General features: G+C 57.9%; 82 protein-coding genes and 1 tRNA gene (2 of these 83 running past the window's edge). 32 read left to right on the top strand and 51 right to left on the bottom strand.

Annotated features, from left to right (window positions below):
* The 8 genes from HFD97_RS10110 to yejF all read left to right on the top strand — a co-directional run.
* A protein-coding gene (locus tag HFD97_RS10110) for a GTP-binding protein (protein WP_167431420.1) crosses the window boundary here: on the top strand, window positions 1-572 show its 3' portion. Its footprint begins 403 nt before the window's first position; only the last 572 of its 975 coding nucleotides appear in the window; its start codon lies beyond the left edge, outside the window; the stop codon is at window positions 570-572.
* A gap of 42 nt (window positions 573-614) precedes the next feature.
* Complete coding sequence (locus tag HFD97_RS10105) at window positions 615-1,322, top strand: phosphatase PAP2 family protein (RefSeq protein ID WP_167431419.1); 708 nt, start codon at window positions 615-617, stop codon at window positions 1,320-1,322.
* Window positions 1,323-1,836: 514 nt separating this feature from the next.
* Window positions 1,837-2,412, top strand: a complete 576-nt coding sequence (gene mepS, locus HFD97_RS10100) for a bifunctional murein DD-endopeptidase/murein LD-carboxypeptidase (RefSeq protein ID WP_046102239.1) — start codon at window positions 1,837-1,839, stop codon at window positions 2,410-2,412.
* A 221-nt stretch (window positions 2,413-2,633) separates the two neighbouring features.
* Window positions 2,634-4,196 (top strand): cyclic di-GMP phosphodiesterase, encoded by a 1,563-nt coding sequence (locus HFD97_RS10095; protein ID WP_167431418.1) that lies wholly within the window; start codon window positions 2,634-2,636, stop codon window positions 4,194-4,196.
* 49 nt (window positions 4,197-4,245) lie between these two features.
* Window positions 4,246-6,054, top strand: a complete 1,809-nt coding sequence (locus HFD97_RS10090) for an extracellular solute-binding protein (RefSeq protein ID WP_167431417.1) — start codon at window positions 4,246-4,248, stop codon at window positions 6,052-6,054.
* Between the two features lie 10 nt (window positions 6,055-6,064).
* A complete protein-coding gene (locus tag HFD97_RS10085; protein ID WP_167431416.1) occupies window positions 6,065-7,156 on the top strand; it encodes a microcin C ABC transporter permease YejB in 1,092 nt (363 codons plus the stop codon).
* Window positions 7,156-8,178, top strand: coding sequence for an ABC transporter permease (locus tag HFD97_RS10080; RefSeq protein WP_167431415.1), 1,023 nt, complete (start codon window positions 7,156-7,158; stop codon window positions 8,176-8,178). Before HFD97_RS10085 ends, HFD97_RS10080 begins: the two co-directional genes overlap by 1 nt.
* Entirely contained in the window at window positions 8,179-9,783 is a 1,605-nt protein-coding gene (yejF, locus tag HFD97_RS10075) for a microcin C ABC transporter ATP-binding protein YejF (RefSeq protein ID WP_167431414.1), read from the top strand.
* Here the strand turns inward: yejF and HFD97_RS10070 are convergent.
* The 3 genes from HFD97_RS10070 to rsuA all read right to left on the bottom strand — a co-directional run bounded on the left by HFD97_RS10070 (window position 9,770) and on the right by rsuA (window position 12,337).
* On the bottom strand, window positions 9,770-10,087 hold the full coding sequence (locus HFD97_RS10070) for a hypothetical protein (protein WP_009089120.1): 318 nt from the start codon (window positions 10,085-10,087) through the stop codon (window positions 9,770-9,772). The two genes, yejF and HFD97_RS10070, sit on opposite strands and share 14 nt — an antisense overlap.
* Before the next feature lie 283 nt (window positions 10,088-10,370).
* Window positions 10,371-11,567 carry a Bcr/CflA family multidrug efflux MFS transporter gene (locus HFD97_RS10065; RefSeq protein ID WP_046102245.1) on the bottom strand — a complete coding sequence of 399 codons (1,197 nt, stop codon included), beginning with the start codon at window positions 11,565-11,567 and terminating at the stop codon, window positions 10,371-10,373.
* A 50-nt stretch (window positions 11,568-11,617) separates the two neighbouring features.
* Window positions 11,618-12,337 carry a 16S rRNA pseudouridine(516) synthase RsuA gene (gene rsuA / locus HFD97_RS10060; RefSeq protein WP_009089116.1) on the bottom strand — a complete coding sequence of 240 codons (720 nt, stop codon included), beginning with the start codon at window positions 12,335-12,337 and terminating at the stop codon, window positions 11,618-11,620.
* A gap of 155 nt (window positions 12,338-12,492) precedes the next feature.
* Here rsuA and HFD97_RS10055 point away from each other — a divergent pair, with 155 nt between their 5' ends.
* Window positions 12,493-14,247 carry a DEAD/DEAH box helicase gene (locus tag HFD97_RS10055; RefSeq protein WP_167431413.1) on the top strand — a complete coding sequence of 585 codons (1,755 nt, stop codon included), beginning with the start codon at window positions 12,493-12,495 and terminating at the stop codon, window positions 14,245-14,247.
* A 153-nt stretch (window positions 14,248-14,400) separates the two neighbouring features.
* The gene (gene rplY / locus HFD97_RS10050; RefSeq protein ID WP_009089112.1) at window positions 14,401-14,685 is read left to right on the top strand and encodes a 50S ribosomal protein L25; all 285 of its coding nucleotides are present in this window, start codon (window positions 14,401-14,403) and stop codon (window positions 14,683-14,685) included.
* Window positions 14,686-14,803: 118 nt separating this feature from the next.
* Here rplY and yejK read toward each other — a convergent pair whose 3' ends face one another.
* Window positions 14,804-15,808, bottom strand: coding sequence for a nucleoid-associated protein YejK (yejK, locus tag HFD97_RS10045; RefSeq protein ID WP_009089109.1), 1,005 nt, complete (start codon window positions 15,806-15,808; stop codon window positions 14,804-14,806).
* 158 nt (window positions 15,809-15,966) lie between these two features.
* Here yejK and HFD97_RS10040 point away from each other — a divergent pair, with 158 nt between their 5' ends.
* From HFD97_RS10040 to HFD97_RS10030, 3 genes are all read left to right on the top strand, one after another.
* Window positions 15,967-16,194, top strand: coding sequence for a YejL family protein (locus HFD97_RS10040; protein ID WP_009089108.1), 228 nt, complete (start codon window positions 15,967-15,969; stop codon window positions 16,192-16,194).
* 22 nt (window positions 16,195-16,216) lie between these two features.
* Entirely contained in the window at window positions 16,217-17,971 is a 1,755-nt protein-coding gene (gene yejM / locus HFD97_RS10035; RefSeq protein WP_058956728.1) for an LPS biosynthesis-modulating metalloenzyme YejM, read from the top strand.
* A gap of 73 nt (window positions 17,972-18,044) precedes the next feature.
* Window positions 18,045-18,121 (top strand) — tRNA-Pro (locus HFD97_RS10030).
* A gap of 109 nt (window positions 18,122-18,230) precedes the next feature.
* Here HFD97_RS10030 and HFD97_RS10025 read toward each other — a convergent pair.
* Together HFD97_RS10025 and HFD97_RS10020 are read right to left on the bottom strand one after the other, a co-directional pair.
* Window positions 18,231-18,503 (bottom strand): hypothetical protein, encoded by a 273-nt coding sequence (locus HFD97_RS10025; RefSeq protein ID WP_058957771.1) that lies wholly within the window; start codon window positions 18,501-18,503, stop codon window positions 18,231-18,233.
* A complete protein-coding gene (locus tag HFD97_RS10020) occupies window positions 18,497-19,444 on the bottom strand; it encodes a hypothetical protein (protein WP_167431412.1) in 948 nt (315 codons plus the stop codon). The genes HFD97_RS10025 and HFD97_RS10020 overlap by 7 nt, the downstream gene beginning before the upstream one ends.
* A 438-nt stretch (window positions 19,445-19,882) precedes the next feature.
* Between HFD97_RS10020 and HFD97_RS10015 the strand changes: the two genes are divergently transcribed.
* The 3 genes from HFD97_RS10015 (at window position 19,883) to HFD97_RS10005 (ending at window position 21,706) form a co-directional block, all read left to right on the top strand.
* Entirely contained in the window at window positions 19,883-20,269 is a 387-nt protein-coding gene (locus tag HFD97_RS10015) for a hypothetical protein (RefSeq protein ID WP_153009213.1), read from the top strand.
* Window positions 20,270-20,714: 445 nt separating this feature from the next.
* Window positions 20,715-20,918: a hypothetical protein gene (locus HFD97_RS10010; protein WP_009089095.1), complete on the top strand. Its 204-nt coding sequence runs from the start codon at window positions 20,715-20,717 to the stop codon at window positions 20,916-20,918.
* Window positions 20,919-20,989: 71 nt separating this feature from the next.
* Window positions 20,990-21,706, top strand: coding sequence for a 4'-phosphopantetheinyl transferase (locus HFD97_RS10005; RefSeq protein ID WP_167431411.1), 717 nt, complete (start codon window positions 20,990-20,992; stop codon window positions 21,704-21,706).
* A 156-nt stretch (window positions 21,707-21,862) separates the two neighbouring features.
* Here the strand turns inward: HFD97_RS10005 and HFD97_RS10000 are convergent, their stop codons facing one another.
* From HFD97_RS10000 to apbE, 3 genes are all read right to left on the bottom strand, one after another.
* Window positions 21,863-23,515, bottom strand: a complete 1,653-nt coding sequence (locus tag HFD97_RS10000) for a multidrug ABC transporter permease/ATP-binding protein (RefSeq protein WP_167431410.1) — start codon at window positions 23,513-23,515, stop codon at window positions 21,863-21,865.
* A gap of 96 nt (window positions 23,516-23,611) precedes the next feature.
* Window positions 23,612-24,253, bottom strand: coding sequence for a DNA oxidative demethylase AlkB (gene alkB / locus HFD97_RS09995; protein WP_009089090.1), 642 nt, complete (start codon window positions 24,251-24,253; stop codon window positions 23,612-23,614).
* On the bottom strand, window positions 24,253-25,302 hold the full coding sequence (gene apbE, locus HFD97_RS09990; protein ID WP_009089088.1) for an FAD:protein FMN transferase ApbE: 1,050 nt from the start codon (window positions 25,300-25,302) through the stop codon (window positions 24,253-24,255). The genes alkB and apbE overlap by 1 nt, the downstream gene beginning before the upstream one ends.
* 171 nt (window positions 25,303-25,473) lie before the next feature.
* Here apbE and HFD97_RS22180 point away from each other — a divergent pair, with 171 nt between their 5' ends.
* Together HFD97_RS22180 and HFD97_RS09985 are read left to right on the top strand one after the other, a co-directional pair.
* Entirely contained in the window at window positions 25,474-25,584 is a 111-nt protein-coding gene (locus tag HFD97_RS22180; protein WP_009089087.1) for a hypothetical protein, read from the top strand.
* A gap of 152 nt (window positions 25,585-25,736) precedes the next feature.
* Window positions 25,737-25,928 carry a hypothetical protein gene (locus HFD97_RS09985; RefSeq protein WP_009089085.1) on the top strand — a complete coding sequence of 64 codons (192 nt, stop codon included), beginning with the start codon at window positions 25,737-25,739 and terminating at the stop codon, window positions 25,926-25,928.
* Window positions 25,929-25,945: 17 nt separating this feature from the next.
* Here HFD97_RS09985 and ompC read toward each other — a convergent pair whose 3' ends face one another.
* From ompC to HFD97_RS09955, 6 genes are all read right to left on the bottom strand, one after another.
* On the bottom strand, window positions 25,946-27,064 hold the full coding sequence (gene ompC, locus HFD97_RS09980; RefSeq protein ID WP_058957776.1) for a porin OmpC: 1,119 nt from the start codon (window positions 27,062-27,064) through the stop codon (window positions 25,946-25,948).
* Between the two features lie 598 nt (window positions 27,065-27,662).
* Window positions 27,663-28,832, bottom strand: coding sequence for an HlyD family efflux transporter periplasmic adaptor subunit (locus HFD97_RS09975; protein WP_046102252.1), 1,170 nt, complete (start codon window positions 28,830-28,832; stop codon window positions 27,663-27,665).
* The gene (locus tag HFD97_RS09970; protein WP_009089080.1) at window positions 28,829-30,970 is read right to left on the bottom strand and encodes a type I secretion system permease/ATPase; all 2,142 of its coding nucleotides are present in this window, start codon (window positions 30,968-30,970) and stop codon (window positions 28,829-28,831) included. Before HFD97_RS09970 ends, HFD97_RS09975 begins: the two co-directional genes overlap by 4 nt.
* 16 nt (window positions 30,971-30,986) lie before the next feature.
* Window positions 30,987-32,342: a TolC family outer membrane protein gene (locus HFD97_RS09965; protein ID WP_009089078.1), complete on the bottom strand. Its 1,356-nt coding sequence runs from the start codon at window positions 32,340-32,342 to the stop codon at window positions 30,987-30,989.
* Between the two features lie 302 nt (window positions 32,343-32,644).
* Complete coding sequence (locus HFD97_RS09960) at window positions 32,645-34,543, bottom strand: Ig-like domain-containing protein (RefSeq protein WP_167431409.1); 1,899 nt, start codon at window positions 34,541-34,543, stop codon at window positions 32,645-32,647.
* Window positions 34,544-34,893: 350 nt separating this feature from the next.
* The gene (locus tag HFD97_RS09955; protein WP_167431408.1) at window positions 34,894-52,614 is read right to left on the bottom strand and encodes an Ig-like domain-containing protein; all 17,721 of its coding nucleotides are present in this window, start codon (window positions 52,612-52,614) and stop codon (window positions 34,894-34,896) included.
* Between the two features lie 738 nt (window positions 52,615-53,352).
* Between HFD97_RS09955 and HFD97_RS09950 the strand changes: the two genes are divergently transcribed.
* From HFD97_RS09950 to rcsB, 3 genes are read left to right on the top strand one after another with little or no spacing between them, the layout of a single operon-like run.
* Window positions 53,353-54,507, top strand: coding sequence for an MFS transporter (locus HFD97_RS09950; protein WP_167431407.1), 1,155 nt, complete (start codon window positions 53,353-53,355; stop codon window positions 54,505-54,507).
* A 19-nt stretch (window positions 54,508-54,526) separates the two neighbouring features.
* A complete protein-coding gene (gene rcsD / locus HFD97_RS09945; protein WP_009089070.1) occupies window positions 54,527-57,184 on the top strand; it encodes a phosphotransferase RcsD in 2,658 nt (885 codons plus the stop codon).
* 1 nt (window position 57,185) lies between these two features.
* The gene (gene rcsB / locus HFD97_RS09940; protein ID WP_009089068.1) at window positions 57,186-57,836 is read left to right on the top strand and encodes a response regulator transcription factor RcsB; all 651 of its coding nucleotides are present in this window, start codon (window positions 57,186-57,188) and stop codon (window positions 57,834-57,836) included.
* Between the two features lie 43 nt (window positions 57,837-57,879).
* Here rcsB and rcsC read toward each other — a convergent pair whose 3' ends face one another.
* On the bottom strand, window positions 57,880-60,732 hold the full coding sequence (rcsC, locus tag HFD97_RS09935) for a two-component system sensor histidine kinase RcsC (protein ID WP_167431406.1): 2,853 nt from the start codon (window positions 60,730-60,732) through the stop codon (window positions 57,880-57,882).
* Window positions 60,733-61,551: 819 nt separating this feature from the next.
* On the bottom strand, window positions 61,552-64,218 hold the full coding sequence (gene gyrA, locus HFD97_RS09930) for a DNA topoisomerase (ATP-hydrolyzing) subunit A (protein ID WP_167431405.1): 2,667 nt from the start codon (window positions 64,216-64,218) through the stop codon (window positions 61,552-61,554).
* A 177-nt stretch (window positions 64,219-64,395) separates the two neighbouring features.
* Here gyrA and ubiG point away from each other — a divergent pair, with 177 nt between their 5' ends.
* The 4 genes from ubiG (at window position 64,396) to yfaE (ending at window position 69,369) form a co-directional block, all read left to right on the top strand.
* The gene (gene ubiG / locus HFD97_RS09925) at window positions 64,396-65,121 is read left to right on the top strand and encodes a bifunctional 2-polyprenyl-6-hydroxyphenol methylase/3-demethylubiquinol 3-O-methyltransferase UbiG (protein WP_167431404.1); all 726 of its coding nucleotides are present in this window, start codon (window positions 64,396-64,398) and stop codon (window positions 65,119-65,121) included.
* Window positions 65,122-65,614: 493 nt separating this feature from the next.
* Window positions 65,615-67,900, top strand: a complete 2,286-nt coding sequence (nrdA, locus tag HFD97_RS09920) for a class 1a ribonucleoside-diphosphate reductase subunit alpha (RefSeq protein WP_009089060.1) — start codon at window positions 65,615-65,617, stop codon at window positions 67,898-67,900.
* A gap of 75 nt (window positions 67,901-67,975) precedes the next feature.
* The gene (nrdB, locus tag HFD97_RS09915) at window positions 67,976-69,106 is read left to right on the top strand and encodes a class Ia ribonucleoside-diphosphate reductase subunit beta (protein ID WP_009089058.1); all 1,131 of its coding nucleotides are present in this window, start codon (window positions 67,976-67,978) and stop codon (window positions 69,104-69,106) included.
* A 2-nt stretch (window positions 69,107-69,108) separates the two neighbouring features.
* A complete protein-coding gene (gene yfaE, locus HFD97_RS09910; protein ID WP_009089055.1) occupies window positions 69,109-69,369 on the top strand; it encodes a class I ribonucleotide reductase maintenance protein YfaE in 261 nt (86 codons plus the stop codon).
* Between the two features lie 272 nt (window positions 69,370-69,641).
* Here yfaE and HFD97_RS09905 read toward each other — a convergent pair whose 3' ends face one another.
* On the bottom strand, window positions 69,642-70,838 hold the full coding sequence (locus tag HFD97_RS09905; protein WP_167431403.1) for a nicotinamide mononucleotide deamidase-related protein YfaY: 1,197 nt from the start codon (window positions 70,836-70,838) through the stop codon (window positions 69,642-69,644).
* A 197-nt stretch (window positions 70,839-71,035) separates the two neighbouring features.
* Window positions 71,036-71,347, bottom strand: a complete 312-nt coding sequence (gene elaB / locus HFD97_RS09900) for a stress response protein ElaB (RefSeq protein WP_009089050.1) — start codon at window positions 71,345-71,347, stop codon at window positions 71,036-71,038.
* 334 nt (window positions 71,348-71,681) lie between these two features.
* Between elaB and HFD97_RS09895 the strand changes: the two genes are divergently transcribed.
* A complete protein-coding gene (locus HFD97_RS09895) occupies window positions 71,682-73,340 on the top strand; it encodes a glucan biosynthesis protein D (RefSeq protein ID WP_033736167.1) in 1,659 nt (552 codons plus the stop codon).
* Between the two features lie 32 nt (window positions 73,341-73,372).
* Here the strand turns inward: HFD97_RS09895 and HFD97_RS09890 are convergent, their stop codons facing one another.
* The 15 genes from HFD97_RS09890 to lrhA all read right to left on the bottom strand — a co-directional run bounded on the left by HFD97_RS09890 (window position 73,373) and on the right by lrhA (window position 90,683).
* Entirely contained in the window at window positions 73,373-73,831 is a 459-nt protein-coding gene (locus HFD97_RS09890) for a GNAT family N-acetyltransferase (protein ID WP_058957787.1), read from the bottom strand.
* Between the two features lie 128 nt (window positions 73,832-73,959).
* Entirely contained in the window at window positions 73,960-75,417 is a 1,458-nt protein-coding gene (nuoN, locus tag HFD97_RS09885; protein ID WP_167431402.1) for an NADH-quinone oxidoreductase subunit NuoN, read from the bottom strand.
* Between the two features lie 6 nt (window positions 75,418-75,423).
* A complete protein-coding gene (nuoM, locus tag HFD97_RS09880) occupies window positions 75,424-76,944 on the bottom strand; it encodes an NADH-quinone oxidoreductase subunit M (RefSeq protein ID WP_009089040.1) in 1,521 nt (506 codons plus the stop codon).
* A gap of 207 nt (window positions 76,945-77,151) precedes the next feature.
* Window positions 77,152-78,987, bottom strand: coding sequence for an NADH-quinone oxidoreductase subunit L (gene nuoL / locus HFD97_RS09875; protein ID WP_167431401.1), 1,836 nt, complete (start codon window positions 78,985-78,987; stop codon window positions 77,152-77,154).
* Window positions 78,984-79,286, bottom strand: a complete 303-nt coding sequence (nuoK, locus tag HFD97_RS09870; RefSeq protein ID WP_003854236.1) for an NADH-quinone oxidoreductase subunit NuoK — start codon at window positions 79,284-79,286, stop codon at window positions 78,984-78,986. Before nuoK ends, nuoL begins: the two co-directional genes overlap by 4 nt.
* Window positions 79,283-79,834: an NADH-quinone oxidoreductase subunit J gene (gene nuoJ / locus HFD97_RS09865; protein ID WP_009089036.1), complete on the bottom strand. Its 552-nt coding sequence runs from the start codon at window positions 79,832-79,834 to the stop codon at window positions 79,283-79,285. The genes nuoK and nuoJ overlap by 4 nt, the downstream gene beginning before the upstream one ends.
* 10 nt (window positions 79,835-79,844) lie before the next feature.
* The gene (nuoI, locus tag HFD97_RS09860; RefSeq protein ID WP_009089021.1) at window positions 79,845-80,387 is read right to left on the bottom strand and encodes an NADH-quinone oxidoreductase subunit NuoI; all 543 of its coding nucleotides are present in this window, start codon (window positions 80,385-80,387) and stop codon (window positions 79,845-79,847) included.
* 11 nt (window positions 80,388-80,398) lie between these two features.
* On the bottom strand, window positions 80,399-81,376 hold the full coding sequence (gene nuoH, locus HFD97_RS09855) for an NADH-quinone oxidoreductase subunit NuoH (RefSeq protein WP_009089020.1): 978 nt from the start codon (window positions 81,374-81,376) through the stop codon (window positions 80,399-80,401).
* The gene (gene nuoG / locus HFD97_RS09850) at window positions 81,373-84,096 is read right to left on the bottom strand and encodes an NADH-quinone oxidoreductase subunit NuoG (RefSeq protein ID WP_167431400.1); all 2,724 of its coding nucleotides are present in this window, start codon (window positions 84,094-84,096) and stop codon (window positions 81,373-81,375) included. The genes nuoH and nuoG overlap by 4 nt, the downstream gene beginning before the upstream one ends.
* 112 nt (window positions 84,097-84,208) lie before the next feature.
* Window positions 84,209-85,549 carry an NADH-quinone oxidoreductase subunit NuoF gene (gene nuoF, locus HFD97_RS09845; protein ID WP_181405340.1) on the bottom strand — a complete coding sequence of 447 codons (1,341 nt, stop codon included), beginning with the start codon at window positions 85,547-85,549 and terminating at the stop codon, window positions 84,209-84,211.
* Between the two features lie 2 nt (window positions 85,550-85,551).
* Complete coding sequence (nuoE, locus tag HFD97_RS09840) at window positions 85,552-86,067, bottom strand: NADH-quinone oxidoreductase subunit NuoE (protein WP_244319738.1); 516 nt, start codon at window positions 86,065-86,067, stop codon at window positions 85,552-85,554.
* Between the two features lie 2 nt (window positions 86,068-86,069).
* Window positions 86,070-87,869 (bottom strand): NADH-quinone oxidoreductase subunit C/D, encoded by a 1,800-nt coding sequence (gene nuoC / locus HFD97_RS09835; RefSeq protein ID WP_009089013.1) that lies wholly within the window; start codon window positions 87,867-87,869, stop codon window positions 86,070-86,072.
* A 113-nt stretch (window positions 87,870-87,982) separates the two neighbouring features.
* Window positions 87,983-88,660, bottom strand: coding sequence for an NADH-quinone oxidoreductase subunit B family protein (locus HFD97_RS09830; RefSeq protein WP_009089012.1), 678 nt, complete (start codon window positions 88,658-88,660; stop codon window positions 87,983-87,985).
* A 15-nt stretch (window positions 88,661-88,675) separates the two neighbouring features.
* The gene (locus HFD97_RS09825) at window positions 88,676-89,119 is read right to left on the bottom strand and encodes an NADH-quinone oxidoreductase subunit A (RefSeq protein ID WP_071987796.1); all 444 of its coding nucleotides are present in this window, start codon (window positions 89,117-89,119) and stop codon (window positions 88,676-88,678) included.
* Window positions 89,120-89,759: 640 nt separating this feature from the next.
* The gene (lrhA, locus tag HFD97_RS09820; protein ID WP_167431399.1) at window positions 89,760-90,683 is read right to left on the bottom strand and encodes a transcriptional regulator LrhA; all 924 of its coding nucleotides are present in this window, start codon (window positions 90,681-90,683) and stop codon (window positions 89,760-89,762) included.
* Window positions 90,684-91,644: 961 nt separating this feature from the next.
* On the opposite strand from lrhA, the gene HFD97_RS09815 reads away from it, so the two are divergent.
* A complete protein-coding gene (locus HFD97_RS09815) occupies window positions 91,645-92,862 on the top strand; it encodes a pyridoxal phosphate-dependent aminotransferase (protein WP_009089010.1) in 1,218 nt (405 codons plus the stop codon).
* A gap of 69 nt (window positions 92,863-92,931) precedes the next feature.
* Window positions 92,932-93,531, top strand: a complete 600-nt coding sequence (gene yfbR, locus HFD97_RS09810; RefSeq protein ID WP_058956884.1) for a 5'-deoxynucleotidase — start codon at window positions 92,932-92,934, stop codon at window positions 93,529-93,531.
* 29 nt (window positions 93,532-93,560) lie between these two features.
* On the opposite strand, the gene HFD97_RS09805 is transcribed toward yfbR, so the two are convergent.
* From HFD97_RS09805 to yfbV, 3 genes are all read right to left on the bottom strand, one after another.
* Window positions 93,561-94,220: a sugar phosphatase gene (locus tag HFD97_RS09805; RefSeq protein WP_058956893.1), complete on the bottom strand. Its 660-nt coding sequence runs from the start codon at window positions 94,218-94,220 to the stop codon at window positions 93,561-93,563.
* 13 nt (window positions 94,221-94,233) lie between these two features.
* Window positions 94,234-94,728: a YfbU family protein gene (locus HFD97_RS09800; protein WP_150028890.1), complete on the bottom strand. Its 495-nt coding sequence runs from the start codon at window positions 94,726-94,728 to the stop codon at window positions 94,234-94,236.
* Between the two features lie 145 nt (window positions 94,729-94,873).
* The gene (gene yfbV / locus HFD97_RS09795) at window positions 94,874-95,326 is read right to left on the bottom strand and encodes a terminus macrodomain insulation protein YfbV (RefSeq protein ID WP_009089002.1); all 453 of its coding nucleotides are present in this window, start codon (window positions 95,324-95,326) and stop codon (window positions 94,874-94,876) included.
* 335 nt (window positions 95,327-95,661) lie between these two features.
* Between yfbV and ackA the strand changes: the two genes are divergently transcribed.
* Complete coding sequence (gene ackA, locus HFD97_RS09790) at window positions 95,662-96,864, top strand: acetate kinase (protein ID WP_046102274.1); 1,203 nt, start codon at window positions 95,662-95,664, stop codon at window positions 96,862-96,864.
* Window positions 96,865-96,949: 85 nt separating this feature from the next.
* A complete protein-coding gene (gene pta, locus HFD97_RS09785; protein WP_033736164.1) occupies window positions 96,950-99,079 on the top strand; it encodes a phosphate acetyltransferase in 2,130 nt (709 codons plus the stop codon).
* A gap of 104 nt (window positions 99,080-99,183) precedes the next feature.
* On the opposite strand, the gene yfcD is transcribed toward pta, so the two are convergent.
* Entirely contained in the window at window positions 99,184-99,708 is a 525-nt protein-coding gene (gene yfcD, locus HFD97_RS09780; RefSeq protein ID WP_167431398.1) for an NUDIX hydrolase YfcD, read from the bottom strand.
* A 107-nt stretch (window positions 99,709-99,815) separates the two neighbouring features.
* Window positions 99,816-100,457: a glutathione transferase gene (yfcF, locus tag HFD97_RS09775; RefSeq protein WP_009088994.1), complete on the bottom strand. Its 642-nt coding sequence runs from the start codon at window positions 100,455-100,457 to the stop codon at window positions 99,816-99,818.
* Between the two features lie 182 nt (window positions 100,458-100,639).
* On the opposite strand from yfcF, the gene HFD97_RS09770 reads away from it, so the two are divergent.
* A complete protein-coding gene (locus HFD97_RS09770; RefSeq protein ID WP_140029078.1) occupies window positions 100,640-101,536 on the top strand; it encodes a TIGR01777 family oxidoreductase in 897 nt (298 codons plus the stop codon).
* A gap of 33 nt (window positions 101,537-101,569) precedes the next feature.
* Here the strand turns inward: HFD97_RS09770 and HFD97_RS09765 are convergent, their stop codons facing one another.
* The 3 genes from HFD97_RS09765 to dalD are packed head-to-tail and all read right to left on the bottom strand — an operon-like array spanning window position 101,570 to window position 105,738.
* Window positions 101,570-102,850: an MFS transporter gene (locus tag HFD97_RS09765; RefSeq protein WP_009088990.1), complete on the bottom strand. Its 1,281-nt coding sequence runs from the start codon at window positions 102,848-102,850 to the stop codon at window positions 101,570-101,572.
* Between the two features lie 27 nt (window positions 102,851-102,877).
* Window positions 102,878-104,347 (bottom strand): xylulokinase, encoded by a 1,470-nt coding sequence (gene xylB / locus HFD97_RS09760; protein WP_167431397.1) that lies wholly within the window; start codon window positions 104,345-104,347, stop codon window positions 102,878-102,880.
* Window positions 104,348-104,349: 2 nt separating this feature from the next.
* A complete protein-coding gene (gene dalD / locus HFD97_RS09755) occupies window positions 104,350-105,738 on the bottom strand; it encodes a D-arabinitol 4-dehydrogenase (protein WP_167431396.1) in 1,389 nt (462 codons plus the stop codon).
* Between the two features lie 194 nt (window positions 105,739-105,932).
* Between dalD and HFD97_RS09750 the strand changes: the two genes are divergently transcribed.
* A complete protein-coding gene (locus HFD97_RS09750) occupies window positions 105,933-106,880 on the top strand; it encodes a sugar-binding transcriptional regulator (RefSeq protein WP_167431395.1) in 948 nt (315 codons plus the stop codon).
* Window positions 106,881-106,960: 80 nt separating this feature from the next.
* On the opposite strand, the gene hisP is transcribed toward HFD97_RS09750, so the two are convergent.
* The 9 genes from hisP to folC all read right to left on the bottom strand — a co-directional run.
* On the bottom strand, window positions 106,961-107,734 hold the full coding sequence (gene hisP, locus HFD97_RS09745; protein ID WP_167431394.1) for a histidine ABC transporter ATP-binding protein HisP: 774 nt from the start codon (window positions 107,732-107,734) through the stop codon (window positions 106,961-106,963).
* Between the two features lie 8 nt (window positions 107,735-107,742).
* A complete protein-coding gene (locus tag HFD97_RS09740; RefSeq protein ID WP_009088985.1) occupies window positions 107,743-108,459 on the bottom strand; it encodes an ABC transporter permease in 717 nt (238 codons plus the stop codon).
* Window positions 108,452-109,141: a histidine ABC transporter permease HisQ gene (locus tag HFD97_RS09735; protein ID WP_009088984.1), complete on the bottom strand. Its 690-nt coding sequence runs from the start codon at window positions 109,139-109,141 to the stop codon at window positions 108,452-108,454. The genes HFD97_RS09740 and HFD97_RS09735 overlap by 8 nt, the downstream gene beginning before the upstream one ends.
* A gap of 168 nt (window positions 109,142-109,309) precedes the next feature.
* Window positions 109,310-110,092: a lysine/arginine/ornithine ABC transporter substrate-binding protein ArgT gene (argT, locus tag HFD97_RS09730; RefSeq protein WP_009088983.1), complete on the bottom strand. Its 783-nt coding sequence runs from the start codon at window positions 110,090-110,092 to the stop codon at window positions 109,310-109,312.
* Between the two features lie 260 nt (window positions 110,093-110,352).
* Window positions 110,353-110,922 carry a UbiX family flavin prenyltransferase gene (locus HFD97_RS09725; protein WP_009088982.1) on the bottom strand — a complete coding sequence of 190 codons (570 nt, stop codon included), beginning with the start codon at window positions 110,920-110,922 and terminating at the stop codon, window positions 110,353-110,355.
* A 113-nt stretch (window positions 110,923-111,035) separates the two neighbouring features.
* Window positions 111,036-112,553 carry an amidophosphoribosyltransferase gene (purF, locus tag HFD97_RS09720; RefSeq protein WP_009088981.1) on the bottom strand — a complete coding sequence of 506 codons (1,518 nt, stop codon included), beginning with the start codon at window positions 112,551-112,553 and terminating at the stop codon, window positions 111,036-111,038.
* A 37-nt stretch (window positions 112,554-112,590) separates the two neighbouring features.
* On the bottom strand, window positions 112,591-113,076 hold the full coding sequence (gene cvpA, locus HFD97_RS09715; RefSeq protein ID WP_009088980.1) for a colicin V production protein: 486 nt from the start codon (window positions 113,074-113,076) through the stop codon (window positions 112,591-112,593).
* 263 nt (window positions 113,077-113,339) lie between these two features.
* On the bottom strand, window positions 113,340-114,122 hold the full coding sequence (gene dedD / locus HFD97_RS09710) for a cell division protein DedD (RefSeq protein ID WP_167431393.1): 783 nt from the start codon (window positions 114,120-114,122) through the stop codon (window positions 113,340-113,342).
* Window positions 114,112-115,343 carry the 3' portion of a bifunctional tetrahydrofolate synthase/dihydrofolate synthase gene (gene folC / locus HFD97_RS09705; protein WP_150028895.1) on the bottom strand. The gene runs 37 nt beyond the window's last position, so the window shows 1,232 of its 1,269 coding nt (coding positions 38-1,269); its start codon lies beyond the right edge, outside the window; the stop codon is at window positions 114,112-114,114. Before folC ends, dedD begins: the two co-directional genes overlap by 11 nt.

The raw sequence follows: 115,343 nt of genomic DNA, 5'->3' as shown, positions 1-115,343 counted from the left end.
ATGAGAACTTCCGCGACCAGCTGGCCGCCGCCGACATCATTATCGCCAACAAGCGCGACTGCTGGGAGGACGAAGATCGTCAGCGTCTGACTGACTGGCAGCAGCAGATGCAGCCGCCACGTCCGGTGATAGCGACCGAGTTTGGCCGGATTCCCTCCGGCCTGCTTGATACGCCGCGCCAGCCACGTGACCTTCCCCTGCCACACCATCATCACCCTCACACGACGAAACCGGCGAGCGGTCTGGCCGCCTTACAGCTGGAGGGAGCGGCGCGCTGGCGGCGGGCGCTGAACCACGGACAGGGCTATAGCGCCTGCGGCTGGCTGTTTGATGGTGACACATTGTTTGACGCCGCTGCGCTGCTGGAGTGGGTCCGGCAGGCGCCGGTGGATCGGATCAAAGGCGTGATGCGCACCCGCGAAGGCACAATGCGTATTAACCGTCAGGCAAAAGAGTTGCAGAGTGAGACACTCGCCGTCACGCCATCTGACAGCCGCATCGAGATTATTCATTCTGAGCAGGCTGACTGGAATCGGCTACAATCGGCGTTGTTGAAGTGCCGTTTACGCTAACAAAGGTATTGTCGGCGGTTATTTTTTTAATTGAGCTTACTTATGCGCGCAATTCGTCTTATTACTATCCTGCTACTGAATGCCCTGGGCGTCGTGCTCTTTCTTTCGTGGTATCTGCCGCCTCAGCATGGCTTCTGGTTCGGCATCGATAAATCGATTTTTTATGGCTTCAATAATCAGATGGTGACCCATCCGCTGTTTGCGCTGATCGTCGCTATCACCAACTTCCGTGGCTTTGATGTGGTGTCACTGTTGGCGATGGGCCTGCTATATCTGTCGATCTGGCGACATGAAGCGCCTCAGGCACGCCGCCGGATGCTGGCGATCGGTATCACCATGCTGCTGACTGCCGTGGTGCTGAATCAGCTGGGGCATCTGCTGCCGGTGAAACACTCCAGCCCGACCCTCTTCTTCGAAAACGTGCATCGCGTCAGTGAGCTGACCGGCATTCCCGCTAAAGATGCGTCGAAAGACAGCTTCCCTGGCGACCACGGCATGATGCTGATTATTTTCGCCTGCTTTATCTGGCGTTATTTTGGTTTCAGCCGTTTTTTAATCGCGCTGGCTATTGTGGTGCTATTTTCTCTGCCGCGCGTCATGGCCGGGGCGCACTGGTTTACCGATATTGCCGTGGGATCGCTGTCCGTGGTTCTGGTGGGTCTGAGCTGGTGGCTTTTAACCCCTGCCAGTGACTCGCTGGTTAACTGGTTTTATCGCAAATTACCGGGAAAATATAAGCCCGTGATGTAAATGTTAAGCGCGGTCGGTTTATTTGACAGGATGTTAACTGCCCGCGCTAATAAAAAACAGCTCATCATTATTAGTCTGCTAATTAAAATAGCGAGAGGAAAAGGTTATGACCCCGCCAGGTGGTTAAATAGTCGTCACCCGCCGCTGTCAATAAAGAAAATTCCAGAATCCGTTTCTATGCGCCGAATTGGCGCCCCTTTTACCGCTTGTTATCGCCATCATTTCCCCATAATTGTTGCTAAATTAGTCAGCGTGTTACGGTTTGATTTCACATCAAAAAAACCTATATAAAATTGATTAAAAGCACTCGCCACGGCGTGTGTAATCAGTTAACCTCAGTCCCTGTGAGGCATTAGCGGCAGAAAATTCGGATTTTTACCGTGAAAAAATGTGTCCATTAACACATTTTAGTCATTAAGGATTTGTCTTAGTCTGTCTCGCTTATTAATCTCCCTGTTTTGTTATCTGGCTGGCGACAATTCTGTCGTAAGGACATCGAAGGAAAACCCGAATAATGGTCAAGTCTCAACCAATACTGAGATATATTTTGCGGATTGTGCCCGCACTGGCGCTGGCAACCCTCCTCTCAGCTTGTAGCAGTACCCATAGCAGTCAGAACGCGAATAACGAGAATCATGAAGTTAACAACCAGAATGGTTTTTTACTTCAGGCGTCTCAGGATGAGTTTGAAGAAATGGTGCGTAATGTCGACGTTAAGTCGCGCATCATGGAACAATACGCCGTCTGGAAAGGTGTGCGCTATCGTCTCGGTGGCGATACCAAACGCGGAATCGACTGTTCCGCCTTTGTACAACGTACCTTCCGCGATCAGTTTGGCTTGGAATTACCCCGCTCCACCTCTGAGCAGCAGGACACCGGCAGAGAGATTACCCGCAGTAAACTGCGTCCGGGCGATCTGGTGATGTTCCGCGCAGGTTCAACCGGTCGTCATGTCGGGATCTATCTGGGCAACGATAACTTCGTTCATGCCTCGACCAGCAGTGGCGTCATGATCTCCAGTCTGAATGATGACTACTGGAAAAAGCGTTACCGTGAAGGGCGCCGGGTACTGAGTCGTAACCCGTCCTGATCCTCAGATTCGATTTTCTCTCAGCCAGAGAACATGAAACGCTGCTTACGCAGCGTTTTTTTTCGTCTTTTGTTTTATCCGCCTTCGCCATAGCAGATAAAAGCATTGTATTTCAGATTAATAACGAGACATCCCCGGCATTCTCGTTATATTCTCGGTCGCTTAAACCGAAGCAGTCGTGTGCATTAACATAATAATAATTTGATCAGGGGAAGCTCCTCATGCCACTGTCGGGGGCGCTACAGCGCCATGCCACCTATCCTCACCGAATCGCATGGCGTAGCGCGATGGTCGGCGGCCTATTCTTTCTCCTGTTCACGCTGCTGGCGATTCATCACACCTGGCATAAGCGCGAGCGGCAACATCAGCGCCTGCTGGAGCACAGCCGGTCGGCACTACAGCAAACGCTCGCCAGCCTGTATAACAGCACCCTCAGTCCCCTGCTCCCGTTTACCCATAATGCCTGCCACACCATCAATCGTGAACTGACCTCACGCGCCGCCTTTGCCGGGAATCTTCGTGCCATCCTGCTGGTGAATAATGGCAATGCCTTTTGCTCCTCGGCCACCGGCAGTTTCAGTCTGCCGATCAACGTGATTTCGCCCCAGAGTGATATCTCGCGCGATACCGATCTGCAACTGATGCCGGGCACGCCGTTGCAGCCGGATAAACCGGCCCTGGCCCTGTGGGTGAAGAATCCCGGCAATCTGCAGACCGGGGTTTTCGCGACACTCAACATCAGCCTGGCCCCCTATCAGCTGATGGCCTCCTGGCATCCGGAGATTACCGGTATGGCGCTGGTGGCACAGCACAGTGCCCTGACCAGCTGGCAGCATGGCGTAATGGAGAATGAGAACCTGCCGACACCGCTGGTTCAGCGGTCGCTGGAAGGCTATCCGCTGCAGTTTGTTCTCTACGGTTCCACTCTCGCCTTCAGCGATTATCAGAACATCCTGCTGAGTGGTCTGCTGCTGTCACTGCTGGTTGCCGGTGGCTGCTGGCTGCTGCTCGCCCACTATCAGCGTCCGGGCAGAGAGCTGATTCGGGGCATGAAGCGCGGCGAGTTTCACGTGGAGTATCAGCCGCTGGTTACCTCTCACGATAGTCAGCCTTATGGCATGGAGGCACTGCTGCGCTGGACGCATCCGACGGAAGGTCCGATCCCGCCCGATGTCTTTATTCAGTATGCCGAGTCGCAAAACCTGATTGTTCCACTGACCCGCCATCTGTTTCAGCTGGTTTCCCGCGATGCGCACCTGCTCTGTCACACCGTTCCCCGTTATGCCAGCCTCAGCCTCAACATTTCGCCCCTGCACCTGGCCGACCGCAGCTTCCGTCAGGATGTCCTGAACTGGCTTGAGAGCATGCCGGCCGGCCACTTTAATTATGTGTTCGAGATTACTGAACGCGTCATGGTGCGCGACGAAAATGTCGGCGATCTGTTTGACTGGCTGCATCAGCAGCAGATTCGCATCGCCATTGATGACTTTGGCACCGGGCACAGCGCACTGATCTATCTGGAGCGCTACGCCTTTGATTACCTGAAAATCGATCGCGGCTTTGTGCAGAGTATCGGCACCGAGACGCTGACCTCGCCGGTGCTGGATACCGTGCTGCAGCTGGCGAAAAAGCTGAACCTGAAAAGCGTGGCCGAGGGCGTGGAAACGGGCGAACAGGCGGCGTGGCTGATCAATCGCGGCGTGACTCACCTGCAGGGTTATATCTTTAGTCGCCCGCTGCGGCCGGAAACGCTGATAGACTATTTTCAGCGTCATCGCGCCTGACCGGTCTGGCCCGGGCGGAGTCGAACACCTACTGGAGAGGGCATTCGCTATGCTGCTTCGCGCTGGACTTCTGCTGACAGGCGCCCTACTCAGCGCCCCGCTGCTGGCCGCCTCCGTTCTGCAAAGTTACGCTTTTACTCAGGCCGGGGAAGCGAAATATCCGCCCGGCTTCAGCCACTATGAATATGCCGATCCCGATGCGCCCAAAGGCGGCAGCATCACCCTGGCGGTCATTGGCACCTACGACAACTTCAACCGCTACGCCTCGCGCGGCAATCCGGGTATCAATACCGGTGCGCTTTATGATGGGCTCTACACCAGTTCAGACGACGAGCCGGGTAGTTACTACCCGCTGATCGCCCTGTCGGCGCGCTACGCCAGCGATTTTTCGTGGACTGAGATTCGCCTGAATCCCCGCGCCCGCTTTCACGATGGCTCACCGATTACGGCCCGCGATGTGGCTTTCAGCTTTCAGAAGTTTATGACCGAAGGCGTGCCTCAGTTCCGTGTGGCCTATCGCGGCGTGACGGTGACCGCGCTGAACGATCTTACGGTGCGCATCGACGCTACCAAACCGGACAGAGATCTGTTGATGGGCTTGCTGACGCTGCCGGTCATCCCGGCGTCATTCTGGAAAGATAAGCAGTTTAATGAGCCGCTGAGCGCCCCGCCGCTCTCCAGCGGGCCCTATCGCATCAGCCGCTGGAAGCTGGGTCAGTTTATTGAGTTCAGCCGGGTCAAAGATTACTGGGCCGCCGATCTGCCGGTGAATCGCGGGCGCTTTAATTTTGATCGGATGCGCTACGACTACTATCTGGATGACAACGTGGCGTTCGAAGCCTTTAAAGCGGGGGCTTACGACTGGCGTGAGGAGGTCTCAGCGAAGAAATGGGCCACCCAGTATCGCGGCCGCGCCTTCGACGAGGGCGATATAGTGAAGCAGACCACGCCCAACGAGGCCGCTACTGATACCCGCTGGCTGGCGTTTAACAATGAGAAACCGCTGTTCCATGACCGTCGCGTGCGCCAGGCTTTTTCACTGTTGTTCGATTTTAACTGGATGAACAAGGCGCTCTATTACGGTGCCTGGCAGCGCGCCAGCAGCTACTTCCAGAACACAGAGTATGCTGCTCAGGGTGCGCCGGATGCGGAACAGCGGGCCCTGCTGGCACCGTGGCGCGCGCAGTTGCCCGCCGGACTGTTCACTCAGCCTTACCAGCCTCCGGCGAGCGATGGCAGTGGCTACGACCGCGCCAGCCTGTTAAAAGCATATGCGCTGCTGAAAGAGGCAGGCTGGCAGATTAAGAATCAGCGTCTGGTCAATGACAAAACCGGTCAGCCGTTCACCGTTGAGCTGCTGCTGCGCGGCGGCACCAGCACGGAGTGGGCACTGCCGTTCCAGCACGCGCTCTCGCGGCTCGGCATCACCCTGAACCTGCGGCAGGTCGACAGCTCGCAATATCTGCGGCGCTGGCGTGAAGGCGACTATGACATGATCGCCACCCTCTATCAGGCGATGCCGATCCCCACCTCCAGCCTGCAGATCCTGTGGCAGTCGGACTACATCAGATCCTCCTGGAATACCGCGCGGGTGAAAGATCCTGTCGTTGACCACTTCGTGCAGCAGATCGTGGCGCACCAGGGCGATCCCGCTGCGCTGCGGCCGCTGGCGCAGTCACTGGATCGGGTACTGCTGTGGAATGCGTATATGATCCCGATGTGGTACAACGCAGAGCAGCGGCTGGCTTACTGGGATAAGTTTTCCCATCCCGCCCGCAAGCCTGCCTACAGTACCGGTCTGGATAGCTGGTGGTACGACGCACACAAAGCCGGACGCCTGCCGGCCAGTAAACGCTAAGGAGGCACCGTTGGCCGCTTACTTTCTGCGCAGACTCCTGCTGATCGTTCCGACGCTGTGGGCGATCATCACGCTGAACTTCTTTATCGTGCAAATCGCCCCCGGCGGACCGGTCGATCAGGCGCTGGCAAATATTGAGTTTGGTCAGACAACCGGCCTGCCCGGCAGCGGCGCCGACAGCGCCGGTTCACATGCCACGCGCAGTCATCTCAATCCCGCCGACAATCAGTACCGGGGCGCACGCGGGCTGGACCCGGAGGTAATTGCAGAGATCAAACAGCGCTATGGATTCGATAAACCCCTGTGGCAGCGCTACGGCGAGATGCTATGGAACTATCTGCGCTTCGATTTTGGCGACAGCCTGTTTCGCAGCGCCTCAGTAGTGGGGCTGATCAAAGAGAGCCTGCCGGTTTCCATCAGTCTGGGATTATGGAGCACCCTGATTATCTATCTGGTGTCGATCCCGCTGGGTATCCGCAAAGCGGTGCGCAATGGCTCTGCGTTTGATATCTGGAGCAGCGCCCTGATTATTGTGGGCTACTCCGTTCCGGCTTTCCTGTTCGGCATCATGCTGATCGTGCTGTTTGCCGGGGGCAGCTATCTGGACTGGTTTCCGCTGCGCGGGCTCACCTCTGCGCAGCACGACACGCTGCCCTGGTATGGTCAGGTGCTGGATTACTTCTGGCACATCGCACTGCCGGTGCTGGCGACGGTGATCGGCGGCTTCGCCACGCTGACGATGCTGACGAAAAACGCGTTTCTGGATGAGATCCGCAAACTCTATGTGGTGACCGCGCGCGCCAAAGGGGTGCCGGAGCGGCGTATTCTCTATCATCATGTGTTTCGCAACGCGATGCTGCTGGTCATCGCCAGCTTTCCTGCCACCTTTATCAGCATGTTCTTTACCAGTTCCGTGCTGATCGAGGTAATGTTCTCCCTGAATGGCCTGGGGCTGCTCGGCTATGACTCCACCCTGCAACGCGACTATCCGGTCATGTTTGGCACGCTCTATATTTTTACCCTGATCGGGTTACTGATGAACATTCTCAGCGATCTGACCTATACGCTGGTCGATCCGCGCATCGATTTCAGGAGCCATTGATGCCGCTTTCTCCCCTCACTCAGCAGCGCTGGCAGCGCTTTCGCCATAACCGGCGCGGCTACTGGTCGCTGTGGATCTTTCTGGTCCTTTTTCTGCTGTCGCTGGGTGCCGAACTGATTGCCAACGAAAAGCCGCTGCTGGTGCATTATCAGCAGCGCTGGATGCTGCCACTGCTGTTTGACTACAGCGAAACGGACTATGGCGGCGTGCTGCCGACCACCGCCGATTATCAGGACCCGTGGCTGCAGCAGCGCATTGCCCGGCAGGGCTGGGCCCTGTGGGCGCCGATTCGCTTCAGCGACAGCACCCTCAATTTTGCGACCCAGGTGCCCTTCCCCTCTCCGCCGTCGGCGCAGAACTGGCTTGGCACCGACGCCAACGGGGGCGACGTGCTGGCGCGGCTGCTTTATGGCACGCGCATCTCGCTGCTGTTCGGTCTGCTGCTGACGCTCTTCTCCAGCGTAATTGGCATTGTGGTCGGCGCGGTGCAGGGCTATTTCGGCGGCAGAATCGATCTGATCGGGCAGCGGCTGGTTGAAGTCTGGTCCGGCATGCCCGCGCTGTTTCTGCTGATTTTACTCTCCAGCGTGATCCAGCCCGGCTTCTGGTGGCTGCTGCTGGTCACCGTCGCCTTCGGCTGGATGAGTCTGGTCAGCGTGGTGCGGGCCGAGTTTCTGCGCACCCGTAACTTCGATTACATTCGCGCGGCGCAGGCCCTTGGCGTCAGCGACGGCCGGATTATGCTGCGCCATATGCTGCCTAACGCCATGGTGGCGACCCTGACCTTTCTGCCGTTTATTTTGTGTGGGTCGATCATCACGCTCACCTCACTCGACTTTCTCGGCTTTGGTCTGCCGCTGGGCTCGCCCTCGCTGGGGGAGCTGCTGCTGCAGGGCAAAAACAACCTGCAGGCGCCATGGTTAGGCCTGGCAGGCTTTTTCACGCTCGCGATCCTGCTTTCGCTGCTGATTTTTATTGGCGAAGCGGTGCGCGATGCCTTCGATCCGGGCAAAGGAGCCTGAATGACGACACCCTTACTGGGCATCAATGATCTTTCGATTGCCTTTCGTCAGGGCGATGCGCTTCGCCCGGTGGTGGAGGATCTCTCCCTGCGTATCGATGCAGGCGAAACCCTGGCGCTGGTGGGCGAGTCAGGCTCCGGCAAGAGCGTGACGGCGCTGTCGGTGATGCGACTGCTGCATGAGGCGTCGGTGGTTTATCCCCGTGGCGAGATCCTGTTTCAGGGTGAAGATCTGCTGCGCGCCCCGGAGGCGCGGCTGCGTGCCCTTCGCGGCAATCAGATGGCGATGATTTTTCAGGAGCCGATGGTGTCGCTCAATCCGCTGCACACCGTAGAAAAGCAGCTGTATGAAGTGCTCTCGCTGCATCGCGGACTGCGTCGTCCGGCGGCCCGCGGAGAGATACTCAGCGTGCTCGATCGGGTCGGCATCCGGCAGCCTGCCGCCCGGCTCAACGATTTTCCGCACCAGCTCTCCGGCGGCGAACGCCAGCGCGTGATGATCGCCATGGCACTGCTGACCGAACCCCAGCTGCTGATCGCCGATGAGCCGACCACCGCGCTGGATGTGACGGTGCAGGCGCAGATCCTGAAGCTGCTCCGCGAACTGCAGCGGGAGATGAACATGGGCATGCTGTTTATCACCCATAACCTGAATATTGTGCGGCAGCTGGCGGATAGCGTCAGCGTGATGCGTCAGGGCCGCATCGTGGAACAGAACCGCGGTCAGGCCCTGCTGGACCAGCCGCAGCATCCCTACAGCCAGCAGTTACTGGCCGCCGAACCGGAAGGAACCGCGCTGCCGCTGCCTGCGGACGCCCCGGTGATACTTCGGGTCGAACAGCTTCAGGTCAGTTTTCCGCTACGGCGCGGACTGTTCCGGCGGCAGCCGGCCGAAAAGATCATACTCGCCGGGCTGAGTTTTACCCTGCGGCGCGGCGAAAGCCTGGGCCTGGTTGGGGAGTCCGGTTCGGGCAAAAGCACAACCGGGCTGGCGCTGCTGCGGCTGATTCGCTCGCGCGGCGAAGTCTGGTTTGATGGTCAGCCGCTGCATCAGCTGACGCGCCGGCAACTGCTGCCGCTGCGCCAGCGCATTCAGGTGGTGTTTCAGGACCCCAACTCCTCCCTGAATCCGCGAATGACGGTGCAGCAGATTATTGCCGAAGGCATGGCGGTACATCTGCCCGCTATCGGCCGGGCAGAACAGGAGCAGCGCGTCATCGCGGTGATGGAAGAGGTGGGACTCGATCCGGAAAGCCGCCACCGCTATCCGGCCGAATTTTCGGGGGGTCAGCGACAGCGGATCGCCATCGCGCGGGCGCTGATTCTGGAACCGGAGCTGCTGATGCTGGACGAACCGACCTCCTCGCTGGACCGCACGGTGCAGAAACAGATCCTGACGCTGCTACGTCGTCTGCAGCAGCAGCGCCAGCTCAGCTATCTGTTTATCAGTCACGATCTCGATGTGGTTCGATCCCTGTGTCACCAGCTTATCGTGCTGCGTCAGGGGGAAGTGGCAGAACAGGGAGAGTGTGAAAAGTTGTTTGCTTCACCTGAGAACGACTACACCCGCGAGCTGCTGCAGTCGTCCCGGCTCAGCCTGCGTTAAAGGTTTCGGCAATCGCCACGCCCTGATTTTTCAGGCAGCAGTTAGTGGCACTCTCGTCACGGCGCTGAATGAACAGGCAGGGCTGCCCTTCACATTCGGCCACTTTACAGTCGACCTGAATCTCTGCCAGCACCTCTTTTAACTGCTGCAGGATTTCCCACGCCGGAATGCCATCGTGGCTGATCAGACGCAGCGCCACGAACTCCTGGTCATCCAGGGCTTCATCAGGCTCAATAGCACTGTGGCGATCGCTGGCCCAGCGGAAACGCTGCGGCAGGCGATGCACAATTGAAAGTTGCAGCATCGTTTACTCTCCCCGAATGAGTTTATGTCGCAACACACAGCAACCGACGCTGAAAGCTGACCGACAACCGCTGAGTCCGGACGAGTGTTAATCGTCTGCCCGCGCGCATTTTTTGCGACTCGCATCGCACTTCTGGCTATATGTACCGCGTTCACACGCCGTTAACAATCATTTTAGACGCAATATGATTACTTTTTTATCTAAAGATTTTCACAATAAAGAAACATAACCAGAAAGGCCGCTAACAGAGCCAGCGGTAACGGGGAAAAACTCCTGCGCCCGGCTAGCGGGACGCAGGATGGGGACGTGACGCGTAGAAAAAGAGCAGCAGGGAAATCGTCGCGCACAGCGCGATGGTGCCCACCATCGGCCAGGCGCTGTTGAAACTCATCAGCGACAGTAGCGCCCCCACAAAAGCCCCGACGCCAAAACGCAGGGTGCCCGCCAGAGAGGAGGCCGTGCCCGCCATATGCGGGAACGCATCGAGGATCACCGCCATCGCATTGGATGAGACGATCGACACACAGCCGATAAACAGTGCGACACCCAGCACCAGCGGCAAAAAGCCCAGGTCAAAGGCGCTGACCAGCAGCAGCCAGATCCCCATAGAGAACTGGATCAGCAACCCCAGCCGGAACATCGCGACCGGGCCAAAGCGGCGCACGGCCCTGCTGTTAATCAGGGTCAGCACGAAGAGAAACACCACGTTAAGGCCAAAGTAGTAGCCGAAGTTTTGCGGCGAAACGTGATTGAGTTCGATATAAACAAAGGGACCGGCGTTAAGAAAGGTGAAGAGTCCGGCAAAGGAGAAGCCGCTCGCCAGCATATAACTGAAGGCCCGTTTGTGACGAAACAGCGTGACGAAATTACCCAGTGTGGTGCGCAGATGGAACCGCTGGCGCTGCTCCGGCTTCAGGGTTTCGCGGATCTGCGTAGTCACCAGCAGGGTGGTGACTAATGCCGCGCCCGACAGCGCCCAGAAGATGGCGTGCCAGCTCCAGAGCACCAGCAGCCAGCCGCCGATAATCGGCGCCAGCAGCGGCGCAATGGTGGTGATCAGCATCACGAAGGACATCATGCGCGAAAAGTCCTCTTTCGAGTAACTGTCGCGCATCAGGGCGTTGATCACCACGCTGGCGGCCGCAGCCGACAGCCCATGCAGAAAGCGCATGGTAATCAGCTGATCAATGCTTTGTGACAACGCACAGGCCGCAGCGGCGCAGGCAAAGATCAGCGTGCCAAGCGCAATCACCGGCTTGCGGCCGTAGCTGTCCGCCAGCGGCCCATAGATGAGCTGCCCGATCGCGAACCCCAGAATGTAGAGATTCAGCGACATCTGCACGCTACCCGCCGACACGCCAAACTCACGCGCAATCTGCGGCATGGCAGGCAGATACATGTCGATCGACAACGGCATCAGCATGGCTAACAGACCGAGAATGACGACCAGACCTGTTGGCGAATTCTTTTCCTTACGCACACCTTCTCCTGCCCTGTGGGACTGGCACGGGCTGCTGGCAGCCCGTCCGCTTATTTAGCCTGTAACTCTTTTGGCAGACCAATACTGGCGATCTCTTCTGCCGTCAGCGGCCGGTATTCGCCCGGTTCCAGATCGGCATCCAGCACGATGTCGCCAATGCGCTCACGATGCAGCTCAACCACCCGATTGCCGACCGCCGCAAACATCCGTTTCACCTGGTGATAACGCCCTTCGCTCAGGGTCAGCAGCACTTCGGTCGGCGTGATCACCTCCAGCTGTGCCGGTTTAGTCAGGCTCTTCTCATTGTGCAGCTGTACGCCCGCCGTAAACTGTGCGGCCGTATCGTCACTGACCGGCGATTCCAGTGTGACGCGATAGGTTTTCTCGCAGTGATGACGCGGCGAGGTAATCCGGTGTGACCACTGACCATCATCCGTCATCAGCACCAGTCCGGTCGTGTCAATATCGAGACGCCCTGCTGCGTGCAGTTTGAAAGACATCGGCTCTTCGAGGAAATAGAGGATGGTGGGATGATCGGGATCGTCGGTTGAGCAGACGTAACCCTGTGGTTTGTTCAGCATAAAGTAGCGTGGACCGGTGAGCATCTGCAGCACGTTGCCGTCATAGGCGACTTCGTGGTCGGGCAGCAGTTTAAACGCGGTATCGCGCACGATCTCCCCGTTCACGGTGACACGCTGGCCACGGATTTCGCGATGAGCGATGGCGCGGCTGATTTCCAGTTGCTGAGAGATGAATTTGTCGAGTCGCATGAATTCGTTTTGCCTGTTACTGCGGAGGGAATCTGAAACGGCCTGGTTAACCGTTGAAAATGTGCGGGAAGTATAACGTGATCTGCGTCCGCCTGACAGCGCGTTTACCGGACTTTCATGGCATAATTGCCGCCAGTTTTGCAAAAGTGAGCGCCATGTCTTTTACCTTACGCCCCTATCAGCAGGATGCGGTTAATGCCACCGTTGCGCATTTCCGTCGTCATCAGGAACCTGCAGTGATCGTACTGCCCACCGGTGCCGGGAAGAGCCTGGTGATCGCCGAGCTGGCACGGCTGGCGCGTGGCCGGGTGCTGGTGCTGGCGCACGTCAAAGAGCTGGTGGCACAGAACCACAGCAAATATGAAGCGTACGGGCTGGAGGCGGACATCTTTGCCGCCGGACTGCAGCGCAAAGAGAGTCAGCGCAAAGTGGTATTTGGCAGCGTGCAGTCCATCGCGCGTAACCTCAAACAGTTCGACAGCGCCTTTTCACTGGTGATTGTCGACGAGTGCCATCGCATCGGCGATGACAAAGAGAGCCAGTATCAGCAGATCTTCAGTCATCTGCGCCAGCACAATCCTCAGCTCCGTTTACTCGGCCTGACCGCCACGCCGTTCCGGCTGGGCAAAGGCTGGATCTATCAGTTTCATTATCACGGCATGGTGCGGGGCGACGAGAAATCACTGTTCCGCGACTGCATCTATGAACTGCCGCTGCGTTACATGATCAAGCATCAGTTCCTGGTGCCGCCGGAGCGGCTGGATATGCCGGTGGTACAGTATGACTTCAGCCGCCTGACGGCGCAGTCGAACGGCCTGTTCAGCGAAGCCGATCTGAATCGCGAACTGAAACAGCAGCAGCGCGTAACGCCCCATATCATTCGTCAGATTGTGGAGTTCGCTGAGGATCGGCTGGGGGTGATGATCTTCGCTTCCACCGTGGATCATGCGCGTGAAATCCTGCAGCTGCTGCCCGAAAACAGCGCGCTGGTCTCCGCCGAAACGCCCGCCCGCGAGCGTGATGCCCTGATCCTGGCGTTTAAAGCGCAGCAGCTGAAATTCCTGGTGAACGTAGCGGTACTGACCACCGGCTTTGATGCGCCGCACGTAGACCTGATTGCGATACTGCGCCCGACCGAGTCGGTCAGCCTCTATCAGCAAATCGTCGGCCGCGGCCTGCGGCTCTCGCCCGGTAAGCGCGACTGCCTGATCCTCGATTATGCCGGTAATCCCCACGACCTCTTCACGCCGGAAGTCGGCGCGCCGAAAGGGGCCAGCGACAATCAGCCGGTGCAGGTTTTCTGCCCCGCCTGCGGCTTTGCCAATACCTTCTGGGGCAAGGCGACCGAAGATGGCATGGTCATCGAACATTTTGGCCGGCGCTGCCAGGGGGTGCTGGAAGATGATGAGGGAGAACGCGAACAGTGCGACTATCGCTTCCGCTTTAAGAGCTGTCCCGACTGCGGCGCGGAAAATGATATCGCCGCCCGGCGCTGTCACCAGTGCGATAAAGTGCTGGTCGATCCCGACGATATGCTCAAAGCGGCACTGAAACTCAAGGATGCACTGGTGCTGCGCTGTGCCGGCATGACGCTGGAACAGGGTTCGGATGCCAAAGGTGAGTGGCTCAAAGCGACCTACCATGACGAGGATGGCACCAGCGTCAGCGAACGTTTCCGGCTACAGACGCCCGCGCAGCGGAAAGCGTTTGAGCAGCTCTTTATGCGCCCGCATCAGCGCGCACCCGGCGTACCGCTTGGCTGGCAGACCGCCGCCGACGTGCTGGCGCTGCAGCCGCTGTTGCGCCATCCCGATTTTGTGGTGGCCAGGGCCAAAGGCCAGTTCTGGCAGATCCGTGAAAAGATGTTTGATTATCAGGGCCGCTACCGCCGCGCGAATGAGCTGCGCTGACGCGGATGCACCGCTGGCAGGCGGCTATATCGTTTGCTCCCGGCAGGGATAACCGCTATACTGCCGCCCGCTTTTGCATGTGCATCAGCGGAATTGAATAACCTGCCTGTTACTGGGTCGCCTGTAGCAGGAATTAAATAAAGAGACGTATTAATGTTCACTATCAATGCAGTAGAACGTAAAGAGCAGGGTAAGGGTGCGAGCCGCCGCCTGCGTACAGCAAACCGTTTCCCGGCCATCATCTATGGTGGTTCTGAAGCGGCTGTTGCCATCGACCTGGATCACGACTCCGTAATGAACCTGCAGGCAAAACCAGGTTTCTACGAAGAAGTGCTGACCCTGGTTGTTGACGGTAAAGAAACCAAAGTGAAAGTTCAGGCTGTTCAGCGTCACCCGTTCAAGCCAAAACTGTTTCACATCGACTTCGTTCGCGCGTAATCGCGAGCCTTGTTGAACGTAGAAGGGCCGGTTGCGAAACCGGCCCTTTTATTTTGTCTGTCGCTGCCAAAGGTTATTGCCGCGCAGCGTCAAAAAAGCCGGGCTGAGCCCGGCTTTTTTATTTGCTGCTGGTGCGGCGCTGTAGCTGGTCACGCAGATTGGGTGGCGTGCCTTTGATGGTCAGGGTGTCCGTTGCCGGGTCCCAGAAAATACGCTCGCCCAGTAACATGGCGTCGAAGTTCAGGGTCAGTCCCCCGCCGCTGCCGGCAAACTTCGTCAGCTGGCGCAGCGTGCTGCGATCTGCCGGGAAGCTCTCCTCAAGTTCGTAGCCCTGCTCCTGGGTAAAGGCCTGAAAGGTTTTTTCACCCACCGGTGGCAGTTCGCCTGACAGATCTTCCAGCGCAATCTCTTCGCCCGCCTGCAGCTGCTCATTGCAGTAGCTGTAGACCTGCTGGCGATAATTCTGCCGCTCCTGCTTATCCAGCCCGGATTCGTTGCAGTAGTCATCCACCGCCTGCAACAGTCCCCGGTTCTGCGCCTTGGTGTCTAATCCCACTTCGGCACCGAGGAAGTCCATGAAGAAGTCAGCCACTTTACGTCCGACGCGGCCGCGCAGGAAGGTCAGATAGCGGGTCGATTCCGGGTTGGTTTCCCATTCGGTTAAATCGATGCGCGCGACGATATCCGCATGATTGATGTCGAGATAGTGGGTGCTGCTGATATCCATCTGCTCGTTGACGCGCATGCTCGACTGGCTGTTCAGCACGGCGATCAGCAGATAGTCTACGGCCAGATAGCGGTAGTGAATAAACAGCACCACGCCGCTTTCGGCGAACGGATATTTCGCCAGTTCGTCACGCAGACGGCCGGTGGCGGCACGGCTAAAGGCGAGAAAATCATCGTTGCCCTTACGACAATTACGCAGCGCTTCTGCCAGTTCACTCTCTGCATTAAACAGGCCGTAGGCTTTGCTTTTTGCGCTGTAAACCCGGTGTAACTCCTCCACCATCGCGTTGACCGTGTTGGTGGCAGGCAGCAGCGAATCGCGCAGCGCCAGCTCAAGCTGGTTTTCATCGCGTTTGATTAACTGGTGCAGGGCAATCTGGTCGATATCCAGACTCATGGTAGACTCTCCTTTTAGCTCAGGCGCGTATTCAAACACCGCCGGCATCGGCTTTCAACTCCATACGTAAAGCGGACGCGGTACTTTCGATAAAATTGCGGAAAAAAGTACGCTGTTCCGGTACTATATCGCCTTTTGAAATGAGCTCAGACGACCCTATGCCACAATCATCCCGTTACAGCGACGAACGCGTGGAACAACTCCTCGCGGAAATGGCCCAAATCCTGCAGAAGGATAAGGCCCCCACCGACCTCTCCCTGATGGTCCTGGGCAATATGGTGACTAACCTGATTAACAGCGATGTTGCCCCGGCGCAGCGTCGCTCTCTGGCCCGATCTTTCGCCGATGCCCTGCAGGCGTCAGTGCGTGACGACAACGCTCACTAATTGGCTGATTTAATTTTATAATATGGTAACCAACCGGCAGCGCTACCGCGAAAAAGTCTCCCAGATGATTAGCTGGGGGCACTGGTTTGCTCTGTTTAATATCTTATTCGCGCTGATTTTAGGCAGTCGCTACCTGTTGGTCGCCGACTGGCCTTCTTCACTGGCGGGGCGTATCTACGCCTATACCAGCTGGGTTGGCCACTTCAGTTTTATCGTTTTTGCCGCCTATCTGCTGATCATCTTCCCGCTGACGTTTGTAGTGATGTCGCAACGGCTGATGCGGGTAGTGTCCGCGGTGGTCGCCACCGCAGGTCTGACGCTGGTCATGGTCGACAGCGCGGTGTTCAGCCGCTTCCACCTTCACCTGAACCCGGTGGTTTGGGAGCTGGTGATTAACCCCGATCAGAGCGAGATGGCGCGCGACTGGCAGCTGATGTTTATCAGCGTGCCGCTGATTTTCCTGGTCGAGATGCTGTTTGCGACCTGGAGCTGGCAGAAACTGCGCAGCCTGAATCGCCGTTCATTTGGTAAGCCGCTCGCGGCCCTGTTTATCAGCGCCTTCTTTGCCAGCCACCTGATGTATATCTGGGCTGATGCCAACTTCTATCGTCCGATAACCATGCAGCGCGCTAACCTGCCGCTCTCCTATCCGATGACCGCCCGCCGTTTCCTGGAGCGTCACGGTCTGCTGGATGCGCAGGAGTATCAGCGTCGCCTGGTTCAGCAGGGCGACCCGGAAGCGCTGGCGGTGGAATATCCGCTGAGCGACATTACCTTCCGCGATGGCGGTACACGCAATAACCTGCTGGTGCTGACCGTAGATGGCCTGAATAACGCCACGATGGCCAGTGCGCTGCCGCAACTCAACCAGTTTGCCAGCGAAAACGTGCGTTTCACGCAGCACTACAGCGCCGGAGATACCCCGGAGAAAGGGTTGTTTGGCCTCTTCTACGGCATCTCCTCCAGCTACATGAACGGTATTCTGGCATCCCGTACGCCGTCTGCCCTGCTGGGCGCGCTGAGCACGCAGGGTTATCAGTTTGGCCTGTTCTCCTCTGAGGGCTTTAATCCGCCGCTCTACCGACAGGCGCTGCTGACCGACTATTCACTGCCGGCGATGACCAGCCAGCCGAACGCCAGCACCGTCGCGCAATGGCAGAACTGGCTGGAGAAACAGACAGGTTCCCAGGCACCCTGGTTCTCCTGGATTGCGCTGAACGGCCCTGACGTCACCGGCGACAGTGCCAAAGCCCGTCAGCGCAGTTATCTGCGTCAGGCACCCGCCGTCGATCAGCAGATTCATGCCGTTCTGAGCAGCCTGCAGGCGCGTGATTTGCTGAAGAACACAGTGGTGGTGATCACCGCGCAGCGCGGTCTGGCGCTGGAGGGTAACCCTGACAGCGCAGGCAATCGCCAGACATTGCAGGTGCCATTAGTGATTCACTGGCCTGATACGCCCGCGCAGACCGTTGATCGTCTCTCCGATCATCAGGATGTGATGACGACGCTGATGCAGCGCCTGCTGCATGTGCGAACCAATCCGGTGAACTATTCGCAGGGTGAAGATCTGTTTGCCGCACGTCGTCGCCATGACTGGGTGGCCAGCAGCGAAGAGAACAAGCTGGTGATCACTACGCCGCAGGTGACGCTGGTGCTCAACAACAACGGCAGCTATCGCGCTTATGATGCCGCGGGCAATGCGCTGAAAGATCACAAGCCGGAACTGACGTTGCTGTTGCAGGTATTAACTGAGGAGAAGCGATTTATCGCTAACTGATTAATTATCAGGCAAATAGTCAGCTGGTATCTTGCATTCATGCCGATAACCAGTAGACTAATCCTGCAGTGTTCGGCACGTAGCGCAGCCTGGTAGCGCACGGTCATGGGGTGTCCGGGGTCGGAGGTTCAAATCCTCTCGTGCCGACCAAACTCCTTCAAAAGAAAAAGGGCTAATCGAAAGATTGGCCCTTTTTCTTTATGGGCCTTACTATGCATGTGCAATCGGTAACCCCCTCTCTGAATCATCCGCCACATTCTTACTCATCTAAGCGAACGATTACACCTCCTCTGCCTCCCACTGCAATACACTTACCGCGGGACATATCTATGTAATATCTCACTGGATTAGGCATATTTTCCATCATCCAGGGAAGTTCTTCAGAAAATGTTAAGTCTGAGGTGGAAACAACGCAGACAGATTGACCGTCTAAAAAAGCGTTTTCAACCTCATGAAAACGCTCATCCCATCCGGAGCCTGTTTCCAGCGCATATTCTTTCGCTATTTCAATCGCCTGATTTTCCGTTAGCATTTCTGAGCTCCATACCAGACGTTATACATTAATCCTCCCACAACAACCGGGCCTAAGAGGAAACCTGCCGCTTCATGCCGCAACATCGTATAGGTAATTTCGTAAGTGTTCCCCAGAGGAAATTTAAAACCCTCAATGATGTACTCTCTTCTCATCCCTCTCGCTCTCAGAAGCCCAATAGTTTCAGCAAGTGCTTCTTCCAGGTAGCGCAGTATGCAGGATTTATTGTAAGCACTTTGCCTCATAAACACTCTAAGTTCTCGTAGCAGGTAAAACTTAGGCGCAATCGCCATATGGACCTGCTCATGATAAAGAGTAGAAAGCATCTGCAAATAGGCGTCTTCCTTTGACATTGCGCCAGGATAATAATTGCGCCCAACTTCTATATCTCCCCAGGGTTTGGTCTCTCCCTGGAGGACATCGCGATACTTCGTAATTTTAATCTTAGGGGTATACCGCCAGCCTCCATTACGAGGCAGATTCATTTTTCTTCCTATATCGCTACTGTAAACCGGCATTTTTACTCCCCTGAAAGGCGTTTTAAATGTATCACCTGGTTTTTTCTTCATCAGAAGCGCAAGGACAGTATTCACACCTAACAGGGTAATCGCATCTGCCAGATCCGCGGCTGCCGCGTCGAGTTCCTGTTCGCTGCGTGCTCCGTTGGTTTTAGTGGCAAAATCAAACAATTTCTTTGCTGCTTCTAATGCCACACCGCCTGCAGCAACCCACCCGACGATGAGCAGCACTAAATCAGCGATTTCACCGATTCCAAAAAAATGTGCGCCAGCCCAGATTACAATCACCCCCGCCATAGTGGCTAAAGCTGCAGGTGTGGTCATTGCAAGAAGCTGCTGACCAATATCAGCCGGTAAAAGCGCAGCCGCTTTAGAGATAACCCGTTTTAGCCTTGACTGTAAGTCGCCAGGGATAACTTCCATGATTCATCCTCTGATAACGTTAAGAGAGTAGTAGATTAGCTCTTTGCAGTCCCCTCCCTCCACTCTTTTTTAATAAATTAAAGCAGGTCACTTGTCATAGCTGGAACTGTAAAAAAAGAGATGACACGTTTAATTAACGTTAATCCATAAAGGTTTGCTGTATATAGTGCATCACCTTTATGACCAAAGAAGACTGACGCTAAACTCAAAGAGAAACAGAATTTTAATAGCCCCTTTTTTTTTAAAAAAATGCTTATTTTTTTTCAGCGTAACTGATTATGAAGCACAGCGATAACTTCTATGTTACATAACAGAAGAGTCGAAAAAACCAATTCATGGGCTTATGGATGTGCACTGAATCCGTAAAAGCGATAAGATAGTCAGAAAGTTATGTTATGTCGCACATCAATCTGACAGGGGCTAAAGGGGAATATAAAAATGAAATCGGCCATGATGGTTTTAATCATCCTTCCCTTTTGTTGCCTGGTGATAAGTTTTATTTTATATCTGGTCAACAGATCGCAATATCAACGTCTTATTTCAGACTTCCAAAAAGGACGTACACTTCCTGCACCTTATCTTTTTCAGTGTAATATGGGATATCTGGGTTCACCACTAATGACCTGGTTTTTCATCCGACTGAAAGATAAAAAGAAGATTTTCTTTTTAGAGCAGAAAAGCCAGAATTATGACTTCGCCAGTGAGCGTAAAAACCAGGAAAGGATCGACAGCCTGAAACCCCTTTATTACACATTTTTAGCCGGTTTCTTTTGCTGCTTTCTGTTAGCGTTTATTGCAATCCTGATCAGATTCAATGTGGTTTAAGCGCAGAGCAACAGTGGGCGGCCTGCGTTTACGTCGTCATGCCGCCGACTTGATCAAATCCCCCTTTCCTCGCGTCCCCGCCAATCCGATCTATACTTAACAGCCTGTGGGTAACAAGAGGAGAGTTTATGACTTTTATTGAAAAAGACGATCCAACAGAAGCACCTGAGTCAGGCGATAAGCAACCTTCCCCGCCAGACCAGAAGTAACCCACCAGGGCCGCGCGTGACGCGGCCTTTCTCTGTCAGCGTAGTCCCTGTGCGTATATTCAGATTAATCCTGCCAGCCATTAACATTATCTCTGCAATCAGCCAGTTATGGATTGCAAGAGAGGTGGATCCGCCTCACAGAAATTACCTCCCGCTACGCTTTTTCATCAAACTGAAACAAAAATGTCACAGAAACGCCTTACCCTGAATTCCCCTGAAACTGACGGATAATGTGTATGGCGATTAAAGCAAAGAGCCTGAAAGATGCAGAAACGTTATTGCACTCAGGCATCAGCAAAGTGGAACTGGCGTATGACATCGGCAGTGACGATTTCTTTCGCCTGGCAAGCCACTGGTGCGACCGCGGCGCGCGTATCAGCAAAGGTCATCACCATTTTGTTGTTTCTCTGAAGAGTTTTGCCATCCCGCCCAACGACTGATCCCGGCAGGCTGCTTGCCCTGTTTGCATGCACCTGATTTAATGCCGTTTTGGCATCCATTATGGTTCCGCATGCGCTATCCCGACCTGCCGCTGCCGCCTGTTGCAGGCGGCTTTATTCTCTCCTCGCACCTGAGCCACAGCGATCCACTGCTGGCGGTGAGTCACTTTAATCCGCACGCTTACGATGAGGCACTGGCTGCTGCCTGGGGCATCACGCTGCCTGCCCGCCTGCAACAGGCTGTCCGCAAACGTCGTGCCGAATATCTGGCCAGCCGGATGCTGGTGAGGTCGGTCATGGCAGAGCTGGGCATCCCTGACTTTATCCTGAACAATGCCCCCGATCGCTCTCCCTGCTGGCCAGCGGGTATTCAGGCGTCGCTGTCACACAGTGCGGGCGTTGTGGTCGTCGCGGCAACGCGTCAGTCCTGCACCGTCGGGGTCGATGTTGAACAGATCATGCCGGAGACAACGGCAAACGACATGGCCGGGCTGCTGATGAATGCGCAGGAGCAGCAACTGCTGCGGTCGCTGCCGGTCAGCTTCAGTGCCGCCGCGACCCTGCTGTTCTCCCTGAAAGAGAGTGTTTACAAGGCACTCTGGCCCCAACTGCATCAGCCGATGGACTTTCTTCAGGCGGCGCTAATGTCGGTGGATTGTGCCCGACAGCGCGCCACGCTGCGGCTGACTCAGTACTTCAGCGAGCGATTTCCGGCGGGCACATTATTACAGGCGACATTTTTGTGGCGGGAGAATCTGGTGATAACGCAGGTGGTGCATCCGGTTTAAAAAACCGGCTAAACAACGCAGCTTAGCCGGGGGTAAACACAGACGAAAGAAGAAGTTTCAGGATCGCAGAAACCGCTGTTTCTGCTGTCCGCTACAGTAACCGCTTTCAGGTGCGGCCTGCCAATACGCTTTTTTGCTAAGTTTTGCCATCTGCCGCTAAAGGCCGGTGTCGGTGCGTTTTACCGAGTCGAGCGTGGCGAGGTCGCGCTCATTACCGGTCAGCTCCGTTAACTGCCCTTCACGCATCTCCAGCAGCCGGTCAGCGTGAATGAAATAGTGATCGTCATGGCTGATGGCAAATACCGTTTTGCCCGCCTCCTGCAGCCACGGCAGCAGCTCACGATAGAAGATGCGACGGAAATGGGGGTCCTGATCGGCCGCCCACTCATCCAGCAGCAGCACATCCCGCTCTTCTGCCACCGCCAGCAGCAGTGCCAGGCGCTTGCTCTGTCCTTTGGACAGCCGGAGGTTCAGCACCTTATTACCGGCAAGTTTCAGCTTATCCTGCATCTTAAGCCTCTCCAGCCACTGCTGAACCAGCGCCGGATTGGCCGGAACCCCTTCCCGCCCGATGAGCCGATCAAACAGGTGCAGATCGGTAAAGACCGCCGAGAACTGACTGCGCCAGCGATCGAGTTCATCTGCCGTGATCGGCTGGCCATCCAGCAGCAGCGTGCCGGACTGCGGCTGATAAAGCCCGGTCAGCAGCATCGCCAGCGTCGATTTCCCGCTGCCGTTACCGCCAATCAGAAAGACCAGCTCTCCCCGGCGCAGCGTCAGATTGATCGGCCCGACCTTAAAGCCGTTGTCGCCGTAGTGGAAGGAGACATCACGTAACTCCAGCGTCTGCCACGCCGCGGTGGCGGCTGGCGCGTGGAAGCCGGCCTGATAAGGAGCGAGATCGAAAGCGTTAAGTTTACGGAACGCCACCTGCGCGCTGAGCAGCGTAGGCAGCGCGCCGACCGCCGAGAGCAGCGGCGTGCGCAGAAACAGCAGCGTCAGGGAGAAGGTCGCGGCGACGGCCGTGTCAGCCCAGCCCAGGCTGTTGGCCATAAAAAAGACGATGCCGATAGCGCCTAAGGTCATGATGTTCGACCAGTTAACCGCACTGAGATGATAGGTGTCGGCCCGGACAATATGATGACGCCAGGCGCGGGCATCTTCCTGATAAACCGTGTCGTAGACCTGCTGAGCGCGCGACCGGTTAAGCTGCAGCTCTTTACGCCCCTCTATCACCGTCTGGTAGTCGCGATAGAGGCTATCTTCGATGTCCCGCAGCTTCGCCATATGCTGATAGACCCGCGAGACCAGCAGCCAGCCGCCCACCAGCGTGACGGCCATCCAGAGACTGGTCACCACTAACATCTCGGGAGAGAGCCAGGCGAGATAGATCGCCGAACCGAGAGTAATGATGACGCCCTGAAACAGCTCAGGCAGGCGCACAAAGGCCAGCGTAATGGCGCGCACATCGCTGGTCAGCCCGGCCAGCAGCTGGGCACTGCCGAGTTGCTCAATGCGCTCGACCCGGGTGTCGAGAATACGTTTGATAAATTCACCGCGCAGCCGCCAGACAAACTGATGGCCGAGCGTTGTCAGCGCCAGCTGCGAGGCGAGCGTGACCGCCATCAGCACCACCAGCTGCAACAGGAACTGCGGCAGCACCGCAAAAGAGGTGTTAATGGCGACAATCATTTCGCGGTTGATGAAGGCGATCATCCCGATGCCCAGCACTGCGCTTAACAGCGTCAGGGCAATCACCCCAATGAAAGGCCAGCGGAACTGGCGAAAAACAACGTGTAGCAACGTCATGCAGGCAATCCAGCAGTCAAAAAACAGCCTGCAGTGTAATGGGATGCGGAATGATAGCAATAGTTATTCTCACCACGCCGCCCCGAGCCGGAGGGCTCAGAAGGCGCGGCGGAATGTGAGGTTATAACGCCAGGCGCCCACCAGCGGATGCACGCCGGGCTTGAGCGGCAGGATACCGTGATAACGCAGGCGTGACGGCCCGCCCCACACCACAATGTCGCCATGTTCCAGCAGCACCCGCTGAGTAGCGTCGCCCCGCTCAAAGCCGCCAAACTGAAACACGGCCGGTAGCCCCAGCGACACGGAGACAATGGGCTGGCGCATATCTTTTTCATCTTTGTCCTGATGCAGCGTCAGCTTTGCGCCCGGTTCATAGCGATTAAGTAAACAGGCATCCGGATTGAAGCCGGGAAAGCCCGCTTCAAGGGCGGCCTGTTGCGCCAGGGTGCGAAACAGGGGCGGCATCGGGGGCCAGCGGCGGCCATTAAGATTGTCCTGCTGCTCATACTGATAGCCGCGCGAATCCACCGACCAGCCAAAGTCGCCGCAGTTGGTCATCGCGACCGACATGCGGTGCCCGCCGGGCGTAATGCGATGGGCAAACGGATTCTGTTCTGCAATCGCCATCACCTGCTGATACAGCGTTTCTGCATCCTCACGCGCGCGGCGGCGCAGGATCACGGCGCCTTCTGCCAGCGGCTCCTGCCAGGGTTGCTCTTCACTAAAGAGATCTAACATCAGGGTTCTCCGGTCGTTTCAGCGGGGATCAGGAAAGCAGCAAACTGCGGCGACATCCAGCTGACAAATTTATCGCCCTGTTTGCTGATCAGATAGACCGCCAGATGCTGTTCGAGTGCCAGCGCTTTGGCTTTCTCCGTGCCGAGTACCATCAGGCCGGTATCCCAGCCATCCGCTTCCAGCGCCGTAGTGGCAATCACCGTGGCGGAAACCAGCTTATGCTCAATAGGCCGTCCGGTAACGGGATCGATGACATGAGAAATCCGTTTGCCGTCCAGTTCATAATAGTTGCGATAGCTGCCGGAGGTGCTGATGCCGTGGCCCTGCAGATCAACGCGCGCCTGAACGGCATTCTCGCGGTCGGTAGGTTTCTGGATCGCCACCCGCCAGGGCTGCTGCTGCGCATTCAGCCCGCGGCTCAGCACCGCGCCGCCCACCGACACCAGATAGTTGTTGATGCCGAGCTGCTCCATCAGTCGCGCCAGATGATCGGTCGCAAAGCCCTCGCCGACGGTTGAGAGGTCAACATAGAGCCCCGGCAGATCTTTCTGCAGCCACTGCCCCCCGGCGCCCTGCACCACCCGCAGATGCTGCAGACCGGTCTCCGCCCGGGCGGCCGCGATCTGTGCAGCATCGGGCGTGTGGACGGGCTGTTTCGTCGGGCCGAAGCCCCACAGATTGACCAGCGGGCCGACGGTGATATCCATCGCGCCACCGGTTTTACGGCCAATCCGCAGTGCGGTGGTGACAATGTCTGCCATGTTTTCACTCACCGGCTGCGGTGTGAGATCGCGGCTTTGGTTAAAGCGTGACAGCGCGGAGTCCGGCTTCCACGTCGAGAGTTCCGCATCGTCAGCATCCAGCCGCTGCTGAATACGCTGCTGCAGTTCCGCCTTGCGCGCCTGATCGACACCCGCCAGGCTCACCCGCCAGACGGTTCCCATCGTTTTCCCTTCCAGCACCAGCGCCGGTTCAGCCGCAGGTTTATCGCAGGCCACTAATGACAGTGCCAGCACTGCTGTAAGCAGCAGATTAGTCTGATAACGCATCCTTCCTCACTTGTAACACTTTATTCCTACCTGCTACAAAGCATAAACTTCGGGTAAAGACGCTTAAAGAGAGTTGAATCTCTCTGTTAAGCCCCTCAAACTTGACCCGTCATCTACCCTCTGCCCGCCTTTAATCAGGCGATCGACATTCATTTAATAAAGGAGCAGCAGATGATCTATCTGATTCTCGCCATTGCCTTGGGGCTGTTTGTTTTCAGCACCTATAAAGTTCTGCATCAGCGTCGTCATCGTCACATGCTCCCTTCCCGGCCGCGCCATTAACAGGCTGCACTGCACCGGCGTGGGGCAATCTGCTCCCGTCGGGCGCAGCAAGTGTATCAAAGCAGGCGTAAAGTCTGTGGCTGTGAGAGCGGTTAAGCTGGCATGAATTCTGCACTGTTGAAACAGTGTTTATCTCTGATGAGAGGTGCAGAATGAAAAATTCCGGATGGCAGGCAGCCTGGCAGCACTGGCTGAGCTTTTCAGCTTTCACCCTGGCAGGTGTAGCCTTTGAAGGTGCGCGATTTGGCAGCGTGGTATCGCCAGAAACCACGGTGGCGGAACCGGCAAAATGGCGCAAGGCTGACGCGGTCAGCCCACAGGGTCACGCAGGAGCGCAGCGGTAACTGCGCTCCCTGTTGACTCAGAACTGGTAAACCAGACCCAGTGCCACCACGTCGTCGGTATTGATACCGGCTGCGTCGGTGAAGTCGTTGTCGTCCAGCAGGTTGATCTGGTAATCAACATAGGTGGACATGTTTTTGTTGAAGTAGTACGTCGCACCGACATCAACATATTTTTTCAGGTTCTGTTTGCCCCAGTTCTGCACGTCGGTGCCGCGTGAGGTCACGTAGGCCAGAGAAGGACGCAGGCCAAAGTCGAACTGATACTGGGCAACCAGTTCCCAGTTGTCCGCTTTATCGGCATAACCGTAGGCTGAAGAGCTGTCACTGCTGTCGCCGAAGCGGGTGGCGTTGTAAGAGCGTGAGTACATGGCAGCCAGGTAGACGTTGTTGGCATCATATTTCAGACCACCGGTGTAAACTTCCGCCTTATCACCCCGTCCCAGGATACCCTCTGATCCGCCATTCTGGCGGTTCGTGCGATCGGACTGGAATGCGGCTGCACCGATACCGAAACCTGAGCCCAGATCATAGGTGGTGCTCAGACCCCAGCCGTCACCATTCTCACCCAGCACGTCGCGGCCACCAGCCGACTCGGTGTTGTTATCATTTTTGCCCTGATACTGAACAGCAAAGTTCCAGCCATCCACCAGACCAAAGAAGTTATTGTTACGGTAGGTCGCCATGCCGTTGCCGCGCTGGAACATGAAGTTATCAGCGCCATAGGTATCCCCGCCGAACTCTGGCAGCACGTCGGTCCATGCGCCGATATCGTAGGCGACACCGTAGTTACGGCCGTAGTCGAATGAACCGGCATCACCGAACTTCAGTCCGGCAAAGCCCACGCGGGTATAGCTGTCGGCGGTGCCTTCATCCTCGGAGTTGTTCAGCGCAGCCTGATATTCCCACTGACCATAACCGGTCAGCTCGTTGCTGATCTCCGTTTCACCTTTGAAGCCAAAACGAACGTATGACTTGTCACCGTCAGAGCCGTCGTTGTCAGAGAAGTAGTGCAGACCGTCAACCTTACCGAACAGATCCAGTTTGTTGCCGTCTTTGTTATAAATTTCAGCTGCGTTTGCTGATCCTGCTGCTGCCAGTAATGCAGGGATCACCAGGGAGAGAACGCGACGTTTCATTTTATTACCCTCTGTTATGTGCCTTTATAATTTGCCACTGCTAACTGAATGTTTAAAATTCAGCCGGCAGGCCATTGTTCTTTTATAACGGGTAATAATCCACCTGGAAAATGCTACTAAATTTCCAAAAGTGTTACACAAGTCGAAACAGTTATTTCATAATGTAAATTTCGGGGAACTAATAACCAGCACAGATCGATAAAAATTGCCGCACAAATCGCTAAACCCATTCAGATTCATTGATTATCAATGAGTTATTTCAGATCATTCCGAAGCACTGAATGATAAAACTTATGACGCATCTGAGAATAGAATAGTTCCCGCTATCATCATTTATTCCATTATTACCTTCATTCTCCCCGAATGAGATGTACAACTTATTATTTCCCGCCGGACAATTTGTCCGGCTTTTTTTTGCCTTCGATTTACCGTTTCGCTATATCTGCGTAAACTTTCTTAAGTGGGTTAAATTAACATCCGGCGGTTACCGCACAGAGTGGTAAATTTCGCCCCCTTTCCCCGCCTGAATGCTGAAATAACCGCCATGTTAATTTATCACCGTAATTAAGCAGGCGGTTAGAGTGGCTTCAGAAAAGTCTCAGCGCTCCCGCAGCGATTCTTTGACTTTATTCAGGGGCTTAATCAGATAATCCATCACCGATTTCTGACCGGTTTTGATCTCCACGTTGGCCACCATACCGGGCACAATCGGGAATTTTCGCCCGGCCCGGTTGGTCAGCTCCGCTTTCCGGGTGCGCACGTAGACCCGATAGTAATATTGATCGCGTTTTACCTCATCCTGCAGGGTGTCCGGTGAGACCGTCTCGACTTCACCCGGCAGGTCGCCATAGATAGAGGAGTCGTAGGCCGTCACCTTGACGATGGCTGCCAGGCCAGGCCGGATCCAGGCGATATCGCGCGGGTTGATGCGCGTTTCAATCAGCAGCTGATCCTCCAGCGGAACGATCTCCATCAGTTTGCCACCCGGCTCCAGCACGCCCCCCACCGTCGTAACCTGAATATCTTTGACGATGCCGCGCACCGGCGAGTAGAGCGTGGCGCGGGTCAGCTGATCCTCTTTGCCAGCGGCCACCTGCAGTTGCGCATCCAGTTCCGCATTGTTTTTCACCTGCTCTTCGTGCGCACGAACCAGATAGTCATTGCGCGCCTCATCGATTTTGCCGCGCAGATCGCTGACCTGACGGCGCAGACGAATCACCTCCACCTGCCCGGCCGCGCCTTTGGCTACCAGCGGTTCCGTCAGCCGCAGCTCATCCTGCACCAGCCGCAGCGACTGCTGCAGATTGCTGATCGTTTCGGTGAGGTTGCGACGTCGCGACTCATAGAGCTGGCGTTCCCGCGTCACCAGCTGCGGCTCTTTAAGGGTCTCTGCGCTGAAGGTCAGCGGCGTGCCGGAGAGCTCCGCCTCCAGCCGCTCGGCAGAGGCGCGCAGCGTGCGCACCTTCGCCTGCGCCTCGCCGAAGTTCGACTGAAAGCGCGTAGGATCGAGCGTTGCCAGCACCTGCCCTTTCTCAACGATGTCACCCTCATGGACGTTAAGCTGCTTGACGATGCCCCCATCCAGGCTGTCGATCACCTGTGCGCGGCTGGAGGGGGTAACTTTGCCGGTGCCAACCGTGACCTCATCCAGAATGGCGAAGTGCGCCCAGATGAGAAAAAGGGCCAGCGCGGCGGTGCAGAGCCAGATAATCGCCGAAGTGCGGCGCTCATGGCGGGCAAGATCTTTATCAACAATCACCAGGCTCATGCGGCACCTCCTTTACCGGGCGCCGTTGGCGTCGCGCGGCGCAGAATGTCGTCGCGCGGGCCATCGGCCACAATCCGGCCGTTATCCATGACGACAATACGATCGACCATTTTCAGCAGCGCCGGACGGTGAGTCACCAGCACCAGCGTTCGCCCGCTGATCCAGCCCTGCAGCTGCCGGATCACCTGCTCCTCCAGCTGTTCATCCATCGCCGCGGTGGGCTCATCCAGCAACACCACCTGCGGCTGACGCAGGATCATCCGGCTCAGCATCACCATCTGTCTCTGTCCGCCCGACAGTCCGCGTCCCCCCTCATTGATAATGCGATCCAGGCTGGCGGCATCCTGCTGCACCAGCGACAGCGCGCCGCTGATGCGCAGCGCCTGCAGCATCTCCTGCTCACTGGCGTGGGGATTGCCCAGCATCAGGTTCTGCCGCAGCGTGCCAAAGAAGAGGCGGGAGTCGTGTGACAGCCAGCCGAGCTGACGGCGCAGGTCGACGGGATCGATGCGTTCGATGTCGACGCCATCCACGATCACCTTGCCCTGGGTTGCCAGTGCCTGACCCGCCAGGATCTTCAGCAGCGTCGACTTTCCGGCCCCCACCTTGCCGAGGATCGCCACCTTCTCGCCTGGCTTGATCTGCAGCTGCTGCACGCTGAGCACCGTTTTTTCATTCTCTTCGTCATAGCTGTAGTGCACGTTGCGCAGATCGTAATGGCCGGTCAGCGTCGGACAGTGCGCCAGCGTGCTGGCTTCCGGTTGATCCAGCGGCTTCTTCAGCAGCTCATCCAGCCCTTTCATCGCCATTTTGGCGTGCTGCCAGCGTGAAAAGACCATCGTCAGCTGCATCAGCGGGGCGATGGTCCGTGAGGAGAGCAGACTACAGGCCACCAGGGTCCCGGTGGTGATTTGCGAATCGAGCACCAGGTAGACGCCAAAGACCAGCATGCCCGCGTAGGTGAGCTGCTGCACGGTCGCCGCCCAGCCGGTCAGACGCGCACCCCAGAGGCGCTGCTGATTGCTGATTGAAGCGCTGACTTCATGCGTCTGTTCCCACTGGCGCTGAAAATAGGGCTCGGCCTGCAGAGCCTTGATATCCTCAATGCCTTCGATGGTCTCCACCAGCACCGCATTGCGCAGCGCCCCCTCACGCAGCCCCTCTTTCGCCAGCCGCGCCATCGGGATCTGCACCAGCAGACCGGGGATCACGATCAGCGGAATGGCCGCCAGCGGAATCAGAACCAGCCAGCCGCCGACAAACGACATGATAAACAGGAAGAGAATAACAAAGGGGAGATCGGCAGCCGCCCCCACGGTGGTGGAGGTCAGCAGCTCGCGCACCTGGTCAATCTCACGCAGCTGCGAGATAAACGAGCCGGTCGATTTTGGCCGCGCTTCATTGCGGATGCTCATCGCCCGGGCAAACAGCATGGCGGAGACTTTCAGGTCGATCCGTTTGCCCATCAGGTCCGACACCTGGGTGCGCATCAGCCGGATCAGATACTCGATAGCCGCCGCAATCAGCACGCCAACAAACAGCACCCAGAGCGTCGACTGCGACTGCGCCGGGATCACCCGATCGTAGACCTGCATCGAAAAGAGGATGCCGGCCAGCGCCAGGACATTGCTGACCACCGAGGCCAGCGAAATCTCCGTGATGCGGCGTCCCATGCCACGAAAATTTTTCCAGAACCAGTGCGGCTCATAGGGCTGGATAAACTCATCAATGCGCGCATCCCGGCCCCGCGCCGCGACGCCCGTGACCCCCACATCCCCCTGGGCACGCGCCAGCAGTTCAGATAACGGGCTTTCCCGCACCACGTCGCCGCCTTCACTCAGCCAGTAGCGCGCGCTGCCCTCTTTATCGATGCTCTCCAGCACCGCCACGCTGGCATTTTCCAGCACCAGCACCACAGGGGTGATCTCCTGACGCCAGCGCAGTTTATTCTGGGGCACCATTGTCAGATGCAGTCCCAGCAGACCGGAAAGCCGCTCCAGCTGTTGTGACACCGGCAGATGTTCAAACCAGCGCATCTGCTGTCGCAGGGTTTTGCCATCGGCCGGTTTACCGAATCGCGCGGCCACGCGCAGCATGGCGGCAATCCAGTTTTCAGTGTTCAGGGTGGCTGTACTCATTATTATTGCCTTATCGCTATTGCAGCGAAGGAAGAAGATCGCCGCTGCTCTGCTGGCGATCGATACCCATGATATCCAGCAGATTGTCGACTGCGGCGGCGTAGCGAACGGTGGCATCCCAGCCATCATAAAGCGCGGTGATCCGCGAACTGTCGGCCTGGAACACATCCTGCTCCACACTCAGGAGATCGTTCAGGCTGCGCTTGCTGAGGCGATATTCGTCGGCGTAGACGGCGCGGGTATGATCGGCACTGGCAAGCTGCACTTCTCCGGCAGCCTGCCGCTGCTGCGCGCCGATCATATCCGCATAGGCCGTTGAGGCGTTCTGATTGATGGCGAGTTTGGCCTGCTGCACCGCCGCCTGCGCCGCCTCCCGATCGCCCTCGGCTGAGGCCGTTTTCGCATTCACCATGCCCCCCTGGTAGAGGGGAGCTTCCACCTGAAGCTGCACTTCGTCATCCCAGTACGACTGGCGATCGTTTTCATAACGGGTCCGGCCCGCCTGCACTTTGATCGTCGGCCAGTGACCCGACTGCGCCTGACGCACCCGTTCGCGGGCCGCTTCCTGCTTAGACTGGGCGCTGCGAACCGCAGCGCTGCTTTCATAGGCGATTTTGTCGAGGGTAATCTGCTGTTTCAGCAGCGCCTGCGGCAGTTCCGGCAGCGTGGCGGGCACCACGCCGGTCAGCACGGTCAGCTGGGCCGTGGCAGAGCGCAGCTGGGCGCGATACTGCTCCAGCGTGGCCTGCATGGCGGCGATGCGGGTTTCCGCCTGCAGCACATCGGATCGGGAGTTGAGTCCGGCGTCGGCGCGCAGTCCGGCAATATCCCGCACCCGCTGCAGTGAGGCGATATTGGTGTGCGCCGTTTCAGCCAGCGCCTGATAGCGTTTGACTTCGAGGTAGGCCTGCAGCGTATCTTCCGCCACGGTGGTCATTGCGTCGAACAGGCCATAACGATAGGCATCCGACAGGGCATGCTGCTCGTCGATGGCACTGCCGGTGCGACCAAAGTCGTAGAGCAGCTGACTGAGCGTGATGCCGCCGGAGCCATTATTGTTCAGGCTGCCTGCGGAGTCGGTCTGATGCGAACGCCCCGCCGCGCCCTGCAGTGAGATTTGCGGATACCAGGCACTGCGGGCGGCGTCGAGATCGCCCTCACCGACATGGATTTGTGCCGCGGCTTCCGAGATTTTTGGATTACGGGCGAAGGCCCGGAGGATGGCGTCGCGCAGCGTTAAGCTGGCAATCTGCTCTTCGCTGGGCGCGGCGCGCCAGTTAAACTCCGCCTTCGGTAACGGTGCGGCCCAGGCCGCCGGGAGTGCCACGCCACTCAGGGCGCATATCAGAAAAGTTAATCGTGCTTTGTTCATTATCCATACCAACAGGCGTTCTTATGATCATGGTTTTTTTCCTGGTGAACAAAGCAGACAGAAAAGGCGTTACGGCGCACTTAAAGGTTTTATTGCGTTATTTTATTTATGTTTTACAAGCCGGAGCCTGAATAACCCTTAACATTATTAGATCATATTCTGCACCGAGTCCTGTTAAAAACTGATGAAATCTTTCATCTTTCTGCCGATTGCATAAAAAAACGCCATCTTAACAGCCTGAGCCACTCCAGACAGACTGAACAGACCTGTCCGGAAGGCCCTGCCTTTCTTAATGTTCCGCATCAGGCCAGGGGATGCGCTGCCGGATGCTGTAACAGGTGATCGGCCAGGGTATAAGGCATGCCAGAGACGATCACCCCTTCGGACGCGGACGACACCTGCGCCTCCGGCGCGTGCTCCGCCGTCACGCTGAAACTGTCGAGCAGCCGATCCACCGTCTGCGCAGGCAATGTGCCGGCGCTTTCCGTATGCGAGGCCACCCGCACGCTCTGACTGGCCGTGGCCAGATTCCCGGCGCTGTCCTGGCCGCTGACCGTCATCGTGTAGTCACCCTCCTCCAGCGGAGCCAGCTGTCCGGCCAGAATGGTCAGCGCCCAGCCGCCATCGGCCTTCACACTGGCGCTGTAGTGCTGGTCTCCGAGCGTCAGCTGCACCAGGCTGCCCGGCTGCAGATGGCTGGAACTGCCCTGAATCAGATGCCAGCTGTTCACATCGGCGGCATCAATGACGTTATCGCCAAAGGCGGTCTCCAGCGTCAGCGTCGGCCGCTGATGCACAGCGACGGTAAAGAGCGCATCCTGGGTCTGGCTGTCGCTGTTGCCATACTGATCCCAGCGATGAAACGTGGCGGCAACCGGGCCATCCGCCAGCGCCATCAGCTCGGCAGAAGTCAGCGTCACCATTCCCCCGCTATCGGGCTGGTAAGTTATGCCGTTGATCTCAACGGTGTTGCATCCCTCAACGTAGAAGCTCAGATCGTGCTGCGCCTCCTGATAGTTAAGCGTCATGTCACCGCCGATACTCATCTCGGTGTAAACCGGAATAAACCCGGTGTGGATATTCAGCACATGCGTGACGTCGGTGTAGTTGCTGGCCCCGTCGATCGACCAGGCGCGGATCTCACCCACGTTGATGAAAGCGTTCACCTCTGCAGCCGGGATCACCACCTGCCAGTGCCCGCTTTCGTCCAGTGTGGCAGCGTAATCTTTCTGATTCGCACCGGTGATCACCAGCCGATGACCCGGCATAACCGTCGAGAGGGAGCCGCTGAGCAGCAGGTCCTGCTGGGTTTCCGCCAGATTGATCACATCATCCGGCGTCACGTTGTCGAACGTAATAAGTGGCAGGCTGCTCAGGTGCGTGATCAGCGTCAGATCGTGATAGTCGGTTGCGGTTTTCCCGTTGGGATCGGTTGCGGTCACTTTCAGGCTGTAGACGCCATCCTGCAGCGCCTGCATATCGCTTTCAGAAAATGTGCCAGACCACCTGCCATCCCTTCCCATGGTCGCGGTGGTCGTTTGCGTGCCCAGGGTTAATTTGAGCACGGACCCCACCGGCAGGTGGGTTGCGCTGCCGCTGATCTCAACGCCGTAGATGCTTTCAGCGATATTCACCGCATTGTCACCGCTGATCGTGTCGATGGTCAGGGTCGGACTGAGGGTGCGGTCAGCATAGAGACCAAACCCCACCTCAGTCGTGGTGCTGTGGCCTGCTTTATTGGTCAGGGTCAGCGTCAGCGTGTGATTGCCATCCGGCACCCCTTTCAGCGCCTCCGCCGGCATTGAGGCGTTCCAGTAGCCCCACTTGTTGACGGTGCTGTACCAGCTCTGGTCGTTGAAGGTGAGTGTGACGGTCGAACCCGCTTCGCCTTCAGCCCGGCCGCGCAGATGCACCCGCTTTTGCGCTTCCCAGCCAGCGATCACACCATCGGCAGCGACAGGTTCGTAGGGCCGCAGGGCTGCGGGTGGCGCACTCTCAACCGCACTGACGGTGCGGGCGCTGTCGGCGGTTGCCAGGGTATGGGGTGTTTCGGCGGGCAGCGGGTTTATGGGCAGGTTCAGGCGCGGCGTCGCCACGGGCGGCACAGCGGGCACGGCGCTGTCGGCGACGGCAAAGTCGCTGACTGCCGCCTGGAAAATGGCGTCGAGCCGGGTGGTACGAAACGTATCGCGTGTTGACATCGGTCACCTCAGTTCATAACAGATCAGAAACGCAGAGCAAAACCGTCGGATAGCCCGAGAGTTGACTCTGACAACGTGGTAGTGAGTCAGCCGAAGCTGCCCGTTTCCGCTGGTCTGAACCGGTTACCCGCAGGTAACAGGGCGTGATGAACAGGACGCGAATAACGCGTCAAATAAGATCAGAAGCGTGATTGACGGCGTGTCGCCGTTTGCTGCGCCTACCCTAAGCTTTCATTCCGCTAATGAATAGTGGCGAAAATCTGGAAAGTGAAATTATCACGGAGCTGACGCAAAAAAAGCGGGTGCTTTCGCACCCGCGCCTCATAACCGCCGGACAGACAACGTCGTGGCTACATCACATGGACCTGCAGGTTCTGCTGTACCAGCACATCCCCCAGGGTGTTATCACTGGTCAGCGCCGAGTTGTGGTAGATCTCAAAGACTCTGCCATCCACCGTCCGTTCGCCGGTCACTTCCCAGATACCGCCATTGCTGTTAGCCAGAGTCACCTGACTGCCGTCCGCGCCTTTGATCAGCAAATCGTCACTCTGTTTATCCGTCAGATTGAGTGCCTCATTGAGATCGAGTTTCACCGAGTTGGTGCCGGTTTTACCCAAATCGAGCACTTCAATGTGTTCGACTTTCAGGCCCAGCGCGGTGAGATCCAGAGTGAGGTTCTCACCGTTCAGCACCAGGGTATCGGTGCCTGCGCCGCCATCAATATGGGTAAAGCTGAGGTCACTGACCGTCACGGTATCCGCGCCGCTGCTGCCGGTAACCGAGGCCCCCTGCGCCGTGCTGCCATCCGCCAGCGTAATGACTACCCCGCCAATGGTGTAACCCGCCTCTTCGGCCGGGGCTGCAGCCACCGCTGTGTCACTGACCACGGCGCTCTGGCTGCTGCTGACCGGCGTCGCAACATCCGCGTCGGTCACCAGCGTAGAGGCCACGGCCACATGGGCGCTGCCGTCATCGCTGCTGGTGCTGCTATTGTGCTGCGTCTCCGTGCTGGCCACCGTGGCGCTGTCATCCACCACCGAGAACAGGGCCACGGACTCGGTAGCGGCTAGGGTGACCGGCAGGACAGAACCCAGCAGCAGGGTGTTGGTGGTGGTATAGCTGTTACCCGCCACGTCGGTGATCGACACTTTTGCCAGCGTGTTGAGCGACAGCAGCAGGCCACCCACCGACAGCAGTGACGGTGAGAAATTGACGGCATAACGCCCCAGCGCGTCGGTGGTGGTATTCAGCGTTGGGCCGTTGCTGCCGTTGGCGAGCAGCAGCGTCACGCTGACTCTTGATCCCTGCGCCGCATTGAGCGATCCGCCCTGCACCACCAGACCGGTGAGCAGCGAACCGACGAGGCTGAGCACCGGATCGACCCCCACGACCGGCTGATTATGCGACAGCGCGGTAAAGCTGCTGGTGCTGGTGGCGGTGTTACCGCCAATATCCGTCACCGTCACCGTCAGAGGACGGCTGCCATCGGGGATGCTTTTCAGCGTCGCTGACGGCACGCTGACGCTCCATGCGCCATTGGCACCAATGGTGGTCGTGAGAATGTTACCCGCCACGTTTACCGTCACCGTGCCGCCCGCCGCATTAGTACTGGTGCCTCTGATGGTTTCCGCCGTATTGGCTTCCGCGATATTGAGGTAGCCATCGCCGCCAAAGAAGCTGCTAACGCTGACCGTTGGCGTGGTGTGGCTGACGACACCCAGCGACGCGGAGATGGTGCCGCTGCTGCCCGCGCCGTTGGTGACGCTGGCCGTCACGGTCTGCAGACCATCCGCGATGGCGGCGAGGCTGGCCGCCGGAACCGACAGGCTCCAATTGCCGTTGCTGCTCACCGTGGTGCTGTAGGTCTGGCCGCCCAGCGTGACCCGCACCACCGATCCCTCGGCGTTACTCGCGGTGCCGCTGATGGTCTGTGCCGTTTTCACATCTGCCGCGCTGAGCGCGCCGTCGCCAAACAGCGAGGTAATCGCCACCACCGGCGTCGACTGGCTGATGACGTTCAGCGAGCCGCTGGCATTCGCCACGTTGCCGTAGGCATCCGTACCGGTCACCGTCACGGTTTTGCTGCCGTCCGTCAGCGCAACCAGATCCGCTTTCGGCACGCTGATGCTCCAGTTACCGCCGCTGGCCACCTTGGTAGTGTAGGTAATGCCATTCAGCGTGGCGCTGACGGTTGACCCGGCAGAGAGGCTGGAACTGCCGCTCAGCGTCTGGTTTGAGGCCAGATCGGCCGCGCTCAGCACGCCATCGCCGAATACCGTGTTAACCGAGAGGGTCGGCTGAACCAGTCCCAGCGAAACGCCTGCACTGGTGCTGCTGACGTTGCCGACCGGATCGGTGACCGAGGCGCTGACGGTGAAGTTACCGTTCAGCAGCGTCGAGAGCACGGCCGGTGAGACAGTGGTTGAAAAGGTGCCGTCGGCATTGACCAGCGCGGTCGCGGTGGTGTTACCAATCGCCAGCCTGACGCTGCTGCCCGCGGCCACGCCGGAGACGGTGCCGCTGATGGTCTGCGTGACCAGCGACTCGGCCAGGTTAAGCACCCCGTCACCAAACAGCGGATTGAGCGTCACTTTCGGCACGTTGTGAATGCCGACCACTGCCCCCGCCGTGGCGCTGCTGGTGTTACCGGCGCTGTCGGTGACGCTCACGCCCACCGTGAGATTGCCGTCCGCAATGCCCTGCAGCAGCGTCGGCGTCAGCGAGACGTTAAAATTACCGTTCGCATCGGTCGCCGTCACAAACTGCTGGGCGCCTACGGAGACCACCACGCGTGAGCCCGCTTCCGCGCCGCCCACCACGCCGCCGATCACCTGGGTGACCAGCGCATCCGCCACGTTCAGCAGACCGTCACCAAACAGCGGATTGATGGTGATGGTCGGCAGCAGCGTGTCGACGCGGATGCCGGCGCTGGTGCTGGCGGTGTTACCCGCCGCATCGGTCACCGATGCCCCTACCGTCAGGTTCCCCTGCGCCAGGGTGCCCAGGATATCCGGTGTGACCGTGGCGCTGAAGGCCCCGCCCGCGCCGACGGTAGCCGTCAGCTGGCTGTTCCCCACCGAGAGTGTGACGACACTGCCCTGGGCGACGTTGTTTACCACCCCGCTGATCACCTGCCCGGTCGCGATATCCGCCAGATTAAGCACCCCATCCCCGAACAGCGAAGTCAGCGAGATGGATGGCGTCTGGGTGAAGATGCCGACCGTAGCACTGCTGGAGGCGACGTTACCCGCCACATCCCGGACGCTGACGCCCAGCGTCAGGTTGCCATCCAGCAGCGAGGTGAGATCGCTGGCCGGCAGGTTAACGCTCCAGGCACCGCCCGCCTGCACGGTAGTGCTGTAACTTCTGCTGCCCAGGGTCACGGTGACCTGTGAACCCACCGCCGCATTGTCGATGACGCCACCCACCACCTGTCCGGCTGCGGCTTCCGCGATGTTCAGCAGGTTATCACCGCCAAACAGCCCGGTGAGCGCGCCGACGACCGGCACCGCATCGACAATCGCGGTGACGGTTTCACCCACGGTACGGGTGTTGCCTGCCGCATCCGTCAGCGTGACGTCAACGGCCAGCTGACCATCGTTTAACAGACCCAGCACCGACGGCGGCACCACGATAGCCCATTTACCATCCTGCCCCACCGCTGCCGAGAGCGTCGTACCGCCCAGCACCACGGAGACCGTCGCACCGACGCCCGCCGAGGTCGCCACCCCGGAGATGGTCTGCGCCACCGTGGTATCCAGCGCGCTGAGTGTGCCGTCGCCGAAGACCGAATCGACGACCAGCGTCAGCGCACTGTTGACCACTTTGTTGACCGTCAGCGTGGCATCCGTCTGGTTCCCGGCGGTGTCACTGACCCGCACGCCAAAGACCAGCGCGCCCTCAGTGAGGTTCGTCAGCACCTCCGGCGTCAGATCGATACTCCAGCGGCCGTCGGCTCCGACAATGGCGGTGGCAATCGGTGCGGCATCGCCCAGGTAGAGGCCGATGGTCTGGCCTTCTGCGCCCTGCGCACTGCCGGTGAGCACCTGCGTGGTCACCAGGTCCGTGGCATTGAGGACGTTATCGCCCGCCAGGGCATCCACCTGCAACACGGGCGCCCCGGTATCCACCGTGACCGTCTGTGTCGCCGTAGTCACGTTGCCCGCCACATCCGCCAGCTGCGCGGTGATCTGCAGCGAACTGCCACTGGTAAGCGCCTGCATATCACTGGCGGGCACCGTGGCCGACCAGCTGCCATCCCCCTGCACCACCGCGTTGTAGGTTTTGTTGTTAAAGGTCACCACCACCGTGCGGCCGGCTTCGCTGACATCGGCGGTGCCGCTGATGGTCTGACTGGTGGCACTTTCACTGCCGTTGACCTGATTGTCGCCTGCAAAGTTATCCAGGTTCAGCGTCGGTGGCGTCAGGTCAATCGCGATGTTATTGCTGACGCTGACGGTATCCGTGCCGTTCGTCGCATTCACCGTGACGGTCGCACTGCCATCTGTTTCGCCAAACGCGCTGACCGGCAGGGTCGCCGTTGACCAGTTGCCTGAGGCATCCAGCGTGGTGGGGTAGCTCGTGCCATTGATCACCACCGTCACCGCGCCCCCGGTGCCGAGATTGGCCGAGGTGCCACTCACCACCACGCCCCCCGCGACATCCTGGGTGCTGATGATGTTATCGCCCGACACGGTGCCTAAGGTCACCAGCGGACCTGGCGGTGGGGTCAGATCGACCGTCAGCGGAACGGAGCCGGTGGCGAGGTTGCCTGCCAGATCGGTCACCGCCAAGGCCAGCGTGGTGGAAGGCCCGAAGGTGGCCATCTGCTCTGGCGTCAGCGTCAGACTCCAGTTGCCGTTGGCCGCCACTATCGCCGTGCCAAGCGGGGTATCATTCAGCGAGACGGTGACCACTGCGCCCGTCCCTGCTCCCGTTGCGGTGCCAGTGAGCGTCTGCGGCTGAATGCTCTCCGCGTAGTTCAGCACGTTGTCGCCGGTGAACGCCGAGGCAGTGAGCACGGGTGGGGTTTTGTCCAGCACAAAGGCGCTGTTAAGCGTCGTGCTGTTACCCGCCGCGTCCGTGGCCGTGATGAGGACCGGATAGGTGCCATCCGCCAGCGCGGAAAGCTGCGCCGTCGTCAGCGGCACCGACCAGTTGCCGTTCTCATCCGCAGTCGCGGTATAGACTGTGCCTGCCAGCGTGAGCTGCACCGTCTCATTGACACCCGTGGTGCCGCCCAGGGTAATGCCGCCTGCCACATCAGCCGCATTAACATAGCCCCCGAAGTAGTCCGGATTGAGCACAGGCTGAGGTGCGCTGAGATCGGCGGTGAACGGCAGCTGCGCCGAGGCGCTGTTGCCTGCCGCATCCACCACGTTCACCGTCAGCGTCTGCGCGCCATCATCCAGGGCACTCAGCGCGTTAGCAGGGATCGTGACGCGCCAGTTCCCGTTACTGTCAACGACACCCGAATAACGGCTGCCATTGAAATCAACGGTAATGCTGGCCGCCTGGTTTGCCCCGACGCTGCCGGTGGTGCCGGTCAGGGTCACGCCAGCCGCCGCTTCACTGATGTTAAGCAGGCCGTCGCCGCCAAAGGCATCCGGGCTGAAGGTCGGCACCGGCACCGCCACTTCCGTTACCACACTCAGCGCCGTCGTGTCGCTGTTACCGGCGACATCGGTGGCGGTCACGGTGATGGTGTGCGCCCCGCTGGTGAAGGTGCTTAACTGCGCAGGCGACAGCGCCAGAGACCAGCTGCCATCGTCCTGCACCGTGGCCGTCAGCGGCGCATCGCCGTTAAAGCCTGAAATCAGTACCGAGACCGTCTGCCCGGCACCGGTAATGCCGGTGGTGCCACTGAGCGTCTGTTCACTGAGCGCTTCTTCAGCATTCAGCGCACCATCCCCGAACGGCAGGTTCAGCGTGACGTCCGGCAGCGCGTTAACGGCGACCAGCAGGCTGCCGCTGGTGCTGGCAATATTGCCGACCTCATCGGTGACGGTCACCGTCACCGGCCAGCTGCCATCCGGCAGGGACTGCAACAGCGCCGGTGACAGCGCCAGCGACCAGCGCGTCCCATCCTCGCTGAGCTGGGCGGCGTAGACGGAGCCATTCACATTTACCGTCACCGACGCCGCGTTATCAATGCTGACCGCGCCGCTCAGTGAACCCCCTGCGGCCGCCTCATCCGCATTCAGCCTTCCATCGGTAAAGGGCGTGTCCAGCGTGGGCGCCGCAATCGGCGTAATCGCCGAGACAAATGTCTGGGTCGTGACGCTGGTATTGCCTGCCCGGTCGGTGGTGGTGAGGGTCAGCGTCTGTTCACCCGCCCCCAGGCTGGCGATCACCTCTGGCGTCAGGCTGGCCGTCCAGTTGCCACTGGCATCCACCGTCACGGACAGCGGGATGTTCTGATCGCCCACCGTCACGCTCAGGGTCTGGCCCGGGAGAGGGTCCGATGTCCCGGTGACAAGCTGAACGACACCCGCTTCACTGATGTTAATGATGTTGTCGCCGAACAACGTGCTGTCAAAGGTGGCGTTATCCGGCGCAGCCTGCAGGATCTCAACCCCGGCGGTCACCTGGGCCGGATTGCCCGCCGCATCGGTGGCACTCACCACCACGTCGGTCACGCCATCGTCCAGCCCTGACAGCGCACCCGCGGCCAGATTCAGCGTCCAGTTGCCGCTGGCATTGGTCGTGGTGCTGAAATCCAGCCCGCCAATGGTGATGCTAATCAGGCTGCCCTCCGGCAGATTGGTGCTGTCGCCGCTCAGCGTGAGCGCGCCCGCAGCGTCAGCAGCACTGACCAGCGCATCGCCAAACGGCGTATCCAGCGTCAGCGCAGGCAGCGTATTAAACGCCACGTCCAGCGAGGTGGTGGTATCCGTGGTGGTATTGCCCGCCGCGTCGGTGACGGAAACCGCGATCGCGTTAGCACCATCTGCAAGCTGCTGCAGATCGGCTGACGGGATGGTGACGGACCAGTTACCGTCGGCATCGGCCGTGGTGGTGTAGCTGACATTATTCAGCGTCACCGTCACCGGCAGGGCCCCCGTGGTGGAACCGCTGACGCTGATATCCTCCAGCGACTCTGCAAAGTTCAGGGTGTCACCCGAACTGACGGTGATCGCCGTCAGTGCTGGCGGTGTGGTGCTGAACGTCACCGTCTGGCTGGCGGTGGCCGGATTCCCGGCAATGTCGCTGGCGGTCACGGTAAGGGTCTCCGTGCTGCCCGCCGTCACGCCGGCAAAGGCGGTGGAGGGAAGAATCACCGTCCAGTTGCCGTCAGCGTCCAGCGTCGTCTCATAGTCCGTGCCGTTAAACGACACGGTCACCGGGGTGCCCGCTGCCAGCTGGGTGCTGCTACCGCTGACCACCACATCCGCGGCGGCCTCGCTGGCATTGATCACATCATCCCCAGCCACCACGTCCAGGGTCAGCGTTGGCTGCGCCTGGGCGCTGGCCAGCACCACCAGTGAGGCGCTGCTGCTGGCCGGGTTGCCGGCGGCATCCGCAGAGACCACCACCAGCAGCTGATCGCCATCCGGCAGCGCGCCCAGATCGGCGGCCGGCACGGTTACCGTCCAGCTGCCATCCTGAGTCACCGTGCCGCTGTACTCAACGTTGTTCAGCGTCACCGTGACCAGCTGGCCCTCGGCCAGATTGGTGCTGCTGCCGCTGATGCTCAGATCCTGCAGCGACTCAGCCTGATTCAGGAAATTGTCGCCGCTGATCGGCCCGATCGTCAGGGTCGGCAGGCCGGCACTGTCTGCATCACGCGTCAGGGTGGTGGTCGCGCTGCTGCTGTTGCCTGCCGCGTCCGTCAGCGTCACGCTGACCGGGTAGCCGCCATCGGTCAGCCCCTGCATCACACTGGCCGGCAGCGTCACCTGCCAGCTGCCATCAGAGAGCACCAGAGTGGTGTAATTACTGTTCTGGAAAGTGACGATGACCGTCTGTCCGGCATCCTCCGCTGACGCGCTGCCGCTGATGGTGACGGCTTCCAGCACTTCCAGAGAATTAACAATATTATCGTCACTGATCGGGTCCAGGCTCAGCGCAGGCGGCGTCCGATCCACCGTGACCGCACTGGTCAGCGAACCGCTGTTTCCGGCCCCATCGCTGGCATTCACCACCAGAGTATTTACCCCTTCGTCCAGCGTCTGCACCGCCTCCGGCGTCAGGGTCAGCGTCCAGTTGCCCTGTGCATCCACCGTGGCGGGATAGTCTTCGCCACCCAGGGAGACGGTGACCGTCTGCCCCTCACCGGTGACGCCGGTGCTGCCACTCAGGGTCTGACTGACCCCGGTCTCACTCTGGTTCAGATAACCGTTGCCGAACGGGGTATCAATCGTCACCGACAGCGCGCCGGTCGCCAGCGTAATGTCACGGGTTTCCGTCACCGGATTACCCGCCGCATCACTGACCGTTACCGTCAGGGTATAGGCCCCGGCCGGGATACCGGCCAGCGCACCGGCTGGCAGCGTCAGGCTCCAGTCGCCATCCTGAGTCACGGTGGTGGTATAGCGCTGGTTGTTGAGGGTGATGGAGACCGTCTGTCCGGCTTCGGCGCTGGTCGTCCCGCTGAGCACGATCGGTCCGGTGCTCTCTGCGATATTCACAATGTCATCATCCGCGACGGCCGCCAGCGTCAGCGTCGGTGGCGTCAGATCCACCGTGACGCTGCCCTGGGTGCTGCCTGTGTTACCGGCGGCATCCTGCACCGTGACGGTGTAGCTGAGGATCTCTTCCGGCAGGTCAGCCAGCGCCGTCGCGGGAACGGTCACCAGCCAGTTGCCATTGCCGTCGACGGTGCCGGTGTAGGTCACGCCATTCAGCAGCACGCTGACGCTCTGTCCATCGCCCGTTACGCCGGTGGTGCCGCTCAGGCTCTGTGCCGCGGTAACGTCGCTGCTGTTGAGCGCGCCATCACCAAACGCCGAGACGATGAGCGGTTCCGGCAGGCCGGTCGCCAGCACGCTGAGCGTAGCTTCGCTGCTGAGGGTTGCTCCGCCGCTATCGGTCGCGGTAACCGTCAGCGTGTAAGGTCCATCGGCGAGCGCCGTCAGTGCCTCCGCCGGAACGATAACGCTCCAGCGCCCGCTGGCCGAAACCTGGGCGGTGTAAGCGGTGTCGTTGAACAGCAGCGTGACGGTACTGCCCGCCGGCACGTTTACCGCGGTGCCGGTGACTATCAGCGGCTGACTCAGCTCCTGCGCATTGAGGTAGTTATCTTCGCTGATGGCATCCAGCGCCAGACCAGACGCGTTGCTGTTGACGTCAAAAGCGAGGTTGCTGGTGGTGGTGTTACCCGCCACGTCGCTGACCGCCACGGTAAATGTGGCGCTGCCATCGGCAAGCGCAGCCAGCGCGCCGGCTGGCACAATCAGACTCCAGGCCCCGCTGGCCTGTACGGCGGCGCTGTAGACCGTTCCGTCAAGCGTGACGGTCACCAGCTGGCCCGCCTCGACATTGGTTGTCGTGCCGCTCAGCCGCTGGTCGGTGAGGCGTTCCGCGCCATCGACCACATTGTTGCCGGCAAAGGCATCCAGGGCCAGCGTGGGCAGCGTGCCCGCCTCCACTTTCAGCGCCAGATCGCGGCTGGTGGTGGTGGCGTTGCCAACCGCATCGCTGGCGGTAACCGTCAGTGGATAGCTGCCGTTAACCAGCCCGCTGTAGACGGTGGCGGGCAGCGTCAGCGACCAGTTGCCGCTGGCGTCAGCGGTGGTGCTCAGGCTGGTGCCGTTGAAGCTGGCCACAATCAGTGCATTGGCTTCGCTGCTGCCGTTCAGCGTCAGCGGCTGCTGACTTTCAGCGGCGTTGATGATGCCGTCGGACGGCGTGACAACGGTCAGCACCGGCGGCAGCGTATCGACCCGCAGCGTGCCTGTCGCCTGGCTGCTGTTGCCCGCCACATCACTGACTACCACGCTGTAAGCCGTGTCGCCCTGCGGCAGCGCAGCGAGTGCGCCAGCCGGAACCGTGACCTGCCAGTTGCCCGCAGCATCGACCGTGCCGCTGTAGCTGACACCATCCAGGGTAATGCTGACCGTCTGACCGTCACCCGTTACGCCGGTGTTACCGGTGATAGCTCCCCCGGTTGCGGCTTCCCCGCTATTCACAATGCCATCATCAAAGGCCACGCCCGGTGTCGCGACCGGCAGCGCGCTGGCCACGACCGTCAGGGTGGTGTCAGTGGTCGCCAGCGGCTGGCCGTTTGCATCGCTGACGGTGGCGGTCAGGGTCTGCGGCCCATCCGCCACGCCGCTGAAGGTGCCTGCCGGTAATGTCAGGCTCCAGCTGCCATCGGCGTTAAGCGTGGTGGTGAACGGCGTCCCGTTGGCATCAACGGTGACCAGGCTTCCCGCAGGCAGACCGCTGCTGCTGCCGCTGACGACGACGGGGCCGTTCAGCTCGCCTGCATTCAGATAGTTATCGTCGCTGACGGGTGCCAGCGCAATCGCGGGCAGTGTGTTGTCCACACTGAAGTTAAGCGGCGCGCTGGCGCTGTTACCGACGGCATTGTTCACGCTGACAATCAGCGTCTGACTACCCTCGCCCAGATCCGCCAGCGCGCCCGCTGGCAGAATGATGCTCCAGTTGCCACTTGCCTCAACCACCCCGCTGTAATCGGTGCCGTTCAGTGAAACCGTGACCTGCTGACCCGGCTCGACGTTGAGGCTGCTGCCGCGCAGGGTAATCGGCTGTAACTGCTCCGCGGCGGTGACGATACCGTCACCGGCAAAGGTGCTGCTGTCGACGCTCAGTTCCGGCTGCACCGCTGGCGAGGTGGCTACATTGAGATCCACCACCTGGCTGCTCTGATTTCCGCTGGCGTCCGTTTCGGTCACCGTGACGGGATTCGGGCCGGACGGCAGCGCTGCCAGATCGCCAGACGCGATCTCCAGCGTCCACTGACCGTTCACTCCGACGGTGGTGCTGTAAGTCTGACCATTAAGCTGAACCGTCACGAGGTCGCCGTTCTGTCCGCTGCCGCTGACCACCAGCGGCTCTGCCAGTTCGCCGACGCTCAGCGCGTTATCCTCACTGATCGGCGCAACCACCAGCGGAGGCGGCGTCGTGTCGACGGTCAGCGAACTGTTCTGGCTGCTGCTGTTACCGGCAGCATCGGTCACCGTCACCACAACCGGATAGCTGCTGCCGCTGGCCAGACCGGCCAGTGCCGCAGGCGGCACGGCCAGAGTCCAGAGACCGTCTGCGCCGACGGTGCCGGTGTAGGTCACGCCATTCAGGGTCAGGCTGACCTGGTCGCCCTCACTGCCTGCACCACTGAAACTGAACCCGGCCGCCTGTTCAGCAAGGTTCAGCACACCATCACCCGCTGGCGGATTGATGCTGAAGTCCGGCACGCTGGTGTCGACGGTAACCGGCACCGGCGTGGTGGCGACGTTGCCGCCCACGGTAGTTACGGTGACGCTGAGATCGTAACGGCCATCGGCCAGCTGACTCAGATCGGCGGTGGGCAGCGTTGCACTCCAGCTGCCATCGGCGGCCACGACGGCGTTATAGGTTTCGCCGCCCAGCAGAAGGCTGACGCTGCTGCCCGGCGCAGCGGTACCGCTGACGATCAGGTCGGCGTCGGCTTCCGCCGCGTTAATGACGCCATCGGTGGCAATCGGGTTCACGGTCAGCGCCGGTGTGCCGGTATCCACCGTCAGCGGTTCACTGATGCTGGTGCTGTTACCCGCGCTATCGCTCACCGTTACGGTAATCGGGTTGCTGCCCTGAGCAAGGGCCTGCAGCGCTTCCGGCGGCAGCGTGACGCTCCAGGTGTTATCCGCCGCGACCGTTGCCGGATAGCTGACGCCGCCCAGAGTGACGCTGACGGCCTGGCCTTCCGTGACGGAACCGGTCAGGGTCTGCGGCGCGGTGACCTCGTTATTGCTGAGGATGCCGTCAGTGAAGGGGGTATCAATCTGCGGGGCTGCCAGCGGTGTGGTTGCCACCAGCAGCGTCTGGCTGCTCTGCACGTCGCCGGAAGTAACGGTCACCGTGGTGTCACCCTGCGACAGGTTCGCCAGATCGGCGGCGGGCACGGTAACCGTCCAGTTACCGTCCGGATCGATGGTGGTGCTGTAAACGGTCCCGCCCGGCACCAGCGTCACGCTGACCGGGCTGCCTTCAGGCAGACTGGCGGAACTGCCGCTGAGGATCAGATCGCTCTGCGCTTCCAGTGCATTCAGCGCGTTATCTTCACTTATCGGCGCAATCGACAGCAGCGGCGTGTCGCTGGTGACCACGGTGATCAGCCCCTGCGCGGGCTGCGCCGGGTTGCCGGCCACATCGGTGATCGCCACGGTAAAGGGCTTGTCGCCCGCGCCTCCCAGCGATCCGGCAGGCAGCGTCACGCTCCAGCTTCCGTTTGCCTGCACCACGCCATCATAAGACTGGTTATTGATGGTTACCACAACCGGCTGGCCTGCCGGTACGCCGGTCACACTGCCGGTAATGAGTGTATCAACACGCTGTTCCGCGCTGTCGATCTGGTTGTCGCCGGTCACAGGATCCAGGGTCAGGACCGGCGATGCGGCCGCCAGTACCGTCACGCTGGAGGCGACGCTGCTGCTGTTGCCATACGCGTCGCTGAGCACTACATCCACCGGATAGCGGGCATCGCCCAGCTGGCTAACGACCGCCGCAGGCACTGTAACCTGCCACGCGCCGCTGGTATCCACGGTGGCAGTGTAGGTTTCGCCATTGAAACTCACCGAAACCGTGTCGCCCTGCACGCCTCCGCGCCCGTCAATCGTCAGATCCTGGCTATGTTCCGCGATATTAATGTAACCATCACTGCCCGGTGTGGAGACGGTCAGCTGCGGCGGCGTGGTCGCAAAGATCGGAGCACTGTTGATCAGCGTAGTATTCCCGTCACCATCCGTCGCCACCACTGCCAGCGGCTGTGTTCCGTCAGGAACAGCGGCCAGGTCGGATGACGGAATGGTGACGCTCCAGCGGCCCCCCTCCGCCACGACGGCGGTGTAGGTCTGGTTATTCAGCGTCACGCTGATCGTATCGCCCGCGTCGCCGCTTCCGCTGACGATCAGCGGCTGCTGTGCATCGATGACGTTGATGACGCCATCGTCGCTGATCGCATCCAGCGTCAGCGCAGGCACTGCGGTGGCAACCCGCAGTGACGTGTTCTCTACGCTGCTGTTGCCCGCCGGATCGGTCACGGTGACCGTCACCGGGTAGGTCTGACTGGTCAGCGTGCCCAGATCGGCCACCGGCACCTGCGCACTCCAGTTGCCATTGTCGTCAACCAGCGCGCTGTAGGTTTTGTCGTTTAACTCAACCGTGACCTGATCGCCCGGGGTGCCTGTTCCGCTGATCAGCAGCGGCTGGGTCAGTTCATTACTGGTCAGCACAACGTCACCGCCCGGCGCGTTAACTGACACGTCCGGCGACAGGGTGCTGACGGCCAGCGTCTGCGACTGGCTGACCGTATTGCCGCTGGCATCCGTCAGGGTGACCACCAGCGTGTAACTGCTGCCCTCAGCCAGCGCCTGCAGATCCTCCGCGGGCAGATCCACCGTCCAGTTGCCCTGTGCATCTGCCGTGGCGCTGTAGATCAGGTTATTCAGCGTGACCGAGACGACATCGCCCGGCGCGGCACCTGAACCGCTGACCGGCACGCCCGCCGCCACTTCAGCGCCGTTAAGAATGCCATCTCCGCCTGCCACCGCCGCCACAATCAGATTCGGTGGCAGGGTATCGACGCTGAAGTCCAGCGTCTGGTCAACACGGTTACCCGCCTCATCGATCGCGGTCAGTGTCAGCGTGTTAGCGCCCTGCGGCAGTAAGGCGAGATCGGCGGCGGGCAGCGTCAGGTTCCAGCTGCCGTCCTCATTCACCGTGGTGCTGTAGGTTTTCCCGTTGAGTTCCAGGGTGACCTGCTGGCCCGGCACGGCTTTACCGGTGTTTCCGCCGATCGTCAGGTCGCTGCCCGCTTCCGCCTGATTCAGAATGCCATCGCTGATCGCACTCTCATCCAGGGTAATTTGCGGCAGCGTGTTCACCACCACATTGAGCTGGGCGGCGTCGGTCAGCAGCGCTCCGCTGGCATCGGTGGCCGTCGCGGAGATCAGTTTTGTCCCGTCGGTGATGCCGGTGAGGTCGCTGGCCGGAACGGTGACGCTCCAGAAGCCGTTGCTGTTTACCACCGCGCTGTAGGTGTTGTCGTTGAAGGCTACCAGCACCGTCTGGCCGGGATTAACGCCCAGAGCAGAGCCGCTGATGATCAGATCGCTGGCGGCCTCCTGCTGGTTAAGGAAACCGTCGAGACTGAGTGGTTCAGCGATGGTGAGCACGCCCGGTTCGCCTGCGGCAGGCGCGACGTTGATATCCCGGCTGCCGCTGGCTGAAACGCCCGCCGCCGTGGTTACGCTGGCGACCAGGGTGGTGGTGCCCGCCGCCAGTGCGCTCAGCGCAGCGGACGGGATCGGCAGACTCCAGCTGCCATCCGCCTGAACGGTGGTGCTGTAGGTCTGCCCGTCCAGCGTGAGGGTGACCGTCTGGCCCGCCTCTACGTTGCTGGTGCTGCCTGACAACGTCTGGTCCAGCGCTTTTTCGCTGTTGTCGAGCAGGTCGTCGCCGGCAAAAACAGCGATCGTCAGCGTTGGTGCGCCCGGCTCTGGTGAGGCTTCGACCACAATGACCCGATCTTCACTGGCGACCACACCCGCCTGGGTGGTTACGCTGGCGCTGAAGGTCGCGTTGCCCGCCGCCAGGGCGGCCAGGGCGCTGGAGGGGATGGTCAGGCTCCAGCTGCCATCGGCCCCGACGGTGGCGCTGTAACTCTGGTCGCCCAGCGTCACCGTCACCACCTGGCCCGCCTCAACATTGCTGGTGCTGCCGCTCAGCAGCTGGTCGCTGGCTTTCTCGTCGTTGCTCAGCACATCATCACCGGCGAACTGATTGAGTGTGATGACGGGCTGGCCCGGTTCGGTCACCGGGGCTTCAACGACGATACCCAGCGTGTCGCTGACAGAGGTACCGGCCGCATTGCTGACCGTCACCACCAGTGAGGCCGGGCCTGCTGCCAGGGCGCCCAGCGCATCGGCCGGAATCGCAATATTCCAGCTGCCGTCAGCGCTGACCGTTCCGCTGTAACTCTGTCCACCCAGCGTGACCGTCACAATCTGGCCCGCCTCGACGTTGGTGGTGCTGCCGGAGATGGCCTGCGCCTCCAGCTTCTCCTCGTTGCTTAACACGTTGTCTTCCGCAAAGGCATTCAGGGTCAGCGTCGGGTTGCCTGGTGCGGTGCCCGCGGACTCCACCAGGAAGTCACGCGTTTCGCTGATCGGGTTCCCTGCCGGATCCGTCACCGTGGCGCTCAGGGTGGCGCTGCCTGCCGCCAGCGCCGCCAGTGAACTGGCCGGCACCGTGAGGCTCCAGCTGCCATCCGCGCCGACCGTGGCGGTAAAGGTTTCCCCGTTCAGGGTGACGGTAACCTGCTGGCCCTCTGCGATATTGGTGGTGGTACCGGTCAGCAGCTGGTCGCTGGCTTTTTCGCTGTTGCTGAGGATGTCATCCCCGGCAAAGGCGTCGAGGGTCAGCGTGGCGGCCCCCGGCTGCGTCGCCGGGGCGTCTACCGTGATCGGCTGGGTTGCGGTCACGCTGTCGCCCGCCGCATTGCTGACGGCAACCGTCAGCGTGGTCGTGCCCGCTGCCAGCGCGGAGAGCGCCGTGGCGGGCACCGTGACGCTCCAGCTGCCATCCGGCTGCACGGTGGTGCTGTAGGTCTGGCCGCCCAGTGTGACCGTGACCACCTGCCCGGCTTCGATATTGGTGGTGGTGCCACTGACCGCCTGGTCGACCGTCTTCTCGTCGTTGCTCAGCAGGTTATCGCCGGCAAAATCATTCAGGATCAGCCCCGGCACGCCAGGTTCAGTGGCGGGCGCTTCCACCGCAATATCGCGGGTTTCACTGCCGGTTGCCCCGGCGAGGTTGCTGACCGTGACGCTGATGGCATTGCTGCCCGCAGACAGGCTGCTCAGGGCGGCGGCCGGGATAATCACACTCCAGTTTCCGCTGCCATCCACGGTGCCGAGGTAAGTCTGTCCCCCCAGGGAAACGGTTACCGTCTGACCCGCTTCGACATTGGTGGTGCTGCCTGAGAGAGTCTGCGCCGTGCCTTTTTCGTCGTTGCTCAGGATGTCATCCCCGGCGAACTGATCGATGGTCAGGGTAACGTCGCCCGGCTGTGTCACCGGGGTCTCTACCGTAATCGGCAGGCTGCTGGTCACGGTGTTACCGGCTGCATCGCTGACTGACACCGTCAGCGTGGTTTCACCGGCCGCCAGGGCGCTCAGGGCCGCCTGGGGCAGCGTGACACTCCAGTTGCCCTGCGCATCCACGCTGCCGCTGTAGGTCTGACCGCCCAGCGTGACGGTAACAATCTGTCCGGCTTCAACATTGCTGGTGCTGCCGGTCACGGTCTGATCGCTGGTTTTTTCTGCGTTAGTCAGCTGATTGTCGCCGGTAAAATCATCCAGCGTGAGGGCGGGCGCGCCCGGCACGGCGGGCGTATCGACGCTGATCGCGCGGTTTTCACTGGCCTCAATGCCCGCCTGGGTGGTGACCACCGCGGAGATCGTGACCGTTCCGGCGGCCAGGGCATTCAGCGCGGCAGGCGGCAGCGCAATGCTCCAGTTGCCCTGGGCATCGACCACAGCGCTGTAGGTCTGGTCACCCAGCGTCAGCGTGACAACCTGTCCCGCTTCCACATTGGTGGTGGAACCGCTCAGCGTCTGGGCGCTGTTTTTCTCCGGATTACTGAGAATGTCATCGCCGGCAAACTGATCGATGGTAATGACCGGCGTCCCCGGCTGGGTCAGAGGGGCTGCAACACTGACGCTCAGGCTGCCGCTGGCGGAGGCACCGGCCTGATTCGCGACCGTGGCCGTCACCGTGGTGGTGCCTGATGCCAGCGCTGCGAGCGCATCAGCAGGCACGGTCACGCTCCAGCTGCCATCACCGGCAACGGTGCCGCTGTAAGTCTGACCGCCGAGCGTGACGGTAACAATCTGTCCGGCTTCGACATTGCTGGTGCTGCCGGATAAGGTCTGCGGGGTGGTTTTTTCCGTGTTATCCAGCACGTTATCGCCGGCGAAAGGATTCAGGCTGATGGCGGGCGTCGCAGGGGTGCCCGGATCGGCAGCAGCCACGGTAATGGGCAGCGACCCGCTGGCGGCGGTGCCTGCTGCGTTTGTCACGCTGACTGCGATCGTGGCAGAGCCGGCGGCCAGGGCCGCCAGCGCGGCAGCAGGCACGGTCACGCTCCAGCTGCCGTCAGCGCCCACCGTCGTGTTGTAGGTCTGGCCGCCCAGGGTCACCGTGACAACCTGTCCCGCCTCGACATTGCTGGTGGAACCGCTCAGCAACTGATCGGTGGTTTTTTCGGCATTATCCAGCACATTATCGCCGGCAAAGGTGTTGAGCGTGATGGCGGGGCTGCCCGGCGTGCCCGGCGTGCCGGGGTCAGTGCCGGGGTCGGTACCAGGATCCGTGCCGGGATTCGTACCGGGATCGCTGCCGCCGTCATTTCCGCCGCCACCGCCTCCGCCGCCACCCCCCAGACCCACGGCCAGCCCGGCTAAGCCAAGTACGCCGAGACCGCCCGCGGTGATCACACCCATCGAGGCGTTGGTGTTATCGGCCAGCAGCAGCGGCTCGACGCTCTCCAGTGATTCGTAGGTTGGTGTGACGGAACCGGAGGCCAGTTCAGTGCCTTCTGCGGTCTGCGGGAACAGGGCATGTTCCGGTGGATTGACCCCATCATCGAACACCAGCTCACTGTGATTACCCTCGGCATCATCAACAAAAAATTTCTGATAGCGGACGGTACTGCCGTCACGCATGTGCAGGACCAGGTCATTTCCCTGGCGCTCATACTGCGTGACCAGTTCGCGGGTGCCATTGATGCGCACGACGCTGGGCTCGGTGAGGTTAATGGATTGTGATGAACCGGGAGTGGCCTGCGAGATGAGCGTGCCGTTTTCGCGCGAGATGATGTCTACACGGCCTTGCGTGAGTTCTGCCATTTGTAACCTCTACTCCACCAGATTATCTAATATACTGAATCCATAAACATAAATTTATTTTACGTTTACGGTATTCACACTTAGTTTCACCCACTGAAAAACAGCGAGCGCGTTAACCTGGTGTATGCAGTAAGGGCAAAGCCAAGCGGCACCAGATACCTTGGTCCGGGCAGAAAAAAACGCTTTTATTGTTAGATTAAGTTGTACAGACGGACGCGAAACGTAGCGGTTCTGACAAAATAACTTTTATCCTAAACGTGCTGAAAATCAACACCAATGTACAGATTTAATTATGATTTAATCTTTATTACATAAGTCAGTCTTGCTATAAAACGTTCACGAAAAAACGCTTTACCCTTGATTTTTCATGTCAATTTGTGGCGGGATGTTTCCATAAATGTCATAAAACGGCTAAATATCGCCACCCTGAGAACTTCAGGGCACTGAAAAGATTTTTTTAGTTATGCGATTCAGCCAGCATTTCCCACCGAGCCGACAGCTTCGTTTAAGCAGACAACCCGTTGAAAACGGCACTGAAATTTGAGTTAAGTCGACCTGCGCGGCGTCCCGCCCTGCCAGGAAAGTTCTGGAAAAAATCCGCAGCGCATTAAAAATCGGTAAACTCCCGGTTTTGTCATATTGATGAGGGTGCTGCACCCCTGCTGATAAGAGGCGCGACGGCCACAGATTGCCGGCCGGTGCTACACTTTTTCGCTTTATCACTGATGAATCTGACCTATGACCGCACTGGACGCTGCACAACAACATCAACAGCAGAGCCGCCTGAACTGGGGCACCCGCACCATCTTTCTGATCAACGGGTTAGGCATGTCAGCCTGGGCACCGCTGGTGCCGTTTGCCCGTGATCGTCTGCAGCTGAGCGGCGCCTCACTGGGTGTGTTGCTGCTCTGTCTCGGCATCGGTTCACTGGCGGCGATGCCGGTCACCGGCACGCTGGTTGCGCGGTTTGGCTGCCGTCGGGTGATGTGCTTCTCCACTCTGTTAGTGCTGCTCATGATGCCGCTGCTGGCCACGGCGGACTCGCATCTGCTAATGGCGGCCGCGCTGATGCTGTTTGGTGCCGGGCTGGGCATGCTGGATGTCGCCATGAATTATCAGGCGGTTCAGGTTGAACAGGCGGCGGGTAAGCCGATGATGTCCGGCTTTCATGGCTTCTTCAGCCTTGGCGGCATTCTGGGTGCGGGGACGGTCAGCCTGCTGCTGAGCCAGTCGTTCTCTCCGCTGGCCGCTACGCTGGTGGTGATGGCCGTGATGCTGCTGCTGTTGTTATGGCGCATCCCGGTATTAATGAATGAGCGTCTCCATCAGCCCGACCAGCCCTGGCTGGTGATCCCCCGTGGCTGGGTGGCGTTTCTCGGCCTGCTCTGCTTTATTCTCTTTCTGGCAGAGGGCGCGGTGCTCGACTGGGGCGCGCTGCTGCTGCTGCAGAACCCGGCGATGTCAACGGCCTATGCCGGCCTCGGCTATGCCACCTTCTCCGTGGCAATGACGCTGGGGCGGTTCAGCGGCGATAAAATCATCCAGCGCTTTGGCCGCTATCCGGTCATGATAACCGGGGCGCTGACCGCCGCAGCGGGCATGACGCTGGCGGTGTGGCTGCCGTGGCCGGAGATCGCCCTGCTGGCTTTCCTGCTGGTCGGCTTTGGTTTATCCAATACGGTGCCGATGTTGTTCAATGCTGCCGGGAATCAACAGGATATGCCCGCGAACCTGGCGATTTCTGCCATGACAACGCTGGGATATGCGGGTATTCTCTCAGGTCCGGCTTTAATCGGATTCATTTCGCAATGGATCAGCCTCAGCGGCGCGTTTTTAGTGATCGCCCTGCTGCTGTTAGTGGTAGCCGCCAGTGCGCGAAGAGTTGCGCGATAATTCAGGTACCTGACACGCTATGTTGTATAAGTTTCCACTGACATCCGGCAATGTCACCCGCTTTTTTGTGGTTTTCAATCTGGTGCTGCTGCTGGCGCTGGGCTTTATGGTGCAGAACTCCGTGAATGCCTGGCTCACCGGAAAACGCTATGCCATGGACGATCTGGCCCGCGACGTTCAGAAGCGTATCGACGCCTATCGCTTTGCCACCTGGCAGATCTATGAAAACCTCTCCACCAGTGCGGCAGGAACGCCTCCGGGCAGCAGCCTGCAGGAGACGCGCCTGCGTCCTGACGTCTACTATCTGGAAAAAACCCGCCGCAAGACCGAAGCGCTTATCTTCGGATCGCATGACAGCAGCACGCTGGATATGACCATGCGGATGTCCAACTATCTGGATACGCTCTGGGGCGCGGAAAACCCGACCTGGTCGATGTACTTTTTAAATGGTCAGGACAATAGCCTGATCATGATCTCCACGCTGCCGCTAAAGGATATGGCAACGCGCTACAAAGAGAGCGCCATCAGTTCAATGGTGGACAGCCGTCGCGCAGAAATGCTGCAGCAGGCGAACGCGCTGGACGAGCGTGAGAGCTTCTCGCCCCTGCGTCACCTCGCCTTCCAGAACGATCACTACTTCACGCTGCGCACCACCTTTAATCAGCCGGGCCACCTGGCCACCGTGGTCGCCTTTGATCTGCCGGTGAACGATCTGGTGCCGCAGAATATGCCGCTGGAGAATTTCCAGCTGCGTCAGGACAGCTCACTGCCCTCTGCCAGCAGTGAACAGCAGGAGGTGGAAAATACGCACATCTCGCTGGTTAACCCGAACGTCGAGATTGCCGCCACGCTGCCCAGCACCCCGCTGCAGCTGGTCTATCAGGTGCCGATTACCCGCCTGATCGTCGACACGCTGCACAACCTGCTCTGGCCGCTGCTGATCAACCTGCTGCTGTTCCTGCTGTCGCTGGGCGGTGTGATGCTGCTGCGTCAGCAGTCCCTGCGCCCCAGTGAGAACCAGAGCGCGGAACTCGACTCGCTTCGGGTACTGAATGAAGAGATTGTGGGCAGCCTGCCGGTGGGCCTGCTGGTCTATGACTTTGCCAGCAACCGCACCCTGCTGAGCAACAAGATTGCAGAGCATCTTCTGCCGCACCTCAATCTGCAGAAGATTATTAATATGTCCGACCAGCATCAGGGAGTTCTGCAGGCTACCATCAATAACGAAGTGTATGAGATCCGCCACGCCCGCAGCGTGCTCTCACCCCATACCCAGCTGTTTATGATGCGTGACCAGGATCGCGAACTGCTGGTGAACAAGAAGCTGCAGAAAGCGCAGCAGGTGCTGGATCGCAACCATCAGATGCGGCAGCAGCTGCTGCACAATCTCGGTCATGCGCTGAATCAGCCGCTGGAGAAGATCGTGGCGCAGCTGGTGCAGCTCAGCCAGCGGGATGCCGATGAATCCGTGCTCGACCTGCTTGATGAGAGCCAGGGGCTGGCGCGGCTGGTGGATGATATTGTGCTGCTGAACCGGCTGGAGGCGCACGACTGGTCACCGGATGCCACCATCTTCAACCTGCAGGAACTGCTGGATGAGATCGCACTGGAAAGCCTGCCGCTGATGCGTCGCAAAGGGTTGTCACTGGTGGTGAATAACCATCTGGCCAATGATGAGATGCGCTTTGGCGACCGTCGCGCCCTGCGTAAGGTGCTGACCACCCTGATGCACTATGCGCTGACCACCACCCGCTGGGGAAAAATTACCCTGGAAGTTAAGGTTGCGAATAAACAGGCCGATAGACTCATCATCGAACTGGTTGATACCGGCGCGGGCCTGACCGTGGATGAGCTGGCGAATGTCGATTTCCCGTTCCTGGGCGACACCAGCCAGGATCGATACGGTCAGGCGTCAGGCATGGCCTTCTTCCTCTGTAAACAGCTCTGCAAGCAGATGGGGGGCAGTCTGGATATCGTCGCGAAAGCGGATATCGGCACCCGCTATAATATGCAGCTGCCGATGGCACTGGAGCAGAAGCAGGAAGAAGAAGAGGAAAAAATTCTGGATGGGGTCACCGCCCTGGTGGAGATCACCGTGGAGGACGTCCATAAAATCGTCTGCCGCCATCTGGAAAACTGGGGAGCGCGCTGTCTCACCCCGGACGAGCGTATTTCCGGACAGGATCACGACGTGCTGGTAACCGACGATCCGTCGAAGCTGAGCGGCTGGGCACTGCTGCTGGCGGAAGATGAGCTCGGTCACCATGCACTGAACGACCAGCAGTATCGGGTCAATTTCAATCTCAGTAATGCGCTGCTGGATGCATTGCTGGCCCTGATTGAGAAGCAACTGTCGCATGATGTGATGGATAATGACAGGGAAGACGACACAGCCACGCCACTGATGAGCGGCGGCTATTTCCAGCTGTTTACCGAGACAGTACCGGTTGATGTGAAGAGACTGTATACTGAGTCAGCAGAAAAGGACTACGACTCGCTTGCTCAGACAGCGCATCGCCTGAAGGGCGTGTTTGCCATGCTCAACCTGTCTCCCGGCAAACAGCTTTGTGAAGAGTTAGAACACCACATTAAAGCGTGTGACGATTCAAACATTACAAATACCACCAGTGATATTGACGCTTACGTCAATCAACTGCTGCAGCAAGGTAACCAATAAGATGAATAACTTAAATGTAATTATTGCCGATGACCATCCAATTGTCCTTTTCGGTATCCGAAAGTCTCTGGAACAAATTGAATGGGTCAACGTTGTAGGTGAGTTCGAAGACTCAACAGCACTGATCAACAATCTGTCCAAGCTGGATGCTAACGTCCTGATCACCGACCTCTCAATGCCTGGTGAGAAGTATGGCGACGGCATCACGCTGATTAAATACATCAAACGCCACTATCCGGATCTCTCCATTATTGTTCTGACGATGAACAATAACCCGGCGATCCTGAGCTCTGTGCTTGATCTCGACATCGAAGGCATCGTGCTGAAACAGGGCGCGCCAACCGACCTGCCGAAAGCGCTGGCAGCCCTGCAGAAAGGCAAGAAATATACGCCGGAAAGCGTGGCAAAACTGCTGGAGAAAATCAGCGCGGGCGGTTACGGCGACAAGCGCCTGTCACCGAAAGAGAGCGAAGTGCTGCGTCTGTTCGCCGAAGGTTTCCTGGTGACAGAAATTGCCAAGAAACTGAACCGCAGTATCAAAACCATCAGCAGCCAGAAGAAATCAGCGATGATGAAACTGGGCGTGGATAACGATATCGCCCTGCTGAACTACCTCTCCTCTGTCAGCCAGACGCAGGTCGAAAGAGACTAATCGATCGCTGAGGCGGTGCAGCCTGCACCGCCTCCCCTCTGCCCTACTTCATGCGCGTTTTACGCACCCGCTCAGCATAGATTGCCAGCGTGCTTTTCAGCACATCTAACGTCACCGGTTTCGACAGGCAGTTATCCATGCCCGCGTCCATACAACGCTGCTTCTCTTCGGCCAGCGCATTTGCCGTGACGCCAATGACCGGGAAGAGATGCCCCAGCTGACGCAACCGCTGCGTCAGGCGATATCCATCCATGTTCGGCATGTTCACGTCGGTCAGTACGATGTCGATCTCATTGCGGCTCAGCACGTTAAGCGCATCGACGCCATCCTGGGCGGTTTTCACCTGATACCCCAGCGTGCCGAGCTGTTCTGAAAGCAGCATGCGGTTAATCGGATGGTCATCGACGATCAGAACCATGATGTCATCGTTGTGAATCTTCTCTTCCACCGGGCCAGCCAGCAGCAGCGCATCTGCCGCGTCGTGGCCGAGCGAGATGCGATAGATACGCGCCAGCAGCGCCGGTACTTCATGCAGTGTGGCGGTCGAGTGAACCCAGCGTCCAGGCTGACGTTCACGCGGCATATCCACATGCGATCCATCAAATGTGACCAGCGCCCGCAGCGGTAGATCGATCTCCAGCTCATAATCGGTCATCACCACATCGTCGGGGCCCGGTCTGCCGTTATAATCCGCAACCTGAATCCCCTGCTGCTGCATCTGACGCGTGATAAACGCCGCCAGATAATCATTGCGCATCGCCAGCCAGATTTTCTTCTCCTGCAAATCCTCCAGCAGCATCAGCGACGGCTTCTGCCCTTTGTAGACGGGAATACGTACAATGAACTGACTGCCCATGTCCGGCTCTGAGTCGACCTCAATGTCGCCGTCCATCATATTGATCAGCTTTTCACAGATCGCCAGTCCCAGCCCGGTGCCCTGGAAATTACGCTGCACGCCATTCCCGACCTGGAAAAAGGGATCAAACAGGCGCGGCAGCTCTTTCGCCGGAATCCCGACCCCGGTATCGCGCACCCGGAAAGCCAGATAGCCCTGCGAGACGTAGGCGTGCAGGATAATACAGCCGGTGTGGGTGAACTTAATGGCGTTGTTCAGCAGGTTGGAGATCACCTGTTGCAGACGCAGCGGATCGCCATCCAGCACCTGCGGAACGTCATGTTCGATAAAGCAGTAGAGCGTCAGCCGCTTCTTCACCACCAGCGACAGATAGTTGCCGACGATGTGGGTCACGATTTCACGCGGTGCAAACGGACGCGGCTCGATCTTCAGCTGCTCTGACTCGATTTTAGAGAAGTCGAGGATATCGCTGATGATTTTCAGCAGCAGGCTGGAGGAGTTGTTCATCGCCGTCACCAGCGAGTCGATCCCACTGGGCAGTTGCCGGGTCTGCAGCAGATCGAGGTTACCGATAATCCCATAGAGCGGCGTGCGCAGCTCATGGCTGACGGTGGCAAGGAACATCGACTTCGACTGGCTCGCCTGCTCTGCCGCATGGGCCATCTCCTGCAGCGACTGCTCCATGCGGACACGGGCCGACACGTCCACCAGTACACAAATCGCCACGTTCTCATTGCGATAGCGCGAATGGACAAAGCTGATTTGCAGGTTGGTGTTGCTGCCGGTGAGCACATCAACAAAGTTAACCTGCTGGCCGCCGATAATCTCATTCAGCCGCAGGCGATCTTCCTGGGTCAGCAGGGTCAGGTAATTGTGCGCCAGCTCGTTACTCAGAATATTGGTGCCGTCGCTGGTGCGTAAAATACAGATCCCCACCGGCGCCGAGGCCACAATCTTACGGTTGAACTGTTCATGCTCCTCCAGCCGGTGCGCATTCTCCTCGGCGGGCAGGAACATCCGGCGCTCAAACAGCCAGGCGAGCGTAAACAGAATGATGGCGCTGAACACATTGAGCAGCAGCGCATTAATGATCATCAGCTTCAGCTGATCCATCATCACGTCGGTGGGTATCGACCACACCACGTTGAGATCGGAAGGCGGCAGCGGCTTTTTCAGCACCAGCTGACGGTAACCATTCAGATAACCGAACCAGGTTTTGTCATCGGGCAGACTGTCGAGCGAGAAGCCCAGCCCGCCACGGCGCGAATTGAGCAGTGGACGATAATTTTCGTCGGTAATTGAGGCGATGATCGGCAGACTGCCCGGCTGAATAAACTCATCCAGGCGGATATTCTGTTCGACGCCCAGCAGCGCCTGCAACTTGTTGGCCACGTAGACCGGCACCACCATATAGAAGGTGCCGACACCCGGCTGAGCACTGCTGTTGATCCAGTACATCGGGTTGCGGCGCTCTTCTTCGTTGCTGTTACGGTAGCGCAGCACATTCTCACGCAGCGATTTCAGGCTGCGCTCCCGATCGGCGGTGCTGCTGCCAATCGTAAAGTCAGCCAGACACTGGCTTTCCCCTCCGATAAAGAACACCCGGTTCAGCTCATACGAGGAGGCGAAGTTACTTTTCCAGTAGTTGATGTAATAACTGAGGGAGTCGAGTGAGTTGCGCCAGGTGTTGCTCATGGCGGTGCAGTCGCCATCTGAAAACAGCGGCGTAAACTGCGGCTGGGTCGTTTTACCCGGGATCATGCCGGTCAGCGCATCCATGCCGTTGCTGGCATTCGTCAGCCGGTTCTCCGTAATATATTTCAGCTCCCGCATCATGTCGGCGGAGTGCCGCACATACCACTGTATTGTGCCGTAATTGCTGGCAAACTCCTGACGAACCTGCGTCTCTTTATTGTGCAGCACGCTGATGATGTAAAACGCGGTAAGAACAGCGCCCAGCGTCCAGATTAGCAGCGCCAGCGCGCGGAAAAGATAGCGCGAGATGCGAAGCGTAGTGCGGAAAGAGACAGGATATTTCAAAGGTAACTCGCAGTTGGCAAGGTTAGTCGCATCATCAATTTTTATTGCCCATACACTAGCTTCATCGGGCGAAAAAAGCCAGCCAGCGGAAGGCCCGGCAGGCAGTTTGGGACGCTTTTCGGACAGCTTTTGCCGCCACGCCTGACGTCCCCCATCCCCCGCCTGAAGCGAAACCGTTTCCCGGCAAGAAAGAGCTGAAGTGACACCACATCCCGGCGAGAAAAAGCTGAAGCAACACCCTATCCCGGCGAGAAAGGCCTTTCGATCGCAGCGGCCTCACCGCCACACCCACAAGAATCCGCATCCTCCAGTCCGCGCACTCACCCGCCTGAAGCTACACCTTATCCCGGCGAGAAAGGCCTGCCATGCCCGAAGAGCAAAGCGTCCACGCCAGGGATGGCGTGGCCGATCCGCTGGGATGCGGGAATCCTTTGCGATCGGGCATGGCGGGCCTTTCGATCGCAACGGCCTGAAGCGACACCATACCCCGCCGAGAAAAGCCTTTCGATCGCAGCGGCCTCACCGCCACACCCACAAGAATCCGCATCCTCCCGCCCGCGCACTCACCCGCCTGAAGCGACACCCTATCCGGCGAGAAAGGCCTGCCATGCCCGAAGAGCAAAGCGTCCACGCCAGGGATGGCGTGGCCGATCCGCAGGGATGCGGGAATCCTTTGCGATCGGGCATGGCGGGCCTTTCGATCGCAGCGGCCTCACCGCCACACCCATCTGCGGCCGAACGCCCCATACAAAAAAACGGCAGGCCGGGTTTCCCCTGACCTGCCGTTTCTGCAACGAACCTCAGCTTATGCCAGACAACTTACTCGTCGTCTTCAGCCGCGTCGTCTTCATCTTCCGCTTCCGGTGCAATCTCTTCATCGTCAGAATCCGCTTCAGGCACGATATCATCCTCGCCTTCCGCCACGCTGCCGTCGATTGAATCCAGCTCTTCCTCTTCAACCGGCTCGGCGACACGCTGCAATCCGACCACATTCTCATCCTCTGCGGTGCGGATCAGAATCACACCCTGGGTATTACGACCCACGACGCTGACTTCTGAAACGCGGGTACGCACCAGCGTACCGGCATCGGTGATCATCATAATCTGATCGCTATCCACCACCTGAACAGCGCCAATCACCGAACCGTTACGATCGGTCACCTTGATTGAAATCACACCCTGCGTCGCACGCGACTTGGTCGGGTATTCGCTGTTGGCGGTACGCTTGCCGTAACCATTCTGCGTCACGGTAAGAATCGCACCCTCTTCACGCGGCACAATCAGAGAAACCACGCGATCGCCTTCGGCCAGCTTGATACCGCGAACACCTGACGCGGTTCGGCCCATGGCACGTACAGCGCTCTCGGCGAAACGCACCACTTTACCGGCGGCGGAGAACAGCATCGCTTCGTCATTACCGTTGGTCAGCGCCACACCGATCAGCTCATCGTCGTCACGCAGATTCACGGCAATAATGCCGGCGCTGCGCGGACGGCTGAACTCTTTCAGCGCGGTCTTCTTCACGGTGCCCAGCGCGGTCGCCATAAAGATATTGAAGCCTTCGGTATACTCGCGAACCGGCAGAATCGCCGTAATACGCTCGTTCGCTTCCAGCGGCAGCAGGTTGACGATTGGACGTCCACGCGCACCACGGCTCGCTTCCGGCAGCTGATAAACCTTCATCCAGTAGAGACGGCCACGGCTGGAGAAACAGAGAATCGTATCGTGGGTATTGGCCACCAGCAGACGATCAATGAAGTCCTCTTCCTTGATGCGTGCCGCTGACTTGCCTTTACCACCACGACGCTGCGCTTCGTAGTCACTCAGCGGCTGATACTTCACATAGCCCTGATGCGACAACGTCACCACCACGTCTTCCTGATTGATCAGGTCTTCGATGTTGATGTCCGCGCTGTTCGCGGTAATCTCGGTGCGACGATCGTCACCAAACTGATCGCGCATCAGCTCCAGCTCTTCGCGGATCACTTCCATCAGACGCTCAGCGCTCGACAGAATCAGCAGCAACCCGGCGATCTGATCCAGCAGCGCTTTATACTCATCCAGCAGCTTCTCGTGCTCAAGGCCGGTCAGTTTCTGCAGACGCAGATCCAGAATCGCCTGAGCCTGCTGCTCGGTCAGGTAGTACTGACCGTCGCGGATGCCAAACTGCGGCTCCAGCCACTCCGGACGGGCGGCGTCATCACCGGCACGCTCCAGCATCGCTGACACGTTACCGAGATCCCACGCCTGCGAAATCAGACCCGCTTTTGCTTCTGCCGGCGTTGGCGCACGGCGGATCAGCTCGATAATCGGATCGATATTCGCCAGCGCAATCGCCAGACCTTCAAGGATATGCGCGCGGTCACGGGCTTTACGCAGTTCAAAAATGGTACGGCGCGTCACTACTTCACGACGATGGCGAACAAAGGCTTCCAGAATCTCCTTCAGCGCCATAATCTTCGGCTGACCCTGATGCAGGGCAACCATGTTGATACCAAACGAAGTCTGCAGCTGAGTCAGTGAATAGAGATTATTCAGCACCACTTCGCCGACCGCATCACGCTTAATCTCGATCACGATGCGCATGCCGTCTTTATCAGACTCATCGCGCAGCGCGCTGATGCCTTCGACACGCTTCTCTTTCACCAGCTCTGCAATCTTCTCGATCAGGCGGGCTTTGTTGACCTGATAAGGCAGTTCGTGAATGACGATGGTCTCGCGGCCCGTTTTGGCATCCGCTTCCACTTCGCCACGCGCACGAATATAAATCTTACCGCGTCCGGTGCGGTACGCTTCTTCAATCCCACGGCGGCCGTTGATGATGGCGGCGGTCGGGAAGTCAGGTCCCGGAATGTGCTCCATCAGCCCTTCAATGCTGATGTTCTCATCTTCAATGTAGGCCAGGCAGCCGTTAATCACTTCGCGCAGGTTATGCGGCGGAATATTGGTTGCCATCCCCACGGCGATACCGGAGGAACCGTTAACCAGCAGGTTAGGGATTTTGGTCGGCAGAACTTCAGGGATCTGCTCTGTGCCGTCATAGTTCGGCACAAAATCGACGGTCTCTTTTTCCAGGTCAGCTAACAGATCGTGGGCGATTTTTGACATGCGGACTTCGGTATAACGCATCGCCGCGGCAGAGTCGCCGTCGATGGAGCCGAAGTTGCCTTGTCCGTCCACCAGCATGTAACGCAGGGAGAAAGGCTGGGCCATACGTACAATGGTGTCGTAAACGGCGGAATCACCATGCGGGTGATATTTACCGATAACGTCACCGACGACGCGGGCAGATTTTTTATAGGGTTTGTTCCAGTCGTTACCCAGTTCGCTCATCGCAAAGAGTACGCGACGATGCACCGGCTTCAGGCCGTCACGCACATCGGGTAAAGCTCGGCCAACGATGACCGACATGGCGTAATCGAGGTAAGAAGTCTTTAATTCTTCTTCGATATTGACCGGTGTAATTTCTCTCGCAAGGTCGCTCATGGAGCCGCTATCCCTCTACTTAATCCCGGATTTTAAAGGTGCGAAAGTATATCACACTGCAATGCTCTGGTGAACGTTAACCACCGATTTCACCCGCTTTTCCTTGTGCCTGAAAGGTGTGCCATCGGCGGTTAAGCGTTTATACTGTGGGGACATTTTGTCAGGAGTTACGATTCAATGAATGCACAACCGCAGAATCATCAGCAGAACGTCGATGCACAGGAAATTGCCAAGTTTGAGGCCGTTGCCTCGCGCTGGTGGGATCTGGAGGGTGAATTTAAACCGTTGCACCGCATTAACCCGCTGCGACTGGGCTATATCGCGGAGCACAGCAACGGTTTGTTCGGTAAAACCGTGCTCGACGTCGGCTGCGGCGGCGGCATTTTAGCCGAGAGCATGGCGCGCGAAGGTGCGGTAGTGACCGGACTGGACATGGGAGCGGAACCTCTGGCGGTCGCACGTCTGCATGCCCTTGAGAGCGGCGTCACGCTGGACTACGTGCAGCAGACCGTAGAAGCGCATGCGGAAGAGAACGCCGGAAAATATGATGTGGTGACCTGCATGGAGATGCTGGAGCACGTTCCGGACCCGCGCTCGGTGGTGCACGCCTGTGCGCAGTTGGTTAAGCCGGGCGGCGAGGTCTTCTTCTCCACGCTGAATCGCAATCCGAAAGCCTGGCTGCTGGCGGTGTTCGGCGCAGAATATGTGCTGCGCATGGTGCCACGCGGCACCCATGATGTGAAAAAGTTTATCCGTCCCTCTGAGCTGCTCGGCTGGGTCGATGAAACCACCCTGCGTGAACGTCACATCATTGGCCTGCACTACAACCCGGTGACCAACCGCTTCAAACTGGCACCCGGCACCGACGTCAATTATATGGTGCACACCCACCGCGTCCGCTAAGTCTCTGGCCCGCCTCTTTCTCCGGCGGGCCTTCTCCCCGCGCAGCCGCCACGCCATTCTGATATCTGCCAGTCACTTAGCTCAGGCTGGCCCTGACAGATTTCACCTGCCCGCCCGCCTTTTCTGCCAGAGCCGCAGAGCGCTAGCGGCTTTTGCGCAATTTTCATCCCTTTTTCTGCGCACATCTGAGGATTGAATAAGAAATACGCGTCCGATCAAATTAACAAAAAAAAGTGTGATCGGGTTGACAGGGTGTCAGGCCTTATAAGGCGTGGGCTAAAAATTTTCGCCAGAATTACAACCCCTCCCGTCATCATTTTTTGCTCTTGTTAACCCGCCGCAAAATACTAAAATATGCCTCCATGTAGTTGCAGGTTTTCCCATCACCCCCTAGATGTTGTGTTTATCCACATATTATTCACAATGAATATGCTGTGTATAAACCGGGATTTCTTTTAATTTTTGGATACTCACGCAAAGGTAAAAACGCGACATGAACCAGAGTCTGCTCGTTACTAAACGCGATGGCCGCCAGGAGCGCATTGATCTCGACAAAATTCACCGTGTGCTGGACTGGGCAGCTGAAGGGCTGAACAACGTCTCAGTGTCACAGGTGGAGCTGCGTTCCCATATTCAGTTCTATGATGGCATCAGGACCTCTGACATTCATGAGACCATCATCAAGGCCGCAGCAGACCTCATCTCTCGCGATGCCCCTGACTATCAGTACCTGGCTGCCCGCCTGGCAATCTTCCACCTGCGCAAAAAGGCGTATGGTCAGTTTGAGCCACCAAAGCTCTATGACCAGGTCGTCAAAATGGTGGACCTCGGCAAATATGACCGCCACCTGCTGGAAGATTACAGCCCGGAAGAGTTTGCACAGATGGACGAGTTCCTCGACCACTGGCGTGACATGAACTTCTCCTATGCTGCCGTGAAGCAGCTGGAAGGCAAATATCTGGTGCAGAACCGCGTCTCCGGTGAAATCTACGAGAGCGCGCAGTTCCTCTACATCCTGGTCGCCGCCTGCCTCTTCTCTGGCTATCCGCGCGACACCCGCATGGATTACATCAGACGTTTCTATGATGCGGTTTCGACCTTCAAGATCTCCCTGCCGACACCCATCATGTCGGGCGTGCGTACCCCGACGCGTCAGTTCAGCTCCTGTGTCCTGATCGAGTGCGGCGACAGCCTGGACTCAATCAACGCCACCTCCAGCGCGATCGTGAAATATGTCTCTCAGCGTGCCGGTATCGGCATCAACGCCGGTCGCATCCGTGCGCTGGGCAGCCCGATCCGCGGCGGTGAAGCGTTCCACACCGGCTGTATCCCGTTCTACAAACATTTCCAGACTGCGGTGAAGTCCTGTTCTCAGGGCGGTGTTCGCGGCGGTGCCGCCACGCTGTTCTACCCGATGTGGCATCTGGAAATCGAAAGTCTGCTGGTGCTGAAAAACAACCGTGGTGTTGAAGGCAACCGCGTGCGCCACATGGACTATGGCGTGCAGCTCAACAAACTGATGTACCAGCGCCTGCTGAAAGGGGAAGAGATTACCCTGTTCAGCCCGTCTGATGTTCCGGGTCTGTATGACGCCTTCTTCGCCGATCAGGATGAGTTTGAGCGCCTTTACACCAAATATGAGCAGGATCAGAGCATCCGCAAACAGCGTGTCAAAGCGGTCGATCTCTTCTCTCTGATGATGCAGGAACGCGCCTCAACCGGCCGTATCTACATTCAGAACGTCGATCACTGCAACACGCACAGCCCGTTTGATGCCAGCATCGCGCCGGTTCGCCAGTCTAACCTCTGCCTGGAGATCGCGCTGCCGACTAAGCCGCTGGAAGATGTGAACGACGAAAACGGTGAGATCGCCCTGTGTACGCTCTCTGCGTTCAACCTGGGTGCCATTGACAGCCTCGACGATCTGGAAGAGCTCGCGACCCTGGCGGTGCGTGCGCTTGACGCCCTGCTCGACTATCAGGATTACCCCATCCCGGCAGCGAAGCGTGGCGCGATGGGTCGTCGTACCCTGGGTATCGGCGTGATCAACTACGCTTACTACCTGGCGAAGCACGGTGTGCGCTACTCCGACGGCAGTGCCAATGGCCTGACGCACAAGACCTTTGAAGCCATTCAGTATTACCTGCTGAAAGCCTCAAACGCGCTGGCGAAAGAGCAAGGTGCCTGCCCGTGGTTCAACGAAACCACCTATGCGCAGGGCATCCTGCCTATCGACACCTACAAGAAAGATCTGGACGCGATCAGCAACGAACCGCTGCATCTCGACTGGGAAAGCCTGCGTGAAGAGATCAAAACTCACGGCCTGCGCAACTCGACGCTGTCAGCGCTGATGCCATCTGAGACATCATCGCAGATCTCCAATGCCACCAACGGCATTGAGCCGCCACGCGGTCACATCAGCATCAAAGCCTCGAAAGATGGCATCCTGCGTCAGGTGGTGCCGGAGTATGAGCGTCTGAAAGATCAGTATGAGCTGCTGTGGGAAATGCCGAACAACGATGGCTATCTGCAGCTGGTGGGTCTGATGCAGAAATTCATCGACCAGGCGATTTCGTCTAACACCAACTACGATCCATCCCGCTTTGCCAACGGTAAAGTGCCGATGAAGCAACTGCTGAAAGATCTGCTGACGGCGTACAAGTTCGGTGTGAAAACGCTCTACTATCAGAACACCCGTGACGGTGCGGAAGATGCTCAGGATGACCTGGCACCTTCTATCCAGGATGATGGCTGCGAGAGCGGCGCCTGTAAAATCTAATGGCCAGGCGGGAGATTCTCCCGCCTCATTCATTTCACGAGGCCACTTCGCTTCCTCTTTTTTTGGACAACTTTTATGGCTTACTCCACTTTCTCACAGAACAAAAATGATCAGCTGAAAGAGCCGATGTTTTTCGGTCAGTCGGTCAACGTGGCGCGCTTCGACCAGCAGAAATATGACATTTTTGAAAAGCTGATCGAAAAGCAGCTCTCTTTCTTCTGGCGTCCGGAAGAGGTCGACGTGTCCCGCGACCGTATCGACTATCAGGCGCTGCCGGAACATGAAAAGCATATCTTCATCAGCAACCTGAAGTACCAGACGCTGCTGGATTCGATTCAGGGCCGCAGCCCGAACGTCGCGCTGCTGCCACTGATCTCGATCCCTGAGCTGGAAACCTGGATCGAAACCTGGGCCTTCTCCGAGACGATTCACTCCCGTTCTTACACCCACATTATCCGTAATATCGTGAACGATCCGGCGCTGGTGTTTGACGATATCGTCACCAACGAGCAGATTCTGGCGCGCGCTCAGGATATCTCACGCTATTACGACGACCTGATTGAAATGACCAACTACTGGCATCAGCTGGGCGAAGGCACGCATCAGGTCAACGGCAAAACGGTTGTCGTCAGCCTGCGCGCCCTGAAGAAGCAGCTTTATATCTGTCTGATGAGCGTCAATGCGCTGGAAGCCATCCGCTTCTATGTCAGCTTCGCCTGTTCATTCGCCTTCGCAGAGCGTGAACTGATGGAAGGCAACGCCAAAATCATCAAGCTGATCGCCCGCGATGAAGCGCTGCACCTGACCGGCACCCAGCATATGCTGAACCTGCTGCGCAGCGGTGAAGACGATCCGGAGATGAAAGAGATTGCGGCAGAGTGCCGTGATGAGTGCTTCGAGCTGTTTAAGAAGGCCGCCGAGCAGGAGAAAGAGTGGGCAGACTATCTGTTCAGCGGCGGCTCAATGATCGGCCTGAACAAAGATATTCTCTGCCAGTACATTGAGTACATCACCAATATCCGTATGCAGGCGGTAGGCCTTGATTTGCCGTTCCAGACGCGGTCAAACCCGATTCCGTGGATCAACTCCTGGCTGGTGTCTGACAACGTTCAGGTTGCGCCGCAGGAAGTGGAAGTGAGCTCCTATCTGGTGGGTCAGATTGACTCTGAAGTGGGCGCTAACGACTTCGACGACTTCCAGCTGTAATCATGAGCCGCGACGTTGTTATTCTGCGCAGCTCCGGCACCCGGCTGGAATGCACGGACGAGCACACGAATCTGCTGACGCTGCTGGAAGCCAATAATCTCTGCGTGGAGTTCCAGTGCCGCGAAGGTTACTGCGGCTCCTGCCGGATGCGGCTGCTGAAGGGTGAAGTGCACTACCCGCAGAAGCCGCTGGCCTTTGTGCAGCAGGATGAGATCCTGCCCTGCTGCTGCAAAGCCAAAGGCGAGATTGAGCTTGAATTGTAACTGAGGTAGCTATCTCTCTGACTGCGACGCTGCCTGAATTCCGGTGAAACTCACCGCAATGGCAATGTAAAAGCGCAGGGAACCCGGTCAGAAAAGGAAAGCGTCCCGCGCCATGGACGGCGCGGGCCGAGCAGTCAGGGATGACGCTGTTTGCGTCTTTCCGATCTGACCGGGTTCCCTGTGCAGGCTCGAACTGGCAGCCATCTGGGCTAATCTGGCCAGCAGTCAGAATAAAACGGGCGCCTAAGGCGCCCGTTTTATTTTCCCTGTTCTCACTGTCTGATAGTTTCAAGCACATCAATCCAGCCGTGACCGGTGCTGACTTCGCTGCCGTGCAACCAGCGGCGCAGCATGTTCATCGCCATCATTGCCACCACCTTCTGCCGCGTCTCCAGGTTATGACGACCGGTGCTGAATTTCACCCGCTGTCCGACACTGCCTTCCGGAGTATGCAGGGCAATCGCTATCTCTTCCGGATCCAGACTGCCGACAGAGAGCGCCAGCGCCGCCTGCTGCTGCGCGGCGAGCTGACCGGTGCGGGCAACCTGCTGCTCAAGCGTCTCAGGGCGGGAAGGCAGAATGTCTGCACCGCGCAACGGCACACTGGCGGCAGCCAGTTGCCAGTAAAGCAGCCCGGCGGTGTACTGCTCACTGATCGCCAGCGCTGCACCGCGCTGCGTCAGTTCACGGGCCAGCAGGGCTGGTAAACCTTCGGTGCCTTCAAAAATGGTGCATTCCGCCAGCAGCAGCCGAACCTGCTGCCACGCCTGCTCCATCGCCACACGCTGACTTGCCGGGCCGGTGAGTTTGATCTCGATAATCGGCATGGAGGAGCGATAACCCATCACCACACCCTCGGGCAGCGGCAGCGACTCCAGCTCAGCGGCGATATCGCTTTCGCCGCGACCAAAGGTCGTCAGTCGCAGACAGACCGGCGGCTCGGGCGGCGTAAACTTCGCCTTCAGGCGCGGAATGATCTGCTGCTCCACCATGACTTTAAACTCAGAGGGAACGCCGGGCGTGAAAAACATCCAGCAGCGATTGAGCTGCAGGGCAAAGCCACAGGCGGTGCCGACCGGATTATCAATCAGTTCTGCATTGGCCGGGATCTCGGCCTGCTTGCGATTACTCGCCGCCATCACCCGTCCCCGGCTGGCAAACCAGGCTTCCATCTGCTCCAGCCACCCCTGCTGCATCTCCAGTTCCACGCCACAGGCCTGAGCCGCGGCCAGCGCACTGAGATCGTCACTGGTCGGCCCCAGCCCGCCATTCACGATCAGCACATCCGCCTCGTGACTGCGCGCCTGCAGCGTCGCGATCAGCGAATCGAGAGAATCCCCGACCGTGGTGCGGCTGGTCATCGGCAGCCCGTGCTGAAATAGCACATCCGCCAGCCAGGCCGCGTTGGTATCGACGATTTGGCCGTGCAGCACCTCATCCCCGGTTGACAGCATCTCTACTCTGATCACGTCGCATTCTCCTTTTTAACGTTTGCTTTACTTTAGGAACTCCATCAGAGAAACACAATGCGCATTCCCCTCTGAGAGCACAGGGCGCTTCAGGCCGGAAAGAGAAAAACGAGGATTTGCGGAGGCGGGCCGTGCGTACATGAAAAACAAAAACGGCGGGTGAGACCCGCCGTTTGATGACTGTCAGGCCGTCGCGATTAACGACGCGCCAGCAGCAGCCCCAGGATCAGACCGGCGGTAGCGCCGATGCCAACACCCTGCCAGGGTTTTTCGTGCACGTAATCGTCGGCACGGTAAGCGGCCTGTTTTGCACGATAGTAGTAGCTATCGGACGCCTGGCTGACACGGGATTTCACATCGTGCAGCGCCTGTTCGGCTTTGCTTTTAAGCTCGATGTACTTCTGGTCAGCCGGATCACCGGATGCCTTCAGCACTTCTTCCAGCGTTTCCGTCAGTAACGCAATATCGTCATCGAGGCCCGTTTCGAATTGATTTGTCTGGTTTACCATCGTTTCCTCCGTGTGAATTGCAAAGCAGTTCATTAACTATAGCCACAATCTGACGCTCTGCCGATTTCCTGCGCCAGGAATCACCTGATTTTTCATTTGTTAACCGGGGCAGCGTCAGGCAGCGCGCCCTTCCCTGTGCAAAGATGCGTAAGACGCAGCGGCAGAGACGCAATTTCGCTTCGCTTCTTTGATTAATCTGATAAATTTTAACGGAACTGAATTTTCCAGTTACCCTGCTGTCGTACCCCTCTGTTGCCTGTGATTATCGGGCCATGAAAGTGCATTTTGCACGACAGTCACGACACCCTCGAACAGCTAAGGAATGATCTCTGGCATGAATCGAAGAATGTTTATGAAAGCGTCAATGGCCTTCTCCGCCGTCAGCGGCATGACCGGCCTGTCAACGCTGTTTGCGCAATCCGCCTGGGCAGAAGATGGCATTGCTGACGGAACCGCAGTACGCTTCGATTTCGACGTATTGAAGAAAAAAGCGGCCGCGCTGGCGAAGCAACCCTGGGGCGGCGCGCCAGGCGCACTGCCGGAGACACTGGCAACGCTGACGCCGCAGGCGTACAACGAAATTCAGTATGACGCGAACCACTCGCTCTGGAACAACCTGCCTGACCGTCAGCTGGACGTGCAGTTCTTCCACGTCGGCATGGGCTTCAAGCGCCGCATCCGCATGTTCTCGGTTGACAGTGCCAGCCGCGAGGCGCGCGAAATCCACTTCCGTCCTGAACTGTTTAACTATAACGATGCGAAGGTCGATACAAAGCAGCTGGAGGGTAAAACCGACCTGGGCTTTGCCGGTTTCCGCGCCTTTAAGAAACCGGAGCTGGCTCGCCGGGATATCGTCTCCTTCCTCGGCGCTAGCTACTTCCGTGCGGTTGACGATACTTACCAGTACGGCCTCTCGGCACGTGGCGTCGCGATCAACACCTTCAGCAACGGTCAGGAAGAGTTCCCCGATTTCACGGCCTTCTGGTTTGAAACGCCAAAGGCGGAAGATACCACCTTTACCTGCTACGCCCTGCTGGATGGCGCGAGCGTCACCGGTGCCTACAAGTTCATCATCCATTGCGAAGAGAAACGCGTGGTGATGGAGGTGGAAAACCACCTGTTTGCCCGCAAAGAGATCCGCCAGATTGGCATCTCGCCCATGACCAGCATGTTCAGCTGCGGCACGAATGAACGCCGCATGTGCAACACCTACCATCCGCAAATCCATGATTCCGATCGCCTGGCGATGTGGACCGGTAAAGGGGAATGGATTGCCCGTCCGCTGAACAATCCGCAGCGACTCCAGTTCAACGCCTATGAAGATGAGAATCCGCGTGGCTTTGGCCTGCTCCAGCTTAATCACGACTTTAAAGATTATCAGGATGTGATTGGCTGGTATGACAAGCGTCCGAGCCTGTGGGTGGAGCCGGTCGGCAAATGGGGCAAAGGTGCGATTAACCTGATGGAGATCCCGACGACCGGCGAAACGCTGGATAACGTGGTCTGCTTCTGGCAACCCGCAGAACCGGTCAAAGCGGGCAGCGAGCTGAACTTCTCCTACAAGCTTTACTGGAGTGGTCTGCCGCCGGTGCGCAGCGGTCTGGCGCGCGTTGACGCCACCCGCACCGGTATCGGCGGTTTCCCGGAAGGCTGGGCGCCTGGCGAACACTTCCCGGAAACCTGGTGCCGTCGCTTCGCCATTGATTTCATCGGGGGTGATTTGCAGGCTGCCGCGCCGAAAGGCATCGAGCCGGTCATTACCGTGTCATCCGGTAGCGTGAAACAGGTCGAGATTCTGTATGTCGATCCGCTGAAGGGTTATCGCATTCTGTTTGACTGGTATCCGAACAGCGACTCGACCGCGCCGGTCGAGATGCGCCTCTTCCTGCGCACCAAAGAGGAGACGCTGAGCGAAACCTGGCTCTACCAATACTTCCCGCCTGCGCCGGATCAGCGGAAATATGTCGATGACCGCCAGATGACGGTCGGCTGATGTAAACAGGCGAGGCTCCGGCCTCGCCTTTTTTATGGCGCGACCTTCAGCATATCGACGTGGGGAATCCCATCTTCCAGATAGACCTCCCCTGTCGCCACAAAACCATGCTGCCCGTAGAAGTTCTCCAGATGCGCCTGCGCAGAGAGAAACAGGTCGCGGCCTGGCCAGTGCTGCTGACAACGGCTGACCGCCTGCTCCATCAGACGACGTCCCAGCTGCGCACCGCGCACCCGATCGGACACGATCACCCGACCGATTTTTACCGGGCCAGAGGCCTCCTCCGGAGACAGCAGGCGCGCATAGGCCACCAGCTGGTCACCGGCCATCCCCAGCAGATGGCGGTTTTCTGCCTGTAAATCTCTGCCATCCACATCCAGATAGGCGCACTGCTGCTCCACCACAAAGACCTGACTGCGCAGCGCCAGCAGCGCATAGAGTTCGGCGGGCGTGAGTTCACGATGGTGTTTATCGAGCCAGCAAATATCCATGATTTCTCCTGAGAAGGCCGGATGGGTTATAGCGACGAGGTCATAACGTCGCGGTTTACAGATGACAGGTCAATGGCAGACAAAAAAAATCAGGCCCGAAGGCCTGATTCATCAGAGCGTCAATCCGCTTACATCAGCGGCTGAGCCATCATCACCAGTTTGATCAGTGGCTGCGGGTAGACCCCTAACAGCAGCACCAGAATGGCGGAGATCAGCACGACCACACCACCGGCGGTAAACGCCCAGTTAGCTGGCGTATCACGGGTGTGCAGCTCCGGCGGGCTGAGGTAAAGACTGACCGTGACGCGCAGATAGTAGTAAAGACCAATCGCACTGCCCGCCACCACGGCGCCGGTCAGCCACCACAGGTGGGCACTGACGCCGGAAGCGATGACGTAGAATTTACCGATAAAGCCCAGCGTCATCGGGATACCCGCCAGCGACAGCATCATCACCGTCATGACCGCAGAGAGAATCGGACGATGCCAGAACAGGCCACGGTAGGAGTAGAGCGAGTCCGCATCCGGGCCACGATACGGGCTGGACATCAGACTGACCACACCAAACGCGCCCAGGCTGCTGAACAGGTAACCGGCCAGATAAACCCCGGACGTTTCCATCGACAGCTCATGATCTTTCACCGCAATCAGCGCCACCAGCAGATAACCCAGGTGGGCGATAGAAGAGTAACCCAGCAGACGCTTGATGTTGCTCTGCGAAATCGCCATCAGGTTACCGAACAGGATCGATACGAAGGCGATCAGGCCCAGTACCGTGCGAACGGCCTCGCTGTCGGTCACCGGCGCATACATGAAGAGACGCATGATGACACCGAAGATGGCGATCTTGCTGGCGGTCGCCAGGAAGGTCGACACCGGCGCGGGCGCACCCTGATAGACATCAGGCGTCCAGAGGTGGAACGGAACCAGCGAAAGTTTGAAGCCCAGACCGATGATCATCATGCCCAGCCCAACCAGCAGCAGGGGCTCCTGAATCATGCTGTCGGTCAGACTCTGACCCAGCGCAACGAAGCTCAGGTTACCGGAGTCGGCGTAGATCAGCGCGATACCAAACAGCAGGAACGAGGAGGCCGCCGCGGAAAGAATGGTATATTTCAGCGCCGCTTCCAGCGAACGTTTCTGGCGGAACGCATAGCCGATCAGACCAAACAGCGGCAGCGACAGCAGCTCAATCCCGATGAACAGCGCCGCCAGATGGTTGGCACTGGCCAGCACGATGCCACCCAGGGCCGCAATCAGCACCAGCAGGTAGAACTCATCTTTGTTGTCCGGGAAACCGGCCAGCCACGGATAGGCAAAGGTGCAGGTCGCCAGACTCGCCAGCATCACCAGCGCGGTGTAGAACATCGAATAGCCATCGACACGCAGCAGCGGCGTGACATCCATCGCGCCGACCTGACCGACAAAATAGAGCGACAGCAGCGCCATGTTCAGGCCAACGACCGTTAGCGTGGCGTTAACGAAGTGGTTGCGTCGCCAGGCAATGGACAGCATCACAACCACCACCGTCAATCCGACGATTAACAGCGGCAGCAACGCAATCAATTGGTGAGGAGTTATTGTCATGGCGAATTACGGCCTTGTAGTTGAAATTGAAGCGGTAAACCACTGCTGAATATTGCTCATGGCAGCGTGCGAAGTATCCAGAATCGGCTGTGGATAGACGCCCAGCAGCACCAGCAGGACCACCAGAACCCCGATGGTCATGAACTCACGCGGTGACATGCCTGGCAGCGGATCTTTTGATTTCGCTTCGCCGTAGTAGGCGCGCTGCATCATGACCAGCGAGTAAACGGAGGCGAACACCAGACCAAAGGTGGAGATGATGATAATCGTCGGCACCACCTGGAAACTGCCCGTCAGGATCATGAATTCGCCGACGAAGTTACCGGTACCCGGCATCCCCAGGTTGGCGACAGCAAAGAACAGCGACAGGCCCGGAATCCATTTGATGCGTGACCAGAGTCCACCCATCTGACGCATATCACGGGTATGCAGACGCTCATACAGCTGACCACACAGGATGAAGAGCGCGGCAGCCGAGAGACCGTGCGCAATCATCTGGATCACCGCACCCTGCAGCGCCAGCTGGCTGCCGGTGTAGATAGCAATCAGCACAAAGCCCATGTGTGAAATCGAGGTATAGGCAATCAGACGCTTGATATCGGTCTGCGAAAACGCCATCCAGGCACCGTAGAAGATCCCGATGATGCCCAGCCACATAGCAACAGGCGCAAACTCTGCCGAGGCGTTCGGGAACAGCGGCAGGCTGAAACGCAGTAAGCCATACGCTGCGGTTTTCAGCAGGATGCCCGCCAGGTCAACAGAACCCGCCGTCGGCGCCTGACTGTGTGCGTCCGGCAGCCAGCCGTGCAGCGGCACCACCGGCATTTTCACCGCGAAAGCGATAAAGAAGCCCAGCATCAGCAGATATTCAACACCATGTGTCATTGGCGTCTGCAGCAGCTGCTCATAGTTGAACGTCCAGACGCCGGTTGCGTTGAAGTGGACAAACACCAGTCCCAGAATCGCAATCAGCATTACCAGACCTGACGCCTGGGTATAGATGAAGAACTTGGTTGCAGCGGTAATACGGGTTTTGCCGTCAGAGGCTTTATGACCCCAGAGCGCGATGAGGAAGTACATCGGCACCAGCATCATTTCCCAGAAGAAGAAGAACAGGAACATATCGATGGAGAGGAACACACCGATGACGCCGCCCAGGATCCACATCAGGTTGAGGTGGAAGAAGCCCTGATACTTTTCAATCTCATTCCAGGAGCAGAGCACCGCCATCAGACCGAGCAGGCCGGTCAGGACCACCATCAGCAGCGACAGACCGTCGATAGCTAAATGGAAGCTGATGCCGAAGCGTGGGATCCACGGAACGGAGAAACTTGACTGCCACTGCGGAATGCCCGCTGCCTGCGTCAGTGAATAGCCTCCCTGCAACCAGAGTTGCAGTGAAAGCGCCAACGTCAGCCCCATGGTGATCAGCGCGATCCAGCGTGGCACCTTCGCGCCGAGGCGCTCGGTCAGCCAGCAGATCAGACCGCCGACGAAGGGTATGATAATTAGCCAAGGTAATAACACGGCACACTTCCCTTTTATGACCTTTTCTGAGCTATCTTACTTGCCATTTTCATTCCCGGCAGTGCTCGCAATCCTCACATACTTCAGTATGCTCCGGTTGCTGTGCGCTGGCGGTAATGAAACTGGCTGCGACGATAACGCTCATTACTCAGGTAATTTTTGACATTCTTAATTGGGGTGAGGTAACTCACCCCCGCTCATCAATATTTACATCACCAGCAGCAGAGCCAGCACCAGCACGGCACCCACGCTCATTGACGCAACGTACCAGCGCAGGTAGCCATTCTCACTGACGACCAGGCCTTTGTTGGCAATACGTGACAGCAGTGCAGGCAGGTTCATCAGGCCATTCAGTGGGTCGCGCTTTAGCAGCCACGCAATACCCAGGTAAGGTTTGACGAACACCTTATCGTAGAGCCAGTCGAAGCCCCAGGCGGCAAACCACCAGGTGCCGAAGAAACGGCCAGGTGCACTGTTTGCAATCCGGGTGACCAGTTCACGTTTGCCCAGCCACAGCGCGGCAGCGATCAGAATGCCGACAATCGCGACAACGCCTGAGGTGATTTCCAGTCCCACTTTGCCCGCTTCGCCGAACTCACTGGCTGGCAGGACACCCGCCAGCGGTGGCGTGATCAGCGCACCAATAAAGGTGGAGAGCAGCAGCAGCACAATCAGCGGCAGATGATGGGTAATCCCCTTACCGGCATGCGCATGAATTTTCTCTTCGCCGTGGAACACGATAAAGATCATGCGGAAGGTATAGATTGAGGTCAGGAATGCCCCGACCAGTCCGGCCACCATCAGATTGATGTGACCGTTAGCCAGTGCGCCAAACAGGATCTCATCTTTACTGTAGAAGCCCGCGGTGACCAGCGGCAGGGCCGCCAGGGCCGCGCCACCCACCAGGAAGCAGGTGTAGACCAGCGGAATACTTTTACGCAGGCCGCCCATTTTGAAGATGTTCTGCTCATGATGGCAGGCCAGAATGACCGAACCAGAAGAGAGGAACAGTAACGCTTTAAAGAAGGCGTGCGTCATCAGATGGAAAATCGCCGCATCCCACGCCTGAACACCGAGTGCCAGGAACATGTAGCCAATCTGGCTCATGGTGGAGTAAGCGAGCACGCGTTTGATATCGGTCTGTACCAGCGCAGCAAAGCCCGCCAGCACCAGGGTAATCGCCCCGACAATGCCCACCAGATGCAGCACTTCCGGCGTCAGCAGGAAAAGACCGTGGCTGCGGGCAATCAGGTAGACGCCCGCGGTGACCATGGTCGCAGCGTGGATCAGTGCTGAAACCGGTGTCGGACCGGCCATGGCGTCTGCCAGCCAGGTCTGCAACGGCAGCTGAGCCGATTTACCGACCGCGCCACCCAGCAGCATCAGGGTTGCCCACTGCAGCATATGGTTGTCTGCGGCAAAGTGCGCCGGTGCCAGCGCCATCATCTCACGGAAGTTCAGCGTGCCCAGCTCGTTGTAGAGGATGAACAGACCGAATGCCAGGAAGACGTCGCCCACGCGGGTGATGATGAACGCTTTCATCGCCGCTTTGCCATTTTCCGGATTGCTGTAGTAGAAACCGATCAGCAGATAGGAGCAGAGCCCTACCCCTTCCCAGCCCAGATACATCAGCATCAGGTTATCGGCCAGCACCAGAACCACCATGCTGGCGATAAACAGGTTAGTGTAGGCGAAGAAGCGGGAGTAGCCCTCTTCACCCCGCATGTACCAGGAAGCAAACATGTGAATGAAGAAACCCACACCGGTTACCACAGACAGCATGGTCAGCGACAGGCCATCCAGCGCCAGGTTCACCTTCATGTCGAAGTTGCCGACATGCATCCAGGTCCAGAGCGACTGGGTATAAGCCTGCTTACCGTTAGCGAAGAAGTCGAAACCGAGCATCGCTGTGGTAAGGGCCGCCAGGCCTACCGATCCCATACCAATCGTGGCCGACAGGTTCTCTGACCAGCGACCGCGGGAAAACGCTAACAGCAGAAAGCCGATTAGCGGAAACAAGACAGTTAAATAGAGAAGATTCATCCGCGCATCTCGCTCACAGTATCAATGTTCAGCGTCTGACGACGACGATAGAGCTGAAGCAGCAGCGCCAGACCAATACTGGCTTCCGCTGCTGCCAGGCTGATGGCCAGGATATACATCACCTGTCCGTCGGCCTGACCCCAATAGCTCCCGGCAACCACCAGGGCTAACGCGGCGGCGTTGATCATGATTTCCAGGCCGATCAGCATAAACAGCAGATTGCGGCGGATAACCAGCGACGTGAGTCCAAGGACAAACAGCACGGCAGCCAGAATCAATCCATGTTGTAACGGGATCATGCGCTCTCCTTTTTCGCCTGTGCGGCGTCAGCAGGACGGTTGCTCAGGACTTCACCCTGGCGCTCTTCACGACCGATATGGAAGGCCACGACCAGACCGGCCAGCAGCAGCATCGACGCCAGCTCTACCGCGAGGACGTATGGACCAAACAGGCTGATACCGACCGCTTTAGCGTCGATGATCGTGCCGTCAATACCCTGGTCATTGGCGGTCAGGATGGCGTAGACCATCACCACCAGCAGCAGCAATGACACCAGGCCCGGACCGATCCAGAGTGAGGGGCTGAGCCACTCGCGCTCCTGTTTCTGCGTCTGTTTGCCCAGGTTCAGCATCATCACAACGAAGACGAACAGCACCATAATTGCGCCGGCATAGACGATGATCTCCAGCGCACCCGCAAAATAGGCTCCCATTGAGAAGAAGACGCCGGCGATCGATAACAGCGAAACGATCAGGTACAGCAACGCATGTACCGGATTGGTGTGGGTAATGACGCGCAACGTCGTCAGCACCGCCACCAGTCCGCAAAGATAAAACGCAAATTCCATGCCTTGCTCCTTAAGGTAATAAGCCTTTGACGTCGATTGGCTTCGCTTCGTTTTCCGCTTCGCCTTTATCTTTACCGTCAATCGCCATACCTGCCATGCGGTAGAAGTTGTACTCCGGATATTTACCCGGTCCCGAAATCAGCAGATCGTCCTTCTCATACACCAGATCCTGACGCTTAAACTCGCCCAGTTCAAAATCGGGCGTCAGCTGAATCGCGGTGGTCGGACAGGCTTCTTCACACATGCCGCAGAAGATGCAGCGTGAGAAGTTGATGCGGAAGAACTCCGGATACCAGCGGCCATCTTTGGTTTCCGCTTTCTGCAGCGAAATACAGCCCACCGGACAGGCAACCGCACACAGGTTACAGGCCACGCAACGCTCTGCCCCATCCGGATCGCGCGTTAACACGATACGGCCGCGATAGCGAGGTGGCAGATAAACCGGCTCTTCCGGGTACATCTGCGTTTCACGTTTGGCAAAGGCGTGCAGCCCTATCAGCCAGATACTGCGAACTGTCGTGCCAAAACCGACGACAATATCTTTCAAAGTCATTTGTTAACCCCTTACGACGCTGTATAGAGAATCACTGCGGCAGTCGCCAGCAGGTTCAGCAGCGTCAACGGCAGACACACTTTCCAGCCGAATGACAGCACCTGGTCGTAGCGTGGACGCGGAAGCGCGGCGCGGATCAGGATGAACATCATCATAAAGAACGCCGTTTTCAGGGCGAACCAGATGAACGGCGGCAGGAAGGGTCCATGCCAGCCACCAAAGAACAGCGTAACGATCAGGGCGGAGACCGTGGTAATCGCCACATACTCGCCGACGAAGAACAGGCCGAACTTCATCCCGGCGTATTCGATGTGATAACCGTCAGCCAGTTCCTGTTCCGCTTCTGGCTGGTCAAAGGGATGACGGTGACACACCGCCACACCTGCAATACAGAAGGTCACAAAACCGAAGAACTGAGGGATGATGTTCCAGAGATGCGTCTGGCTGTTAACGATGTCGTTCATATTGAACGAGCCCGCCTGCGCCACCACGCCCATCAGCGACAGCCCCAGAAACACTTCATAGCTCAGGGTCTGCGCCGAGGCGCGCATCGCACCCAGCAGCGAGTATTTGTTGTTACTCGACCAGCCGGCAAACAGCACCGCATAGACCGCCAGACCTGCCATCATCAGGAAGAAAAGCAGACCGATGTTCAGGTCGGTCACCATCCAGGTCGGTGAAACCGGCACGATAGCAAAGGCCAGCAGCAGCGAAACAAAGGCGATAACCGGTGCCAGAGTAAAGATAAAGCGGTCGGTAAACGGCGGGACCCAGTCCTCTTTAAAGAACATTTTGATCATGTCCGCCACCAGCTGCAGTGACCCGCCCCAGCCTACGCGGTTCGGTCCGTAACGGTTCTGGAACAGGCCGAGCAGACGACGCTCGGCGAAGCTCATGAACGCGCCGCAGGCCACGACCACCAGCAGAATGACGATGGCTTTAACAATGGCCAGCAGAATGTCGATAACGTCCGGTGTTAACCAGCTCATTGCGCCGCCTCCTGCAGAGTGTCGATTTTACCGTTCGCCAGGAACGGCGGAACGCCCGGCATGCCCAGCGGCAGACCAATCTGTCCCGCCTGCAGTGACGCCGAGAAACGCACCGGCAGACGCACGGTCTCACCGGCACAGCTGAACTCGACGGCTGCGCCATCGTTGACGCCCAGCTTCGCCGCATCGTCCGGGTTGATCACCAGAGCAGGCTGCGCCATACGCTGCTGGAAAACCGGGGAACGCTGCGACATCTCCTCACTACCAAACAGCTGGTAGCACGGCGCCACACGCCACTGCCCTTCACTGACAAAGGCCTGAGGGACACGGGTAAACCAGGGTAACTGACCGGCGCTGGCTTCAAACAGGCGCACGCCCGGATCGCCATGACGCAGTTTGCCGCCCACTTCGGCCTGGAACTTGTTCCACGCCTGAGGGGAGTTCCAGCCCGGTGCCCAGGCAAACGGGATCTGAGAACGCGGGGCCGACGGCTGGTTGTTCCCTTCCATCGAGAAGGCAAACATCGTGTCCTGATCCTGCGGCTGACGCGGTTCGTGGACGCTGATGTTGGCGCGCGCGGCGGTACGACCACTCGCACGGATCGGCGAACGTGACAGTTTCTGGCCCCGGATACGGAAGCTGGCATCAGGCGCCGCTTCTTTGATGCCGGCCAGCTGCGGCAGACGGGTGACCACGGCATCGATAACGTGATCGAGCTGAGTCCAGTCCACGTGACGGCTTTCCAGGGTGCTGTGCAGCGAGTGCAGCCAGCGCCAGCTCTCCAGCATCACGACGCTGTTGTCGTAATAAGCGGGATCGTAAACCTGGAAGAAACGCTGCGCGCGGCCTTCATGGTTAACAGAGGTACCATCGCTTTCGGCGAAGCTCGCAGTCGATAAGACCAGACCCGCCTTCTCCACGGTCGCGGTGCGCTGATGATCCACCACGATCACGTTCGTGGTCTGAGCCAGCGCCGCATCCACCAGCGCTTTGGGCGCATGGCGATAGAGATCGTTTTCCAGCACCACCAGCGCGTCGGCTTCACCGCCTGACAGCTGCTCCAGCGCGTGCTCCAGTGGATTGCCGCCGATCAGGCCAAGTCCGACACTGTTGGAGTGGCCGGCCAGCAAGGTAATGCCGACATCGGCACCACGGGCCTTCAGGGCTTTGGCGACGTTTGCGGCGGCTTCAATCATGGCGCTGCTGCCGGAATGGGTACCGGAGATGATTAATGGCTTTTTCGCACCCGCCAGTGCCTGAACCACCACATCCATTCTGGCGCTGAGTGCGCTGTCAAAATCGGTCACCGCAGGCGCGGATTCATCCAGCGCACTGGCGATGGCGAAACCGAGACGCGCCTGATCGTCAACTGGCGCACGATAGCTCCATGCGGCGATATCATCCAGACGGGTTTCATCAACGTGGGTGACAAACAGCGGATGTTTCGCATGCTGACCGATGTTCAGGATCGCGGCGATCTGCCAGTCTGCCACCTTCTGTGCCGCGGCCATATCACGCGCTTTGCCTTTCACCGCCTGACGGACGGAGAGCGCCACACGTGCGCCGACCTGGGTCAGATCTTCACCCAGTACCAGCACCGCATCGTAGCTTTCAATCTCACGCAGCGAAGGGGTGTAAATCCCCCCCTCACGCAGCACTTTCAGCATCAGTTCAAGCCGGGCCTGCTCAGCTGCCGGTATACCGGTTGAGAAGTTCTCCGCCCCGACCAGTTCACGCAGGGCAAAGTTACTTTCAACGCTGGCGCGCGGTGAGCCGATACCGATCACTTTCTTCGCCTGGCGCAGCAAATCAGCCCCGGCGTTGACCGCCTGCTCGGCGTTCAGCGTCACCCAGTCGTTGCCACGCAGCAGCATTGGCTGACGCGGACGATCTTTACGGTTCACATAGCCATAGCCAAAGCGGCCGCGGTCACAGAGGAAGTAGTGGTTAACGGTGCCGTTGTAACGGTTTTCGATACGGCGCAACTCACCATAACGTTCACCCGGGCTGGTGTTACAGCCCACGCTGCACTGCTGGCAGATGCTCGGCGCGAACTGCATATCCCATTTACGGTTATAGCGTTCAGAGTGCGTTTTGTCGGTGAACACGCCGGTCGGGCAGATTTCGACCAGGTTACCGGAGAATTCGCTTTCCAGCGTGCCATCCTCCGGGCGACCGAAGTAGACGTTGTCATGTGCGCCGTAGACGCCCAGATCTTTGCCATCGGCATAATCTTTGTAGTAACGCACGCAGCGATAGCAGGCGATACAGCGGTTCATCTCGTGCGAGATGAAGGGGCCGAGATCCTGATTACGGTGGGTACGCTTGGTGAAGCGATAGCGGCGGAAGCTGTGGCCGGTCATCACTGTCATATCCTGCAGGTGACAGTTACCGCCCTCTTCACACACCGGACAGTCGTGTGGGTGGTTGGTCATCAGCCACTCCACCACGCTTTCGCGGAACTCTTTCGCTTCGCCATCGTCGATGGAGATAAATGTGCCGTCAGAGGCCGGCGTCATGCAGGACATGACGAGACGACCACGGGTATCTTCGGCATTCTGGAATTGCTTTACCGCACACTGGCGGCAGGCCCCGACGCTTCCCAGCGCCGGATGCCAGCAAAAGTAAGGAATATCAAGGCCCAGAGAGAGACACGCCTGTAGCAGGTTGTCCGCTCCGTTCACATCATACTCTTTACCGTCTACATGAATTGTAGCCATAGTGACATGCTTCCGTAAGGCTCGTCAGAGACGAGCGTTAATCATATTCTTGCCCCGACGCACGACATTGTCGGGGCGGCGGCACCAGGCCTGTTCCGTGTGCGGCGGCGAATTACCAGCGCGCTTTCAGCAGGTTTGGCTGGATCCCGCCAATGGAGCGGGTATTGCCAAAGACCTGCGGCGCCATGCCGGCTTCAAACTCTTCACGGAAATATTTAATCGCACTCTGCAGCGGCTCGACCGCGCCCGGGGCATGCGCACAGAAGGTTTTACCCGGACCGAGCTGACGGCAGAGTTGCAGCAGGGTTTCGATATCCCCTGGCTGCCCCTGCTTCTGCTCCAGCGCGCGCAGAATTTTTACGCTCCACGGCAGACCGTCACGGCACGGCGTACACCAGCCGCACGACTCACGGGCAAAGAATTCTTCCAGGTTACGAACCAGCGAAACCATATTGATTTCGTGGTCGACGGCCATCGCCAGGGCGGTGCCCAGTCGGCTGCCTGCTTTACCGATGCTGGCAAATTCCATCGGCAGATCCAGATGCTGCTCTGTCAGGAAGTCGGTGCCTGCGCCACCGGGCTGCCAGGCTTTGAACTTCAGTCCGTCGCGCATGCCGCCCGCGTAATCTTCAAGGATTTCACGCGCGGTAATGCCAAATGGCAGTTCCCAGACGCCAGGATTTTTAACCCGCCCGGAGAAGCCCATCATTTTGGTACCGGCATCTTCACTTTTTGAGATGCTCTTGTACCACTCTACGCCGTTGGCCAGGATCGCCGGGACGTTAGAGAGGGTTTCCACGTTGTTCACGCAGGTCGGTTTGCCCCACGCACCGGCACTCGCCGGGAAGGGCGGTTTGGAACGCGGGTTAGCACGGCGGCCTTCCAGGGAGTTAATCAGCGCCGTCTCTTCGCCGCAGATATAACGTCCTGCGCCGGTGTGGACGATCAGCTCAAAGTCGAAGCCGGTGCCAAGAATATTTTTGCCGAGAAAGCCCGCTTCGGTCGCTTCGGCAATCGCGCGGCGCAGATGCACCGCCGCTTCAATATATTCACCACGCAGGAAGATATAGCCACGGTAAGCCTTGAGAGCGAAGGCGCTGATCAGCATCCCCTCGACCAGCTGGTGCGGCATCTGCTCCATCAGCAGGCGGTCTTTATAGGTGCCCGGCTCCATCTCATCGGCGTTACACAGCAGGTAACGGATGTTCATCGACTCATCTTTCGGCATCAGGCTCCACTTCAGCCCGGTCGAGAAGCCTGCACCGCCGCGCCCTTTCAGGCCGGAATCTTTGACTGCCGCGACGATCTCATCCTGCGACATGGTTTTCAGCGCTTTTTCCGCACCGGCATAGCCGTTTTTACTGCGGTATTCGTCCAGCCAGACCGGCTGCTTGTCGTCGCGCATCCGCCAGGTCAGCGGGTGAGTTTCAGCAGTACGAATGATCTGTTTGATTGTCATTGATACTGCTCCAGCAAAGAGGGAATGCCTTCCGGCGTCAGATGAACATGGGTATCTTCGTCCACCATCATGGTCGGCCCTTTATCGCAGTTCCCCAGGCAGCAGGTCGGCAGCAGCGTAAAGCGGCCATCAGCCGTGGTCTGGCCCGGTCTGATATTCAGCTGCTGCTCCAGTGCGGCCTGGATGCCCTGATAGCCGGTGATGTGACAGACCACGCTGTCGCAGTAACGGATCACATGACGCCCCACCGGCTGACGGAAGATCTGGCTGTAGAATGTCGCCACACCCTCAACATCACTCGCCGGAATCCCGAGGACGTCGGCGATCGCGTTGATGGCACCATCCGGTACCCAGCCACGCTGTTTCTGCACGATCTTCAGCGCTTCAATGGAGGCTGCACGCGCATCTTCATAGTGGTGTTTTTCGTGCTCAATGGCGTGATGCTCTTCCGCGCTCAGCACGAAGACCTCATCAGGGTCGATCGTTTTAATGGCAATGTGTTGATCGTGCATAATTAGCGGTCCACGTCTGACATAACAAAATCGATACTGCCCAGGTAAACGATCAGGTCGGATACCAGGCTGCCACGGATTACCGAAGGAATCTGCTGCAGATGCGGGAAGCTCGGCGTACGCACACGGGTGCGGTAGCTCATGGTGCTGCCGTCGCTGGTCAGGTAGTAGCTGTTGATCCCTTTCGTCGCTTCAATCATCTGGAAAGATTCATTGGCTGGCATCACCGGCCCCCACGACACCTGCAGGAAGTGTGTGATCAGCGTTTCGATGTGCTGCAGCGTGCGCTCTTTCGGTGGCGGCGTGGTCAGCGGGTGATCCGCTTTGAACGGTCCCTCTGGCATGTTGTTGAGGCACTGCTCAAGGATGCGCAGCGACTGCCACATCTCTTCCATCTTCAGCTGGACACGGCTGTAAGCATCGCTGACGCCGGAGCCGACCGGGATCTCAAAATCGAAGTTTTCGTAGCCAGAGTAAGGACGCCATTTGCGTACATCAAAGTCGAGACCGGTGGCACGCAGACCGGCACCGGTGGTGCCCCATGCCAGCGCCTCTTCCATGTTGTAAGCGGCCACGCCTTTGGAACGGCCAACCAGCACGCTGTTGCGCAGTGCGGCTTTGTCATACTCCTTCAGGCGCTTCGGCATCCAGTCCAGGAAGTCACGCAGCAGACGTTCCCAGCCGCGCGGCAGATCGTGGGCAACCCCGCCGATGCGGAACCAGGCCGGGTGCATACGGAAGCCGGTAATGGCTTCAACCACGTCATAAATTTTCTGGCGATCGGTAAAGGCGAAGAACACCGGTGTCATCGCACCGACGTCCTGAATAAAGGTCGAGATATAGAGAAGATGACTGTTAATGCGGAACAGCTCAGAGAGCATCACGCGGATCACGTTTACGCGATCGGGCACCACGATCCCGGCCAGTTTCTCAACGGCGAGCACATACGGCATTTCATTGACGCAGCCGCCCAGGTATTCGATACGGTCAGTGTAGGGAATGTAGCTGTGCCACGACTGACGCTCGCCCATCTTTTCGGCACCACGATGGTGATAACCGATATCCGGCACGCAGTCGACAATCTCCTCGCCATCCAGCTGCAGGATGATGCGGAACGCACCGTGCGCTGACGGGTGGTTAGGCCCGAGGTTGAGGAACATAAAATCTTCGTTAGTGGTGCTGCGCTTCATGCCCCAGTCTTCAGGCTTAAAGGTCAGCGCCTCCATCTCTAAATCTTCTTTCTGCTTCGTCAGCGTGAAAGGATCGAACTCCGTGGCGCGCGCCGGATAATCTTTGCGCAGCGGATGGCCTTCCCACGTGGGTGGCATCATGATGCGCGTCAGATGTGGGTGCCCATCAAAGGTGACGCCAAACATCTCCCAGGTTTCACGCTCATACCAGTTGGCATTCGGGAAAAGCCGGGTAAGCGTCGGCAGATGCATATCGTTTTCAGATAAGGCCACCTTGAGCATGATGTCACGATTGCGTTCAATCGACAGCAGGTGGTAGAAAACGGAGAAATCCGCAGCAGGCAGGCCTGCACGGTGGGTACGTAAACGCTCATCCACACCATGCAGGTCATACAGCATGACGTAAGGCTTCGGCAATTTACGCAGGAACTCGGTAATTTCCAGTATCTGTTCACGCTTTACCCAGACAACCGGAATACCGGTACGGGTAGGCTGAACAGTGAAGGCGTCCGGCCCAAAACGGTTACGCAACTCGCCGATCACCGGATCGTCCAGGTGATCACGGGTTTGCCATAGCGGCTGAGCGAGATCTTGCGTGGTCAAATCTGTCATACGTTACTCACCATTCCGGCCTGATCTCAGGCACTCAAATGAAGGCGTCAGGATGGGGCCATGCCTTAAATTGTGATGTTCTGCTGCAGGCGCGATTTTCCATCCGTACGGTTTTAGACTTCGTCCGGGCTGCGCAGGTTAGTGACGGCGATGCGCTCGCCGCGCTTTCTTTCCCGCTCGGATTGCATGTTGGCGCGATAAACGCCCTGATCGCCGACAACCCATGAGAGAGGACGGCGCTCTTTACCGATCGACTCCTGCAGCAGCAGCAGTGCCTGCATATAGGCTTCAGGACGAGGCGGGCAGCCAGGAATGTACACATCAACCGGCAGGAATTTATCCACGCCCTGCACAACAGAATAGATGTCATACATGCCGCCGGAGTTGGCACAGGCACCCATGGAAATGACCCATTTTGGCTCCAGCATCTGATCGTACAAACGCTGAATGACCGGGGCCATTTTGGTGAAGGGGGTACCGGCAATGACCATAAAGTCAGCCTGACGTGGCGAGGCACGCATAACCTCCGCGCCGAAACGGGCCACGTCGTGCACGGCCGTGAACGACGTTGTCATCTCTACATAACAGCAGGAGAGACCAAAGTTGTAGGGCCAGAGGGAGTTTTTACGTCCCCAGTTCACCATGTCATGCAGGGCATTTTCGAGTTTGCCCATGTAGACGCTGCGATGAACGTGCTGCTCCAGCGGATCGCTGACGATTTCCTGCTTTTGCAGAGGATAACGGTCGTTCTCACCACCGTTCGGGTCTATGCGGGTGAGCGTATAGTCCATCTTATTGCCTCTCTTTTACTGCTTGTGAGGTTTGGTGTGGCTGACCGTAGTGGTTTTCACCACTACGCGACGGCGGGCAGGCGCCCAGTCCAGCGCGCCGATGCGCACCAGATAGACCAGCCCCGCCAGGAGCACCAAAATGAAAATTGCGGCTTCCGCAAAGCCGATCCATCCGCTTTCACGGATTGAGGTCGCCCATGCGTATAAAAAGAGGGCTTCGACGTCGAAAATGACGAAAAACATCGCAACCAGATAAAATTTCGCCGAGAGGCGGATATGGGTATCACCAACGGATTCGATGCCCGATTCGAATGGCGTGTCTTTGTAGCGGGCGCGTGCTTTGCCGCCGAGCAGCCATCCTCCAGTCAGCATGAAAGCACACAGGCCAAAGGCAATAACGATAAATACGATAAACGCCCAGTGCTGAGCGATGATTTCGGTGGTAGTTGACATACTCATTGCTTACTCATCAAAAGTGGCGCTGGCATCCTGCACGCGTTTCCCGCAGCAAACTGACCACATCGATTCAAGGGAAGGGTAAAAACCTTTTAAACGTCGCTGTTATTTGTCAATAAGCAGCAATTTTATGGGGTTTTTTACTCCTTTCTATAACCTTTTGTCAACTTTGACAAAAGTATCCAAACATTATTTCACACCTGCATCATATTATTAACAAATGATGCCCCGCTTTCCAGCTAAATCGCTTCAGTCTGTAGGGTTAATTTTAGTGTAGCGGGTATTCACACGCATGGATCGTGCATTTAACAATCATATTTTGACAGGTCTCACGCTGTTTTCCTTCCCCTTACTAGGGGTATTTTCTTGATCAGGAACACAGTTTTGCCCTTTTTGCCGCAATTTTATCCACCTCAAATGAGACATCATGGAACAAAATAGCGGGTTTATGACTGGCAGGTTTCAGTAGAGAGTGGTGTGAGGCCGAAAAGGACGTGAATCAGCGGGACAGGACGTGTGCGGAGGGGCGTATGAGGTGCATCAGACAAAAAAAAGCCTCTCGTCCGGTCAGGAAATCGAGAGGCAATTTATAAGCGTCTATTAAGACAGCCACGCTGGCATGGGATGCAATACGTAAGCGAAACTACTCTTCGTCATCCAGCAACAATGCACCGTCGGGATTATTGCTCAGATTGTAGGGATCGTTAGTGGACTGCATGGCATTGAAGATCGCCAGTGCCAGTTCATTATCGCTATCCGGATTGCGGCACAGCAGGTATTGCGTATCCGGCAGCACCGGCAGCCCTTCCGCTGCACCCATCACACGCAGTTCCGGACTCATCATCTCAACCGGACGGGCTGTCACACCCAGACCCGCTTTTACCGCGGCGCGTACGGCAGCCAGGGTTGAAGCGACATAGGAGATCCGCCACGGAATACCGGCTTCGTTAAGATGGTCGATGGCCATATCACGATAAGGACTTGGCTCATCCAGCAGCACCAGTGGAATGGCTTCACCCCGCTGGAAGATATAATCCGCAGCGCAGTACCATAAAGTCGGTGATGTCCGCAGCACCTGATAGGTGAAATTACTTGGGCTGGAGGTCGTCACAACCAGGTCCACTTCACCCTGGTTGAGCATTTCCATCATGAAAGGATTACGTTTAACCCGCACATCGATAGCCAGCTTCGGATACACCGAGGTCACACGGTTCAGCAGGAATGGCAGGATCGTGTCTGAGGTGTCATCAGAGGCACCGATAGTCAGTACGCCCTGAATGTTGCTGTACATCAGTGAGGTGCAGGCTTCGTCATTAAAACGCAGAATTTTTCTGGCATAGCCCAGAAGCTGAATTCCATGCTCTGTTAACAGTTTGTTACGTCCATGTCTGGCAAACAGCTCTTTACCTACCAATTGTTCCAGACGTTGCATCTGCTGACTGACTGCTGACTGGGTTCTGCAGACCGCTGCAGCGGCGGCTGCAAAGGTATTCAAATCCGCAACGGCAACGAAAGTTCTCAGCAGATCGAGGTCGAGATTCAGTATCGGACGATTTGCATTAGTCATGTTTTTTTCTTCACTTATAAGATTTTACGAACTACTACCCTGGTGTTATTACAAGCTTATCAAAGTGATAAGCAGTAATGGTGCTTAATGACAGTCCTGTGTGAAGACTGGCACAAAAAATCTCTTGTGCGGATTCCGCACGGCTCACTCACCTGATGGGTCATACGCTGTCGTGAAAAAGACCACGTCTGAACCGTAAGCGCGGGGGGCGCGAATGCAGGAAGCTGCGTCATAATCGTGATCCTGCCGAAAAGAACCGGACAGGACGAAATTCACACTTTACGGGCTGACGGGACAAAGCGGTAAAGTGCATTAAATAATAAATTATACTTAATCATTTTTGACTTCAAAATGGAAATGATTTTGTGAAAACCGCTGTAAATTTTGCGGCAAAGGCATTTCCAGACCCTTATGCCACATTATTGATCACTTTTTAAGCCTTCATCGCTCTGAAATTTAGTGAGAAACTGTTAAGTGCTGCCCACAATAGTTCAATCTGATACCTCTTTTACCCTCTGCTTTTGGACCTTTTCCGGCGATCACAACACCTTAAACCGGATACTCTTAAGCAGCGTTAAGGCGTAAGTATTAACGAGGCCGCAAAATCGTCCACAAAATGAGCATTCATAAAATATCCTTTAACTATTTCTCCTGGGGTATATTTCCGCGGCGGAAAAATGACCGCTTCAGATTATTTACGGTCCGCTTTGAGAAAACGCGCACCGCAGCCCTGCCCCTGCCACGCTATTCATCAGTTTAAAAACCTGACCTTACCCTTATTTATGGTTTTATTGACCAGCTAAAGCCGTAGTAAATAATTTTTACGCTATGCGCCGGGCAAAAAGGTGTTGAACCCGCCAAAACCGGACGGCACCCTTCTTTTGTTATCCTGAGGAGAGTACATTGTGCTGGTTTGATTTCTGTGGCAGCCAAAAGGATTCTGCCCATTAAGGCGGTAACAATGACTTTTCAAATTGATAAATCCGGGAAACTCGACAATGTCTGCTACGACATCCGTGGTCCGGTACTGAAAGAGGCAAAACGCCTCGAAGAAGAAGGCAACAAAGTTCTTAAGCTGAACATCGGCAACCCGGCGCCTTTCGGCTTTGAAGCGCCGGACGAGATTCTGGTCGATGTGATTCGTAATCTTCCCAGCGCCCAGGGCTATTGCGACTCCAAGGGCCTCTACTCTGCCCGCAAAGCGATCATGCAGCACTACCAGGCGCGCGACATGCGCGACGTCACGGTAGAAGATATCTACATTGGCAACGGTGTGTCAGAACTGATCGTGCAGGCGATGCAGGCGTTACTGAACAGCGGTGACGAAATGCTGGTCCCGGCTCCCGACTATCCGTTATGGACGGCGGCCGTCTCCCTCTCCAGCGGAAAAGCGGTGCACTATCTTTGTGATGAGTCCGCAGGCTGGTTCCCCGACCTGGATGACATCCGCAGCAAGATTACGCCCCGCACCCGCGGCATCGTCATTATCAACCCGAATAACCCGACCGGCGCGGTCTACAGCAAAGAGCTGCTGCTGGAAGTGGTTGAGATAGCCCGTCAGCATAACCTGATCATTTTTGCCGACGAGATCTACGACAAGATCCTCTATGATGAGGCACAGCATCACAGCATTGCCGCACTGGCGCCGGACCTGCTGACCGTGACTTTTAACGGCCTCTCTAAAACCTATCGCGTGGCCGGTTTCCGTCAGGGCTGGATGGTGCTTAACGGGCCGAAGAAACATGCTAAAGGCTACATCGAAGGGCTGGAGATGCTCGCCTCAATGCGTCTCTGTGCTAACGTGCCGGCGCAGCATGCGATTCAGACGGCGCTGGGCGGTTACCAGAGCATCAGCGAATTTATCATGCCTGGCGGACGTCTCTACGAGCAGCGTCAGCGCGCCTGGGAACTGATTAACGATATTCCGGGCGTCAGCTGTGTGAAGCCACAGGGCGCGCTCTATATGTTTCCGAAAATCGATGCTAAAAAATTCAACATCTTCGACGATCAGAAAATGGTGCTGGATTTCCTGCTGCAGGAGAAAGTCCTGCTGGTTCAGGGCAGCGCATTTAACTGGCCCTCGCCCGACCACCTGCGCATCGTCACGCTGCCGCGCGTGGACGATCTGGAAATGGCCATCAATAAATTTGGCCGTTTCCTGCAAGGCTATCGTCAGTAATCCCGCCCGCGTATACTGAAGCTATTTGGGGAGAGCCTGTCTCTCCCCTGCCGGCTAACAGGAACGCGCATGACTCAAAGTCACTTCTTCGCCCATCTCTCCCGTCTCAAGCTGATCAATCGCTGGCCGCTGATGCGCAACGTGCGCACCGAAAACGTGTCTGAACACAGCCTGCAGGTTGCCATGGTGGCGCACGCCCTGGCCGTGATCAAAAACCTTAAGTTCAGCGGGTCGCTGAATGCCGATCGCATCGCCATGCTGGCGCTCTATCACGATGCCAGCGAAGTGCTGACCGGCGACCTGCCCACACCGGTCAAGTATTACAACGCGCAGATCGCGCATGAATATAAAAAAATCGAGAAAATTGCGCAGCAGAAGCTGATTGAGATGTTGCCGGAAGAGTTTCAGGCGATCTATCGCCCGTTAATCGATGAGCACCTGCACAGTGAAGAGGAGCAGGCCGTCGTCAAGCAGGCCGATGCGCTCTGCGCTTATGTTAAGTGTCTTGAGGAACTCTCTGCCGGGAACAATGAGTTTTTACTGGCGAAAGCGCGACTGGAGACAACGCTAGCGCAACGGCGTTCGCCTGAGATGGATTATTTCGTTGAGGTCTTTATTCCGAGCTTCAGCCTGTCGCTGGATGAAATCTCGCAGGATACGCCACTCTGAGCCCGGCGGCGTGACCGCCGGCCCCTTCCTTACGCCTGCTGGCTGAAGGTAAAACTGCCGTCAGCTTCCCGGGTCACGACCAGTGATGCCAGTGAGCTGAGGCGAAGCGCCACCTCATCCAGCCGGGGGGTGTCCGCCGGAGCGTTGATGGCGATCACCGCGCAGCCTGCGTTCAGTCCGGATACGATGCCGGCGGGGGCATCCTCTGCCACCACACAGGCTGCGGCGTCTAAGCCCAGTTTCTCCGCCCCGAGCAGATAGGGATCGGGTTCCGGTTTACCTTTTGCCACCTGCTCCGCAGTAATAAACACCGCAGGTTTCGGCAAGCCTGCGGCTTTATGTCGGGCATGCGCAACCGGCACCGAACCGGAGGTGACAATGGCCCAGGGGATCTGCAGCGCGTTCAGCCTTTCCAGCAGCGCTCTGGCACCCGGCAGCGCCTGCACACCGTCGGTGTCCGCCGCTTCCGCCTGCTCCAGCGCCACAAACTCCGCCTGAATCGCCTCTTCCGGCTGGCCTGCCATAAAATGACGCAGAGAAGTAATGGCCTGTTTGCCATGAATAAAATCGAGGATCTCATCGGCAGCAATACCATGACGCGCACCCCACTGGCTCCAGGCGCGTTCTACGGCGGGCAGCGAATCGACCAGCGTGCCGTCCAAATCAAAAAGAAAACCTCTGTAGGTCACGCGCTTCTCCTCATCATGCATTAATAACCTGTGCAATCTCGTTGGCACTCAAATGGTACTGGCGCGGACAAGTCTGCCATAAAGCCAGCATGCGTTGATACTTTTCCCACATCGGGGTTTGCGCGTTAAAGCCGTGGGTGCCGGAATCGAAGTGGGTGTAGCGCCCTTCCGTGTTGACCATGAAGCGCACATATCCCAGCAGGCGGGCTTCTGTCGCGGCATCAAAACCGAGAAAAGCGAGACGGCGCTCATCCGTCTGACTTTTATCTTTCAGGTTTGACCAGGAGACGTGCAGCGCGTGATGCATTTCCATAATGTCGATCACCGTCCGGCAGGTTGCTTCGCTGAGTTCGCCGAACTCTTTATCCAGCTCCCGCATCTGCAGCGCATAACCGCGCTCAATGATGGTCTGGTAACGGCGAAAACGTTCAGCATTTTCCGGCTCCAGCATCGCCATGATTTTGTACTGGTTGGTTAGAATTAAACGCTGTGCATGGGTCATTTCCATGATTCACTCCCGGTCGGTGACCGCTCAGTTAATCGACAAGGAGGAAATGATTGCATAGCGTTAGCGATACGGAAATCGCCGTATCGCCTTTCTTTGATTTGGTTGCGGGTTAGCGGTAATTAAATTACCGCCCGCCTGAAGAGGATCAGAGATCGTCGAGGAACGTGCGGTCAAGCTGTTTAAACGCGCGTTTCAGCAGGTCGGCCAGCGCCTGATAGGTCGGTTTGCCTTCTACCGGCGCGATAGCCTGTCCCGCCTCTTCCAGTCGGGCGCGGACTTCATGAAACCAGCTCAGCAGCGTCGGCGGCAGCGGCGTAACAGAACGCTTACCGAGCCACCACAACCCCTGCATCGGCAGGCTACAGGCAAACAGCGCCGTCGCCACGGCCGGGCCAAGCTGGCCGCCCATTGCGATCTGCCAGGTCAGGGTAAAAATCGCCAGGGGAGGCATAAAGCGAATGGCAAAGCGCGTCACGGATGAAACACGGTTTTCCGGAAACACGGGGGCCAGGCGCTTATCAGCAGGCCAGGTCTTCATGTAGTGCTGACCGCGCTGAAACATCTGAAACCAATTGGTACTGCCAGATTCATTCGCCATGGCTCGCCTCAACTAATACTGCAAACATTAAAAAAAAGTTATAACCACACAACTTTACGTGACATCCTTCAATTTTTTTTGTCTTTAAAGATGACTCCAGCTATTCTGACGCCGTTTCAACACCTTTCCGGGCGCGGGATGCCGTTGGGAAGAGGCTTGAGCCATGTTTCGACAAGGCGATCTTCAAATTTTTGCGTAAGATTACCGAAATTTTTTGCGGAAATGCAGATTTCTGTCTACCGCATGATGTTTGTCATTAATCTACCAGCTTTCATGGGCTACGCTGTTAGTCTGATTGCGTTTTATTTAGCCACTCTCAAAAAATAGGTACTTCCATGTCGAGTAAGTTAGTTCTGGTTCTGAACTGTGGCAGCTCTTCCCTTAAGTTTGCCATCCTCAACCCTGCCAGCGGCGAAGAGTTCCTGTCGGGCCTGGCAGAATGTTTCCACCTTCCAGAAGCACGTATTAAATGGAAACTGGACGGCGAAAAACAGGAAGCGCCTCTCGGTGCCGGTGCAGCGCATAGCGAAGCGCTGAACTTCATCGTTAAATCCATTCTGGCACAAAAACCAGAGCTTTCGGCACAAATTGCTGCAATCGGTCATCGTATTGTTCATGGCGGCGAAAAGCTGACTCAGTCCGTTATCATCTCTGAAGAGGTGATTCAGGGCATCAAAGACGCCTCCTCCTTTGCCCCGCTGCATAACCCGGCTCATCTGATCGGAATTGATGAAGCGATGAAGAACTTCCCGCACCTGTCAGATAAGAATGTCGCCGTATTCGACACCGCTTTCCATCAGACAATGCCGGAAGAGTCTTATCTCTACGCCCTGCCCTACAAATTGTACAAAGAGCACGGCGTGCGTCGCTACGGCGCGCATGGCACCAGCCACTTCTATGTGACACACGAAGCGGCCAGCATGCTCAATAAACCGCTTGAATCACTGAATATCATCACCTGCCATCTTGGTAACGGCGGTTCTGTCTCTGCCATCCGAAATGGCGAGTGCGTCGATACCTCCATGGGGCTGACGCCACTGGAAGGGCTGGTGATGGGCACCCGCAGTGGCGACATCGACCCGGCGATTGTTTTCTTCCTGCACGACACCCTGGGCATGAGCGTTGACGCCATCAATAAACTGCTGACTAAAGAGTCTGGCCTGTTAGGTCTGACCGAAGTCACCAGCGACTGCCGCTACGTGGAAGATAACTACGCGACGAAAGAAGATGCGAAACGTGCGATGGATGTGTTCTGCCACCGCCTGGCGAAATATATCGGCAGCTACACGGCGCTGATGGACGGTCGCCTTGATGCGGTGGTCTTTACCGGCGGCATCGGTGAGAACGCGGCGATGGTGCGTGAACTTTCACTGAAAAAACTGGCGCTGCTGGGCTTTGAGGTTGATCATGATCGCAACCTTGCAGCGCGCTTCGGTAAGTCTGGCTACATCAATAAAGAAGGCACCCGTCCGGCCCTGGTGATTCCGACCAACGAAGAGCTGGTCATCGCCCAGGACGCCGCGCGTCTGACTGCATAACCCCTTCTCTCCGTCAGCTCAGGCTGACGGAGTTGTTTTTGACACCCTGCCATTACTGAGAGGTTCAAACGTGTCACGTACAATTATGCTCATTCCGACCGGCACCAGCGTCGGCCTGACCAGCGTCAGCCTCGGCGTTATCCGCGCCATGGAGCGCAAAGGCGTCCGCCTCAGCGTCTTTAAGCCGATTGCGCAGCCGCGTGCCGGCGGCGATACCCCGGATCAAACCACCACCATCATTCGCAAGAACTCCTCGATTCCTGCGGCCGAACCGCTGCAGATGTCCCGTGTGGAATCACTGCTGGGATCGAACCAGCAGGATGTGCTGATGGAGGAGATCATCTCCCGCTATCACGCCAACACGCAGGATGCGGAAGTGGTGCTGGTTGAAGGTCTGGTGCCGACCCGTAAGCATCAGTTCGCCAACGCACTGAACTATGAAATTGCCAAAACGCTGAATGCCGAGATCGTCTTTGTGATGGCGCTGGGTAATGACTCACCGGCCCAGCTGAAAGAGCGCATTGAGCTGACCCAGAGCAGCTTCGGCGGTCAGAAGAATAAAAACATCACGGGCGTGATCATCAATAAACTGAACGCGCCGGTTGACGATCAGGGACGTACCCGCCCTGACCTGTCAGAGATCTTCGATGATTCGTCGAAAGCCAGCATCGCCAATATCGATCCTAAGCAGCTCTTCTCAGACAGCCCGCTGCCGGTTCTGGGCTGCGTGCCGTGGAGCTTTGATCTGATTGCGACCCGCGCGATCGACATGTGCCGCCACCTGGGTGCACGCATCATCAACGAAGGTGAGATTCAGACCCGCCGGGTGAAATCGGTAACCTTCTGCGCCCGCAGTATCCCGCACATGCTGGAACATTTCCGTCCTGGCTCTCTGCTGGTCACCTCCGCAGACCGCCCGGATGTGCTGGTCGCCGCCTGCCTGGCTGCCATGAACGGCATCGAGATCGGCGCTATCCTGCTGACCGGAAACTACGAGATTGACGATCGCATCGCCCGTCTTTGCGACCGCGCCTTCCAGACCGGCCTGCCGGTATTTATGGTGAAAACCAACACCTGGCAGACCTCCCTGAGCCTGCAGAGCTTCAACCTTGAAGTCCCGGCTGACGACACCCAGCGCATTGAGAAAGTGCAGGAGTATGTTGCCAGCTACATCAACGCTGACTGGATTGAGTCGCTGACCGCCACGTCAGAACGCAGCCGTCGCCTGTCGCCACCGGCCTTCCGCTATCAGCTGACCGAGCTGGCGCGTAAAGCGGGCAAACGCGTCGTTCTGCCAGAGGGCGATGAGCCGCGCACCGTTAAAGCGGCCGCTATCTGTGCTGAACGCGGTATCGCCACCTGCGTGCTGTTAGGCAACCCGGATGAGATCCAGCGTGTTGCGGCGGCTCAGGGGGTTGAGCTGGGCAAAGGGGTTGAGATCGTTGACCCGGAACAGGTTCGTGAAAACTATGTGCCGCGCCTGGTTGAGCTGCGCAAGAACAAAGGTATGACCGAAGTTGTCGCGCAGGAGCAGCTGGAAGATAACGTGGTGCTGGGCACCATGATGCTGGAGAGCGGTGAAGTGGATGGTCTGGTATCCGGTGCGGTTCATACCACCGCCAACACCATTCGTCCGCCACTGCAGCTGATCAAAACCGCGCCGAACAGCTCACTGGTTTCATCGGTGTTCTTTATGCTGCTGCCTGAGCAGGTGCTGGTTTACGGTGACTGCGCGATTAACCCGGACCCTACCGCTGAGCAGCTGGCCGAAATCGCGATTCAGTCCGCCGATTCTGCCAAAGCCTTTGGTATCGACCCGCGTGTGGCGATGATCTCCTACTCCACCGGCACCTCCGGTGCAGGTAGCGACGTAGAAAAAGTGCGTGAAGCCACACGGATTGCGCAGGAAAAACGTCCTGACCTGGTGATCGATGGTCCGCTGCAGTATGACGCCGCCATCATGGAAGATGTGGCAAAATCAAAAGCGCCCAACTCACAGGTTGCGGGTCGCGCCACCGTGTTTATCTTCCCGGATCTCAACACCGGTAACACCACCTACAAAGCGGTTCAGCGTTCCGCCGATCTGATCTCGATCGGGCCGATGCTGCAGGGGATGCGTAAGCCGGTCAATGACCTGTCGCGCGGCGCGCTGGTCGACGACATCGTCTACACCATCGCGCTGACCGCCATTCAGTCGCAGCAGGCTGAAGGCTAAGCGCCAGGTGAGAACAGAAAAGGCATGCCCCGGGGCATGCCTTTTTTTTGATCTGCAAACGTAAGATTCGGCGCTGCCCGTTGAGGCAAGGCGCCGGAACCGTCTCAGTCGCGGCTATCGCCGTTACGACTCATCCACAGCGACAGCGCTTTCAGCGAATCGTCAGTAAACTCATCGCAGCGGGCGGTGATCTCGTCGGGCGTCATCCAGAAAATCTCATCGACTTCGGACTCCTGCATCGCGAAAGGCCCGTGGGACACGCAGCTGAACAGGCCACCCCAGACGCGGCAGTGCTGATCTTCAAAGTAGAATTTGCCATGCTCAGCAAAAGGCACGGCGGCAATGCCCAGTTCCTCTTCAGCTTCGCGACGCGCAGACTCCAGCATATCCTCACCGCTCTGCACCACGCCACCCGCCGTTGCGTCGAGTTTGCCCGGCATGAAATCTTTTGTTTCCGTGCGACGCTGAACCAGAATCTTGCCCATACCGTCATGAACCACGATATAGGTGGCGCGGTGACGCAGGCACTGAGCGCGCATCTGCGCACGTGTTGCCTGAGCAACGACTTCATTCTCTTCGCTTACAATATCGACCCACTCGATGCCGTCATCCGCAGTTTGATCCACCATCCGTAACCCTTTCCTGTTTGGCGTGCCCAGATGCACGCAGTTTGCCACTTGTTATTTTAATGTGGCGTAAGGTAATCACTTCCGTCAGCCTGAGCAAGCCCTGACAGTTATCGATTTTTACCACTTTCTGCTAACCACAGCTGTACTGAGGCTCGCTGCCATTGAAATTCAGCATAGTGCTGCAAACGTGTCGGTAAGGGATCGCCATGCAATACCAGCCGGTTGAGCATCACCGCCAGATCGGTATCCGCGATGGACCATTCGCCAAACAGGTTCTGCTGCCCTTCCGGCAGCAGACGCTCGACGGCTGCAATCAGTTTAGTGACCGCCTGCTGTGCTGACGCCGTCAGTGGCGCAAAACGTTCACCGGCAAACAGCACTTCCGTCGGGCGCTCCTGGCGGATCCACATAAAGTCACTGCGCAGCCAGGCCTGAAGCTCTCTGGCGCGGGCGCGCTTCTCGCGGTCATGGGGATAGAGTCGCTCAAATTCAGGTGCCGGAAAACGCTCTTCCAGATATTCGCTGATGGCGGAAGACTCGCTCAGCAAAAAGCTGTCAATCTGCAGCGTTGGCACACGGCAGGTCAGTGAGAGCGCCCGATAGGCCTCCGCATATTGCTGATTCTGCGATAAATCGACGCGTTTCAGCTGAAAAGGCACCCCTTTTTCGGTAAGAGCAACATAGGCGGACATGGCATAAGGACTGAAAAATGATGAATCTGACCACAGGACAATGGGCGGATAATTCATCGGTTACCTCGATTGGCTGTCAGGGTTGCATCATGTTTACCGACTTTTTTTTGTGAAGGCAACGCTGAGCTGCTCCGACCTCTCACGCCGGAATAACAAAGCGCGACGCGAGGCACTTCAGAGTGGCTCCGCTCTTCTATGCTGAAAGGAGCAGATAACAAAAACACAAAGGGAGCCGCAACATGCACATTCTTATTACCGGTGGCACGGGACTGATTGGGCGTCATCTGATTCCACGGCTGCAACAGCTGGGGCATCAGATCAGTGTCGTGACGCGGGATATCGTCAGCGCACGCGAAAAACTGGGCGAGAGCGTGGCGCTCTGGTCAGGTCTGGCGCAGCAGACAAACCTCAATAACATTGATGCCGTGATTAACCTGGCGGGCGAACCCATTGCCGATAAACGCTGGACAGAGCCCCATAAACAGCAGCTCTGCGAAAGCCGCTGGCAGATCACCGAGCAGATTGCCTCACTGATTAATGCCAGCGCAACGCCACCCGCCGTCCTGATTTCCGGTTCGGCAACCGGCTTCTATGGCAATACCGGCGATCTGGTGCTGACTGAAGAGGATGAGGGCCATGATGAGTTTACCCATCAGCTCTGCGCCCGCTGGGAGCAGCTGGCACTCAGCGCCGCGAGTGAACGTACCCGCGTCTGCCTGATACGCACCGGCGTGGTGCTGGCTCGTGAAGGCGGCGCACTCAGTAAAATGAAACTGCCGTTTAAGTTTGGCGCGGGCGGGCCGATCGGCAGTGGCAAACAGTATATGCCGTGGATCCATATCGATGACATGGTCAACGCGATTCTCTGGCTGCTGGATCATGAAGATCTGCACGGCCCGTTCAACATGGTGGCTCCTTACGCGGTGCGCAATGAGCAGTTTGCCGCCACGCTGGGGCGGGTGATGCATCGTCCGGCCTTTATGCGCACGCCCGCCAGCGCCATTAAGCTGATGATGGGGGAGTCGTCGGTGCTGGTGCTGGGCGGTCAGCATGTGCTGCCGAAGCGGCTGGAAGCCTCTGGATTCGGCTTCCGCTGGTACGATTTGCAGGAAGCCCTGCAGGATGTCGCAGGATAACCCTGCAGCGGCCCAGGGCCGCCGCAGGGGTAATCAGCTTCGCTGTCCGGCGACCCGCGACTGCATCGCCTTCTCTTCCCGCGTGTGCCCCGGTTGTGGCACGCGGATAATAAAGGTCAGCACGCCAGCGAACACATACAGCGCGGTGTAGGCCCATACCACTCCGACGATGTCGAAGAATGGCAGCATGACAGAGGCGATAGCCGGTGCCACAAAGTTACTGAGTCCCGCGGAGAGATTGTAAATCGAGACCGCTGCCCCTTTGTGATGCGGCTCCAGCGTCGGAAAGACGGCGGTCATCGGCACAAACGCGGCGACAAAGATCCCCAGCATGACCGCAGGAATTAATGCCACCCAGAAATTATGCCCCGCATACAGCGGCAGGTAATAGAAGGTCAGGCTGGAGATAGCCATTCCCAGGCAACCAAACCAGCGTACCTGACGGATCCAGCCCAGCTTCTCACCGGTGAGGCCCCAGAAGATATTCGTAAAGATGGTAACAAAGAAGAACACCGCCCAGATCTGCAGCCATTCAGAGATGGTAAAGCCGAGACGGTCGACAAACAGCAGTGGCATGATAATGGCGAAACCAAACAGCGACAGCGTGTTGATGATGCGAATCAGGCAGGCATAAAAGACATGCTGATTGGTGAACAGGATGGTCACGGCACGCGACATCTCTGTCATCTTGTCACGCATCGGCAGATTCACGCGGGAACGATCTACCGGCACGTTGCGCAGGCTGAACCAGGCAAGAATCCCGCCACAGGCTACCCAGATGATGGCCAGCCACAGCGTTCCGGTCTCCCCCAGCATCGGAATGGTCAGACTGGGCAGATAGCTGCCCACCACGCCAATGCCGATTGAATACATCGCCCAGAACCAGCCGGTCGCCGCCGCCAGTTTCTCGCGCGGTAAGACCTGCACCAGCATCATCATGAAAGAGTAAATAAACAGCGGATAAGCCAGCCCGCGAATGCCGTAAAACAGCACCATAAGGGGATAGTTACGCAGCCCAAGCCCAAGTGACATAAACAGGGCATGCATGACGATCCACAGCACAAAGCCAATCATCATCGCGCGCTGCGGCGTGATCAGCTCGGCGACCACACCCGATGCCCAGGCTGCCAGCGCGGCTGCCAGACCATAGAAGGTGAACACGACGGCAGACTGCGCGGGCGAAAAGCCCATGTCGGTGATATGGCGTGACAGAAACGCCATTTCAAAGCCATCACCCGCCATAAAGATGGCGATAGCGAGGAAGCCCCAGAACATCTTTTTCGGTAAGCCAAACCAGTATTCGTTCGATTGCATCACAATCACCTTCTGTTTGGTTAGTCTTTATGCAGGCAGCAGGTTACGCACCTGTTGCTGCTGGATGTAGAGTTCCCGGAACAGACGCAGCCGCTGTTGCAGCACGGCTCCGCGAGCGTCGTCCGGTTGATAGCGCGCCTGGACTGGCGGCTTCAGGCACACCTCATGCTCAGCACCGCCATCAGCCAGCCACGCCAGACGTGCCGCCCCCAGCGCGCCAGAGGCGCTGGCCGGGTGAGTAACAACCGGCAGTTGCAACACATCGGCAATCAATTGCGCCCACAGCGTGCTGCGCGCGCCTCCACCGGTGAGGCTGTATTGCTGAATGGGGTGCCGGGCCTCGCCGAGCGCCTCTGCCCCATCAGCCAGTCCGAATGCCACGCCTTCAATCACCGCATAGCCCAGCAGGGCGCGCGGCGTTTCATGGCGCAGATTGAAGAAAGAACCGGAGGCGTCAGGATCGTTGTGAGGGGTGCGCTCCCCGGAGAGATAGGGCAGAAAAATCGGGGCGCTGCGCAGCTGTTCATCACTGAGCTGAGCCATCTCCTCCATCAACTGGCTTTCACTCACTGACAGCAGATTGCACAGCCAGCGCAGACAACTGGCGGCGCTGAGCATCACGCTCATCTGATGCCAGCGGCCCGGCAGCGCATGGCAAAAGGCGTGCACCCCGGATTGCGGGTCCGCCTGCAAGCGGTCATTGACGACAAAAATCACCCCGGACGTCCCCAGTGAGATAAAAGCATCCCCGGCGTTCACCGCGCCTACCCCGACGGCTGACGCGGCATTGTCCCCGCCGCCGCCTGCCACCGTGACTGAGGTGGATAAGCCCCACTCGCTCGCCAGTGTCGGCTGCAGATGTCCGCTTACTGCACTGCCTTCCACCAGTTCAGGCATGGCGGCACGCGTCAGTCCGGTGATGGCCAGCAGTTCGTCCGACCAGTCACGCCGGGAGACGTCGAGCCACAGCGTTCCGGCAGCATCCGAAGGCTCAGTGACAAAGCGTCCGGTCAGACGCCAGCGCAGGTAATCTTTCGGCAGCAACACCTTATCGATACGGCTGAAGATCTCTGGCTCATGTTCCGCAACCCAGCAGAGCTTTGGTGCAGTGAAGCCAGGCATAATCATATTGCCGCTGATCGCTATCATCCGGGGATGCTGCTTCGCCAGCCTTTCACACTGTGGTGCGCTGCGCGTGTCGTTCCACAGGATACATGGACGCAGCACCCTGCCTCCGGCATCCAGCAGCACGGCCCCGTGCATCTGACCGGACAATCCTATCGCGCGAATCTCAGCCCATGCCTGAGGAGACTGATGACGCAATCCCGCCAGAACCTCACAGCAGGCTTGCCACCAGCGCTCAGGCTCCTGTTCTGCCCAGTGAGGATGCGGACGCTGCACGCTGAGCGTGGCGTGCTGAGACGCCACAATCTCACCCTGCGTGTTCAGGATCAGCGCTTTAAGCTCTGAGGTACCGATATCAATACCGAGATACATGATTACACCGCCGCCAGTTCAGGCTGCTTCAGCCACTGCTGCAGATTCGCCACCTGGCGCGTCACCAGCTCATGAAACGCCTTATCGGACGCCAGTTCCGCAAACAGCGCGCGATCGCTCAGGAACGCACGGAGCGGATCGGCGCTGGCGAACTGTTTACGCAGCGTCTCGGCCTGAAGCGCACCATCCTGATAGGGATAGGGTAAGTCGTCACTGGCCCAGCGTTGCATAAACAGGAAGAAGAGTGCCGGGATCACCGCCGTTGCGGTCGGCTGCACGCCGCGCTGGTAACACGCCTGCAGGGTTGGCGTCACCATGCCGGGAATTTTGGACAAGCCATCGGCACCGACGCGCTGATTGGTGTCCTGAATATAGGGATTACTGAAGCGGGCCAGCACCACATCGCGATAATCTGCCAGATCGAGCGGGCTGGGTGAAAGTGAGGGAATGACATCCTGGGTCACGTAGTCGTGCGCCAGTTGATAGATGGCCGGATGACGGGTGCTCTCATCGATATAGTTCAGCCCAATCAGCGTGCCCGCCCAGGCAATCGCGGCATGGGTCGCATTAAGGATGCGAATTTTCGCCTCTTCCCACGGCAGCACCGATTCCACCAGCTCAACGCCCACCTTTTCGAGTGCCGGGCGTCCGGCAATAAAATCATCCTCAATGACCCACTGAATAAAAGATTCGGCCATCACTGCGGCACCCTCCTCCCTGCCGGTCGCTGCCTGCACGCGTTCGGCCACCTGCGGGGTGGGTCGCGGGGTTATGCGATCGACCATGGTATTCGGTGAGCGGGTCTGTGTACGCACCCAGTAGGCCAGCGCGGTATCGCCTTTGGCCGTCAGAAACGCCAGGAAGGCGTCACGAAAACGCTCGCCATTGTGGCGCAGATTGTCGCAGTTCAGCAGCGTGACCGGTGCCCCGCCCCCGGCAACCCGCTGTGTCAGAATGCGGCTGAGTGCGCCATAGAGGGTGCGGATATCGCCATCCAGATCGGCCTTCACGTCCGCCTGACTGAGATCCAGCGTAAATGCGGGCGTCAGGTAGTAGCCTGCTTCAGTCACGGTGAAGCTAATCACACGCGTTTCCGCACGCGCGCCCTGTTCAATCAGCGCGCGAATGTCGCTATCCCAGGGCAAAATTTTGCGCAGCGACGTGATGGTCTCATAGTCGCGCTCACCTTCGGGCGTTACGGTTTCCAGCACATATTCGCCCTGCTGCCGCGCGAGCTGATCAAGCAGCGGCGCGGCGTCCTGTCGGATATTGCCCAGCGCGATGCCCCAGCTTTCGTCGCCCTGCTTACGCAGCTGATGCAGATACCACGCCTGATGTGCCCGATGAAAAGATCCTGCGCCGATATGCATCCACACGGATTGATTGGTCATAATCGCCTCAATTAAACATTTGCCACGGTGAGGGGCATTTGCCCGATAGCCGTTAGCATAGTGTTCATTACGCGGATCCTTCTGCGAACTCTGTCACAAATAATACTTTTGCTCTTTTATTGGGCTTTTGCCCGGTTAGCGCTTTTTGCCCGGCTCGCGTTAAGATGTCTCCCTGAATTCGACGGAACAGCGTGATGAGCAGAGAAGAGAAAAAGCAGGAGCTGGCCGCGCGTGCCGCATGGATGTATTACGTTGCGGGCGTGACACAGCAGGAGATTGCGCAGGCACTGGGATTGTCGCGCCAGGTGGCGCAGCGTCTGGTATCCAGTGCTCGTGAAATGGGCATGGTGAGCGTAAAAATCGATCATCCCGTCACGCACTGTCTGCAGCTGGCGCGTGAAGTCCAGGAGAAGTTTGGCCTGGAACTCTGTCGCGTCGTGCCCTCGGCCAGTCTGAACGAGGATGCCATTCAGCAAATGCTGGCCGTCGAAGGGGCGGCGGTGATGGCGCAGTTCATCAGTGAGGAAGCGCCACAGGTCTTTGGCATTGGTTCCGGTAAAACCTTACGCTCGATCATCGACGCGTTACCCTGGGTGGATCGCCCGCAGCATCATTGCGTTTCGATGATTGGCGCCATCGCGCGGGATGATTCCGGGACACGCTATGATGTCCCGCTGAAGATGGCTGAAAAGATGCAGGGTAAGTATTTCTTTATTCCGGCCCCCCTCTACGCCGACACGCCTGAAGATAAAGCGATGTGGGTGCAGCATAAGGTGTATCAGCGCGTCACCGAACGCGCCTTACGAGCAGACGTAGCCTTTGTCGGGATTGGTGAAGTGATGCCAGGCTGTCCGCTGAACGCCGAGGGATTTATTACCGATGCACAGGTTGAGGCGCTGAATGCGCGTGGCGTCGCGGGCGAGATGCTCGGTCACTTCTTCAATCAGCAGGGTGAACGCGTGTGGGGGGAAACGGATGAACTCCTGACCAGCGTGCATCTGGAAAGCCAGACACAGCGCAAAATCATTGGCTTTGCCGGTAGCGAACGCAAGTACCCGGCGATCCGGGCCGCCTTACAGGGCGGCTGGGTATCGGGTCTGGTGACCGACGAGGACACGGCGCTGAAGTTACTGCAGACGTGACGCAGCGGGCAGGCAGCGTACCGGCGCAGGGCACGTCACGCCGATGCCCTGCTTCCCGCACCTGTCCGCCCCGCTATCCGTTACTTCAGCGATCCCTTGAGGAACTGCTGCAGTCGCGGGCTTTTCGGGTTACCAAACAGCTCCGCAGGCGCTCCCTGCTCTTCGATTTTGCCCTGATGCAGGAATATGACGTGGCTGGAAACGTGGCGGGCGAACTCCATCTCATGGGTAACGACGACCATAGTTTTTCCCTCCTCAGCCAGCTTCTGCATGATGCGCAGCACTTCGCCTACCAGCTCCGGATCGAGCGCTGAGGTCGGCTCATCAAACAGTAACACTTCCGGCTCCATGGCCAGCGCACGCGCAATCGAGACACGCTGCTGCTGACCACCCGAGAGATGAACCGGATACTTCGCCTGTGCCCGTGCGTCAATGCCGACTTTATCGAGATAGCGGATTGCCCGTTCACGCGCTTCCGCCTTGCTCAGTCCCAGCACCTGAAGCGGCGCTTCCATCACGTTTTCCAGCACCGTCATGTGGCTCCAGAGATTGAAGTGCTGGAACACCATGGTCAGGCTGGTGCGCAATGCGCGCAGCTGCTCTTTATCAGCCACTTTCAGCTGACCATCTTTGTCACGGACTAAGTTGATCTGCTGGTTGTTGACGACGATGCTGCCTTCACTCGGTTTTTCGAGAAAGTTGATGCAGCGTAAAAAGGTACTTTTCCCTGAACCGGACGATCCTATGATACTGATCACATCGCCCGCTTTAGCAGTTAACGAGACCCCTTTCAGCACTTCATGTTCACCGTAACGTTTATGCAATTCGGTGACGCTTAATTTATTGTCAGCCATAGTTCTACTCAATGCGATGAAGAGGGTTTCACGTGGGCCAGCCAGCGGCGTTCCGCCAGGCGGAACAGGCTGATCAACACGTAAGAGATAATCAGGTATAACACCGCCGCCAGGCCGAAGGCGGTGAACGGCTGATAGGTCGCGGAGTTAATATCCCGCGCGATTTTCAGCAGATCCGGCACCGTCGCGGTGAAGGCCAGCGCCGTGGAGTGCAGCATCAGAATCACTTCGTTGCTGTAGGCTGGCAGCGCCGTACGCAGCGCCGACGGCAGAATGATGCAGCGATAGAGTTTAAAGGTCGAAAAGCCATATGCCCGCGCCGCCTCAATCTCCCCGTGCGGCACCGAACGAATGGCCCCGGCAAAGATCTCCGTAGTGTAGGCGCAGGTATTAAGCGTAAAGGCGAGTAACGTACAGTTCAGGCCACTGCGGAAAAAGGCATTCAGCAGCTCCGTGCCTTTCACAATCTCCAGCGTGTACATCCCGGAGTAAAACACCAGCAGCTGCACATAGAGCGGCGTGCCACGGAACACGTAGGTAAAGAGCCAGACCGGAAAACTGATAAAGCGATTAGGGGAAACCCGCGCAATCGCCAGCAGAATAGCCAGGCATCCGCCAATGGCGACCGAGAGGATCAGCAGCCAGAGCGTGATCGCCACGCCGGTAAAGCGATAACCGTCTGTCCAGAGCAGCGATTTCCAGTATTCCTGAATAATATCAATCATAAGTCGCCCTCTTCACGCCTACCGTATAGCGCCGGTTCAGCCACCACAGCACGCCATTCGACAGCGTGGTGAACAGCAGGTAAATCACGCCCGCCACGATGGCGAAATAGAACGGCTGCCAGGTACTTTTTCCGGCCAGCTGCGTCGCCTTCACGACATCTTCCAGTCCGAGTAGCGAGACCAGTGCGGTGGCTTTCAGGATCACCTGCCAGTTGTTACCGATGCCGGGCAGCGCATAGCGCATCATGGCCGGGAACAGAATGCGGCGAAACACCTGCGCACCGGTAAAGCCAAACGCGGTGGCCGCTTCAATCTGCCCTTTCGGCACCGCCATAAAGGCACCCCGGAACGTTTCAGTAAAGTAGGCACCATAGATAAAGCCGAGCGTGATGATACCGGCGACCATCGGGTCGATATCAAACTGCGCCATGCCCAGCGCATCGGTGATCTGGTTGAGGACAATCTGCAGACCGTAGAAGATCAGCAGCATTAATACGAGGTCGGGCACGCCACGGATCAGCGTGGTGTAGCCTTCAAAAATCATCGCCAGAGGCCGACTGCGCGACAGTTTCGCGCCTGCGCCGATCAGCCCCAGCAGCACTGCCAGCACGACGGAAGTGAGCGCCAGTTCCAGCGTCACCAGTGTGCCCCTGAGAATTACATCAGAATAGCCATACAGCATCGAAAGGGTCCTGTCGTGGGGTGAAAACAAAACGCTGCCCGCCAGACATCGACGGGCAGTTTAGCTTTATCACTCTGGCGTCTCTGCCATCCGCACGCCGGGGCACAGCGGCGTTAAGCCGTCCGTTCCGGCGGGCTTCAGCACTCAGAGGATAAAGCGACAGGATGGTTAGTCGCCGTACACATTGAAATCGAAGTATTTCTTCGCAATCTTGTCGTAGGTGCCATCTTTACGCATATCAGTAAAGGCTTTGTCGATAGCGGCCTTCAGCTCGCTGTCATCTTTACGCAGCCCCATGCCTGTTCCGACACCAAAGATCTTGTCATCTTTTACCGCCGGACCGGCAAACGCGTAGTTCTTGCCCACCGGCTGCTTCAGGAAACCTTCGCTGGCCTGAACTTCATCCTGGAAAGCGGCATCAATACGGCCCGCATTCAGATCCTGATAGACCAGATCCTGGTTCGCATAAGGCGTAATCGTCACCCCTTTTGGGCGCCAGTTTTCATTGGCATAGGTTTCCTGCGTGGTGCCCTGCAGCAGACCGATGTTTTTGCCTTTCAGCGATTCAATCGTCGGCTCGATTTTTGATCCCTTCGGTGCCACTAAACGTGCGTTGGCGGCGTAGAGTTTTTCTGAGAAGGCGATCTCTTCCTGACGTTTTGCTGTGATGGAGAGTGAGGAGATGATGGCATCAATTTTCTTCGCTTTCAGTGAAGGGATCAGCGCATCGAAATCACTTTCGACATAGGTACATTGGGTATGGATACGTTTGCAGATTTCGTTAGCGAGGTCGATATCGAAGCCCACTAACTTGCCTTGCGCGTTTTTCGACTCAAACGGTGGGTAAGTTGGATCTGTACCGATGCGGATTGACCCCGGAACCGCCGCAAAGACGCTGGCAGCACTGGATAAGCCCAGCATCAGGGAAAGAGCCAGAACACGCTTTTTCATAGATTACCCTCAAGTGAAGTGCTTTTTGTTATGTGGTTCGTGATGTGAATGCGCTAATTAATCTGCATGTTTCATGCCAGATCTGCAAGTTATCCACGCAGTTAGCGTGACGCCAGTGCGGTGAAAACCGCCTGTTTATAGGGGGGAATATAGCAGTGAAGTAAAAGAGAAAAAGCGATGATGTTAACTTTTGGTGCGTCAGATGCACGAAGAGTGATCCGGGGCGCGCTTATGCACTAATTAAGTGCGCCCGCGGAACTTTATGCACCCTGCCAGCGCATAAACAGATCTTCCGGCAGGTCGATATCAAACTGATCGATAACGCGATTAACGGTCTGGTCGATGATCTGCCCGATGGTATCAGGACGGTGATAGAACGCCGGGACGGGCGGCATGATGATAGCCCCCAGTTCGGCCGCCGTGGTCATCATGCGCAGATGACCGACATGCAGCGGGGTCTCGCGCACGCACAACACCAGTTTACGCTGCTCTTTTAACACCACGTCCGCTGCCCGGGTCAGCAGGGAGTCACTGTAGCTGTGAACGATGCCCGACAGGGTTTTCATCGAGCAGGGTAAGATCGCCATGCCCAGCGTTTTAAACGACCCGGAGGAGATATTCGCGGCAATATCGCGCACGTCGTGCACCACATCGGCCAGCGCCTGTACGTCGCGAACCGAGTAGTCGCTCTCCAGTCCCAGCGTCTGTCGCGCCGCCTGACTCATGACCAGATGCGTTTCCACCTCTTCCACCTGCTGCAACACCTGCAGCATGCGCACGCCGTAGATCACCCCGCTTGCGCCAGAGATGCCAATGATGAGTCGTTTCATAGTCCAACCTTGTCTCCGCTAATGCACCATCATAACGCGGCCGGACGATTTCTGAAAACAAACAGGGCGGGATTGCTCCCGCCCTGTTCTGTGCTGTCCGCCTGTCGGGGATATCAGCCTTCGTTGTGCAGCTCGAGATTCTCGACTTCGTTCTGGCGCTGAAGCGCTTTCGCGTCATCATTACGCAGCGACTCAAGATACTCCAGATACTGCTGATCGACATCTTTGGTCACGTAGACGCCGTTGAAAACCGAACATTCAAACTGGGTAATATCCGGATTCTCTTCACGCACCGCTTCGATCAGATCGTTGAGATCCTGGAAAATCAGCGCATCCGCTTTGATCAGCTGGCGGATCTCTTCCACTTCGCGGCCATGGGCAATCAGCTCCGTGGCGCTCGGCATATCGATGCCGTAGACGTTCGGGAAGCGTATTTCCGGGGCCGCTGACGCCAGGTAAACCCGTTTTGCGCCCGCTTCACGCGCCATCTCAATGATCTGCTCGGAAGTGGTGCCACGCACGATGGAGTCGTCCACCAGCAGCACGTTTTTATCACGGAATTCCGCGCGGTTCGCGTTGAGCTTACGACGTACTGCGCTGCGACGTAACTGCTGACCCGGCATGATAAAGGTGCGGCCGACGTAGCGGTTCTTCACGAAGCCCTGGCGATAGGGTTTATCGAGAATACGCGCAATCTCCAGCGCGATATCGGTTGAGGTTTCCGGGATTGGAATCACCACGTCGATATCGAGATCTTCCCACTCGCGGGCAATTTTTTCGCCCAGCTTGGTGCCCATACGGACACGGGCGCTGTAGACCGAAATCTTGTCGAGGAACGAGTCGGGACGTGCAAAATAGACATACTCGAACAGGCACGGATTGCTTTTCGGGTTTTCAGCACACTGACGGGTCGACAGCTGGCCCTCTTCAGTGACATAAACCGCTTCACCCGGCGCCACGTCACGGATGAACTCAAAGCCCAGCGTATCAAGCGCCACGCTCTCTGAGGCAACCATATATTCGGTACGGCCGTCAGCGATGACGCGCTTGCCGAGGACCAGCGGACGAATGCCGTTAGGATCGCGGAAGGCGACCATGCCGTGTCCGATAATCATCGCCACGACGGCGTAAGCGCCGCGCACCTGCTGATGCAGGGCTGCAACCGCAGAAAAAATGTTGTCAGCTTCCAGCGGATCGTTCTGGAAGCGATCCAGTTCCTGCGCAAAGATGTTCAGCAGGATTTCAGAATCTGACGTGGTGTTAACGTGACGGCGACCCTTTTCGAACAGGTGCTTACGCAGTTCATGGGCGTTAGTCAGATTACCGTTGTGCGCCAGAGTGATGCCATAGGGCGAGTTGACGTAGAAAGGCTGCGCTTCAGAGGCACTGGAGCTTCCCGCCGTAGGATAACGCGCGTGACCAATGCCCATGTTGCCCTGCAGACGCTGCATGTGACGTGCTTCGAAAACGTCGCTGACCAGGCCGTTTGCCTTTCGCAGGCGAAAACATTTCAGCGCATCGATAGTACAAATGCCTGCGGCATCCTGCCCGCGGTGCTGGAGCACCGTTAACGCGTCATAGATCGACTGGTTGACCGGCATGAAACCGGTGATACCGACAATACCGCACATGTTGTCATTTCCTCATTAAGCCGCACTCCCGGTCACATCACCGGGGTAAAAAACTCGACGTGCTTTTCAGGTAATCAAAAAACCACCTGATGATATAACTGAACTCGGGAATGAGTTGAGACTGTTGCCAGTCCGGACTTTTGGAAAAGCCAGTGAATGTATCAAGGAAGAACAGCAAAGCGGCCACAATCAGCACACCACGCAACGCCCCGAAACAGACTCCCAACACCCGGTCGGTTCCCGACAGGCCGGTTTTTTCCACCAGCGTGCCGATAACGTAGTTCACTATGGCCCCGACTATCAGGGTTGCCACAAACAGCACACCGATGGCGATACCGTTACGAACCAGTTCGTCGTCAAAACCTGTAAACCAGACTGCAAGGTAGGCGTAGTAATGACTGGCGACAAAAAACGCGCATCCCCAGGTAACAAGAGATAAGGCTTCCCGGACAAACCCACGAATCAGGCTGACCAGAGCCGAAAAACCAACTACCGCAATAATGACGTAATCAATCCAGATCATGAACTCTTCCAGCGCCAGTGCAATTGCACCCCTGCATCCAGTTCGGGGCGCATTCTAACAGAAAAAGAAAACGTTTGCGTAGCGGTTTTCCTTTTCTGCATCCATAAAAAAGGCGATAAAAAAATTCGCTATCGCCCGGGTGATTCTCAGCCGTTCATGCCGTTGAAAATCGTCACTTTTTCCGTCACGCTGCGCTATAAATGAACGCGCCAGCCGGTAAAAGACGCTGCCTGTTACTGCTATCGGCAGCGCCAATCACCCGATTAACGGGCACTATAGGGTTTCACCACACCGCCCAGTCCGGAGATGTTTTTCAGCTCGCCCACTGCGCTCTGCATTTTAGCTTTAGAGGCGTCCGGCCCGACATAAATACGGGTAATCTGCCCCTGCACCGGCGTTGACGGCACGGTAAAGGCGCGATAGCCCGAGAGCCGAAGCTGTGCCACGATCTCGTTCACTTTGCTGGCATTTTTCAGCGCCCCAAGCTGCACCACATACGCCTGTCCTGCCGGCGCGGTAGTCTCTGCCGCTTTCGGCGTCGTCTCTTCCTTCGGCTGCTCAACCGCTTTAGGCTGTTCAGCCGGCTTCGGCTTCGACTGCTCTGCCACTTTCGGCTTCGGCTGTTCCACAGGCTTCGGCTTAGTCTGCTCGGTTACTCTGGCTTTCTGCTGCTCGGTGACCTTCGGCTTCGTGACCGTCTGCGCAGGCGCAGACTGATGAACCGGCGGCGGCGAGACCACAGCCGGATCGCTCTCCTCTTCCGGCTGGGTGCGGCCCTGTTCTGCCGTCACGTTGGTTTTACCGCTGCCGTTACTGCTGCTCACCGCATTGCCCGCCCCTTCCGGCGGCTGCGACGGCAGCGACTGCGTGACCGGCGGCACCATTTCGCTGTCCTGCTGGTCGTCCGGTTTTGGCACCAGCGGAATCGCGGCGAACTCCTCTTTATAATGCTTTTTCTGACCATCCAGCAGCCCTGGCAGGACAATCACGCCAACGGCGACCAGAATAATCGTGCCGACTAAACGGTTCTGAAACTTACTTGCCACGTCCTTTCTCCGTTTCAATCGATTCCATGACCTGCGCCACGGTGTGGAATGACCCACAAACCAGCACAACGTCCTGCGGCGCGGCCTGCTGACGCGCCTGCTGCCAGGCGAGTTCAACCGAGCTGAACGCCTCGCCCTGCGGCAGGCTGCTCAGCAGCTGCTCCGCCGTGGCACCGCGCGGGCCATCGAGTGGCGCGCAGTACCAGGCATCCACCACCGGAGCCAGCGCCGCCAGCGTTCCGGCGATATCTTTATCATGCAGCATACCCACAACCGCGTGCACTTTACCGCGTGCCGGCAGGGCGGCCAGTCGTGAAGCCAGATAGCCCGCCGCATGCGGGTTGTGCGCCACGTCCAGAATCACACGCGGGGATTCACTGATGGTCTGAAAACGTCCTGGCAGCATCGCCAGCGGCAGGCTGGCGCGAATCTGCGCCTCGCTGACCGCCAGCCCGGACATGCGCAGTGCCACCAGTGCCGTCGCCGCGTTGGGCAGCGGCACCTGCGGCAGGGGCAAATCGTTCAGCTCACCGGCCGCATCCCGCAGCGACCAGCTTTCCGCCTGCGCATGAAAGGACCATTCACGGTCGCGCTGCATGAGCTTAGCGCCCTTTTCCTGCGCCACCATGGCGATACTCTGCGGCATTTCCGGCTCACCGACCACCGCCGGTTTGCCTGCCCGGAACACACCCGCTTTTTCCCGCCCGATGCTTTCGCGATCCGGGCCAAGCCAGTCGGTATGATCCAGAGCAATGCTGGTGACGACGGCGACATCAGCATCAACGATATTGGTGGCGTCCAGTCGTCCGCCGAGGCCCACCTCGAGGATCACCACATCCAGCTTCGCCTGGCGAAACAGGTTGAGCGCGGAGAGCGTGCCGAATTCAAAATAGGTCAGTGAAATGTCTGCCCGTCCCGCTTCAATCTCCGCAAAGCTGGCGCAGTGCTGCGCTTCGCTCAGCTCCTCTCCCTGAACCCGGACGCGCTCGGTGTAGCGCACCAGATGGGGTGAGCTGTAGACGCCAACCCGATAGCCTGCGGCCATCAGCAGGGTTTCCAGCGTGCGGCAGGTGGTGCCTTTGCCGTTGGTACCGGCGACGGTAAAAACAAAGGGGGCGGGTTTCAGCAGGTCGAGACGTTGTGCCACCTGGCGAATGCGATCCAGACCCAGTTCGATCGCCTGGGTATGCAGGTGCTCAAGATAATAAAGCCACGTGGCCA

This window comes from Pantoea sp. EKM103V, assembly GCF_011800365.1.
Taxonomy (GTDB): Bacteria; Pseudomonadota; Gammaproteobacteria; order Enterobacterales; family Enterobacteriaceae; genus Pantoea; species Pantoea anthophila.
This window is presented reverse-complemented; position numbering and strand designations above follow the sequence as displayed.

Excerpts from the sequence above, each read along its gene's own strand:
- HFD97_RS10105 (WP_167431419.1), top strand. The coding sequence starts at position 615 with ATGCGCGCAATTCGTCTTATTACTATCCTGCTACTGAATGCCCTGGGC.
- mepS (WP_046102239.1), top strand. The coding sequence starts at position 1,837 with ATGGTCAAGTCTCAACCAATACTGAGATATATTTTGCGGATTGTGCCC.
- HFD97_RS10095 (WP_167431418.1), top strand. The coding sequence starts at position 2,634 with ATGCCACTGTCGGGGGCGCTACAGCGCCATGCCACCTATCCTCACCGA.
- HFD97_RS10090 (WP_167431417.1), top strand. The coding sequence starts at position 4,246 with ATGCTGCTTCGCGCTGGACTTCTGCTGACAGGCGCCCTACTCAGCGCC.
- HFD97_RS10080 (WP_167431415.1), top strand. The coding sequence starts at position 7,156 with ATGCCGCTTTCTCCCCTCACTCAGCAGCGCTGGCAGCGCTTTCGCCAT.
- yejF (WP_167431414.1), top strand. The coding sequence starts at position 8,179 with ATGACGACACCCTTACTGGGCATCAATGATCTTTCGATTGCCTTTCGT.
- HFD97_RS10070 (WP_009089120.1), bottom strand. The coding sequence starts at position 10,087 with ATGCTGCAACTTTCAATTGTGCATCGCCTGCCGCAGCGTTTCCGCTGG.
- rsuA (WP_009089116.1), bottom strand. The coding sequence starts at position 12,337 with ATGCGACTCGACAAATTCATCTCTCAGCAACTGGAAATCAGCCGCGCC.
- HFD97_RS10055 (WP_167431413.1), top strand. The coding sequence starts at position 12,493 with ATGTCTTTTACCTTACGCCCCTATCAGCAGGATGCGGTTAATGCCACC.
- rplY (WP_009089112.1), top strand. The coding sequence starts at position 14,401 with ATGTTCACTATCAATGCAGTAGAACGTAAAGAGCAGGGTAAGGGTGCG.
- yejK (WP_009089109.1), bottom strand. The coding sequence starts at position 15,808 with ATGAGTCTGGATATCGACCAGATTGCCCTGCACCAGTTAATCAAACGC.
- HFD97_RS10040 (WP_009089108.1), top strand. The coding sequence starts at position 15,967 with ATGCCACAATCATCCCGTTACAGCGACGAACGCGTGGAACAACTCCTC.
- yejM (WP_058956728.1), top strand. The coding sequence starts at position 16,217 with ATGGTAACCAACCGGCAGCGCTACCGCGAAAAAGTCTCCCAGATGATT.
- HFD97_RS10025 (WP_058957771.1), bottom strand. The coding sequence starts at position 18,503 with ATGCTAACGGAAAATCAGGCGATTGAAATAGCGAAAGAATATGCGCTG.
- HFD97_RS10020 (WP_167431412.1), bottom strand. The coding sequence starts at position 19,444 with ATGGAAGTTATCCCTGGCGACTTACAGTCAAGGCTAAAACGGGTTATC.
- HFD97_RS10015 (WP_153009213.1), top strand. The coding sequence starts at position 19,883 with ATGAAATCGGCCATGATGGTTTTAATCATCCTTCCCTTTTGTTGCCTG.
- HFD97_RS10010 (WP_009089095.1), top strand. The coding sequence starts at position 20,715 with ATGGCGATTAAAGCAAAGAGCCTGAAAGATGCAGAAACGTTATTGCAC.
- HFD97_RS10005 (WP_167431411.1), top strand. The coding sequence starts at position 20,990 with ATGCGCTATCCCGACCTGCCGCTGCCGCCTGTTGCAGGCGGCTTTATT.
- HFD97_RS10000 (WP_167431410.1), bottom strand. The coding sequence starts at position 23,515 with ATGACGTTGCTACACGTTGTTTTTCGCCAGTTCCGCTGGCCTTTCATT.
- alkB (WP_009089090.1), bottom strand. The coding sequence starts at position 24,253 with ATGTTAGATCTCTTTAGTGAAGAGCAACCCTGGCAGGAGCCGCTGGCA.
- apbE (WP_009089088.1), bottom strand. The coding sequence starts at position 25,302 with ATGCGTTATCAGACTAATCTGCTGCTTACAGCAGTGCTGGCACTGTCA.
- HFD97_RS22180 (WP_009089087.1), top strand. The coding sequence starts at position 25,474 with ATGATCTATCTGATTCTCGCCATTGCCTTGGGGCTGTTTGTTTTCAGC.
- HFD97_RS09985 (WP_009089085.1), top strand. The coding sequence starts at position 25,737 with ATGAAAAATTCCGGATGGCAGGCAGCCTGGCAGCACTGGCTGAGCTTT.
- ompC (WP_058957776.1), bottom strand. The coding sequence starts at position 27,064 with ATGAAACGTCGCGTTCTCTCCCTGGTGATCCCTGCATTACTGGCAGCA.
- HFD97_RS09975 (WP_046102252.1), bottom strand. The coding sequence starts at position 28,832 with ATGAGCCTGGTGATTGTTGATAAAGATCTTGCCCGCCATGAGCGCCGC.
- HFD97_RS09970 (WP_009089080.1), bottom strand. The coding sequence starts at position 30,970 with ATGAGTACAGCCACCCTGAACACTGAAAACTGGATTGCCGCCATGCTG.
- HFD97_RS09965 (WP_009089078.1), bottom strand. The coding sequence starts at position 32,342 with ATGAACAAAGCACGATTAACTTTTCTGATATGCGCCCTGAGTGGCGTG.
- HFD97_RS09960 (WP_167431409.1), bottom strand. The coding sequence starts at position 34,543 with ATGTCAACACGCGATACGTTTCGTACCACCCGGCTCGACGCCATTTTC.
- HFD97_RS09955 (WP_167431408.1), bottom strand. The coding sequence starts at position 52,614 with ATGGCAGAACTCACGCAAGGCCGTGTAGACATCATCTCGCGCGAAAAC.
- HFD97_RS09950 (WP_167431407.1), top strand. The coding sequence starts at position 53,353 with ATGACCGCACTGGACGCTGCACAACAACATCAACAGCAGAGCCGCCTG.
- rcsD (WP_009089070.1), top strand. The coding sequence starts at position 54,527 with ATGTTGTATAAGTTTCCACTGACATCCGGCAATGTCACCCGCTTTTTT.
- rcsB (WP_009089068.1), top strand. The coding sequence starts at position 57,186 with ATGAATAACTTAAATGTAATTATTGCCGATGACCATCCAATTGTCCTT.
- gyrA (WP_167431405.1), bottom strand. The coding sequence starts at position 64,218 with ATGAGCGACCTTGCGAGAGAAATTACACCGGTCAATATCGAAGAAGAA.
- ubiG (WP_167431404.1), top strand. The coding sequence starts at position 64,396 with ATGAATGCACAACCGCAGAATCATCAGCAGAACGTCGATGCACAGGAA.
- nrdA (WP_009089060.1), top strand. The coding sequence starts at position 65,615 with ATGAACCAGAGTCTGCTCGTTACTAAACGCGATGGCCGCCAGGAGCGC.
- nrdB (WP_009089058.1), top strand. The coding sequence starts at position 67,976 with ATGGCTTACTCCACTTTCTCACAGAACAAAAATGATCAGCTGAAAGAG.
- yfaE (WP_009089055.1), top strand. The coding sequence starts at position 69,109 with ATGAGCCGCGACGTTGTTATTCTGCGCAGCTCCGGCACCCGGCTGGAA.
- elaB (WP_009089050.1), bottom strand. The coding sequence starts at position 71,347 with ATGGTAAACCAGACAAATCAATTCGAAACGGGCCTCGATGACGATATT.
- HFD97_RS09895 (WP_033736167.1), top strand. The coding sequence starts at position 71,682 with ATGAATCGAAGAATGTTTATGAAAGCGTCAATGGCCTTCTCCGCCGTC.
- HFD97_RS09890 (WP_058957787.1), bottom strand. The coding sequence starts at position 73,831 with ATGGATATTTGCTGGCTCGATAAACACCATCGTGAACTCACGCCCGCC.
- nuoN (WP_167431402.1), bottom strand. The coding sequence starts at position 75,417 with ATGACAATAACTCCTCACCAATTGATTGCGTTGCTGCCGCTGTTAATC.
- nuoL (WP_167431401.1), bottom strand. The coding sequence starts at position 78,987 with ATGAATCTTCTCTATTTAACTGTCTTGTTTCCGCTAATCGGCTTTCTG.
- nuoK (WP_003854236.1), bottom strand. The coding sequence starts at position 79,286 with ATGATCCCGTTACAACATGGATTGATTCTGGCTGCCGTGCTGTTTGTC.
- nuoJ (WP_009089036.1), bottom strand. The coding sequence starts at position 79,834 with ATGGAATTTGCGTTTTATCTTTGCGGACTGGTGGCGGTGCTGACGACG.
- nuoI (WP_009089021.1), bottom strand. The coding sequence starts at position 80,387 with ATGACTTTGAAAGATATTGTCGTCGGTTTTGGCACGACAGTTCGCAGT.
- nuoH (WP_009089020.1), bottom strand. The coding sequence starts at position 81,376 with ATGAGCTGGTTAACACCGGACGTTATCGACATTCTGCTGGCCATTGTT.
- nuoG (WP_167431400.1), bottom strand. The coding sequence starts at position 84,096 with ATGGCTACAATTCATGTAGACGGTAAAGAGTATGATGTGAACGGAGCG.
- nuoE (WP_244319738.1), bottom strand. The coding sequence starts at position 86,067 with ATGCACGATCAACACATTGCCATTAAAACGATCGACCCTGATGAGGTC.
- nuoC (WP_009089013.1), bottom strand. The coding sequence starts at position 87,869 with ATGACAGATTTGACCACGCAAGATCTCGCTCAGCCGCTATGGCAAACC.
- HFD97_RS09830 (WP_009089012.1), bottom strand. The coding sequence starts at position 88,660 with ATGGACTATACGCTCACCCGCATAGACCCGAACGGTGGTGAGAACGAC.
- HFD97_RS09825 (WP_071987796.1), bottom strand. The coding sequence starts at position 89,119 with ATGAGTATGTCAACTACCACCGAAATCATCGCTCAGCACTGGGCGTTT.
- lrhA (WP_167431399.1), bottom strand. The coding sequence starts at position 90,683 with ATGACTAATGCAAATCGTCCGATACTGAATCTCGACCTCGATCTGCTG.
- HFD97_RS09815 (WP_009089010.1), top strand. The coding sequence starts at position 91,645 with ATGACTTTTCAAATTGATAAATCCGGGAAACTCGACAATGTCTGCTAC.
- yfbR (WP_058956884.1), top strand. The coding sequence starts at position 92,932 with ATGACTCAAAGTCACTTCTTCGCCCATCTCTCCCGTCTCAAGCTGATC.
- HFD97_RS09800 (WP_150028890.1), bottom strand. The coding sequence starts at position 94,728 with ATGGAAATGACCCATGCACAGCGTTTAATTCTAACCAACCAGTACAAA.
- yfbV (WP_009089002.1), bottom strand. The coding sequence starts at position 95,326 with ATGGCGAATGAATCTGGCAGTACCAATTGGTTTCAGATGTTTCAGCGC.
- ackA (WP_046102274.1), top strand. The coding sequence starts at position 95,662 with ATGTCGAGTAAGTTAGTTCTGGTTCTGAACTGTGGCAGCTCTTCCCTT.
- pta (WP_033736164.1), top strand. The coding sequence starts at position 96,950 with ATGCTCATTCCGACCGGCACCAGCGTCGGCCTGACCAGCGTCAGCCTC.
- yfcD (WP_167431398.1), bottom strand. The coding sequence starts at position 99,708 with ATGGTGGATCAAACTGCGGATGACGGCATCGAGTGGGTCGATATTGTA.
- yfcF (WP_009088994.1), bottom strand. The coding sequence starts at position 100,457 with ATGAATTATCCGCCCATTGTCCTGTGGTCAGATTCATCATTTTTCAGT.
- HFD97_RS09770 (WP_140029078.1), top strand. The coding sequence starts at position 100,640 with ATGCACATTCTTATTACCGGTGGCACGGGACTGATTGGGCGTCATCTG.
- HFD97_RS09765 (WP_009088990.1), bottom strand. The coding sequence starts at position 102,850 with ATGCAATCGAACGAATACTGGTTTGGCTTACCGAAAAAGATGTTCTGG.
- xylB (WP_167431397.1), bottom strand. The coding sequence starts at position 104,347 with ATGTATCTCGGTATTGATATCGGTACCTCAGAGCTTAAAGCGCTGATC.
- dalD (WP_167431396.1), bottom strand. The coding sequence starts at position 105,738 with ATGACCAATCAATCCGTGTGGATGCATATCGGCGCAGGATCTTTTCAT.
- HFD97_RS09750 (WP_167431395.1), top strand. The coding sequence starts at position 105,933 with ATGAGCAGAGAAGAGAAAAAGCAGGAGCTGGCCGCGCGTGCCGCATGG.
- hisP (WP_167431394.1), bottom strand. The coding sequence starts at position 107,734 with ATGGCTGACAATAAATTAAGCGTCACCGAATTGCATAAACGTTACGGT.
- HFD97_RS09740 (WP_009088985.1), bottom strand. The coding sequence starts at position 108,459 with ATGATTGATATTATTCAGGAATACTGGAAATCGCTGCTCTGGACAGAC.
- HFD97_RS09735 (WP_009088984.1), bottom strand. The coding sequence starts at position 109,141 with ATGCTGTATGGCTATTCTGATGTAATTCTCAGGGGCACACTGGTGACG.
- argT (WP_009088983.1), bottom strand. The coding sequence starts at position 110,092 with ATGAAAAAGCGTGTTCTGGCTCTTTCCCTGATGCTGGGCTTATCCAGT.
- HFD97_RS09725 (WP_009088982.1), bottom strand. The coding sequence starts at position 110,922 with ATGAAACGACTCATCATTGGCATCTCTGGCGCAAGCGGGGTGATCTAC.
- purF (WP_009088981.1), bottom strand. The coding sequence starts at position 112,553 with ATGTGCGGTATTGTCGGTATCACCGGTTTCATGCCGGTCAACCAGTCG.
- cvpA (WP_009088980.1), bottom strand. The coding sequence starts at position 113,076 with ATGATCTGGATTGATTACGTCATTATTGCGGTAGTTGGTTTTTCGGCT.